This is a genomic window from Candidatus Nealsonbacteria bacterium DGGOD1a (genome assembly GCA_022530585.1).
GTDB lineage: Bacteria > Patescibacteriota > Minisyncoccia > Minisyncoccales > UBA5738 > UBA5738.
Window position 1 is genome coordinate 401,401 of the sequence record CP092821.1, and the last position, 115,343, is coordinate 516,743.

Here is a 115,343-nt window from a genome sequence, read left to right on the forward strand (position 1 = left end):
CTCGCTGATCAAGACCCGCTGGGCGGAAAATAACGCTGTCAAGCCCGAAGATATTGTTTCGGTTTCCATAATGCCCTGTACCGCCAAGAAATATGACGCGTTCAAACCCGAAGAAAAAATCAATGGTTTAGCGCCGGCGGACTTTGTTTTGACCACTCGCGAGCTGGGGCGGCTTTTGCAAAAAAACAAAATCAATCTCAAAGATATGCCCGAAGGAACCGCCGACGATCCGTTTGGCGTTTATACCGGCGCGGGGACGATTTTTGGCGCCACGGGCGGCGTAACCGAAGCGGCGGCGCGCACGGCGCACTGGCTGATCACCGGCAATAATTTGGAACAGGCCGATTTAAATAATTTGAGAGGCATCGCCGGACTGAAGAAAGCCGAAATTGAGATCGCGGGAATCAAATTGAAAATCGCGATTGCCAACGGGATGGAAAATGCTAAAATAATTCTGGACGATCTGGCGAGAGACCCCAAGGCCTATGATTATGTTGAAATTATGGCTTGCCCCGGAGGCTGTATCGGCGGCGGCGGCCAGCCCCTGCCGGTGAGCGACGAGATTCGCCAAAAGCGCGCGCAAGGGCTCTATTCCGACGATGCTGCCAAGCAAATCCGTTTTGCCCACGAAAGTCCGGCGGTGGCCGCCGTTTATGACGATCTGCGAAACGACGAACACAAAATTCACGAAATTTTGCACACGCGATACGCGCAAAAAGGAAAAAGCGAAATCAAAAAACAATAATTTCCAATTTTCAGTTATCAATTTTCCCGCCAAAGGACGGATTCGCCTCCGGCGGACATTGAATTTTCAATTTAACAATGTGCGTATTTGTATTTTTGTTCGGCACATTGGAAATTGTTGCATCTATTGAAAATTGAGAACCGTTGATTGGAAACTGAAATCATGGTTAAATTATCAACATTATCGATATCAAAAGAAATAGTTTTAACCGCGGGGCTGGTTGGGGCGGCGGTATTGGCGCCGTTGGCGCATTCGCAATTGGTGACCGGAACGATTGTCAACGCGGTTTTATTCGGCGCGGTGATGCTGGCCGGGTTTCGCGCGGCGTGCGCGGTGGCGGTGATTCCCAGTTTGATCGCTTTGGCCGCGGGAACTTTGCCGTTGGCGATGGCACCGATGATTCCGTTCATAATGGCGTCCAATGCCGTGTTGGCGGGAGTGTTCGCGTTATTGAAAAAAACAAATTATTGGATCGCGGCCGCGGTTGCCGGCGGGGCGAAATTCGGATTTTTGGTTTTGAGCGCGAATGTTATTTTGGCGGCGATGACACACGGTAAAATGACCGCGGCGCTGGCATCAATGATGGGCTGGCCGCAGTTGATCACCGCGTTGCTGGGCGCCGGATTGGCGTTCGCGGTTTTTGAAAGAAAATTGTTTAAAAAAATGTAAAAATAATATGGCTTTTAACGAAAAAACCACTTTGGAAGAAGTGCTGGAACTTTCCGTTGCGGAGGATGTTTTGTCGAAATATAATGTGCCGTGTTTGGGGTGTCCGATGGCAAAGATTGAAGCTTCAAGCCTAACGATTGGACAGATATGCGCGTCCTATGGCATCGACCAGGAGAAGCTGTTGGCCGATCTTAACGCGATCGCGATGAAGCCCAAGATCAAAAAGTAGCTGTAACCGCTTATCGGGATTAACTCTGAGAGCGAATGCGAAAGTCAATCCTCAGTTTTTGGGAGGTTTGGTTTTCGCATTCGTGCCATTCGTTGCCGCAAATTCGTTGAGGATTGACCTCCCAAAAGTTGAGGTCAAACCTCCACAAATTTGCTCCCCGGTGAGCGGTTGTAAGCGGGTTGGGTTAGTTGCAAGGTTTGTTGTTTGTGGTATATTTAATTTGTAAAAAATAATTTAACAAAAACCGTATGATAAAAGTTAAGAAAAGCGTGTTGATACCGGCAGTTGGATTGATTCTGTTCGCCGCGATTGCCGCGGGAGCGTATTTCTGGATGCCGGCGCAATTTCGCCCGCTGAAAACGATGAAAGCCGATGACGCGGCCAAGAAAGCGATTGACTATGTCAACAAGAATATGCTTTCGCAAGGAATGGTTGCCACTTATAAAGATGTGAAAAGCGAAAACGGAATGTATACATTCAAATTGACGGTTCAGGAAAAAGATTATGCCGCTTATGTCACGAAAGACGGCGCGCTTTTCTTCGCGGAAGGAATTCCGCAGGCGATCCCCTTGGATAAATCTTTGGAAAGCGAGAGCGCGAACACGGATGTTGCGAAGACCGACAAACCGGATGTGAAAGTTTTTGTGATGAGTTATTGCCCCTATGGCTTGCAGGCGCAAAAAATGTATTTGCCGGTTTACGATTTGTTGAAAGACAAAGCGACGATAGGCATATATTTCGTGAACTACGCGATGCACGGCAAAAAAGAACTTGACGAAAACTTGCGGCAGTACTGCATTCAAAAGGATCAATCAGACAAATACGCCGCTTATTTGAAATGTTTTACGGTCGCGACGACCGCCGCGGACGGCACGGCCGGATACGCCAAATGCTTGACTTCGGCGGGGGTTGATCAATCCAAATTGGGCGCGTGCACGGCGGCGGTTGACAAAGAATTCAAAATTACCGCCGATTACAACGACAAGACAACATGGATCAGCGAACAATTCCCGAAATTCGCGGTTAATGATGATTTGAACACGAAATATGGAGTGCAGGGGTCGCCCACGATCGTAATCAACGATACCGATGCTTCCTCATTATTGGCGAGCAGATCGCCCGAAGCGTTTAAACAGCTTATTTGTTCGGCGTTCAATACCCAGCCGTCCGAATGCGGCACGGCGCTGTCTGATGATCAGCCTTCAACCGGATTCGGCGCGGGTACGGCGGCGGCAAACACGGGCGCGGCGGAAGGTTGCGCGACCAACTAAATATCGCTCAAGAAACATGATCAAAATCTATTCAACGCCGTTTTGCCCGTATTGTTCAACATTGAAAGACTATTTGAAAGAAAAAAAGGTTGAATTCACCGATGTCGATGTTTCGGAAAACGAAAAAGAGAGGGATGAGATGATTGAGTTATCCGGCCAAATTGGCGTACCGGTGGTAAATGTGGACGGCAAAATAATCGTGGGGTTTGACAAAGAACAGATCGATGAAGTGTTGAAGTTGAAATAAAAAATCGAAAACATTGGAACTGACGCATCAATTTGCGCCAGTTTTGGTAAAAAATAATTTTCAATTTTCAAACTTCAATTTTCCCGCCAAAGGACGGGTCCGCCTCCGGCGGACATTGAATTTTCAATGATCCAATGAACAAACGGGATGCCAACCTGCATTTTGTTTGAAACATTGCGATTTGGAACATTCATTGAAAATTGTAAATTGAAAATTAGCAATACTTATGGCTAAAATCGCAATCAATGGTCTTGGAAGAATCGGTCGGCATGTTTTTAAATTGATCTTGGACAAACACCCGGAGTTGGATTTGGCGGCGGTAAACGATCCCACCGATCCCAAAGTTATCGCCCATCTTTTAAAATATGATTCCATTTATGGCCGGTGGGATAAAGAGATTGAAGTTTCGGAAAAAGAAATAATCGTGCGCGGCAAAAAGAGCGATAATCGCGCGGCGATTTTCGCGGAAACCGATCCGGCGAATTTGCCTTGGAAAAAATTGGGCGTGGATGTGGTTTTGGAGTGCACCGGCCGTTTCACGAAATACGATGACGCGGCCAAGCATTTGATCGCGGGTGCCAAGAAAGTGGTGATTTCGGCGCCGTCCAAGGATGGCGAAAAGGTTCCGTCATATTTATTGGGCATTAACGCCGATGATTATGATCCGGCCAAAACCGATATTATGGATATGGGTTCTTGCACCACCAACTGTTTGGCGCCGGTGGCAAAAGTTTTGAATGAAAATTTCGGCATCGTGAAAGGTTTTATGACCACGGTGCACGCCTATACCAATGACCAAAAAATTCTTGATCTGCCGCATAACGATTTGCGGCGGGCCAGGGCGGCGGGATTGAATATTATTCCCACCGGCACGGGCGCGGCCAAAACCATTGGCAAGGTGATTCCCGATTTGAAAGGCAAGCTGGACGGCATTGCCTTGCGCGTGCCGGTACCGACCGGATCGGTGGTGGATTTGGTTTGCGAACTTGGCCGGGAAACTACCGCCGCCGAAGTCAACAGCGCTTTGGAATTGGCTTCCAAGAAAAAGCCGCTCAAAGGCATTATGTTTTGCGAAACCGCGCCGCTGGTCTCCAGCGATTATATCGGCAGCGGCTATTCCTCAATCGTTGACGCGGGGCTGACAATGGCCAACGGCAATATGGTCAAAATCGTGGCGTGGTACGACAACGAGTGGGGCTATTCCACCCGCCTGGCGGAATTTGCCGAATTCGTGGGTAATAAAATCTAAAATGAAAAAACGAGTTAATAATTTCGCGTATATTGATGGCGCGAATTAAAATAATAAACCCCAATAGAGACGAAACTCTATCAGGGTTGAACTATATATTGAAATCACATTTAAAAACCGCACTAAAAGTGCGAAAATTAAGGAATCAAATGATTTCAATGATTCCCATCACCGGTGCGGGTTCATAGTGTGATGTGAATAGTATTTTCAACTTAGCGAATATCTCTATAAAGTTAAAAAATCCATGATTAAAAAAGGGGAATTGTATTGGCCGGACGCGGCGGCGAAGAAGCGGGCTTGGTTGAAGTCAAGGGCGGTTTATGCGCTCGCCGAGAAAAATCCGGTGAAGTTTTGGGAAACCATTGCCAAGGAGTTGCTTTGGCGCAAAAAGTGGACTAAGGCCTATATGGACACGCCGCCGCATATCAAGTGGTTTGCGGGGGCGAAGTTGAATATTGCGGAGAATTGTTTGGACCGGAATTTGGCGGCGCGGAAAAACAAGGTGGCGCTGATCTGGGAGCCGGACGATTCCGCCCAGCCGGCGCGGATCATCACTTATTACGATTTATACCGCCAGGTGAATAAGTTTGCCAACGCTTTAAAAAAACTTGGCGTCAAAAAGGGCGACCGGGTGGGAATTTATTTGCCGATGATCCCCGAAGTGGTGGTGAGCATTTTGGCGTGCGCGCGCATCGGCGCGGTGCATTCAGTGGTGTTTTCCGCATTTTCGGCGGCGGCCTTGCAGGTGCGCTTGCAGGATGCGGGCGCCAAAGTTCTGGTCACGGTGGACGGTTATTATCGCCGCGGGAAAATCGTTGATCTGAAAAAACAGGCTGATGAAGCATTGAGCGGCACGGCCGTAGAGAAGGTGGTGGTGGTCAAGCGCGCGGGGAATGAAGTGCCGTGGACGCAAGCGCGCGATGTTTGGTATGAAGAAATTGTTCGCGGCGAATCCGATGAATGCGCGCCGGCGGTAATGGATGCCGAAGATCCGTTGTTTATTCTTTACACCAGCGGCTCCACCGGCAAGCCCAAGGGGGCGATGCATACTTGCGGCGGGTATATGGTTTCGGCCTATGCCAGCGATAAATGGATTTTTGATTTAACCGATGATGATATTTTCTGGTCTACGGCGGATATCGGCTGGGTGACCGGACACACTTATTCTTGTTATGGCCCGCTATTGAACGGTGCAACCTTTATACAGTTTGAGGGCTCGCCGGATTATCCCAATCCCGATCGTTGGGCAAGCGTGATTGATAAATACGGTGTGACCGTGTTTTATACCGCACCCACGGCGATTAGAATGTTTATGAAAAACGGTACGGAAATTTTGAAGCCGTATTCGTTAAAAACATTGCAGGTTTTGGGGTCGGTGGGCGAACCGATTTCGGAGAAGGCGTGGAACTGGTATTTTACCGAGGTGGGAAAAAAGAAATGTCCCATCCTGGATACTTGGTGGCAGACCGAAACCGGCGGGATTGTGGCGACATCTTTGCCGGGAATCGGGCCGTTCAAGCCGGCACATACCGGATTGCCGCTGCCGGGGATTCGTATTCGCGTGGTTGACGAGGCGGGCAAAATTTGTCCTGCGGACAAAGAAGGCAGCGTGGTGCTGGTGCCGCCGTTTACTCCGGGGTTGTTGCGCGGCGTTTGGGGTAATGAACAAAAATTTATTGATACTTATTGGAGCCAGTATAAAAACAAACTATATTTTTCCGGCGATCTAGGTTATCGCGATAAAAACGGGTTGTTGCGGGTGGTGGGACGCGCCGACGATATGATCAAAGTGGCGGGACATCGCTTGACCACGGGCGAACTGGAGAGCGCGGCGTGCCACGAACCGATGGTGGCCGAATGCGCGGTGGTGGGCGTGGTGGATGAGATAAAGGGCGAAGTGCCGGTGGCGTTTGTGGTGCCCAAAAGCCAATCTAATGTTGAGGGATTAAAAGAAAAAGTCGTGGCGGCAATTCGTTCCACGATCGGTCCGATTGCCACTCCGCACCAGGTTTTCATTGTGGCCGATCTGCCCAAAACCCGTTCGGGCAAAATAATGCGCCGCATTTTGCGCAAGGTTTTCACCAAAGAAGAACTGGGCGACCTATCCACCTTGGCCAATCCCGAAAGCGTGGAAAGCATCAAAAACACTGTCAATTCTGTATAGGAATTTGTATTTTGGGTCGTTCCCCTGCGTAGCTTCAGCGAAGCAGGGGTGCGACCCCGGTAAATTGTATTTTTTCAATTTCCCGCTTTTGCGGGATTTTGTTTTGAAATTTTTGAACTACGAAACGCTCGCCTCAACGCATTTCGTAATTCAAAAAAATGTGGTAAAATAGCAGTATGGAGACAATGGAATTCCGGCAGGCATTGTTTTGGGATGTTAATCCCAAAAATATAGACCCTAAAAAAAACGCGCAATATGTGATTGAGCGGATTTTGGATTTCGGCAACGATGCCGAGGTAAAATGGATGTGGGATTATTACGACAAAGCGCTGATAAAAAAGATCGTGGACAAATCGCGCTGTTTGCGTCCGCGCACCAAAAATGCATGGAAACTGCTTCTGGAAAATTATTGAATTTTGGAATTTTACCGCCACAAACCAAAATTGCGTTTGATTTTTTGTCGTCTCAAACTTGGCTGGAAGGAAGCGGCTGGTACTTGGCGGGCGGCACGGCGCTGGCATTACAGGCAGGGCATCGCAAATCATTCGATTTGGATTTTTTTATGGCCGGACGAAGCTTTGATACCAAAAAAGTTTTGGCCAATTTTTTAGATATTGCCGATTGGAAAACAAATCTCGATGAAGAAAATACGATTTATGGCGAATTATTCGGTGCGAAAGCGAGTTTTATCGCTTATCCTTTTTTTATACCGGCAGATGATTTTATCAAGCATGGGGCGATCAATATTTTGACGAGCCGGGATATCGCGGTGATGAAAATTATCGCTATCTCGCAAAGAGGCCGAAAGCGGGATTTTTTTGATTTGTATTGGTGTTCCAAGAATATTGAGCCGCTGGAAAATATCGTTAGAAGGTTGGGGAAACAATATCCAAGCGTAGCGCACGATTATCACCACATTTTAAAGAGTTTGGCCTATTTTGAAGACGCGGAGGCGGATTCTGACCCGGAAATAAAATTTAAAGCGAATTGGGGTCAAATTAAAAAATATTTTAAAAGTGAAGTGCCGCAAATTATGAAAAAAATAATGGATTTAAAATAAACTACCCCGTGGCAAAGCCGGCGGAGTATTGTTGAAGTTTCTCGTTGGTCGGAAATTTATAACGCACTAATCAAAGCGCGCAAAGGCGATTCCGCGAGTGTTGGCGTGCTTGAAGTGATTGATTGATATGGCGCGTCCCAAAATCAATGTTTTCATCGGTGCAGGCATTGGTTTGGCAATTATATTGGTTGCCGGTGTCGTTTTTATGCAAAAATACCCTTTTGGGGTTAAAAAATATAAAACCATTTTCGTTGGTATGGATGCGGCGGAGAAAGCGGGTGATTCGATCGGTTGGGCGCCGCCGGATGACACTGTTATGGAATCGAAATTTTATGTGTATTCTTTGGGCGATGAAGCAATGTGTATCAATTCAAGCTGTGGTGCGGGGGCATATTTTGCGGAGTGTCTGGGCGGTTGGATTTCCGGTTATAAAGATATTGGCGATGTGGCCGATTACGGTCTGCGCGAGGCGGGAGTGGACATTAATAAACAAAAGATTATTACCATTGCCGACAAAGACGCGAAAATCGTTGGCGTTTACCCCGGCGCCGGCATCAGAAATTTACCTTACATCATGAATAACCATCGCAATCTTGTTTCAAAAGAAACTTTTGATATTTGCTGGAATATGATGCCGCGGCTATGGAAATAATCAAAATGAGGTGTGGTGCCAAAAAATATGAAGGAAAAAATTGGGCAAAATAAAATAGTTATTTACAAAACCGCGAAAAACGAGGTGGAGTTAAGCGTGCGGCTTGAAAAGGAAACTGCGTGGCTTTCGCTGGATCAGATTGCAGATTTGTTCAACAGGGATAAATCGGCAGTTTCTCGTCATATTAAGAATATTTTTAAAGAAAAAGAATTATTTAAAAAATCAGTTGTTGCAAATTTTGCAACAACTGCGGCGGATGGAAAAATATACAAAGTGGATTATTATAATTTGGATGTAATCATATCGGTTGGCTATAGGGTTAATTCGGCGCGAGCAACGCAGTTTCGTATTTGGGCAACTAAAATGCTAAAAAATTATTTGGTTAAGGGTTACGCAATCAACGAAAAGAGGATTTTGGAGGCAAAAGAGAAATTTGCGGAACTGCAAAGCGTGATTTATTTTTTAGAAGAAAAATCAAAGACGGAATTATTGGCGGGACAAGAAAGCGAAATTTTGAATTTGCTTTCCGGTTACGCGAAAACACTTTCTTTGCTTGAGCAATACGATAAGGGTGAGATTTCGGAGAGTAAGGGCGCAAAAACAAAGTATGTTTTGAAATATGATGATTGCGTTGAGGTTATCGCCAAAATTAAGGTGGATTTAATGGGTAAAAGCGAGGCAAGCGACCTTTTTGGTAGCCAAAGAGACGGAAATTTTGAGGGAATTATCGGCGCGCTATATCAGTCGTTTGGTGGCCAAGTTTTATATCCCGCGCTTGAAGACAAGGCGGCGCATTTGCTATACTTGATTATCAAAGACCATCCGTTTTCTGATGGCAACAAGCGGATCGGTTCGTTTTTGTTTGTATATTTTTTGGACAAAACAAACACGCTTTATCGCCAGTCGGGCGAGCGCAAAATTAATGATAACGCGTTAACGGCATTGGCGTTGTTGGTTGCCCAAAGCGATCGGAAAGAAAAAGAAATAATGATAAAAATTATTAAAAATCTAATCGCGGATTAAAACAATACTATGGAAACAGAAAATCAAAATATGAAGCAAGATATCAATCAAAATATCAACCAGAAAAATGTGGTTTGGTTTAAGGAGGTGACCAAGAAGGATGTGGAGTTGGTGGGCGGGAAGAACGGGTCGTTGGGCGAGATGTTTTCCCAGCTGGGCGAAAAAGGCGTGCCGGTGCCCAACGGATTTATCACCACCAGCACGGCTTTTTGGCGTTATTTGAAATTCAACGGGATCGATAAAAAATTGGGAGATATATTCAACGGCTTGGATGTCAATAATCTAAAACAGCTCAAAAAAGCCAGCATTGCCGCGCGCAATCTGGTGCTTAAAGGAGAATTTCCGCCGGATTTTAAAAATGAAATTTTGGCGGCCTACAAGGAATTGTCGGCATATTACAAAACCAAAAATTTGAATGTGGCGGTGCGGTCGTCCGCGACCGCGGAAGATTTGGCCGGAGCGTCGTTTGCTGGCGCGCACGAAACTTATCTAAACATCGATACGCCCGCGGAACTGCTGGACGCGGTGAAGAAATGCATTTCGTCGTTGTATTTGGATCGGGCGATCGTTTATCGCGCCGAAAAAGGTTTTGACACGCTCAAAGTGGCGCTGTCGGTGGGCGTGATGAAAATGGTGCGTTCGGATATGGCTTCCGCCGGGATTATGTTTACCTTGGACACGGAAACCGGATTTCGCAACGCGGTATTGATAAATTCAATCTACGGCGCGGGGGAAATGATCGTGAAAGGCCATGTGGTGGCCGATCAATATTATGTTTTTAAGCCCGCCCTTAAAGCTGGAAAAACCGCGATTATTTCCAAAACATTGGGCAACAAAGACATTAAATATATTTTTGACAAGAAAGTCGGCTTGAAAGAAATGAAAGTTTCGGCGAAGGATCGGGCGAAATTTTCGCTCACCGACAAAGAAGCCGAACAGCTGGCCAAATGGGCGGTGATCATCGAAGAGCATTACCAAGGGCCGCAGGACATTGAATGGGCCAAAGACGGTAAGAGCGGCCAGTTGTTCATTGTTCAAGCGCGGCCCGAAACCATCTATGCCGGAAACGAAGGCAAAAATGTGTACGAAGAATATGAAGTTAAAACCAACGCCAAACCGCTGGTAACCGGAATCGCCGTGGGGAACAAGATCGGCCAGGGCAAAATCCACATCATTCCCAATGTCAAACAGATCAACCAATTCAAGAAAGGCGAGATTTTGGTTACGAATATGACCGATCCGGACTGGGTGCCGATCATGCGCATCGCTTCGGCGATCGTGACCGACGAAGGCACCAAAACCTGCCACGCGGCCATTGTCTCGCGCGAACTGGGCACGCCCTGCATCGTGGGCGCGAGAAACGCCACCAAAGCGTTAAAAAGCGGGGTGATGGCCACGGCCGATTGCACGCAGGGGTTGGAAGGCCGGGTTTACGCCGGAAAAATTCCTTATGAGAAAAAAGAATACGATCTGGGCGCGGTTCCGGAATTGCCGACAAAGATTATGCTTAATGTGGGCACTCCCGAAGGCGCGTTCAAAGCGTCGTTTTTGCCCAATGACGGCGTGGGATTGGCGCGAGTGGAATTTATTTTTGCCGACAAAGTGAAAGTGCATCCGCTGGCGTTGATAAATTTCGCTAAATTAAAAGACAAAAAAGTTAAGGCGCAGATTGAGCGGATCACCGCCGGCTACAAAGACAAAAAAGAATTTTTCGTGGATAAGCTCGCCGAAGGTATTGCTACGATCGCCGCGGCGTTTTATCCCAAACATGTGATCGTGCGGTTTTCGGATTTTAAAACCAACGAGTACAGTGCGCTGTTGGGCGGCAAAGACTATGAGCCTTTGGAATCCAATCCGATGATCGGCTGGCGCGGCGCGTCCCGTTATTACGACCCGCGCTTCGAGCCGGCGTTTGCGATGGAATGCGCGGCGATTAAAAAAGTGAGGGAAGCTATGGGTTTGGACAATGTGTGGGTGATGGTTCCTTTTTGCCGTACGGTTGAGGAAGGCGGGAAAGTTATCGATGTGATGAAAAAGAACGGTTTGGAATCAAACGCCAACGGTTTGAAAATTATGGTGATGTGCGAGATTCCTTCCAATGTGATTTTAGCCGACCGATTTTTGGATATTTTCGACGGAATGTCGATCGGTTCCAACGACTTGACGCAGTTGGCACTGGGTTTGGATCGCGATGCCGGCCAGCTCACGCACATTGCCGACGAGAACAACGAAGCAGTGAAAATTTTAGTGGCGCAGGCGATCAAAGCTTGCAAGGCCAGAGGCAAATATATCGGCATTTGCGGCCAAGCCCCCAGCGACTATCCGGAATTCGCGGAATTTATTATGAAAGAAGGCATCGAAACCATGTCGCTCAATCCCGACAGCGTGATGAAAACGATTATCAAATTGGGCGGTCTGCGGAAATAAAAAAGGCAACTTTAATTTGCCAATTTATCTCCGATATATGATCCCGCATAGACTAATACACAACCAAAAAGGATCGCTACGATTTCGATCAGATTATTTTTAACGATCAAATCTAAATTTGGGATCACCACTATCAGATATAGCAAAAACCCTGCGATTGTGCCTATCAATGTATGTATGAAAATCACCTCGTTTTAAGACTATAATAAAAATTGACTTTGTCAACACTCGAGTTTGTTTTATTTGTTTGGAAATTGAAAATTATTTTAACTCTATGTTTGATGCAATTACTTTCGGGAGCGCGGCGTGGGACGCGTTTATGGATCTGCCGCCAAAATTCGTTAAAAAAAGCGCGCATTTCACTCCGGCAAAGAATTTGGTTTTTGATCTGGGATCAAAAATCGATGTTCCCGCAACGCGGTTTGCCTTTGGCGGGGGCGGCGTGAATACCGCCCGGACATTCGCCGCGCAGGGTCTTGATACCGCCTATTGCGGCATGGTGGGCGACGACATTCCCGGCCGTGAAGCGATTGAGTATCTGAAAGGATTGGGCGTTGACGCTTCAATGGCGGTGAAAACCGATAAAATTTCCACCAACAGTTCCGTGGTGCTGAACGCTCCGGGGATGGATCGCGTGATTTTGGTTTATCGCGGCGCGTCGGAATTGTTGGAAAACAAAAATATCCAATGGGACAAAATGAACGCCAAATTGTTTTATTTGGCGCCGTTGTCGGGCAAATTATGCCGTCTGACCGAGCAAATCACCGCGCATGCCAAAAAACAAGGCGCGATGGTGGCGGCCAATTTGGGCAATTCACAACTGGAGATGGGGCGGGCGTGCATTAAAGGTCTGCTGGCGCGGATTGATGTTTTGATATTGAATCTTGAGGAGGCCGCGGCGATGACGGGAGCGAATTGCGCCGATGAAGCAAGGATTATCAAAAGAATCGTCTATATGCATCCGAAAATCAATGTGATCACGAAAGGCAAGGACGGCGCGATAATCATTGCCGGCGAGAAAATCTATGAGGCAAAATTAAAACCCTTTAAGGTTGTCGATGTCACCGGCGCCGGAGACGCGTTCGCTTCAGGATTTATGTCGGGAATGATGGCAAGCGGCAACGATGTCGAATATTCAATGAAGCTGGCGCTGGTTAACGCCAAACATTGCTTGTCTTCGCGCGGCTCCGAAGGCCTGCCGGCAAAACAGAATCGCCACTTGATCGAGCAAGAAAACATCAAAGTCAAAATCCGTCCGTTGAAAGATTGAATTCGATTGCCGGCGAGGTTTGACAATCGGCGAGGTTTGATTTTGCCATTGCGCGTTTTCTGCTATAATCTAAATAAAGAAGTTTAAATTAACATTATGAAAATAACGATTAGCGTGATCAAGGCGGATTTGGGCGCGATCGGCGGGCATATCCGCCCGTCAAAAGATTTGCTGGCGGCGGTGGAAAATCACATCAAAACGAAAAGCAAGGGAATTTTGATTGATTGGCGCGTTAGTTTCACCGGCGACGACATCGCGATTTTGGCGACGCACAACAAAGGTATTGAAAATGAAAAAGTGCACCGGCTTTGCTGGGACGCGTTTATCGCGGGAATGAAAGTCGCCAAAGATCAGGGGCTTTACGGCGCGGGCCAGGATTTGTTAAATCTCAAATTTTGCGGAACATGCAAAGGGCTGGGGCCGGCGTGCGCGGAAATGGAATTTGAAGAACGCGACGCCGAGCCGTTCTTGATGATTGCCGCGGACAAAACCGATCCGGGAGCGTTTAATTTGCCGCTCTATTTGTCGTTTTGCGATCCGATGCACAATGCCGGCTTGGTGATTTCGCCGAAAATCCGGCAGGGATATGTCTTTCGCATTGTTGATTTATTGCCTTCGGATGAAGCAAAATCCATTGAACTGAAATCTCCCGAGGAAATCTATGATATCGCGGTGTTGTTGCGCGATCAGGAAAGATTCGCGATCGAGTCGATTGTTTCGCGCGCCGACGGCGAAATCGCGGCGGTTGCCAGCACCACCCGTTTGCACAACATTGCCGGCAAATATGCCGGAAAAGACGATCCGGTGATGATTGTCAGAACGCAAAAGGGGTTTCCGGGATCGGGGGAAATTTTGTCGCCCTATTCGATAGGACATCTGGTGGCCGGGTTTATGCGCGGATCGCATCACGGCCCTCAGAACGCAAAAGGGGTTTCCGGGATCGGGGGAAATTTTGTCGCCCTATTCGATAGGACATCTGGTGGCCGGGTTTATGCGCGGATCGCATCACGGCCCGCTAATGCCGGTCAAGCAGAATACCGCGATTTCGTTTTTCGACGGGCCGCCGATCGTGAGCGCCGCGGCCTACGGCATTCATAATGGCAAGCTCACCGAAGCCGCGGATTGCTTTGATCAGCCGTATTGGGATTATGTCCGATCGCGCGTTTCCCGAAAAGCCGAAGACATCCGGCGGCAAGGGTTTTTTGGGCCAGCGATGCTGGGAATGGGGGAACTGGAATACACCGAAATGGCGCCCATCTTGAAAAATTTAGAAAAAAGGTTTAAAGTACAAGAGAAATAGCGGCTTTTCTTAAAATCTGTTATCGCGTTTTTCTTGGTGGATGCGGCAATAAGCGATTTTTTTAGAAGCCATGTTTAAAATTTACATTAAAATAGCGGTGGCGGCGCTGGTAACGGGAATTATTGTTTTTTTGTCTTTCAAGTTGGCGGTCAAGCCAGTGCGGATATCCATTGACCGAGCCGACTACAAAATCGGCGATTCGCTTGAAGTGGCGATTAAAAACAATTTCAATCGGCAAATATGTTTTTCGTCGTGTTATCCTTACTTGATCGAGAGGGAAACCGAAGATCATAATTGGACGGCATATCCTTATTCGGAATGCGGCCACGATCTTGTTCACAAGTGCATCGAGCCGGGCGCGGAACGGAAGTTTCGTTTGGCCATGGATGAAGTTGAACCCGGCCAAAACCGCTTGAAAATACCGATCTGCGTTGATTGCCAAGGGCGGGTTTTCAGCGCCGAATTTGCCTATTATTCGAATAATTTCGATATTAAATAATCACTAAAACAGTTCATCTCTGCGGAGAACCAAAATTATATGCTTACGCTTAAATCAAAATCAAGAACAGAACTTGGCCGCGACACGCAAGAATTGCGCCAGAACGGGTTTATTCCGGCGGTATTGTACGGCCCGGGTATTGCCAACAAGAACATCGCGGTCGATATCAAAGAATTCGTGAAGATGTTTCGCCAGTCGGGCAAAAGCTCGTTGATATCTCTGGCGGTCGAGGGCGAAAAAAACAGTTTTATGGTGCTGATCAACGACATTGACACCGATCCGGTGTCGGGCAATATCATCCATGCCGATCTTTATCAGCCGGACTTGACCAAAGAAATCGAAGCCGAAGTGCCGCTGGTGTTCGAAGGCGAATCGCCGGCCGTCAAAGATTTGGGAGGCACATTGGTTAAAAATATCTCCGATATTACCGTGAAAGCTCTGCCGGCCGATCTGCCGCGCGAAATCAAGGTTGACATTTCCAAACTCGCCACTTTCGAAGATGCCATTCTGGTTAAGGATTTGATCATCGGCGATAAAGTGGAATTGCTCAAGAATCCCGACGAGATCGTGGCTTTGGCCGCTCCGGTGCAAAAAGTGGAAGAAGAACTGGAAAAACCGATTGAAGAAAAAGTCGAGGAAGTCGGCACAGTGGAGAAAAAGGAGAAGGATGTGGTTACCGAAGAAGAAGCCGCTCCGACGGCGAAGAAGTAGTTTTCCGATTGTTTACGGCGCCCGCGGTTGCAAAATCGCGGGCGTTTGCGTTAAGATAGGTAGTGTGGGAGTGTAACAGCTAATATACTTTGAATTGCGAAACTAGCGTTTGGGGAAATTTGACTTCAGTTTTTGGGAAGTCAATTTTCACCAAACGCGGCGGTTGCCGCGCGAATTCTAAAATCAAATTTCCGCGATTACGCCGAAAATTGATTTCAGAATTCGCTAGTTTCGCAATTTAGAGTAGTAAATATATTAACAATGAATACCAAACCAATAATCGCGATTTTTTCGGCATTGATATTGTTGTCCGCGTCCGGGCGGGAATTATTCGCGCAAGCGACAACGATTGAAACCGGCGAGTGCACCGACAAAGCGACTTGCCAGTCGCTTCTGGACAAATACGAATCGTTATTGAAGCAGTATGATTCCGACATCACCAAAACCGCCGGAGAGAAAAAAACCTTGCAGAACCAAATTTCGGCGTTGAAGAAGAAAGCCGATTCGCTGGCAATTCAGATCAAGAAGAGCAATGCGATGATCGGGGACATCACGCTCCAGATTAGCGATACCGAGGATTCGGTGAAAACGACCGGCGAAAAGATTAGCGATTCGCAAAGATATCTGGCGACGATCGTGCGCGCCATTGACGATGCCGACCAGACGCCGCTGATTCAATCGCTTTTGGCCGAGCGGAAATTGTCGGATTTCTTTGACAATCTGGTTTATCTGGAAAATTTGAACGAAAAATCAAACCGGATTTTGCAGGACATCAAAGGGTTGAAACAATCATTGGAGGATCAGAAAGTCGGCCTTGAAAACGAGAAGGGCGATTTGGAAGAAACCACCAAAATGAAAGAATTGCAAAGGCAGGCGCACGAACAAGCCAAAGCCGAATACAACAAAACTCTTTTGGTGAAAGATGCCGAATTAAAGCAAACAACCGAAGCCAAAAAATTGACCGCGCAAGTGATTCAAAAAATCAGGGAAAGGCTGTTTTCGCTGGCGGGCGTCGCCGATTCGGACGCGCCGAACTTTGAACAGGCCTACCAGATCGCCAAAACCGCGGGCGCGGCGACCGGAGTGCGGCCGGCGTTTTTATTGGCGATTTTGACGCAGGAATCGAATCTGGGCAAAAATGTGGGTCAGTGTTATATGACCAACGACGCGACTGGCGCGGGTATTAATATCAGGACCGGCGCCGCCACCGCCAAGGTAATGAAGCCGACGCGCGATGTGGCGCCGTTTATCGAAATCGTTACCGCGATCGGCAAAGATCCGCACGCGACCCGGGTTTCCTGCCCGATGAGTTTCGGTTACGGCGGCGCGATGGGTCCGGGGCAATTTATTCCGTCCACATGGAAGCTTTACGCGTCGCGCTTGCAGGCGGTTTTGGGCCGTCCGGGAAACCCTTGGAACATCAATGACGCGTTTATGGCCACGGCTTTGTATGTTTCCGACTACGGCGCCACCAGCCAAACCACGGCGGGCGAATGGAAAGCGGCAATGATCTACTTTGCCGGCACGGTGAACACCAAGTACCGTTTCTACGGCGACAATGTCGTGGCGATCGCCCAAGGGTACGCGGACGATATTGCCGCGATCGAGGGAAGGTAATCCGCCGAAATCATATTTGAATACGATTTAAATCAAACGCGGCGGCAACCGCGCGAATTCTGAAATCAAATTTTCGCGATTACGCCGAAAATTGATTTCAGAATTCGCTGTTTCGCGATTCAAAGAAATTAAGCAAAAACCGCATAAAGCGGTTTGTTCTTTCAATTTATGGCTCAATGCGCCATTATTCCGGTTTATCCAATTCTTCCTGCAGGGATTTGGAGATGTCTTCGATGTTGCCGTTGAAGATGCCTTCGATGTCGTGCCAGCTTTTTTTGATGCGATGGTCGGTGACGCGGTCTTGCGGAATATTGTAAGTGCGGATCTTTTCACTGCGCTCGCCGCCGCCGATCTGTTCCTTGCGGGCGCCGCCAAAGGCCGCGTTTTCATCGGCCGTGCGTTTTTCCTGCAAGCGGTATTCAAGCAGGGCCATGGCGTTTTCGCGGTTTTGAAGTTGGTTGCGTTCGGTTTGCGAAAACACCGCCAGTCCGGTTGGGATATGCGTGATGCGCACCGCGGATTCGCGTTTGTTCACGAACTGGCCGCCCGGGCCGGACGACCGGCAAAATTCAATCCTGATTTCATCGGGCCGGATGGAAATTTCACTCTTTTTCGGTTTGGGCAAGACGGCCACGGTCGCGGTTGAAGTGTGGATGCGGCCGTTTTTTTCGGTTTCAGGAATGCGCTGGATGCGGTGCACGCCGCCTTCGTATTTCATCGCTTCCCAAACGCCCTTGCCTTTGAGCTCAAAAATTATCTCTTTATAACCGCCGATTTCGGTTTGGTTTGAGTCCAGAATTTTTTGATTCCAGCCTTTGGTTTGGGCAAAGCGCGCGTACATGCGGTAAATATCCGCCGCGAACAGCGCCGCTTCCTCGCCGCCGGTACCGCCGCGGATTTCAACCACGATGGCATCCGGTCCGGCCGGTTTGTTCTCGCTTTTGATCAATTCTTGCGATTCCTTTTCCAGAATCGTTTGCCGAGCCTTTAATTGTTCGTTTTCAACCTCGGCCAGCGATGTCAATTCGGGGTCTTCTTCGGAGAGTATGATGAGCCGGTTTTCTTCGATTTTGTTGCCGATTTCTCTGATCTCGCTTTCTTTTTCGATCAATTTTTCGAGAAATGACTTTCTTTTGTTGAGGGTTTCGAACTTTTCCCAATCGGAAATCAACTCAGGGTCGCTGAGTTGATTGAGAATTTTATCGTATTCTTGCCGGGGAGAAAGAGCTTGCGTCATTTTAATGATTGGGCAAAAAAGTTTTCCCGCTTTGAGATTATTTCGCTTTTTTGGCGAAAGTGTCTTTTTTGGCAACCTTCTTCAGGAACTTGTCCACGCGTCCCATGGCGTTCACCAATCTGGCCTTGCCGGTATAGAAGGGGTGGCAGGACGAACAAGTTTCGGTTTCGGTGTATTCCTTGGTCGAACCGATGGAATAGGTTTTCCCGCACGAACATTTCACCTGCGCATCGGGATAATATTTGGGATGGATGTCTTTTTTCATAGAAAAATAAATCGTTCGTTTTTAACGATAAAAATCACTCATTTTTGATGATAAACCAAGTATAACGCAAAAAGCGATGATTGGCAAGAGGCTTCAAGCGGGCGAGCCGGTTGCCCAAAGGCTTGAAAAAAGAGGCGGGATGTGATATGAATTATAAATATGATAATTAGCGCCTGTTAAGTGGAAATATTTTACAGGTTAAACCAAGAAACAATGAATAACAATCTTTCAGTTGAAGAAATGTCAAAAGCGGGCTTGCAATTCGGCCATAAGAAATCAAGGATTCATCCCAAGATGAAGCCTTATATTTTTGGCGTGCGCAATACGGTTTTCATTATCGATCTTGAAAAAGTGGTTGATAAATTCCAAGCGGCCTTGGATTATATTGAAAAAATCGTGGGCGAAGGCAAAACAATCGTGATCGTGGGCACCAAGACCCAGTTCAAGAAGATGGTCAAAGAAGCGGCGCTGGCGGGCGATATGCCCTATGTCAACGAACGCTGGCTCGGCGGAACCTTCACCAATTTCAAAATTATCAAAAAACGCATTGACTATTTCAAAGAGCTGGAGCGCAAGACCGCGGCCGGCGAGTTTGAAAAATACACCAAAAAAGAGCAGTCCGAGATCCAAAAGGAGATCAAAGTTCTGGAAAAGAAGCTGGGCGGAATCAAGATGATGGAGAAAATGCCCGAAGCCATTTTCGTTCTCGATATGAAGAAGGACAAATTGGCGGTTAAGGAAGCCAGCGAAAATGGCGTGAAGGTGATCGGCATTGCCGATGTTAACATCGATCCCAACTTGGCCGATTATTCGATCATTGCCAATGACGACTCGATGTCGTCGATGACCTATATCTTGGGCAAGGTTAAGGAAGCGGTTTTGGCCGGCAAGCAAGCTATCGCGGAAAAACCCGCAACGGAATCAAAGTAAATCCGAATATCGAAATCCGAAATCCGAAACAATATCGAATATCGAAAAGCAAATACTGAAAACGGAATCCTGTTTTAAAAATTCGAATTTGTTTCAATATTCGAGATTCGTATTTCGAAATTGATTATTTTATGGCAAACATTGAACTTATCAAACAGCTTCGCGATGAGACCGGAATTTCCATTGGCGAATGCAAAAAAGCCGTCGAAGAAGGCGGCAGTATTGAAAAAGCCAAAGAAATTCTGAAAAAATGGGGTAAGGATTTGGCGTCCAAAAAGAGCGATCGAACGACCGGCCAGGGCAAGGTTGACGCGTATCTTCACGCGAACGGCAAGATCGGCGTGATGGTCGAGTTGCGTTGCGAAACCGACTTTGTGGCAAATTCCGATGATTTCAAATGCCTCGCGCACGAGCTTTGCTTGCAAATTGCGGCCATGGGTGATGATCTGGAAATCATTTTAGCTTCGCCGTGGATCAAAAATCCGTCGAAATCCGTCAAAGATCTCATCGAGGAAACCGTTGCCAAAGTGGGCGAGAACATTGTCCTCAAGAAAGCGGCCAGATTTGAAATATAATTGTTTTTTTGCATTTCTCATTAACCCTGTCCATCAGCTATTTATGGTTGAATTGATCGCTTCCATAGTTTTCATCGGGAGTGTCGCGGGTATTGGCGTGATCGCGGCGCGGAATATGCCTCAAGCCATGCGAGAGGCGCAGCTTTCGCCTGAAGCGAAGCTTTTAAACTTCCGCGATGCGGCCAAGAACTGGTTTGCGGCTCGATTGAAGAATAACCGCTATTTCAAGGATTTTTCCTGGATTGATTTTGTGCAAAAGAGACTTTTGAAAGTGCGCGTGTTGGTTATGAAAGCCGAGAACAAAATCAACGAATATACGGTCAAATTGCGCGAGCGCGCCGAAAACCAGAAAAAAAAGGAAGAAGCGCTCTTGGACAACTACTGGCGCGATTTGAGAACGATTGTCAAAACCAAAAAAACCGGCTACAAGCGTGATTCGAAAACATCGGCGGCTGAGTTGGAAGCGGCGCCGGATGAAGACGCGGCCGGCGGCGGCGCGATCGCGGGTTCCGCGGAGGCTAAAGCCGAACCGATGATCGGCAGAGTGGTGATGCCCGCGCAGGTTCTGCCGCGGGAACCGCGCGGCAAGAAAAAACACAATCCGAAAAAGAAAAAAATGAAAGACCCTTTCAAATGGTAAAAAAGATAACCGCGAGGCTATCTTTTTTGAAACTTGATAATTTGCCGATTTGAAGTAATATACTAATTGTTGTTTGGTTTGGCCGGCATTTGTTTTTGAGCCGTTGCCAGTTGGTTTTAAACTATTAACTATAAATAATTTTTGTTTTGCAAAAATGCCGGCGTAGCTCAGCGGTAGAGCAACTGTTTTGTAAACAGTAGGTCGGGGGTCCGAATCCCTTCGTCGGCTCATGGCAGCATAATTTTACAAGCACTCTCAACGGGGTGCGTTTTGTATTTTGTATCGCGCCATTGGAATAGCCTGTTGAAATCAAATATCAACAGCTTTAAATCTTTGTTGATATTTGATTTCAACAAATTTCAACAAATTAAGTATGTTAAAATTTTATTATGAGAAAAGAGCCTTTTTTTGTTGGTGATTTTGTGCATGTTTATAACCGGGGCAATCGTAGGATGGATATTGTTAGCGATACCAATGACCGTTGGCGGTTTGTGAATATTTTGAGATATTTCAATGACGAAATGTCCTCGGTTAACAAATTGCGCAATATCTCATTTTTATTGAAATCGAATTTTAACCGGTATAGTTGGCCTAAAGAATGGAAAGCCCAGCGACCGATAGTTAAAATATTGGCATATTGCCTTATGCCGAATCATTTTCACTTACTTTTGAAAGAAATCAAGGAAGGCGGGATTACCGCATTTATGCGGCGCGTGGGCGTTGGCTATACGAACTATAAAAATACAAAAGAAAATAATGTAGGGAAAATTTTTCAAGGTTCCTATAAGGCGCGAACGATTAAAGACGAAATTCATCTGCAATATGTTGATGCATATATACAAGTTTTTAACCCATTTGAATTAATCGATGGAGCTGACTTAAAAAATAATTTTGATAAGGCTTTTAGGGCGGCCGCAGACTATAATTTCTGCAGCTTGGCCGAATCGTTTGGAGAAAAGAATAGATTAATTGTGGATCGGGATATTTTGGCGGATAAATTTGAAACAATTGAAAAATACAAAGAATTTGCTTACGATGCGTTCAGTTGCGGCGGAATTACTAAATTTTTACGCGAGGCGTCGATTGATTAACGGAACCGTTGAAATCAAATATCAACAGCTTTAAATCTTTGTTGATATTTGATTTCAACAGCTTTAAACAGCTTTAAAGTTAAGTCGGTTTTGGTGAAATCCGGATTGCCGGACGCGGAGTGGGCGGTGAATTCGCATATCGGCTGCGCTTTCGGGCGCGAGTATTGCTATGCGGCGTTCATCGGCCGGTGGAATATTCCGACGAGGAACGGCGCGAGTTTGCGAATGCGAGAATCAACGCGCCGGAAATTCCGCGCGGACAGCAAAATTCCAGATGGCGGATTGTCGGAAGATAATAAGATTGTTTTTTTATGAGGATTGAGGTAAAATACAATATTGTTTAAATCACATGGATAGTTTGGATTTGGAAAAAATCAAGATGGAGGCGGTTGCGGAAATCGGGGCGGCTCAAAGCGAGAATGAGCTGGTTTCGGTTAACAAGAGATATTTGGACAAGGATGGAACGCTGGGGGAATTTTTCAAATCTTTGGGATCGCTGTCTAAAGAGGAGCGCGGGGTTGCCGGGGTGAAGGCCAATCGGATAAAACAAGAGATATTGGCGGTGTTTGAAAAAAAAGCGTCGGAGTTGAAGGAAAAAAACAAAAACAAGCGGTCGGACAAGGATTGGCTGGATGTTACTCTGCCCGGAATTAATCCGAGGGTGGGACATTTGCATCCGCTCACCTTGGTGGAGCGGCGGATCGTTGAGATTTTTTACGGGATGGGATTCGAGATTATTCAAAGCCAGGAGATCGAAAACGAGTGGTACAATTTTGACGCGCTGAATATTCCCAAAGATCATCCGGCGCGCGATGTGTTTGACACTTTATTTTTAAAAGACGGATCGCCTCTGCGTCCGCACACAAGTCCGGGGCAGGTGCGCTATATGGAAAATCATCAGCCGCCTTTGCGAGTGATCGTGCCCGGCCGAGTTTTTCGCCGCGACGCGGTTGACGCGTCCCATATGCCCAATTTTTATCAGATTGAAGGGTTGATGGTTGACAAAGCGCTTTCGGTGGCCAATTTCAAGGCGGTTATCGATGAATTCTTCAAGCAGTTTTTTTGCGATTCCGAAACCGAACTTGATGTTTATGGGAAAAATTCCGCCAAGGCAACCGCGGAAAAAGACAATATCCGGTTGCGGCCGTCGTTTTTTCCGTTTACCGAGCCATCGTTCGAGGTTGATTTGCGGTGCGTGCATTGCGCGGGCAAGGGTTGTTCGGCGTGCAAAGGCACGGGTTGGATGGAAGTGATGGGCGCGGGCATGGTGCATCCGAATGTTTTGAAGAACGCGGGGGTCAATCCGCAATTCTGGCAGGGGTTCGCTTTTGGGATTGGAATGGACCGGCTGGCGATGATCAAATATAAAGTCAACGACATTCGCCTGTTTTACGAAAACGACCAGAGATTTTTGGAACAATTCTAAAAAAATGAAAATTTAAAAATCAAAATTAAAAATGACAGTTCAAAATGTAAAATTTGGAATTCAATAATTTTTAATTTTACATTGTCATTTTGATTTTTGATTTTTACATTTTAAATTAATGTTGTTTAGCTATTCTTGGCTTCAATCGTTTTTTGAGAAGAAATTGCCTGAACCCAAAGTTCTGGCGGATTTGATAATCCGGCACAGTTTTGAGGTGGAGGGGATGGAAAAAAAAGGAAAGGACACGATCTTTGATATTTCAATTTTGTCCAACCGGCCGGATTGTTTCGCGCATATCGGCATCGCGCGGGAGATTGGTGCGGTTTTGGGCCGAAAATTGATATTGCCCAAAGCAAAAGCGGATAAAATGAAAAACGCGGTCGCGGCCAAAACTTTGGCGGATGTGAAAATCGAAAATCCGGAAGCCTGCCGGCGTTATACGGCGATGATGGTGAGCGGCGTCAAGATCGGGCCGTCGCCCAAATGGATGCGGGAGCGGCTTGAGGCGTGCGGAATGCGCGCAATCAACAATGTGGTTGACGCGACCAATTATGTACTCTTGGAAACCGGCCAGCCTTTACATGCGTTTGATTGGGACAAACTTCAGAATGTCGGTTCAAAAACAAAAGCCAAAAAAATTATCGTGCGTTTCGCGAGAAACGGCGAAACAATCGACGCGCTGACCGGAAAAAAATACGAACTGGACTCAAAGACTCTGGTTATCAGCGATGAAACCGGACCGCTGGCGGTCGCGGGCATCAAAGGCGGCCGGCGCGCGGAGATTTCGGAAAAAACTGCCGTGATTGTGATCGAATCGGCCAATTTCGACCGCCGGTCGGTGCGAGCGGCGTCGCGCCGGCTTGGTTTGCAGACCGACGCGTCGCTGCGTTTCGAGCATGACCTTGATCCGGGCCAAACCGCCGAGGTTGCCCGGCGCGCCGCGGAACTGATCGCCCAAATTTCCGGGGGACAGGTTTTGGCGGGCGCGGTGGATCGCTATCCCGCTTCGGCAAAGCCAAAGAAGATTATTTTGGAAATGGAAACCGCGGAAAAGCTGTTGGGAATCCAATTGCAGACCGCGCGCGTGAAAAAGATATTGGAATCGCTGGGCTTTTCGGTGCGCAAAGGCAAGGGGCTGTCGCTGGAGGTCGCGTCGCCCACGCGCCGCACCGATGTTTTCGCGCCGCAGGACTTGATTGAAGAAATCGGCCGTATCGGCGGCTATGAGGCGATTGATCCGAAATTGCCGGCGGCGACAATCGCGCCGCCGGCGGAAAATTATTTTTGGCGGTGGAAAAACATCGCAAAAGACGCGCTGGCCGCGGCCGGATGGACCGAGACGCGCAATTCCACTTTCATATCCGCCGGCGATTGCCGAAATTTCGATTTTAGGGAGAATGATGTTTTGGAGATTAAGAATCCGGTTAACGCGGATTTGAGGTTTATGCGGCCCAGCCTTTTGCCGGGGTTGCTGAAAAACGCGGCGGCCAATTCGCAAACCGAAATTTTGCGGCAATTTGAGATCGGGCGGATTTTCGCGCCGGATTTGCGGATGGAGCCGACAATGCTGTCCGGGTTTGACCGCGGCGGTTCGTTTTTTGAAGCGAAGGGCGCGCTGGAATTTGTTTGCCGGAAGTTGGGCATCGCGGATTTTCGCTGCGCGCCGCTGGGAGACCGCGTTGATTCGCTTTTTGACCCGGCGCGGAGCGCGCGCGTTTTTGCCAACGGCAAGGAAATCGGCATTATCGGGCAACTGGCCGCGGCGGTTGGCGCGGCATTGGGATTGGGGCCGTTGGCGGTTTTTGAGCTAAGTTTGGATGCGTTATCGGCGATGGCTACGCGGAAGATTGAATACAAGCGGTTGTCGATTTATCCCGAAGCGATTCGCGATATTTCGGTTGATATGCCGATTCAAACATTGTCGGGCGATGTGATGGACGCGGTAAAAGCGGCGGACAATCTGAAATTGATTAAAAGTTTTGAAATATCCGGCGCGCCGTACATTTCCGGCAAAAATAAAAACATTTTGTTTAAATTCCATCTCCACTCCGATCAAAAAACGCTGGATTCAAAAGAGATCGGCGATTGGCAGGAAAAAACCATCGGCGCGATCGAGAAAAATCCGGAGTGGCGGGTAAAAAAATAAACCGCTTGTTTTTCAAAATAATATTACACTATGGCAAAAGAAGAAAAAAACAAGAAAAACGAATCGTACAGCGCCAAGGATATTTCGGTGCTGGAAGGGCTGGAGCCGGTGCGCCGGCGTCCGGGAATGTATATCGGCTCGACCGGGCTGGACGGATTGCACCATTTGATTTGGGAGGTTGTGGATAATTCGCTGGACGAGGCCATGGCCGGATATTGCAAGAATATCAATGTTTGGCTTTTGCCGGATAATCGCATAAAAGTTTCCGATGACGGCCGCGGCATTCCGGTGGACATTCATCCGCAGAAAAAAGTTTCGGCGCTCGAAATCGTTTTGACGACTTTGCACGCGGGAGCGAAGTTTGAAAATAAGGCTTATCAGGTATCGGGCGGTTTGCACGGTGTGGGCGTTTCGGTGGTGTGCGCGCTATCGACATGGTCCAAAGCCGAGGTTTGCCGCGATGGCGGGCTTTATGTGCAGGAATATGATCGGGGCAAGCCGCGCGCGGCGGTCAAAAAAGCCGGCAAATGCGAAAGTCACGGAACGACGATCACATTCGACGCGGATCCGCAGATATTCGAGGAAATCAAATACGATCCCAAACGGATTATCACTCATTTGCGCCAGCAGGCCTACTTGACCAAGGGTATCAAGGTCAATGTCATTAATAAATCGTCCGAACCCCAGACTTCGTACTCGTTTTATTTCGAGGGCGGGTTGTATTCGTTCGTGAAATACTTGACGCGCGGAAAAAACGCGATTCAGGACAATGTGTTTTACATTTCAGGCAATAAAAACGATGTGCAGGTTGAAGCGGCGTTTATTTATACCGATGAGTTTGAATGTTACGAACAAAGTTTTGCCAATAATATCGTCACCGCGGAAGGCGGTACGCATTTGACGGGTTTTCGCACCGCGATGACGCGCGTTTTCAACGATTATGTGCGCAAGAACAATATTTTAAAAGCCGCCGATGACAATCTGACCGGCGAGGATTTGCGCGAAGGGCTGACGGTGGTGGTTTCAATCAAGATTCGCGAACCGCAATTTGAAGGCCAGACCAAGGGCAAGCTGGGCAATCCCGAAGCCAAAAGCGCGGTGGAGGGCGTGGTGTCTGAAGCTTTAACCGATTTTCTGGAACGCAATCCCAACGATGCCCGCAGTATTGTTGACAAATGCATATTGTCGCACAAGGCGCGCAAGGCGGCCAAAGCCGCGCGCGAAACCGTATTGCGCAAAGGTATTTTGGACGGTTTGTCTTTGCCGGGTAAATTGGCGGATTGCAGTTCGCGTTCTCCGGAAGATTCCGAAGTGTATATCGTGGAGGGCGAATCGGCCGGCGGTTCGGCCAAGCAGGCGCGCGACCGGCGCTTTCAGGCGATACTGCCTTTGCGCGGCAAGATTTTGAATGTCGAGCGCACGCGGTTGGACAAGATGCTGGAATCAAAGGAAGTCAAGGCATTGATTATCGCGCTGGGCACGGCCGTGGCCGAAGATTTTAACATTGATAAACTGCGTTATCATCATATCGTGATCATGGCTGATGCGGACTCCGACGGCAATCATATCCGGACGCTGCTGTTAACTCTTTTTTACCGTTATTTCCGGCCGATCATCGAAAAAGGTTATGTGTACATCGCCCAGCCGCCGCTTTATAAAATGACGGCCGGCAAAGATATCCGTTACGCGTATACCGAGGACGAGAAAAATGAAATTTTAAAAACCTTTAACAAGCCGGGTTTGAATATTCAGCGGTACAAAGGCTTGGGCGAAATGAATGCCGAAGAGCTTTGGGAAACCACAATGAACCCGCGCAACCGCATCCTGCTCCAAATCAGGATCGAAGACGCTCAGGAAGCCGACAGCGTGTTTGATATGCTGATGGGCGACGAAGTTTTGCCGCGCAAGAAATTCATCCAAACCTGCGCCAAGACTGTGAAGAATCTGGATGTTTGATCAATGAGCCCGGTATTTTAATCGGCGGCGCGAAAACGCCGCCGCGCAATTTGTGGCTGACAGAAAAATTTTTTGGTTCTGGTCTTTATGGGTGATCACGGGGCTGACGGCGGCGTTATTTTTGTACGCGCCGCTTTTTGATTCTTTCTGGGGCTCAATCGCCGGAATTTTTATTTTTGGTTTTTTTCTTTCGGCGCCTTTGGCGCTGGGCTTGGGGAAATTGTCGCGCAATCGTTGGTTGCAAAATTGGCGGAACGCGGGATGGGCGGTTGCCGGGTTTTGCGTTTTCTTTTTCATATTTTACGCGGCGTTTTCAATCCATAAGCACGATAATTTTTTTACCGGGTATGATTTGTCGATTTTCGACCAGGCGGTTTGGCATTTGAGCCGGATGGAAACGCCGGAAAGCAGTATCCGCAATGTCCCCTTGGTTTTTGGCGATCATTTTGATCCGATATTGATTCTGCTGGCGCCGCTTTACGCCCTTTTCCCGGCGCCGCAAACTCTTTTGCTGGCGCAGGCGTTTTTATTGGTTCTGCCCGCCGGGATTATTTGTTTGTGGGCGTATAAATCCGGTTTAAGCCCGTTTTGGGGATTGCTGCTGGCGTTTTTTTACCTGGGGCATCCGGGCATACAGGGAGCGGTAAACTGCGATTTCCACGAAATCGCCTTCGCGCCGCTTTTCCTGACCGCGGCGCTGTATTTTTTGTCGCGCAAGAATTGGCGCGGATATTTTATTTCCATTGTTTTGCTTTTGCTGGTTAAGGAGGAATTCGCGTTATGGGCCGTCGCAATCGGGATTTTTGCCGTTCTGCTCGGCAAACGATTTCGCGTTGGCGGAATCGCGATAATTTTGGGAATTGTTTATTTTGTCGTGTTGATGAAGCTGGCGATGCCGGCATTGAATTATCCCGGCGTCGGTTATGCTTACGGTAATTTATATCCGGGGTTTGAAAACGGATTTTTATCCGGAATTGTCAACTATGCGTCAAATCCCGCCGCGATCGGCGCGATTCTAACCCAATTCCCGGAAAAATGGTGGACGATGGCGTTATATATCGCTCCCTTGCTTCTTCCGCTTGCGTTTTGCGCGGCGGCGGCCGCGCTTTTTCTGCCGGCGGCGGCCACGCGCATATTAAGTTCCTATGCCTATCTTTCTTACGCCGGGCTTTATTATAACGCGGTCTTCGCTCCGCTGGCCGCCGCGGTTTTCATTTATTTTCTGGATTCGCCGAGAAAATCCCGCGCCGGGAGCGCGATTCAAAGTAAATTCGACAAAATCAATTTATCGTTTCCGATTTGGGTTATATCTTTGGCGATGTCGGTGAATTTGTTGTACGGTTACAATTATTCCTATATTCTGGATCCAGTTTATAATTGGAAATCGGTTGATCATCCCGATACCGCTCAAATGGCCGATCTCATTGATCAGATACCCGCGGACGCCTCGGTTTCGGCAAGCTATTTTTTGCTTCCTCATTTGAGCCAGCGCGACAATCTCTATGTTTTGCCGCGGATTGGCGACGCGCGATTCGTGATTTTTGATTATTGCGAATCCATCGCGTGCAACTATTGGCCGGTCAACGCCAAGATTATGCCGCAGATCCGCGATTTTCTGTCCGCCAGTCCGTTGTTTAAAATAAAAAAAGAAACCCGGTTCGGGATTGTTTTTGAAAGAACCGGCGATATTGACGCGGCCGCGAAGAGCGAAATGGCGGCATTCTGCCGGAGAACGCTCGAGCAAGCCGAATTACAGCCGATACACCGCAAGTATCTCTTGGAAAATTGCTTGATGTGATTCGCGCCAACCCTAGCTTTTCTTTGACATTCGCCGGAATGTTTGGTATTATGCGTTAAGAGCCCCGAGGGCTTTTTTAAGAAGGGTAAAAATATTTGTTATGAATATCGTTAACTTTATCGTCAAATTTTTGAAGGAGGTGCGCGTCGAGGTCAAGAAGGTCAATTGGCTTGGCCGCCGGCAGTTGATGAACTATACCTTTTTGGTGATCGGTTTTATACTGGTGACGGCCGCGTTTTTCGGTTCGCTTGATTACGGGTTCGCGTTTTTGCTTCAAAAATATGTAATCGGCCAGTAACTTTTCGCGTTTATACTTTAAGTTTTTCAATTTTAGCTTTAAGCTATCAATATGCCAAAACAACAAATAATGTCCGAGAAAAATTGGTATGTCATTCATACCTACTCGGGTTATGAGGAAGCGGTGGCCAAAAATCTCAAACAGAGGATCGAATCGCTGGGAATGGAAGACAAGATTTTCAATGTGATCGTGCCCAAAGAAAAGAAAGTTAAGATCAAGGAGGGCAAGCGCAAGACCATTGAGGAAAAAATTTATCCGGGTTATATTCTGGTGGAAATGATGGTTACCGACGATTCCTGGTATGTGGTGAGAAACACGCCCAATGTCACCGGGTTTGTGGGCGCCGGCACCACGCCGATCCCGGTTTCGTTTGAAGAGATCACCGAATTAAAAAAACGGATGGAAATGTCGGAGCCTGAATTTAACATTGATGTGATCATCGGCGAATCGGTGAAAATCATTGATGGCCCGTTCAAGGATTCGGAAGGCAAGGTGTCGGAGATTGACCGCGAGCGCGGCAAGGTCAAGGTGCTGGTGAGTATGTTCGGCCGCGACACGCCGGTGGAATTGGATTCGTTGCAGATCAATAAAATATAAAACCGAATATTCCGAATCCAGCAGTTTGAGTCGGAGCAAAACCGAAACAAGCTGAAATTACTTGGTTGCGGGAAATCGACAAACAAAATGGCAAAAAAAGTAAAGAAAGTGATCGGACTTCAAATACAAGCGGGGAAAGCGACTCCGGCGCCGCCGATCGGGCCGTCTTTGGCGCCGCATGGCATTAACTTGGCGGAATTTGTCAAGCAATTCAACGATCTTTCGCGCCCGATGATGGGCTTCAAGGTTCCGGTGGAGATCACGATCTACGAGGACAGATCGTTTTCGCTGAAATTAAAGCAGCCGCCGGCATCCGAGCTTTTAAAGAAAGCCGCCGGCGTTGAAGCCGGTTCGGGCAATCCCAACAAAAAGAAAGTGGGAAAAATCACCAAAGCGCAATTAAAAAAGATCGCCGAACAAAAAATGCCCGATCTGAACGCCGGCACGATCGAAGCCGCGATGAAAACCATCGCCGGCACCGCCCGCAATATGGGGATCGAGGTGGAATAGAAGTACATATTTAAATTCTCTTGAATTACTGCGAAACGCTTTGTATTTGGGGTCTATCCCTTGCGTAATCGCAAGGGTTAGACCCCTTCAAAGCATTTGAATTTAATTGTTTCGTAATCCAAAGTAAATTCGTATTTAAATATGTATTTAAATACGAACTGACGCAAGCATTGAATTTGAAGCCCCGCGCAAGCGGGTCTTTTGAATAAATTTGGAGGTGTGGTAGGATTGGGATATGAAGAAGGTTGGTTTTATCAATTCAAAAAACCGGGCGAAATTGAACGCGATATTTAAGGAATACGGCGTGGTCAAAGCCGCGGTTTTCGGGTCGTACGCGCGGGGCGACGAAAGGAAGAGGAGCGATATCGATTTTTTGATTAAAATGGAAAGCGGTCGGAGTTTGATGGATTTGGGCGGTTTGAAAGTCGATCTGGAGAAGCTTTTCGGCCGAAAAGTTGATTTGGTGGAATACGAATGCATCCACCCGAAGCTCAAAAAGGAAATCCTTGGCGAGCAAGTTCCAATTTTATGAAAAAAAGAGATCCGGAAATATTGGTTGACGATATAGCGAAATCAATAGCGGCGATCCGGGATTATACTTTGGATTTGAGCAAAAAAGAGTTTAATGGCGACAAGAAAACACAAGACGCGGTTTTTAAGCGAATTGAAAATATGGGAGAGGCGGTTAAAAATTTGCCATATGATTTCCGCCGGCAATATCCGGATATTCCCTGGAAAAAAATTGCGGGAATGAGGGATGTTTTGGTGCACGACTATTTTGGCATTGATACGGAAAAAGTTTGGAATGTGGTCGCAAACGAGATTCCCGATCTGAAAGAAAAAATCGCAAAAATTATTGGCGAGAACAAACAAAAGAAATTATTGTAATTTTTTGAATTATTGAATTCGTATTTTGCATTTAAGGTCGTTCCCCCGCCACGGCGGGGTGCGACCTTGTCAAACCGCGTTTCGTTTTTTGATTTGCCTTTCGCAAGAGTTTTTTTGTTTTAAAAATAACCGTAAAACAACAACCGAAAATTTGGGTATAGTTTGAGTTGTTTTTAAGGTGTGGTAGGATTGGGATATGAAGAAGGTTGATTTTATCAATGCAAAGAATCGGGCGAAATTGAACGCGATTTTCAAGGAATACGGCGTGGTCAAAGCCGCGGTTTTCGGGTCGTACGCGCGGGGCGAGCAAAAAAAGCGAAGCGACATTGATTTATTGGTGGAGATGGAAGATGGGCGAACCTTGTTTGATTTGGGCGGGTTGAGCGTTGATTTGGAAGATCTTTTTGGAAAGAAAATCGATCTTGTCGAATATGAAGCGATCCATCCTTTGTTAAAAAAACAAATATTGGCTGACCAAATAAAAATTTTTTGAAGATATGAAAAGAAGCCAAGAACATTTTATCCAAGATATTGCCGATGCGATAGAGAGAATCGAAGAATATACGCGCAATATGGCCGAAAATGAATTCAAAGCCGACAAGAAAACCCAAGAAGCGGTAGTTTATTGTTTCCATATCATCAGCGAGGCGGCAAGCCATATTTCCGCGGATTTAAAAAAGAAACATTCCGAAATCGAGTGGGCTAAAATCAAGGGGTTTCGCAATAAATTGATCCACGAATATTTCGGCGTTAAAATTGAGACCGTTTGGGGCACGGTCCAAAAAGACATTCCCGATCTGAAAGAAAAAATCGCAAAAATCGCCGGTGAAACCAAACAAAAGAAATTATTAAAATAAATGCAAAGCCCCGCGCAAGCGGGTCTTTTGGTTGAAAATCAATCAACGAATCGGGTGGTTTGTCAAGATTGGCGAATATGATTAAAAAAGATATAATCAACAACTGGGATAAATTCCAATTTCCAATTTTCAAAAAATATCCGCAAAATTAATCAAATCCAATGTCTGTTATAATCTATCGGAGCATATATAAAGTTGGTGATAAATGTCCCGCTTGCAATGGGGATAGAACTGGAAAGGGTGGATTGATTGTTAAAAAATGGAGCAAAAACCGTGCCTTTGCGGGATGTTCAAGGTATCCGGAATGTAAATTCGCGAGCAAAGAGATTGTTTTAACTCAAATTGAAAAAGATAAAAAATTAGGATTAAAAAAGAGCAACAGACGACGCAAAAAAATTGAGATAGATTCAAATAAATATGCAAACATTACCATTAGACCCTATTGCTACCACAATTATTATCTTTGCCTCCGCAGTTTTAATCGTTGCGGTTTTCGTTAAATTCGTTTTGAAAAAGTAATTTAACCGCTTTAATAGTGAGCGATGCGGTGTGGTAATCTTTAATATCTCCAAAATCCTATCCCGCGTAAAATAATACCAACCAATTTATACGCAATCAGTCCAATAATAATAAGGGCAAGGTCATCTACAATTGATGTGCTGAAAAACTTGGAGCCAATAAAAAATAGACCTAAACAAATTAGCCGATATAGGAATGACAACCTCGCCTTTGAATGAATAATATCCCCCTTTTCATTATTGGAAAGATTACTACCAAAGGTCATAAAAAACAATAGTGAGCGATAGGGTGGGGTAAATTATACTTTCATGGTTTCAGGCCTCAAATCAGGAATATAAACATATCCAGTTTGTTTCTCAAAAATAGTTCTAACATTGTCCACGATTCCCCGCTAACCACTTTTTGATCTTAAATTTTGCTAACCCATCGTGGACATTAGAACTTTTTACATCTCTTGTGGTAAAAATTATCGAAACATGTAAAAATATAACAAGAGGGGACAGATTTATTTATTTTACATTTTTGGTAGTGTTCTGGCTTACTGGCTGATTCGACTATTCATTCGGGATTTAATTGTTATTTAGTATAAATTACACCATGAAATCATTTAAACTCACATCATTTAGTGTTGTCTTTTTGTATTCCGAGCCAATCAAAGGTGTTGATATTTCGGATGTTAAAAAGGCGTTTAATTTAAGTGGCGAAGATAAAGTAGTTTTGATTGATGCTGGAGGTATTGCCGGCGGGGTGGCAGCCGGTCTTTTAGCGTTTGATGATCAAAAAAGAGTCGTTTTTGAAATGAATCGAATACTATTTTCAGATGGCAAACCGCAGGATAATGGATTAAATAATTTGGAAAAATATTTTACGCCGTTATTTAAAGTAATAGAAAAACTACCCCTAAAGGCTTATGGTTTTAATTATGATATTGCCGTAGATTGCGAAGCAGATAATTATTGGCAAGATTTCTTGTCAAAAGATATTGAAAAAATCGTTAAGGATCGGAAAGTTGATTCTTTTGGAATCAAATTAGCTCTAATCGTTGGTGAAGGGAAATACCGGATTGATATTAATTCTATCGAAGGAGGGGAAAAGAAATCACTATTAATTAAATTAAATGATCATCACGAGGCAACGGCTATTCCAGCCGCAAAGGAGCTTTTAGCGCAAGCTGAAGAAAGCTTGAAATCGCTAATTGAAATGATAAAGCCTATTTTAAAATAAGGTATGAACACTACCTACTTACCATTGTCAAAGGAAACAGGTACGCTCGATACGGAAAACCATAATCCTGCTTTTGTCTTTGCGCCGGGCGGCAACGCGTTAATGGGCGTTTATCAAGCCAACGATACAACAATAGATTCATTCTTGATGAATCGTTTAAGTGGCCATTTTGCACCACTGTTTAACGATTTTCAATCAAGAATTTCATTGCTTGAACAAAAGCTAAGTAATTTTGGAGAACGGCAACCAAAGCAAATACTCCTAAATAATTTACGCAGTTCAAAGCTTTCGCTGAAGCAACCGCTTTCGGTTGTTTTTGAAAGAAATGAATCAGAAATAGTTTGTGATTGTCCCGATATAGATCTTTACGGCGTAGGCGATACGGAGCAAGAAGCCATAACGGATCTTTCCGAAAGTCTAGAAGAATTATATTTTACTTTAAAGGAAGAGGGTGAAAAGAATCTTACTCCGCAATTTACTTATATATGGCGTTTTCTGAAAAAGACAATTAAGAAAATTTAATGCAATTAAAAGTAAAACAAGTTGAAAGAATATTTCAAAAATTAGGAATGGAAGTTAAGCCATCACATCATAAACTGGCTTTTTTCCGTCATAACGGCAAATTAATTTTAAAAACAAGATTATCGAATGGCAGTGGAGATGCAAAGGCAATTGATAAAATAAGGCAAGATTTTAAACTAACAGAGAAAGATTTTTGCGACTTAAGAGATTGCCCATTGAGCAAGGAGGGTTATGTAGAAATTCTTAAAGCAAAGGGTATTATTACAGTTTAATTTTTAATAAATAATGAGCGACTTGGGTGGGGTAAATCAAACTTTTATCGTTTCAGGCCTTAAATCCGGTATGTAAATATACCGGTTTTGATTTACGAAAATAGTTCTAACATTGCCCACGATTCCCCGCCCTTTTGGTTTTTTGTATTTCGTGTGGGTCGTGCGGGCGAAAACATGGTTTCGCCCCTACAATGCAAATGCGATGCGGGCGGAGATCCGCCTTCGCTAAAGCTACGGCGAGACAAAGCAATGCCCGCCTCTACGGGTGCAAAATGCGGGTTTTGGTTTATTTTTGCGAGAAATATGAAGGCGGGAGCAAATAAAATAAATTGTTGTAAAATAAAGCCCCGCATTGATGTTGGCGTGGGGTTTGGAATAAAAAAAGAACCGATCAGATTAATTATTGCTTTGAATTACGAAACTCCTAAAAAATGCTAAAATGACACCAGAGCCGGCGACTGGTAAATCGCCGACTCAACACCAACATGAAAGTTGTAATTCCATTTTACAACGAAATCAGGAAGGTGGTAAGTATTTTTTCACAACAATTAAAAATTGACAAGCTCACAAACAAAACCGGTCGAAAATTGGCGTTGCCGATAATCACAGTATTATCGCTGGCGATATTCAAGCAAGCCGGCGGTATCGCTACCAAAAAATCATTATTCACCATTTTCAATCTTCACAAAATCTGCTCCTACAAAACATTGGTCATGAGCATCAATCGTTGGGCAATTCTGGCATTGCGATTAATGTTTATTATCATGAGGATGAGCAGGAAAAACCAACACATTATCAAACACATTGATTCCACCGATATCCCCGTTTGTTTGTTCAAAAATGCCAACAAACACAAAGTGATGAAAATGTTCGCCAGTTTCGGCAGAAGCGCAAAAGGTACCTATTTCGGCTTAAAAATGCACCTGATCGCGGATTTCAAAAGGCAAATACTGGCCATCAAATTCACTTCCGCGAATGTTGACGACCGCGATGTCGTTATCAAATTATCCAAGAAATTGAACGGCGTGTTCATTGCCGACGCCGGATATGTTTCCGAGAAATTGCAAAGAAAATTCCACCGCGCCCGCAAAAGAATTTTGCTGGTGAAAGCCAGGAACAACATGAAAAAAGTCATCACTCAATTCCAGAAAAAATTATATGATACCAGAATGATCATTGAATTGAATTTTCGCAATTTGAAAATGTTTTACGGGCTGATTACCAGCCTCCCCAAATCAGTGGACGGATATTTGTCCAATTATATCTACAGTCTGCTGGCTTATCAAATTATTTAGTTGTGAACCGTGAAAAAACTTACCGCAATCGAATGTTTTCCGCCAAACCCCGCGCCGCGGGCAGGTTTTTGTTTCGCAATCGTTTTTCTTTTAAAGCGGGTTTCGTAATTCAAAGTTATTGATCAGTTATTCCCCACTCTTTCATTTCCTTGGGGTTGAGGATGATGCGTCCATAGATTATGTGGCGCTTTTTGTCCTTGTTCCCGCGTATAAGAAAAACACCGGGGTTATCTTCTATGGAATCAATTTGCAGCGTTGGCAATTCTTCTTTAGGGAATGCTTCACGAAACACTTCAAGCAAATCAGATTTTTTCGTTGTGTTTTTTAAAGCCGAGTTTTTTAGTTTTCCCCTTATATCGTACAATGCGAAAACTACCATTTCGAAAATTCTCTTTTGAAATGCAACTTCGGTAAAATGAAGTTGTATGAAAAAACAAATCCGCAAAAAACGAAAAAAGAAGCGGCATTTTCGCCATTTGAAGCAAACCGACCGGGATCGAATCGAAGCGCTGTTGAATGCCGGCCACAAACAAGAGGAAGTTGCCAAAATACTTGATTTTGATGCCAGCGCCATCAGCCGGGAGATGAAAAGAAAACGCAAGAACGGCAAATACTCGGCGCTGACCGCCCAGCTGAAAGCAAGAGCGAAAAGATTAAACAGCAAGCATCCGGGAATGAAGGTTGAGCAATATCCGGAGTTAAGGGAACAAATCATCAAAGGGTTGAAAGACCACCGCTCCCCGGATGAGATCGCCGGGCGGATGAAGCGTGAAAAGCAAAACCCGCGGGTCGGCGCCAATGCCATCTACAAATGGCTGTACAGCGCTTGGGGCCAGGCATATTGCCCGCTTCTTTGCACCAAGCGATATCATCCGCGCAAACAGAAAAAGAAAACCAAAAGAGAAATGATTCCTAATCGTATTTCCATCAAAAAGAGGCCAAAGCGAGGAATCCACGCCGAAGGCGATCTGTTTGTTTCGCCGACCAAAACCGGCAGCCAAAACAGCGGCGCAATCATTTGCGTTCCAGCCTCGAAACTGCTTGCCGGCACGATGATTGAAAGCAAAAAACCGGCCGTAATGAGGCTGGCCGTTAAAAGCATGTTGTTGGATTTGAGCATTGATGATCTGACTTTNGACAATGGCATCGAAAACAAAGAGCACGAACAATTCGGATTGCCAGCGTATTTCTGCGACCCTCACAGTCCCTGGCAGAAACCACATGTAGANAATGGCATCGGGCTTGTCCGCCGGTGGTTTATCCCCAAGAAAACCGATTTGAAAAACATCTCCGAGGAAAGATTCCAAGATTGCCTGCATATCCTTAACGGCAAATACCGGAAATCGCTGGGATACCGCTCCGCCTACGAAGTTTCGCTGAAATGTGGTATCATACAAAAAATCCCGCGCTGAGCGGGGTGAAAATATTAGGGGAAATTTAAAAGAAAAGTTGCATTTCGCTAGAAAATTTACATTTCATTCACCGGTTATTTAATACAGGTTTTTGGTGGTTTTGTCAAGGTTGGCGGGGGGGATTAAAAAAGATATAATTGATGATTGGGGAAATAAAAATTCGGAGAATATTCAAAATGCAGTTTGGCGAGGTGAGACCTTGCCGAGTACGGCAAGGACTCACCTCAAATGCGGGAGGCGAAATGCAAGTTAAATACAAAATACGGGATACAATAAATACAAAAAATTATGATATTATCGGATACGGATATAAGAAAATACATGGCCGAGGGGAAAATTAAGATTGATCCGGCGCCGGTTTTTGAAGATCAGCTTGGGCCTTGTTCGCTTGATTTGTCGCTGGGAAACCGGTTCAAGATGTTTCGGCCGTCAAATTACGCGTTTATCGATGTGAAGAACAACTATAATGGCGAGTTGATGGAAGAAGTGATCGTGGGCGACGGCATGCCGTTTATCATCCAGCCGCGGGAATTTGTGATCGCGGTGACCAAAGAAACCATCACTTTATCGCCGGATTTGATGGGGCGGCTTGACGGTCGGTCGTCTTTGGGGCGGCTGGGGTTGGTGGTGCATTCCACGGCGGCGCGGTTTGATCCGGGATGGACCGGCAAGGCGGTGATGGAATTCGGCAATTTGGGCATCCGGCCGATAATTTTGTATGCCGGAATGAGAATTTGCGCCATGACCTTTGAGACGCTTTCGTCTCCTTCGGGAATACCTTATCTGAAACAAAAAGACCACAAATACGCGGGCCAATCGGGCGCGGTGGCCAGCAAAATCACGGAAGAACCGAAATAAATCAACATAATACGCAATGCAAGTTGTGCAAGGTCGCACCTTGCAAGCTTGCAAGGTGCGACCTTGCACAACTTTATGCCATCAACTAAAGACTTAAAAGTTAAATTTTTGGGCATTACTCCAGTCTTCGAGGATGAGACCGGGGTTTTGACGCCCCAGCAGATAGTGGCGCTTTCCGGGCTTTTGACTTACAGCGGCAAATCGATCGATACGATTTTGAAGGAAACGCAGGCCGGCGGCAAGGATTTAGATAAAAAGATCGCGGCGGTTTTGCGGGCATCGTCGCTGAAAGGCCATGCGTCAATGGCGACCACGCCGGTGTTTTCGTTTTCTTACGAAGCCAGCAAATTCATTGATTCGGGGCTGACCGGAATGATTTTTGCTTCGGCCATCATGGCTTCGGGCCGCCGCACCGACACGACCAATGACGATATTGTTTATCCCGCGGCGATTCAAAAAATGGGCGAAGCCGCGGAGTTATACAAAAACGCTTCGGAAAAAAATATCGAAGTTTTGAACCATTTGCTCGCCAACGGCGTGAGCAAGGACGAAGCCAGCAAGATTCTGCAATACGGAATTTACGGCACCGGCATTATTCAGTTTCCGATTGAGTCTTTGGTAACGCTGAAAAGAGAATACGAAGCCGAAAAGGAATGGATGCCCGAAGACATCGGATTTTTGATCAACGCGGTCGAGAAGAAACTCAAGGATTATGGCGTTGATTTGCTTTACGCCACGCGCGTCGCCGCGCCGAGGAACACCTATCCTTACCCGAATATCTTTAAGGATCCGGCGCCAACCAATTTCGCGCGCGAAATTGCCGCGCAAAACGCCGGCGGGGAAAATTTCAAATTGCTCTCGGGCGATTTCGCGGTGACGGATGGATTGAAAAAGAGACTGCAAAAATTGGAAAGCGACATCAAAGCCGCCGCCGGGGACAAAAAGACCATTAAAAACAAATGGATGGAATTGCTGGAAGAACGCCAGCGGATCGCGCGGGATTATCCTTTGTCGGCAAACATCAAAATTTTTTCATCGGTGGCGTGGCGCGTGTGGGGCGATAAAAAACGGCATCGCACGGTGCCGATGGCGGTTGATTCGGTTTATTATTCCGCGCTCAAGGCGGCCCGGGTTTTGACCGGTTTTAAAAACGAGATCGAGAAGAAAAATCTTACGCACGCGATGATTGACAAGATCGACGCGGTGTTCTCGACGCCGCCGGGCGTGCGCGAGGATAACGAATTTTTGTATCAATATCTGCAGGCGGGTCTTAACTCGCTGGAGGTTTACGAAAAACTTGTTGGTTTGGGGATAAAGGAAAAAGACGCGATATTCGTGGTGCCGCGGGGATTGAAATTCGATGTGGTTTCGGATTATAATCTTTATAATCTGATCGCCGGTTATTATCCGTTGAGAATTTGTTCCACCGCCGAGGAAGAATTGCGCCGGGTGAGCATCAAGGAGGTTGTTGCCATAAAAAGTTTGTTGCAGCAAAAAGGTTTTGATTGGCTGGCTTGGCACATAACTCCCAAGTGCCAGTGCGCGGGTTTTTGTTTGGAGCAAAATTGCTGCGGCACGATCAAGAGTCTGGTCAAGGATTACGATAACGATTTTCATAAGGAGATTCATACCGATCTGGAAGCTAAATTCAGACAGGTGTTTAACGATATTAACGGATTATGATATTAGGCATCAGCGAGTTGATCAAACTGGTTTCAGAGAAGAATCTTGTCGAGAATCTGTGCGAACGGGAGCTAAAGACTCCCGAGGGCGCGGGTTTTGATTTGCGGCTGGGCGAGGTTTATGAATTGCGCGGCAATGGTTTTCTCGGGATCGAAGACCGCAAAACCCCGGATATCGAATCGCGCGCGAAATATAGCGAAAACCGCCGGTCAAGTTTTGTTTTCAAACCCGGGGAATATTATTTGATCAAGACGATTGAAAAAGTGAACACGCCCGAAGATATTTTGATCTTGTTTCGGCCGCGGACAACGATTTTTCGGTCGGGGCTGATGATTTTCACCGGCAACGCCAGTCCGGGATATCGCGGCGAGCTGACTTTTGGCATGGTCAATCTTGGGCGGGGAGAAATTGAAATCGAGATGGGCGCGCGCGTTGTTCACGCGATGTTTCACCGCATTGAAGGCCGGGCGAATCTTTATAAGGGCCAGTGGCAGGGAGGCAGAGTGGCAACGGGCGGTAAAGAAACCCAAATATGATCAAGAATCCGTTTCCGGGGAAATTCATCGTGATTGAGGGATTGGATGGGTCGGGCAAAGCGACTCAAGCGGCGGCATTGGCTGATTTTTTTCGGAGAGAAACGGGCGCCGCGTTGGCTTGCGAACCAAGCGCGTCTTTGATCGGAGATTTGATCCGGGCGCGCTTGGCCGGGGATTGGCAAGCGAGTCCCGAATGCTTGCAACTGTTGTTTGCTTCCGACCGGGCAAATCATTTGCGTCAAGAGATAATTCCCAAGCTGGCGGCGGGCGTCCCTGTTATTTGCGATCGCTACGCTTTTTCGTCTTTCGCTTATGGCGCGCTGGAGTGCGATCTTGATTGGCTGATCGATGTTGGCAGGAATTTCATTATGCCGGATATGGCGATATTTATTGATGTGCCGGTTGGCGTTTGCATAAAACGCCTGGCCGCGGAAAGAAAAACGGACGATATTTTTGAAAAATCCGAAATTCTCGAAAAAGTCCGCGAGAACTACGAAACGGTGATGGATATTTTTAAAAATGAAACAAAAATTGAAAAGATTGACGGCAATCGTTCCCAAGAAGGTGTTTTTGAGGATGCCAAAGCCGCGATCAATGAGATTTTAAAATAATTTTTGCAATCATATGCCGTCAAAAACAAAAAAACCGCAAAAAAAAGTTTCGTTGGCAAGCCGGGTTGATCAAACCAACATTGATCCCAAGGCCGGCTTGATCGATATCAAAAAAACCTGCGCCGAAGTGAAGAAATACGGTTTGCGCGGGATTTGCGTCAATCCCCAGTGGGTCGCCGCGGCCAAAGATGAATTGCGGGATTTTCCCGCCAAAGTGATTTGTTTGGTGGACGCGCCGATCGGCGACAGCAGTCATGAGGAAAGGATGCAGATTTGTTTGACCGCCAAAAACAACGGCGCCGACGAACTGGATGTGGTGGCGTCGTTGCCGGATATCAAGCACGAGCGCTGGGAAGAGGTTTATAAAGATTTGGCGGCGATTTGCGAAATTCTGCCGACCAAAGTGATCATCGGTTCGGGTTATCTGACCGACAAAGAGATTGCCATGGTGTCGCGTTTGGTTAAGCAGGCCGGCGCGATTTGCGTGAAGACCGCCACTTCAAAAGACCCTCTGGAAGAGCGCGAACTCAAGGAAAAAGCATGGCATCTGGAAATTATGAAAAAAAACGCTCCGGGCTTGCTAATTAAAGCGTCCGGTAATATAAAGAATGCAAAGGAGGCGAAAGCCTATGTCCGCGCCGGAGCCGATATTATCGGCACATCAAGCGGACCGAAGATCGCGAAAGGCGAATGATGCGCCAATGTAAAATTGAAAAATCAAAATGGAAAATGACAATGCAAAATTAAGAAATGTCAGAATGCGACATTTTAACATTTTAAACTGTTATTTTGATTTTTGATATTTACATTTTAAATTATGGAGTATATACCTACAATCGGACTGGAAATTCATTGCGAACTTAAAACCGCGTCCAAGATGTTTTGCTCGTGTTCCAATGATCCGGACGCCAAAGAACCGAACACAAACATTTGTCCGGTGTGCTTGGGCCATCCGGGAACATTGCCGGTGGCCAATGCCGAAGCGATCCGTATCGTGCGGATGGTGGGTTTGGCGTTGAACTCGGAGATTTTGGAATCTTCGAAATTCGATCGAAAAAACTATTTTTATCCCGATTTGCCCAAGGGTTATCAAATTTCGCAATACGACCAGCCGCTTTGTTCGGGCGGATACTTGCGGATTGATGACGGCCGCGGCGGCAAAAAGAATATCAGCATAACCCGCGTGCATATGGAAGAGGATACCGGGAAATTGATGCATCCCCAAGGATCGGATTTCTCTTTGGTTGATTTCAACCGCGGCGGCGTGCCGTTGATGGAATTGGTAACCGAACCCGATATCGAAGACGCTTGGCAAGCCCGGGATTTCGTGGAAGAATTGCAGTTGATCTTGCGTTATCTGGGAGCGTCCGACGCGGATATGGAAAGGGGGCAACTGCGGGTGGAAGTGAACATTAGCATGGGCAGGATCGGGCCGGACGGCAAAAAACAGCTGGGTACCAAAGTTGAGATCAAAAATTTGAATTCCCTCAAGGCGGTTGAAGGTTCGGTGGCTTATGAAACCGGCCGCCAGATTGAAATGCTCAAAGAAGGGAAAAAAATCGTTCAGGAAACCCGCGGTTGGGATGATATCCGCTATTCAACCGTGAGCCAGCGGGAGAAGGAGGAAGCGTTCGATTACCGCTATTTTCCCGAACCGGATATTCCGCCGCTGACCATATCAAAAGAGGAGATTGAAAAAATGCGTCCGAATGTGGGCGAGTTGCCGGCGCAAAAACGCGATCGTTTGATTTCGCAATACGGACTTGAGCCGGCGCTGGCCGAGATGTTTGTCGTCAGCCGGGATATGGGGGATTATTTCGAGAATGCGATGAGCGAATTGGAAGAATGGGCCAATGTTGAGGAAGGCGACGGCGAAAACACCCGAAGAGAAACGATGATGCTGGCCAAACTTTGCGCGAATTATTTAACTTGCGATGTTCAGGGTTTGTTGAAAGGCGGCCGGTTTTGCGAAGAAAATTTTCGCGCGTCCGCGGAGAATTTCGCCGAATTCATCAAACTCATCTATAAGCGGGAAATATCTTCCAAGATTGCCAAAACCGTTTTATCCGAGATGGCGTTTACCGGCGAAGATCCGACCGACATTATCACTAAACACAGTTTGAGCCAGATAAACGATGAGGGCGAGATTTCCGGCATAATCGAAGAGGTTCTGGCAAAAAACGCCAAAGCCGCGGCCGATTACAAGAGCGGCAAAGGCAACGCCTTTCAGTTTCTCGTGGGCCAGACTTTGGCCGCGGCCAAAGGCCGCGCCAATCCGGATATGGTCAAAAAAACGCTGTTGAAAAAGTTATCGGAACAATTGCCTTGAATCGCGAAACGGTCGCGGCGCAAGGCATACGATCACTTGACAAAACACGCAAAAAATGCATAATAAAGATATGCCAAGCCATGTAAATTTTCTAGCGAAATGCAACTTTTCTTTTAAATTTCCCCTAATATTTTCACCCCGCTCAGCGCGGGATTTTTTGTATGATACCACATTTCAGCGAAACTTCGTAGGCGGAGCGGTATCCCAGCGATTTCCGGTATTTGCCGTTAAGGATATGCAGGCAATCTTGGAATCTTTCCTCGGAGATGTTTTTCAAATCGGTTTTTTTGGGGATAAACCAGCGGCGGACAAGCCCGATGCCATTNTCTACATGTGGTTTCTGCCAGGGACTGTGAGGGTCGCAGAAATACGCTGGCAATCCGAATTGTTCGTGCTCTTTGTTTTCGATGCCATTGTCNAAAGTCAGATCATCAATGCTCAAATCCAACAACATGCTTTTAACGGCCAGCCTCATTACGGCCGGTTTTTTGCTTTCAATCATCGTGCCGGCAAGCAGTTTCGAGGCTGGAACGCAAATGATTGCGCCGCTGTTTTGGCTGCCGGTTTTGGTCGGCGAAACAAACAGATCGCCTTCGGCGTGGATTCCTCGCTTTGGCCTCTTTTTGATGGAAATACGATTAGGAATCATTTCTCTTTTGGTTTTCTTTTTCTGTTTGCGCGGATGATATCGCTTGGTGCAAAGAAGCGGGCAATATGCCTGGCCCCAAGCGCTGTACAGCCATTTGTAGATGGCATTGGCGCCGACCCGCGGGTTTTGCTTTTCACGCTTCATCCGCCCGGCGATCTCATCCGGGGAGCGGTGGTCTTTCAACCCTTTGATGATTTGTTCCCTTAACTCCGGATATTGCTCAACCTTCATTCCCGGATGCTTGCTGTTTAATCTTTTCGCTCTTGCTTTCAGCTGGGCGGTCAGCGCCGAGTATTTGCCGTTCTTGCGTTTTCTTTTCATCTCCCGGCTGATGGCGCTGGCATCAAAATCAAGTATTTTGGCAACTTCCTCTTGTTTGTGGCCGGCATTCAACAGCGCTTCGATTCGATCCCGGTCGGTTTGCTTCAAATGGCGAAAATGCCGCTTCTTTTTTCGTTTTTTGCGGATTTGTTTTTTCATACAACTTCATTTTACCGAAGTTGCATTTCAAAAGAGAATTTTCGCCATTTGGCGGGACTTACACTCCCTCCCGTATCTACCCCCTTTCGGTGGCTTGGCGGGAAGCGGTTGGCCTATCCGGTCTTACACTCCATTTTGCCACCGCTTCCCTTCTTATTTCTTGGGGGAAAGATTTCTTGATTTACCAAACCGGCGTAAACGCCTGTTTTTGTTTACAGCTTATTTTGCCATATACTTTTTTGCCAGTGTTGCCGCTTGAGTTTTGTTTTTTGTCCATTTCACGCGCGTATCGCGCTTGAACCACATTATCTGGCGTTTGGCGTACTGCCAGTCTTCTTTTTTGATATTTTCGATCATTTCGGCCCGGGTGATTTTTTTTTGTAAAAATTGCGCGCAGGCGCGGTATTCCAAGCCGAACGATTCCAATTTATTCCATGACAGACCGGATTCTTTGAGTTTTTTAACTTCGCCGGCCATTCCCGCTTTCAAGCGTTTTTCCGTGCGCTTGGCAATGAGTTTTTTCAATTCGGTTTCGCTTCTTTTAATGCCGATGATTAAAATCGGATAGGGCAGAGGCTGTTTTTTCAGTTCCGGCACGGGTTTTTTCGTGGTTTTAACGATTTCAATGGCGCGGATGAGCCGCCGCGGATTTTTTGATTCGATGGTTCTGGCCCGCCGCGGATCGAGTTTTTTTAAAATTCCGAAAAGTTCGGCAACGGTTTTTTGTTCAAGATTTTTTCTCAACTTCCAATCGGGTTTCACTTCGGGGATGATAATACCGTCGATGACCGATTGAATGTAAAAGCCGGTGCCGCCGCAGAGAATCGGGATTTTGCCCGATTTTTGTATCTTTTTTATCGCCGCCAGCGCCAGCTTGCGGTAGCGCGTAACCGTAAAAACCGAGCGGCAAGCGGCCACATCCAAAAGATGATGGCGAACGCCCATCATTTCTTTTTTGGTGATTTTCCCCGAGCCGATGTTCATACCTTTGTAAACTTGGCGCGAATCGGCCGAAATCACCTCGCCGTTGAATTTTCTGGCGATAATCACGGCGACTTCCGATTTTCCCGAAGCGTTCGGCCCGACGATAACAATCAGTTTATTTTTCATTTTTGGCCAGCGCGCCCATAAGCCCGAATGATTGCGCTTTGGTTATTTTGACTTTAACGATATCGCCCGGTTTAATTTCGTTTTTCTCAATCCGGAATTTAACGGTTTTATAGTGGCGGGTTTTACCCAGCGCGAATATTTCGTTTTTAATCGTTTCGATCATAACTTCAACCGTTTTTCCGACATATTTTTTATTATGGTTTAAAGCGGTGATTTTCACAATATCGTTGATCGAATCTTCGCGCCGTTTTTTTTCCATTTTTGGAACATTGTCGTCCAATTTTGCCGCGGCCGTGCCGGCTCGTTTTGAATACTGGGCGATATAAGCCATATCGTATTTTATCATATTAAACGCTTTGGCGGTGTTGTTAAATTGCGTTTTGGTTTCGCCGGGGAAGCCCACGATCACATCGGTGGAAATCGCGATTTCTTTTTCCAAACCGGCGCGATATTTTTTAAACGCGGCGCGGATCTTTTTTACCAATTCTTTGTACTTTTCAACAGTGTAAGGCCGCGCCATTGCCTTCAGAATCGCGTTGTCGCCGCTTTGGATCGGCAAGTTGAGATACGGAGTAACTTTGGCGCACTGTGCCATCGCATTGACCGCGGCGGCGTCAAAATCCTTGGGATGGGGCGAAGTGAAACGAATCCAAAATTGTCCGGGGACATCGTTGGCCAAACGCAAAAGATCGGCGAAATCAACTTCTTTAAAATGATAATTATTGACATTTTGTCCCAACAGCCAAATTTCTTTGGCGCCGTTTTTCACCGCCGATTTGATTTCGGCCAAAATGTCTTCGGCCGGTCGGGACGCCAGCGGGCCGCGCGTGTAGGGAACCACGCAATATGAGCAATAATTGTCGCATCCCTTGGAAATCGGAATCAGCGCGCTGAATTTTGACCCGCGTTTGGGCGGCGCGCAAAAATAATCATTTTCGCGCAAGCCTGTTTCGCGTGATTTGCGTGGGTCGGACCCACGCAAGTTTGCGTGGGTCGGACCCACGCAAGTTCCACGGAGGTTTAATGTCTTCGGCCAGTCGTTTAAAGTTTTGATGTCAAGAATGTGATCAAAAAATCCGGCAAAACGGGATTTGTCGCTTTCCACCACGCAACCGGTCAAAATCGCGATAAATTTTTTGTTTCTCCTTTTGGCCGATTTGATTTTTTGCTCCAATCCGAAAACGCGGTCCGCGGCCATCTGCCGCACCGAACACATTACCGCCACAAAAATATCGGCCGTTTCCGCGGTCGCGGTTTCTTTTATTCCAAACGATTCAAAAAGCCCGGCGATACGCTCGGCGTCGGAGATATTCATTTGGCATCCAAAAATTTGGATAAAATAATTCATAATTTTCGCGTCACTCCAAGAGCCAATTTTTCATTTTATCAAAATTTCATTAAAACTCAACGCGTTAAGCGGGTTTTTCATTTTTCCAAACTTAAAACCCGGAATACCCGGGTTTTAAGTTTGGAGTTGCGCGGACTATTTTTTGCAATAGCAAGAAAGAGTTTTGTTATAATTGTCCGGCAATCCCGCGGAACAGCTTGGGCTCGAAACGGTTTTTACATATAACGATGTCGAATCGGTAAAATTCGAACATAATCCGGATGAATAGCCGTTTAGCTTGCAATAATTGTTGCAATCGCAATCCAGCTTTTGCAGCGGGTCGTTAAATGTGCCGCAAACGGCTTGTTCCGGGCAATCCCTGATTTTTGTGATCGTAAATTCTTCCCATATCCCGGCCGTGTCGCGATTGGCGATCAGCGAACCGGCGCCGGCATTTTCCGCGGTGACATAACGGTTGTTGGTTGCCGCCTTAATCGTTGCATTGTTGGTGTTGGCAATTGAAGAAATGAAGAATTCTTCCCATATCCCGGCCGTGTCGCGATTGGCGATCAGCGAACCGGCGCCGGCATTTTCCGCGGTAACATATTTGCCGTTGATGTTTGCTTTAATGCTGACGCTGCCATCGTTTAGCGGGATAATCACAAATTCTTCCCATATCCCGGCCGTGTCGCGATTGGCGATCAGCGAACCGGCGCCGGCATTTTCCGCGGTAACATATTTATTGTTTATACCGGCTTTGATATTGGCGATAACGCAATTGTTTGGCTTGCCGGTGATGAATGTTGCCGATTTTTTGCAGGTCACCTGGAAATTTTGGTTTTCTCCGGACGAATAGGTTTTGGCGCCGTCAGAATAAACTTTGAATAAACCATCGCAGCATTCGCCCTCCAAATAACCGAACGATTCCCCTTCTTTTTTGCAACTCGCAACAACGACGGGTTTTTTACAAATAAAGCCTTCCGTGGTTGCTTGCGTTCCGTTTGAATAGGTCGTCGTTCTTGGTTGCGCGGTAAGTCCAAAGCAACAGGGGATTGCCGCTCCGGTAGTCATTCCGATCTCGCCCTCTCCTTCGCCGTAGCAAGTTTTAATGGTACCAATTGCGCCAGTGTTGACGCAAGTATTGTTGATGCAAGTGCCGTAGTCGCAGGCAAAAGTATTGCAACCAATGCCATTGGAAACGGTCTTCCACGCGCCTTTTAGACAAACGCCTTTCAGCCATTGATTTTCCTTTTGGCTATCACTGTCAACGCACATCCGCGGGTTGTCCGCGCCGCCATCGCCCCAGCCGCACTGGGTGGTGTTGCAACAAACGCCGTAGGAGCAGTTTGCGGAAACGCAGTCGGATTTCAAGGCGCATTTTGAGCCGTTTGGCAACAGCTTGGCGGATGAACCGGAGCAATCGGCCGGACAGGAACCTTTATATGCGGAAGTATCGCCCTCACCGGCGTCGCAAACTCCGTTGCCGCAAATCGGTTTTGTTTTGTCGCAATCCGCCGGACAGCTCGCCGCGGTTTCGCCGAAGCGGCAGATGCCGTTGCCGCAGGTTTCCAAAGGCTTGAGTATGGCAATCTGCTGGCTTAATTGCTGAATTTGCAAAGTCAGGCTATTTATGGTTTGTTGTAATTCTTCGATTGTCGGTGTCGCTTCCGGGTTTGTGCCCGGAGTGGCGCTCGCGCTTTCGCTAAAAATTCCGATTCCCGCGATCAGCGCGCACAACGCCGCCGCGGCGATTTTATTTTTTAGGTTCATATTTGTTTTATTAAGTCTGTCGCTTGAACGGTCTTTATTGTAATAATTTGATTTTAAAGATTTCTTCAGCCGACCTTTTAATTGAATTATTTCGCAATACAAATTCATTATACAATATATTTCATTTTCAAACAGAAAATACATTGATGGCGGGGTATTAACCCCGCCATCAACCAAAGGATGTTCCCTTTGGAATCTTGTTCCCCGCAGCGAGCTGGCGGGGTATAAAGGGTCTGTTGCCGAATTAGCTTCAACTGCAATTTCCATTTTTTGGCTGCAAAGAATTCATCATTTATCGCCAGATTTAGCTTAAATATGCCTCCTCATTCTTCATTCTTTTCGCTCGAAAACCGAAAATTTCGTTCTGAAGCTAATTCGGTAGCAAACCCATAAAAAGGATCAATCAAGCGGGCTTTTTTCATTTTTCCAAACTTAAAACCCGGAAAAATACCCGGGTTTTAAGTTTACTGCAATTTTGCTTATTTACAGGTTCCGTAACCCGTGGTTACATTTGATGATTGGCAGGTTAATCCCGAACAGCAACAGCCGTTCAAAATATAATCAAGATATGTAAGTGAATGATCTAGCCATCCGGTCGTCCAGATTTCATTTTTAATGCGGGATGACATATAAGAACAGACAGATTCCGTCGATAATACGCATTGGCCGCCCGCGGCGCTACAATGACCGCCGCTTCCGTTGCCGCAATCCATCGCGCAATTGGCTGAAGTTTCGGCGGCTTCGCAACGCTTGTTTCCGCAAATTGGATCAAAGAAACGGATCGGATGGGTGATAACGCCGCTACATTCTCCGTAATTTTTTGAATTGGTGCCCCAATTTTTCGAATAACAAGCAAATACTTTGTTTTTTGCGATTCCGCAAGCTGCGGTCTGGGCAATCGTCGGATTGGGCGTGTTTGCCAGGCAAGATAAATTCATATCGGTTGCGGTGGTTGTTTGTTCCGCTAACGCCTCCAATCCGCCTAAGATGGTTGGCCCGGCTACTATTGTTTGGAATTTATATTTGACTGTAACATTGTTGGAAGAACTGAAGACATCGGTGATGAAACATTTCCCGGGGATGTAGGTGTATTCGGTGCATCCTTCCGTGTATCTTATAATGCCGTTGAATGAATTGTTGTTCACGATCCGGTCGCTGTTGTCAAGTTGGCCGTTGTCCATGTTGATATAAGGTCCCTTGACGCAGCGGTATTGAGTCGGGCTTTTGCAAGCGACGGTCAAGCTGCAACTCGAGTAAGTGGTTATTTTGTAACCGTCGCAACACTTTGTGGTGATATCTGTGAAAACCGTCTCTTCGTTGTTGACACAACCGTTAGTCCCCGCCGTCGGCGAGATGACATACCCGTCTTCGCGCATGTTGCTGGGCGTTTGGATCGGGTTTGATCCGTTTTGCGAAACGGTACCGCTTGAGTAATTGCCGGCCGCATTTTCCGCGTCAGCACCCTTGGCGGAGTTACTTTGCGTGCTTGTATCGACAAATGATATTTCCGCGAGATTTGTGTCTGTTGCGGTCGTAGCGGATGATTGAGAATTTGTTTGCGTTTCGTTCATCGCGGCGATCATAGAGATCAACTGGTTGATCTGGACTTTTAACGCGTCAACCTGCGCTTGCAATTCATCCAATGTTGCGGCTTTCGCGGTCGCGCCGGCCATCATAATCGCAAGCGCCAAAATACATACGGTTACTTTTTTTGGAATTTTTATCATGGTTTATTTTTTAATTAAATTTGTATTTTTAAAACAATCCGCGCGCGCAAAACGACCTTTCCCGGCTGCGGATTAATTTTCTTTTATTATACAATATATTTCATTTTCAAATCAATCAACATCAAGCGGGTTTCTTCATTTTTCCAGATTTAAAACCCGGGTAATACCGGGTTTTAAATCTGGAGTTGCCGCTAACCGGCAATGTGCGGCGCGGCGTTTGGACCGCCATAATCGCTAACGGAACAAAATATCATTAAAATTGCATACTGCCGGAAAGGAAGCCTATTTGAGACGCAATTTGGGTAATCATATTTTGGATCGACGAAAGATCCATGCTTGGCAATGAGCCTGTCAGACCTATGCCCGCGGTGGTGCTCGCGTATGCTGTTCCGTTGTTCAAGCCCGCGATTGAGATCGTATTGGTCGCGTTGGTTGTGCCGGTTGTGCTGGTTGCGTTCCCCGTGATTGTATTGGTTGTATTGACTGCGGTGTTATTTATGCCGCCGGCGACTATTCCGCCGATTCCGCCAAGGGCGACGCCGAAAGCTTCGGTTCCCAAGGGGTTGGCAAAAGCTCCCGAAAGTCCGCCTTGTTGTACCATATTTTCCACCGGCACCATTGCGTTTTTCAATTCTTTGCCTAGAAGCTGCATATCCGGATCGTTTTGTATTATGCCTCCGAGTTGCGAACTCATTTCCTGTATTTTTATTTTGATCTCCGCGATCGATTTGCTTATCGTATCTAATTGTTCCGCGGATAATGTGTTGCTATTTTCGGTATATACGGTGTTATCCGGCAAATTTATAATGCTTATATCCTGCGCTCTCGCGGCCGCGAAAGAGAATAAGCTCGCGGTTATCGCCAGGCACAAGCCGCTCGCGGCAAGTCTTTTTTTGTTCATAAATTTATTTATTTTAAATTGCAAAGTTATCTCTTGGCAATCGCTTGCGTTTTTGATAAGTTTGCGATTTAAAAATATTAATATCAATTATTATAACAACAAATTCAAGATTCTCAAATAGTGTTTATCCACATGCCATTTGTTCACATATTGAAATCACATTTAGAAACCGCGCTAAAAGTGCGAAAATTAAGGAATCATTCGCGGGGGATCGGCGCGCCGACGAGCGGTCGCGCCAAATGGTATTGTCGGCGGATTAAATTAACAAAACCTCTTCCACGGTGTCGGCCACGATTTTGGTTTCGCCGTCGCGGTTGTCCACGCGGCCGTAAACGAATACCACTTTGCTTTCCGCGAACGCCGCGGGATTTTTTTCCATCGCGGAGGCAAAGACCACCACTTCAATTTTATCGGTCAGGTCCTCCAGATTCATAAACAGCATCGGTTTGCCGGTCTTGGTGATGATTTTTTTGACGGTTGAGATCATGCCGCCGATTTTGACCAGCCGCGCCGCCGGATTTTCTTTGACGCGGGTGATTTTGAGGCATTTATTGTCCATCTTTTCGCGGTATTCTTTCGATTCCAGGGGGTGCGAAGTCACAAACAGTCCCAGCAATTCTTTTTCCCAGCCGAGTTTTTCCGCGTCCGTGGCGATTTTTGCCGCCGCCAAGGAGTAGGACGCGGCCTTTGACTGTCCGCCGCCCATACCGCCGAAAAGGTCGCGTTGGCCGTTGGATTTTGTTTTTTCGTTTTCGCGCCCGATTTCCAGCAGTTTTTCAATGTTGAAAAGCAGGGTGTTGCGTTCGGCCATATTGTCAAACGCGCCGGCTTTGATCAGAGCTTCGAGCGATTTGCGGTTGATCAGTTTGGGATTGATTCGCTTCACAAAATCAAAAATATCGCTAAATTGGCCGTTGGCCTTGCGGTTGCCAACGATTTCGGTAACGATATTTTCGCCCACATTCTTGACGGCCGACAGGCCGAAACGGATTTTCCCCGCGCCCGGGATAACCGTGAAACCATAAAAACTTTCATTGATATCCGGGGCGAGCACTTCGATTCCCATATTTTTGCATTCGCCGATCAGATAACCCACGCGCTCCACATCATTTTTTTCCGAGGTGATGAGAGCGGCCATAAATTCCACGGGATAATGCGCTTTAAGATAAGCGGTTTGATAGGCCACCATGGCATAGCAGGCCGCGTGCGACTTATTGAACGAATAATCCGCGGATGGTTCGATCCAGCTCCAGATTTCTTGGGCGATTTTTTTTGAGATGTTGTTTTTTTGGCATCCATCAATGAATTTTTGCTTGGACGACATCATCAATTCCTTGATTTTTTTTCCGATCGCTTTGCGGAGCGTATCGGCTTCAGCCATGGAAAATCCGGCTAATTCTTGGGCGATTCTCATTGTTTGCTCCTGGTAAAGAATGATGCCGTAAGTCGGTCCGAGAATCGATTCCAGTTTCGGATGCAGATAATTTGGGATTGAGAGGCCGTTTTTACCTTCGATGAATTGCGGGATGAATTGCATCGGGCCGGGGCGGTACAGCGCCACCATGGCGATAATGTCTTCAAATTGCGTGGGTTTGAGCTGTTTCAAATATCTTTGCATCCCCGCCGATTCAAGCTGGAATACTCCCACGGTATCGCCGCGCGCCATCAAGGCGTACGAATCGCGGTCATTCATCGGGATTGATTTCAGTTCAAGGTTTGTTTTATGCACAATATATATCCGGGATAAAGTATCTTCGATGATGGTTAAGTTTTTCAGCCCCAGAAAATCCATTTTCAACAATCCCATATCTTCAATGGCGTGGAGTTCGTATTGCGAAACCAAACCGTTGTCATCGGCGGTGGGATGCTGCACGGGCACGATTTCGTCAAGCGCGATCGGGGAAATCACCACGCCGCAAGCGTGGGTGGACGCGTGGCGCGCGCAACCCTCAAGCTTTTTCGCGAAATCTATCAAATGCCGCGCTTTTTCGTCGCCGGCCACCAGCATTTTCAGATCATCGGCTTTCTCCAAAGATTCTTTCAAATCCATTCCCAGAGGAATCATCTTGGCCATTTTATCGCAATAGCTGTAGGGATACTGCAAAACCCGGCCCACATCGCGCACCACGGCCCGCGCGGCCATGGTTCCGAAAGTAATGATTTGCGCCACATGATCGCGGCCGTATTTTTGGCCGACATAATCGATTACTTCCGGACGCCTCCGGTCGGCAAAATCCATATCGATATCCGGCAAGGATACGGCCGATCTTCCGGGGTTTAAAAAACGCTCAAACAACAAGCCATATTGCAGGGGATCCAACTCGGTGATGTTCAATAGGTAGGACACCAGCGATCCGGCCGCCGATCCGCGTCCGGGTCCGACCACAATCCGGTTATTTTTGGCCCAGTTTACGAAATCCTGCACGATCAAAAAATATTCAATATAACCGAGCTGTTTAATGACATTGAATTCGTATTCAAAACGATCGATGACTTCCTTGGAAGGATTTTCCCCGAAACGCTGTTTTAAACCGCCGACGCACAGGCGGCGCAGATATTGTTCGGTGGTTTCTCCTTCCGGCGGAGTAAACCGCGGCAGTTTGGTTTTCTTGAGCTCAAATTCAAATTCGCAGAGATCAACGATTTTTTGCGTGTTTTTGAGCGCTTCGGGAAAGTCTTTAAATTCCTCGGCCATCTGTTCGGCGCTTTTCATCGAGAAATCCTCATGCTTCATTGTCAGTCGGTTTTCGTCGTTAATGTCGGCGCCGGTATTGATGAGCATCAGAATATCCTGGGCTTCGGCGTCAGCCGCGTCCAAATAATGGCAGTCGTTGGTGGCCACCAGGCCGATGCCGGTTTTTTTGCCGATTTCGATCAAACCGGCGTTGGCGGTTTCTTGCTCGGGAATGTTTTTGTGACATTGCAGTTCGAGAAAAAAATTTCCTTTGCCAAAAAAGCTTTCGTAGCGAAGAGTTGTGGCAAGCGCTTCGTCCATTTTTTTGGAGATTATTTGGCGCGGAATTTTTCCCTGAACGCAGGCGGTCATCGCGATCAAACCCTGTCCGTATTGAGCGAGCAATTCTTCGTCCACGCGCGGTTTGTAATAAAAACCCTCCAAATGAGCTTTGGTTACCAATTTAACGAGGTTTCGGTATCCGAGGTCGTTTTTCGCCAGCAAAACCAGATGGTAGCGCGCGTCGTCGATTTGCGGCCGTTTTTGGCCGCGGCCTTCAATCGCCACATAGACTTCGCAGCCGATGATCGGTTTGATGCCGCGCGCTTTTGCTTTTTTGTAGAATTCCACCGCGCCGTACATATTGCCGTGGTCGGTGATGGCAACCGAATCCATGCCCAAAGCTTTGACTTTGTCCAGCAGGGGGTCGATTTGCGCCAGTCCGTCAAGCAGGCTGTAATGAGAATGGACATGCAGATGCGAAAATTTCATAAAATCTCTTGAATCGCGAAACGCTTTGTATTTGGGGTCTATCCCTTGCGTAATCGCAAGGGATAGACCCCTTCAAAGTATTTGAATTTAATGGGTTCGTAATTCAAAGTAAAACCATAAAATTAAATTTGCCATAGGCTATGGCCGCGCGGTTTTGTCGACGGCAATCGTTGAGTTTTCCAAACTTGCCTGGCCATCCAATTTCGCTCCCGTCATATCGAAAGTTCCTTTTATCGTCGCGCCGCCAAGATAGATATCGCCCTTGACGGTTAGTCCGTCAATGGCGTAATCGGCAACCGTGATGTTCTTTAAATCGGCGTTGCCTTCGATTTGCGCTTTTGCCAAACTGACGAAGCCATTTACTTGCGTTTCGTTCAAATCCAGCGATCCGGAAAGTTTTAAGCCGACCATATTCGCCGATTGCCCGATTTTGCCGTTTTGCAAAGAAAGATCGCCGTTGATTTTTGCCTGGCCCAAGAACAGGGATCCTCCAACCCAAGCCCGGGCCAGATTAACGCTTCCGTTCACCGCGGCGTTTGCCATAAAAACATTGCCGATTATGGCGCTGTCTTGCAAATCGAGTCCGCAATCAATGATCTTTTCCGCCAGCAGAAGGCACTGGAGTTTTTTCCCCTTGAAGTCAGCGGTTCTTTGTTCCAGAACAGCTTGGTTTATCTCTTGATTTATTTCTTTTTCACCGAGTATGAATTCGTTGTCGATCATGAATTCTTCCATAATTTTTTGTTTATTATATGTTTGCTTGGATGATGTTTGTCACAGAAGTATCTTTTCCGCCGGCACGCCGGTGAAATCCATGTATTCTTTGTTGTAAATGGAATTTTTCAGCAATAAAGAATCGGTCATTTTTAAATTTTTGCCGATGATACTGCGGCGCACCAGCGCGTTTTCCAAACTTACCATTCCGCTCACGACCGCGTCGCTAAGATCCAAGAAACCGTTGATTTGCGCGCTTTTCAAATATATGTCGCCTTTAACGGTCAAATCATCCTTTGTATAATCATATACCTCAAGTTTCTGAAAATTAACATCCCCAAGGATCACGGCCTTCGCCAGACTGACAAAGCCGGCGATGCGGGCTTCGTTGAAAAGCAGCGATCCGGTAATATTCAATCCTACCATATTTATTGTTTGCCCGATGGCGGCTCTCGCGAGAATCAGATTGCCCATCAGTTTTCCGCGGCCGAAGAAAAACGAACCGTCAATTATGGCGCCGGCCATATTTATGCTTCCGTTGACTATCGTATCGGCAAGAAAAACATTGCCCATTATTGAACAACCCTCCAGGTTTATCCCGTAGTCAAGATTTTTTTCCGCCAGCGAAAGAAATTTTAAACTTTTGCCGCGGAAATCAGCTTCTCTCCGGTCCAAGGTGGCTTTGTCGATCTCGCGATCAATATCTTCCTTGCCGAGGATGGAAACCGCTTTTCCGGCAATAATAAATTCTTCCATTGAGAAAATGAAGTATAATGATATTATAATTTAAAAATCCGCAAATTGAAAATCGCGCGGAAGAATTCGGTGGCAAAAAACAATCGATTGTTTTACGAAAAAAAATATTCGCGCGCCGGATTTGAAATTATTATCGGCGTCGACGAGGCGGGCCGGGGGCCGCTTGCCGGCCCGGTCGCGGCCGGCGCGGTGGCTTTGCTTGGCGCCGGCGGCCGCGGCAATTTGCCGCGCCGTTTGTTTGAAGATGTTGATGATTCAAAAAAACTTTCCGCGCGGAAACGGGAGGAGCTTTTTGAAATTATCGTTAATTGCGAAAAAATTATTTGGGCCGGCGCTCTGGTTTGGCCGCGGACAATCGACCGGATTAACATTTTCGAGGCTTCAAAGCTGGCAATGGCCCGGGCGGCCGCGGGGATTGTCCGCAAACGGAAGAATTGTTCCGCGCAAAAGATATTTTGCCTGATTGACGGCAATTTTCCGATAAAAGTTCCTTATCCGCAAAGGTCGGTTATTTCCGGCGACGCGAAAGTTTTTTCGATTTCCGCGGCCAGCATTGTGGCCAAAGTCATCCGCGACCGGGTGATGCGAGGACTGGACAAAAAATATCCGGCCTACGGATTCGCGCGGCACAAAGGCTATCCGACCAAAGAACATCTGGCGGCGTTGCGCCGGCACGGATTGTCGCCGGTTCACCGCTTGAGTTTCGGGCCTTGCGCCGTTTTGCAAAGAAAGGCTATAATAAAATCATATAATTAATCTTTTAAAAAAATGGCAATCGCAAAACACAACAAAAAAATCGATAAAATGGCAATGGTTGGTTTCGCCGCCAATTTTTGCGCGGTTTTTTCGCTCATATATATTGTGGCGCTGCTGCTGGTGGCGAATATTTTCGGTTCAAACCGCGCCGCGATGGCATCGCTGGCGCAGCCAATCGCGAATTCCGCTTGTTCGGCGGTGGCGGGAGAACCGCTCGCGGCCGCGATTCCCGCGATCTTGTTCCCGGTATCGGCGGACAATCCCAGCGAGAGCGTGATTAAAATCTCGATTGATGACGGCGGATGGACGCCAAAAGAAATTGATTTGAGTCTTTCGAGCGCGCGCACCGTTGAAATTTCCAACAAAGGCGTAAATCCGCATTCATTCGTGATTGACGGGCTGGGCATTGATTCGGGCGAGATCGCGCCCGGCGCGGCCAAGACGGTATTTTTGCAAAATTTATCGGGAGAAGCGGCCATTTATCCGTTCTATTCAAATATCTCCGGCGACGATAAAGAAAAGTTCAGCGGTCAGATAACGATATTGTAATGTCTGTGGCGGGGAGCGAATTTGTTGAGGTTTGACCTCAACTTTCGGAGGCCAACTTTTGCCCGCAAGCCGAAGATTGGCCTTCGCATTCGCTTCCGGAGTTAATCCCGGCGAGCGGTTGCTGCCGCAATCTTGAATTTTTTAGCAAATCGTGCTATAATTTGCGCATTATAATCATTTTGAGTTATTTTGGCGTATTTTGAGTTTTTCTATCAACTCATCAACTCATTTACTCATATACTTATTGCTATGGGTGGCGTACCAAAAAAGAGACATACAAAAGGAAGCCGGAACCAGCGCCGGATGCATTTATTTCTGGAAAAACCGAATATGACCGTTTGCAAAAAGTGCGGCAAGCCGGTTATGTCGCACATTGTTTGTCCGGCCTGCGGATTTTACAAGGGCAAGGAAGTGATTGATGTGCTGTCAAAACTTGACCGCCGCCAGCGTCGCGCCAAAGAAATGGAAATAGCGAAAACCCAGGCGGAGTCGGAAGTTGCGGCCAAACAAACCGCCAAATAGTCGAATTCTGTTCCCGATTTTGAAATTGAGAATCGTCCCGCTTGGCGGGATCCCGCCAGGCGGGAGAAATTTTGGAATTTTTTTGATATGGCTTCACGGCACCTCACTCGTTCAATCGTAATGCAATCCCTTTTTGAATGGGATTTTTACGGCAAGTCGGGCGATCTGGCCGGAATCTTACAGAGAAATCTGGATGAATTCGGGCCCGGGCTGGAGGAAAAAACATTCGCTTCCGATCTTATCGCCGGAGTGGTCGGGAAAATGGAAAGCTTGGATAAAGTAATCGAAAAAGCCGCGCCGCAATGGCCGATTGATCAGATCAGCGTGGTGGATCGGAATATCTTGCGTTTGGGATTGTTCGAGCTTTTGTATGAAGATAAAAAAGCGGTGCCGCCCAAAGTGGCTATCAACGAGGCGATTGAACTGGCCAAGAATTTCGGCGGGGAAAGTTCGGGCAAGTTCGTGAACGGGGTTCTGGGCACGATCTATAAAGAAATGCTGATCGCGAATCCCGAATTGGCCGATGCGAACGATAAAGAGCGTGCCGTTGGGGATGTTGTTTAAATTTAAAATTGAAAAATCAAAATGTAAAATGACAAATTAAAATGTTAAAATGTCGCAATTTAGACATTTTATGGTTTTACATTGTCATTTTGATCTTTGATTTTTCCATTTTCAACTTTTGATAATGAAAGAATTTAGCGAACTTGAGAACAAACTGGGTATTTTTTTCAAAAATAAGGATTTGCTGACGCAGGCGTTTATTCACCGGTCATACCTTAACGAAAATCCTCAAGTTAATTTGGGGAATAACGAGCGGTTGGAATTTCTGGGCGACGCGGTGCTTGAGCTGGCGTCCACGGAATATCTTTATGCCGAATACCCCGGCGAATCCGAAGGCAAATTGACCAGTTGGCGCGCCGCGCTCGTGAACACGAAAACTATTTCGGCGGCCGGATCAAGAATCGGTTTTGGCGATTTTCTGCTTTTGTCCAGGGGCGAAGCCAAGGAAGAGGGTAAATCGCGGCAATATATTCTGGCCAACACTTTCGAAGCGTTCATCGGCAGTCTGTATCTTGATCATGGCTATGCCGCGTGCCGGGATTTTATCGCCAAATATTTGTTGGTGGAGCTTCCCAAAATTATCGAGCAGGAACTTTACCGCGACGCCAAGTCGCGCTTCCAGGAAGTCGCGCAGGAAAAGGCCAAGGTGACGCCCACTTATCAGGTTTTGGAAGAAAAAGGCCCGGATCACGCCAAATTTTTTCTGGTCGGCGTTTACTTGGGCCGCGAACTGATAGCCAAAGGCGGCGGTTATTCCAAACAAGAAGCCGAAGAAGAAACCGCCAAAGCCGCGTTGGAAGCCAAAGGCTGGAGCTGATTTTTGAGTTTTTTGATTTTATATTCGTATTTAAGGTGCGACCTCGGCAAACCGCACTTTTGTTTTCCCTAGCCTTCTTCGCGCGGGATTTTTTGGTTTTGTTTTAGGCAAGGACATTTTCCGCTTTTAACACTTCGTTGGGAGTTTCGTAATTCAAAGAATTTATGTATTTTTTGCTATCGCAAAATTTACATAATGAAATAATTTCCTTCTTGCGCAAGGATAATTATGAGCGATGCCTAAAAAATTGACAAAAGGCGGGAAAATAGGGCAATATAAATAAACAAATTGGATATAAATTATTATTAAATTGACATGAGTTACAAATTTACATTAATTACAATTAAAGAAGGGAAATGGTTTGTGATTCGTTGCGCGGAATTGGGAGTGGTCAGCCAAGGCAAAACTCTAAAAGAAGCGCGAAAAAACATCAAAGAAGCGGTTGAACTTTATTTGGAAGACAATCCGGATAGCAAAAAGTATTTATCCCAAAAAGATCCTTTAATTTCCACTCTTGAATTGGAATATGCCTAAAAAAGTTTTTTCGGGCAAGGTTGTGATAAAAATTTTGTGCCGCGATTTTGGTTTCAATTTTGTTTCCCAAAAGGGAAGTCATGTGAAATTGAAAAGGGTTGTTGAACGGAAAGAGATTATCACAATTGTACCGCTTCACAGAGAATTATCTTATGGAACATTCAAGGGGGCTTTGGATTTGGCGCAAGTGGAAATAAAAGATTTTTTGAACAAAATTTGAGCAACTATTCAGTTTTCCCCGGCAATATTGACATTGATGCTTATCGATCGCGGATTTAAGGCCTCTGTGTTTTGAGAGGATGGTTTTTGATCCGTTTATTGAGTGCAATACCTCGGGGCTTTGCCCCGGGTGCACCAAGAGGATTCCAAAGGGGTGCCCCCTTTGGTCGTCGTGCGGGGTTCATACCCCGCTCGACGAAATACATTTGGAAAATATATTTTTGATTTTCGGAAGAACTGGATAATCACAAGTTTGAAATTTGCAAAAAGCGTTAAGTTGTGTTATATATAACGGGTAATATAAATCTCTATAAATAGACTATGTTAACCATAAGACTGCATCGTATCGGCAAGACCAACCAGCCGTCGTTTAAAATCGTGGTGGTGGACAAGCGGACATCCGCGGCCGCGGGAAAATTTTGCGAAGAGGTTGGTTCCGTCAACCGCGTTATCAAACAGATCAAGCTGGATAAAGATCGAATAACCTATTGGATTTCAAAAGGCGCCCAGCCTTCGCCGACCGTGAACAACATTCTTGTTTCGCAAAAAGTGATCAAAGGCAAAAAGATCGCGGTGCACGCCCAACCCAAGAAAACCGAAACCGCGGCGGCCGCGGCTCCGGCCGCGGCTCCAAAATCGGCCGCATAAAAAAATTTGACATTTGGTTTTGCCTTCGGATATAATTGATATATCGCAGCCGGAAAGGTCGAAATGTTACATTTTTTGAATGAACGATATTATGGAGAAAAAAACTGTTGACCACGAATTTCTTGAATTCTTGATCAAGTCGCTGGTGGATCATCCCGAGGATGTCATTGTCAACCGCACGGTTGACGAGATGGGCGTTCTTTTGTCGCTGAAAGTGAATGCCGAAGATATGGGCCAAATTATCGGCCGCAACGGCAGCACTGCCAGAGCCATCAGGAATTTGGTCAGGATCATCGGTCTCAAAAACCACGCGCGCGTGAACCTCAAGATTGAGGAGCCCGAAGGCGGGCGGCGCGTCCCGCATGTGGCGGAAGGCGGGGAAAAACCCGCGGCGCCGGATGAGGAAGTCGATGACCTTAAGTTCTAAATCACAATCAAAAGAAAACCCCGAGCCCGAAAGCGAGGGGCTTTCTTTTTTACAGAATAATTTTCAAACTCCAATTTTCAATTATCAATGAATTTTCAATGTTTCAATGAACCAAACGAAATGCGAATCCGAATTTTGTTTGAGGCATTGGAATTTGGAACATTGATTGAAAATTGGAGTTTGAAAATTGAAAATTAAATTTTATGATTGCTTTTGATTTTATTACAATTTTTCCCGATATCGTTAAGCCTTATTTTGAGGAGTCTTTGTTCAAGAAGGCGGTTGAAAAGAAGCTTTTGAAAATCAGAACGCATAATTTGCGCGATTTCGCGATTGATAAACATCATACCGTCGATGACAGCCCTTATGGCGGCGGCTTTGGCATGGTGATGAAAGTTGATGTGTGGCACAAGGCGATTGCGAGCGCGGCCAAGCTAAAAGCGGCGGGCAAGAAATTAAAACCAACCGACAAGGGCGTTGCCATAATCATGCTTACGCCCCGCGGAAAAAAATTCAACCAGAAAATGGCGCAAAAACTGGCGAAAATGAAGCAGATCGTTTTTATTTGCGGCCGTTACGAAGGCGTGGATGAACGGGTGGCCAAAAATATCGCCACCATCGAAGTCAGCGCGGGCGACTATGATTTGATGGGCGGGGAATTGCCGGCAATGGTTATCGCCGAAGCCGTGAGCCGTTTGATCCCGGGGGTGATCGGCAAACCCGAATTTTTAAAGGAGCGCAACGGCAAAGAAGGTTTTTTCGAGAGCGCGCAATACACCCGGCCGGAAGTTTACAGCCCTAAAAAAGGAATCGAATGGAAAGTCCCCAAGGAACTGCTTCGCGGCGATCCCAAAGTTATCAATGCTTGGCGGGAGAAACACGGCAAAACCATTATTTAGGTATTGGAAATTGATTTTTTATCTATTTTTTGTTACTAATAAATTGATTAAAATGGATGCGGTAGATTGCAGTAAATGCGGCGACACTATGACCGTGTCGAAAGATGGGAAGAATCTCGAGTGCAATAATTGCGGCGAGGTTAATTCCTTGGAATTTGTTCACATTGGGCGTGATGGCAGAACTGTTCATAACTGATGCCATCAAGCCTTGTTTTTTTATTGAAAAACGGTATACTGTATTCGTGTTGAAAAATGGATGAGAATACTTGTAATTAGTGTGTGTAATTTGTAGTTAGGAGCGGCAAATTTTTTATCAGTCATATAAAATTTTTTACCATTTACTAATTACCAAGTACCAATTACTAATTATTGCAAATTTTGAAAAAATTTGCCGCGGGTTGGTACCAAAGTAGTCAAATGGACCGCGCTGTAAACGCGGTGGCCTACGCCTTCAGGGGTGCAAATCCCTTCCAGCCCACACTATAGACCAATGTTATCTATAGGAGTTGGTTTGCTATTATGCATAAATGATTTATAATAAAATCAATCATTTATGAAACTAACAGCCGCCATTCTTAAAAAAATATATTCAGAGGATAAAAAGTCAGTTTTTGAGGTTTCGCGAATTTTAAATTGTTCGGAAAATAAAATAAATTATTGGTTGAGAAAATATAAGATTGCCAAGAGATCAATGGGCGAGGCGATATTGTTTGCGGAATGATTGACAACTTAAAATAAATGCCGGGATAGCTCAGTGGCAGAGCGTGCGCATGGTAAGCGTAATACCCGAGTCCGATTCTCGGTCCTGGCTCAAAGAAGTGTAAAATTTAAAAATCAGAGTTAAAAATGGCAGTGTAAAGTCTAAAATCAATCAATTCCAAAATTTTACATTTTACATTGCCATTTTAATCTTTGATATTTACATTTTTAATTTGAATTATGGCCACAAAAAAGAAACCGTTCGTGAAGCTTCAGTGCGCTTCGTGCAAGAGCATTAATTATCGCAGCCACAAATCCAAAACCATGGAAGGCAAATTGGAATTGGTTAAGTTTTGCAAGATCGAGCGCAAGCGCACCAAACACAAGGAAATCAAAAAATAAGATGTCCAATACCAAATTTCTCCCGCTTGGCGGGATCCCGCGATGCGGGACAATGTCAAATGGCGCGATTTTTTTGGAAATTGAGCCATTAAAAATCTATTGGAAATTGGCAATTGGCAATTGAAAATTTTGAAAAGTTAAAAACTTGGCAAGCCAAGAAAGTTTGTTATACTGAAAAAATAATTATTGCCGTTCGGCAATAAAGGGGGCGTGGTGAAGTGGTATCATAAAGATCTCCAAAATCTTTGTCTCTGGTTCGAATCCAGGCGCCCCCGCAAGCGACTTTCGCGGCGCTTCAGTCGCAGTAATTAGTAGTTGGCACTTAGTAATTGGGGAATAGGAGGGATTATATATCATCAAAGCGAAAGGCGCTTCCCAAACTACAAATTACACACACTAATTACAAGCATTTCGCATTTTGATTTATTTAACTTATGTTTGATTTCGAAAACCCGGAGGTTACCGCAAATCAAAGGAACTCAACAAGGAGGTTCTTTTATTTTTATCTGCCAACAAACAAATCGATTCTTATATCCGCGACCAGCTAAAGCGTGCCGCCATCAGCATAACCATCAATATCGCCGAGGGTAGCGGCAAATTCTCCAAAGCCGACAAGCGAAACTTCTATACTATCTCCCGCGGTTCGGTCTATGAATGTGTTTCCTTAATGGAATTAATCCTGGACGAAAACCAGATCCCCAAAGAAAGATTTAGCTATTTTTATCAAAAGCTCGAAATCCTTTCTAAAATGATTCTGGGTTTGATAAACAGCCAAAAATGATCCGGGTCCGTCCACACATTGCAAAAAGCTCGCCGAGGTCAGTCTTGTATATATCCAGCAGATTTTTCGCCGGAAAAACCAAACCTGAATAAGTATTTTGAATTACGAAACCATTAAATCCAAATACTGTTGAAGCGTTTCGTAATTCAAAGTAAGCAAACGAAAAGCCGCCTAAAAATACGGGAATACGCGTCCCGGCGAGCGGTTGTTCTTGCTTTTCCGTCGCGGATAAAAAATTGTGGTATAATGAAAAAATTTAAATTATTCGGCGCCCAAGATGGGCAAAGAGGAAAACGCGATCATCGATGATTTTTTGGCTTCAATGTGCGGGCAAATCGATAATTTTACGGATTTCAAGCTGGTTGGCGGCAACGAAAAAATATTCGATAAGATTAAGAGTATTCGCAACGCCCGAGAGTATCCAAAGGGTTTCGCGCCGGCGGGCGGAAAGAAACGATGATCCGCCGGTATTGATCGCGCGGATAATCGCGTTTTTTGATTTTCAGGCAAGATGGGGTAAAATCCAATAATGGAGGGATTAACTAATTATGTTGATTTTGGATTGGCCAAAGTGGTCGCGGCCGCGGATAAGGCCGCGGTTTGGCCGACCGAGTGGCTGTATTTTGGCGCGGCCGGAATTTCGGCGTGCGTTTTCGGGCTGTTGTTTTGGGGTTACAAAAGAAAGCGGAAGCGCGATGGTTTCCGGATGGCTATGGATTTGGTTTTGCTATCCATAAAAATACCGCACAAATCGGCGGAGGAAATCCAACAGGCGGGCAAACAGGAAAAAGACTGGATCAAGGTGATGGAGGATTTCTATGCCAATATGATTTCGCTCAAGCCCGCGGGAATGTTCTCGCTCAAACCGTGGATCGCGCTGGAAGTGGCCAAGATCAAGGGTGAGATTTGTTTCTTCGCGGCGGTTCCCAAAAAGTACGCCGGTTTCGTGGAAAAGAAAATCAACAGCATTTATTCGGACGCCCAGATCGAGCGGTCGGACGATTTCAACATTTTCGGTTATAAAGAAAAAGTTTATTGCGGTTATTTAAAAACCGCCAAGTCGGTATATTTGCCGATAAAAACCTTTAATTACATTGAAGTTGATCCGTTGTCGAGCATCACCAATACCCTTACCAAACTGGCCGAACATGAAGAAGCGGCGGTGCAAATCTGTTTGCGCAACACTTCGGATAATTGGCAAATACGCGGCCGGGAAATTTTGAAACTGATGCGGCAGGGGAAAACATTTTATCAAGCGCGGAATGCCACGGGGTTATGGCAAGCGTTTTTCGGCAGTCCCAAAAAAGACGAAGAGCGCCAAACGCAAATGCTTCAAGGAGATAATGATTTGGCCAAGCAGATGGAAAGCAAAATGGCCAAGCACAATTTCGCGGTTAATATCCGCATCGTGGTTTCGATCAAGGACGAGGTTCGCGGCCAGGATGTTTTCAACCAGCTTTCAGGCGCTTTTGACCAATTTTCCGGTCCGGAATTGAATAAATTCAATATCGTCGCCGCCAAAGGACGCGCGGCGGCCGGTCTTTTGAACGATTACATATTCCGCGGTTTTAACCCGGGCCATGTTTCGGTTCTAAGTTCCGAAGAGCTGGCCAGTATTTACCATTTTCCCACTCCGCTTTTGAAAACCCCGAATATCAAAGTGCTGAATTCCAAAACCGCGCCCGCGCCGTTCAATATGAATTCCGAAGGTTTGCTGTTGGGTTTCAACCAATACCGCGGGGAGAAAAAAGACGCTTATATGGCCGCGCCCGACCGCCGCCGGCATTTATATGTTATCGGGCAGACCGGCACGGGCAAATCGGCCTTTTTGTCGAATTTAATCGAGCAGGATGTTCTTGCCGGCGCGGGCGTGGGCATCCTTGATCCGCACGGCGATCTGATTGACGACATTTTGGGCAAAATCCCCAATGAACGGCTTGATGATGTGGTGGTTTTTGATCCGGCCAACCTCAAACATCCCATCGGTTTGAATATGCTGGAATACGACCCCAAGTTTCCCGAACAGAAAACTTTCATTATCAATGAGTTTATGAAGATATTCGACAAACTCTATGATTTAAAAGCCACCGGCGGGCCGATGTTTGAACAATACGCGCGCAACGCCTTGATGCTGTTGATGGACGATCCGGGCGAAATTTTCACTTTGATGGAAGTGCCCAAAGTTTTGTCCGACAAGGAATTCCGGCATTATCTCTTGGCTAAATGCCGCAATGGTTTGGTGAAAGAATTTTGGGAAAAGCAAGCCGAGGCCGCGGGCGGGGAAGCATCTTTAAAAAATATGGTGCCCTACATCACCTCGAAGTTCGATACCTTTATTTCAAATGATTATATGCGGCCCATTATCGGCCAAACCAAGAGCACATTCAAATTCCGCGAGATTCTGGACGGCAAAAAGATATTTTTGGTTAATTTGAGCAAAGGGCGTTTGGGCGAAATCAACAGTTCGCTGCTGGGATTGATTATCACCGGCAAGCTGACCATCGCCGCGTTTTCGCGGGTGGACATAGCCGAATCCGAGCGCAAGGATTTCTATTTGTATTTGGATGAGTTTCAAAATTTTGCCACCGATAGCATTTCCACGATTTTATCCGAGGCGCGCAAATACAAATTGGATCTGACGATTTCCCATCAATTCATCGGCCAGCTGGAAGACGAGATCCGCGACAGCGTTTTTGGCAATGTGGGCACGATCGTATCGTTTCGCGCGGGGGTGGAGGATTCGGAATTCTTAGCCAAGCAGTTCGCGCCAATTTTTAACGCCCAGGATTTGAACCGGATTGAGAATTATAATGCCTATGTCCGTATGCTTATCAACGGACAGGTGTCGTCTCCGTTCAACATCAAAACCTATCCGCCCAACAAATCAGACCGCGAGCGTATGGCCGATATCAAGGAATATTACGCGCTCAAGGAAGGCCGCGACCGCGAGGAAGTGGAAAATGAAATCACCGCGCGCCGGCACAGTTACGCCGCCGCCGCGGCTTTGCCGACGGTTTCGCGTTTGTAGTTTCGCGTTTCGCATTTTGTGTTTATGTTTTAACTTATCAAATCTATGGCAGACAAAAAACCGATATTGCCGGAAGTTCCCGGGCCGGCCGATGCGGCCGTTGAAAAAAACGAAGCCAAAATCGAAATGACCGAGAAAGGCTTTGAAACCGTGATTGAAATAGAAAGAAAAGATGACGGCGCGCGGGCGATGCGCGATAGAATCGAACAATCGGGCGCCAAAGGATCAAGCGTTGGCCAAAGCCAAGCGCCGGCGCTTGACGCCGATGTCCAAAAAGAAAAAATAATTTCAAAATTTTCCAAAGCCGTGCTGGCCGCGGGAATCGATACGGCTGAAACCCAAAAGATAATTGAAGGAATGGAGCAAAAATATCTGAAAAATTTTCCCGATATCGTCGACGCGATCCACGACCGCGTCACCGAAGATCGCGACCGCCGGTAAGGAGGCTTTCTGACAACCGGAGAAAAACAAATCTCCGGTTTTTGTTTCAATTTTTTATATCTTGCCAGCTCGCCGCGGGGAACAAAAAGAATGAGGATTCCAAGGGAAACATCCTTTGGTTGATGGCGGGGTTAATACCCCGGCATCAATGTATTTTTTTATTGAGTGCAATACCTCGGGGCTTTGCCCCGGGGTGCACCAAGAGGATTCCAAAGGGGTGCCCCCTTTGGTCGTCGTGCGGGGTTCATACCCCGCTCGACGAAATACATTTGGAAAATATATTTTTTATTGTTCGTTGACGGCGGAATCCCAAGGGACCTTTGAAATTCCGTTAAAGCTCGCGAGATATTTTTATGAAGAGGCAAATCTTTCCGATTATCCCTTGGGAATGCTCGGGACAGGCGACAGGGATAGACTCCACGCGGCGTTTCGGCGAGGAGGTGGATGTCCAACGCAAAGGGTATTCAATTTGTTTTTTATGAGCTAGAATATAGTAATAAATATGGCTTATGAAATTCAATAAAAAATTTCTTATAATTTTGCTGTTGGCCGCGGCCGCGGCGTATGCGGCGTACGCAAGTTTGAAACCTAAAGAGACGGTTTATAAAACCGAGAAAGTTATCCGCGGGGCGATTACGCAGGAGGTGGCCGAAACCGGTACGGTAAAAAAGGGAGACACGGTTAATTTGAGTTTCAAAAATTCGGGAACGATCGATCGTATAAATGCGGCCAAAGGCCAGGAAGTTTCCGCGGGCGATGTTTTGGCCGAATTGGACAGCCGCCAGTTGAAAGTTCAACTCGCGCAGGCGCGCGCCAATCTTGATTTTTATAATCTGCAATTGGAAAAATTGCGGAAAGGCGCGGCAACCGAAGATATCGGCATTATCGAAAGTCAGGTGAGGGCGGCGCAAAGCGCTCTGGCCAGCGCGGAACAATCGTTGGTCGATGCGCAAAACAACGCCGGGCAAAAATTGAACAGCGCGTATAAAGATGCCGGCAGCGCGTTGAGTTCGGCTTACATCAAAGCCTATAACGGCCGGAATTTTTCCGATCTTTTGCAGAGAACCCATTTCACGCCGCGCGACGATGATTCGATCGCGGTTTGGGACGCGGTGCAGAAAATGGATGTGGCAATCGCGCTGATTAAAAATTATTCCGGGGAAGCGCAATTAAACGCCGGCGATGTTTCTCTGGATCCGGTTTTTGCCGCGGCCAAGGTTCAACTGGCGAACATTGAGAGCAGGTTGCGAAGCATTCGCGCGATCTGTGAAAAAACGCCGTGGCGCGATGCCGTGGAACAAACCTATAAAGACACTCTGGATTTGCACATTGGTTATATGGTGTCCGCTCAAGCGTCCTTTAATTCCGCGGTGGAAGTCATCGCTTTGCAGAAAGCGGCCAATGATTTGGCGGTAAATTCGGCGCAAGCCGGAGTTGATGCCGCCGATGCGGCGCTGAAAACCGCCGCCGGCCAGCTGGCGAAAACCGTGGCCGGGCCGCGCGCCGAAGATGTGGGCGTGTTGGAATCGCAGGTGGCTCAAGCGCGGGCGCAGATTGATCTGTTGAACCTTCAGATTAGCGACAGCCGGTTGGTCGCGCCGGTCGCGGGCCAGATCACCGAAGTGAACGGCAAAATCGGAGAAACGGTTTCGATGATAACCGGCGGCGCTTTGGTGGCGATAGCTCCCGCCGATCCTTACACTGTGGAAGTCGACATATACGAAGAAGATGTGGTGAAAGAGAAAATCGGCGATCCGGTGCGAATATCGCCGGCGGCGATTCCCGACAAGGTTTTCGCCGGCCGCGTGCTTTCGATCGATCCGGCGGGCAGACTGGTGAACGGCGTGGTTTATTACCCCACCAAGATCGCTTTCGATGAAATGCCGCAGGGACTGAAACCGGAAATGACCGCGGACATCGTGATTGTCACCGCTTTCAAAGAAGATGTTCTGCAAATTTCGGAAACCGCGTTGCAAAAAAATCAGGATGACGGCTATTTTGTCCGGATATTGGAAGATGACGGCCGGCCGCAGGAAGCAAATGTCGAAGTCGGCATCAAATCAAAGGGAATGGCGGAGATCGTCTCGGGATTGAGCGAGGGGCAGGAGGTGATTATTCCATAAAACAATTTTCAATTTTCAAATTGGTAATTAATTTTTTTGTATGGAGCCGCTTATCAAACTTGAAAATGTTTGGAAGGTATACAAGCTGGGCAAGACCGAGGTGCAATCTCTGAAAGGGGTCAGCCTTGAAATTATGTCCGGCGGTTTTGTGACGGTTATGGGGCCGTCCGGTTCGGGCAAGTCCACGCTTTTGAATATGATCGGCCTTTTGGATATTCCCACCAAAGGCCGGCTTTTGGTTAAGGGAATTGACGCGGCTAAAATGATGGAAAGCGAATTGGCGCAACTGCGGGGGAGAACCATTGGGTTTGTATTCCAGGATTTTAATTTGCTTAACCATCTTCGGGCCTGGGAAAATGTGGAATTACCGATGATTTTTCAGGGTTTGTCTGAAGAAAAACGCCGAAAGCGGGCGCAAGAGCTGTTGGAACAAGTCAATATGGGACATCGGGCGGATCATCAGCTGGCTGAGCTCTCGGGCGGCGAGCGGCAGAGGGTGGCGATTGCGCGGGCGTTTGCCAATGATCCGGACTTGGTGATTGCCGACGAACCCACGGGTAATTTGGATTCGATGAGCGGTAAAAAGGTGATGGAGATATTGACCGATTTCCATGAAAAACTGGGGCGCACGCTTTTGGTGGTGACTCACGATCATAACATTGGCGCCTACGGTCACCAGCGGGTTTTTATTAAAGACGGCCAATTGGTGGACGAACAAACCGCGTTTGGCCGCAAGCTGTTGTAATTTTTGTATTTGAGGTCGTTATTCTGCGTAATCGCAGGAACGCGATCTCGGTAAATTGTATTTCGGATTTTAATTTTGAATTTATTCTTAAAATAACCCCGCTATTTTTTTATGTTTTACAATTCCAAGGAGTATTACAAAATTGCGGTTCGGAATTTAAAGATGCGGTCGTTAAGATCATGGCTGACGGTTTTTGGCATTGTCATCGGCGTGTTTTTGATTATCACTTTGCTGTCGCTGTCGGAAGGCATCAAGGATACGATCCAGCGGCAACTGACCTCGCTGGGCGGCAATATGATTTTTGTGATGCCGGGCGACGATACCAATCCGCTGGCGGGGATAATGTTCGGCGGCGACAAGCTGGAGCGGCAGGATTTGGATGCCATTAAAAGGACCGACGGAGTCATTACGGTTATGCCGGCATCCTATCAGTCGATTAACGCGCGATTCGGCAATGAAAACAAATCCATTGTGGTACAGGGTTTCCCGCTGGCCGACAGTATGGATATATTGAAAAAATTTCAGGGATGGAGCTTGGCGGCCGGTCGTTGGCCCAGTCCGGGAAGAACCGAAGTGGTGGCCGGAACGCAAATGAACCGAGATATTTTTAAGGTTCCGGTCAATCCGGGCGATGAGTTTAAAATTAAGGGAAAAAAATATACCGTGACGGGAATTCTTAATTCTTTGGGTTCAAAGCAGGACGACAGCGCCATATTTATGGAAATCAGCGAATTTCAGGATTTGGTGGGCCAGCCGCGCGGTACGGCGCAGATGGCCATGGTGCAAATCGATGAAGGCGCGGATGCCAATGTGATCGCGGCTAAAATCAAAGATAGCTTGCGGCGCGTTCAACGCCGCGCTTACGGTTCGGATTCCGACACGCTGAACTTCGCCGTGATCACCGCCGAAAAAATAAGCGATATCACCGGCGGAGTGATGGCGGTCATCCAGTTCGTGATCTTGGCGTTTGCCAGTATCGCGATTGTCGTGGGCGGCATCGGCATCACCAATACGATGTACACTTCGGTGCGCGAGCGCACGCGCGAGATCGGCATTATGAAAGCCATCGGCGCCACTAACGGCGCGATTATGGCGATATTTTTATTTGAAGCCGGGATTATCGGTTTTGGCGGCGGCATCGGCGGCACAATTTTGGGATTGGGCGTTGCCGCGATCGTGCAGGCCTATGGACAGGTGCATCCGATGTTCTATTTCACCGCGTCGTTTTCGCCGTGGATCGTGATTTTCGGAATGTCGTTCTCGTTTTTGATCGGCTGTCTGGCGGGAATTTTGCCGGCGCGCGCCGCGGCCAAATTGCGGCCCATTGACGCGCTGCGGAAATACGAGTGAAATGCCATAATTTCCAATTTGTTTTGAATTGCGAAACGCTTTGCATTCGGGGTCTATCCCTTGCGTAATCGCAAGGGATAGACCCCGGCAATGGCATTCGTATTTAATGGTTTCGCGATTCAAGAAATTCAGTAATTTTGATATTCGGGAATTTATTGGCAATTTGATATGATTTGCGGTTGCAATAAAAATTTAATTTCGTAAAATAAAATAAAAGGTGATTTTCTAATTCCTCGAACTTGATGTCCCCGCGAATCTCAAAAATAAAAAAGAGCGAATGGCATAAGCAATCCGTTGATATCCGGCTGGCGATTGGTTTTTTAACGACCTTCGCTTTTTTAATTGGAATTTATCTGATTGCCAATTTTCGGATCGCGAGTTCGCCGATAACGATATTCGATAATCCTAATTTTGGCGCGGCGGTTTCCGACGACAAACCGGCCGGCGCGGATAATAAGCCGCGGCTAAAGGCTTTTTCATCGCCGGATGATTTCAAGAGCTATCTTGACGACGGTAATCGCGCGTTCATCGGCGGAATATACGAAGAGCGGGCTTTTGCTTCGGCGAACAATTCCGCTTCGGTTCCGCCGGCCATCGCGAAAACCGCCGCGGCAAAAACACCGGCCAAAAATCAAAAAATCGATAACGAAATCATCGCCGCCGCGGACGGTTTGCGGTATATGAGTCTTGGCAAGATTGCCGCGGATTCGACAAGCGATATAATTTTATCCGGGGAGAAGAATATCTATTTTTCCCCGGAAAACCAGTATTACCGGCCGGCTTTTATGGAGGCGGCCGAATTGCCGGCCGGGGAAACGAAAATATTCGATATCGGCGATCCGGCGGCGATGGCGCAAATCGGTATGGTGGCGCAAGACGGCGATCTGTTGATGGCGGATAACGCTCTGGTCGTGATTTCAGAAAATTCCGTGTCCGCTTTTGATGTGTCCAGCGCTTTCGTACCGGTCGATTTGTGGAAAGCGCGCGTTAACGAGGGAACCAAAGTTGTCGCGCAAAAAACGATTGGATCAAAATTATATTTGGGGTTAAGAACTAAAATCGACACGGCTAATCCGTGTCCCGTCAAGCCGTTATCGGTCGGAGACAAACCTTTGATCATAGATTGCGCCGCCATTTTTCATCCCGAACCGCCGATAATGGCGGATTCGATATTCACTGTGGTTGAAATCGATGTTGCGTCCGGTCAGACTTCGCGCGATATTTCATTCGTGGGCGGGGAGAATACTTCCGCGGTATTTTTATCCGATGGATCGGCGGCCGCGGTCTGGGGCCAGGGCGGGGATTATATTTCCTTTTTTACCGATTTCTTGCAAGATAAATGCAAGGGCTTGCTTCCCAACTATTTATTGGAAAAGGCGTCCAAACTCCCCGGTTGCGCGATATCGCTGGCGGCAAAAGAGCTTGAGTTGCGGTCATTGCTTTCCAATTGGTTCGGGTCGTTGAACGGCGATGAACAAACGCGGATCGCGGGAGAAGTTTCCGGCCGTTTGTCCGATTATTTGCGCGACCATTACCGCGATTTTGAACAGACCGGCATCGCTCTGGCGGATATGGGTTCATTCTCGTTCAGCTATCAAAATCAGGTCGCGGGGCGTCTGGTTTCCGGCGGCTTGGCGGCGGCGCGGGACGGAAGTTTGCGCTTGGCCACTGTTTCGGGGAGCGGCGCGGTTAAAAAAATGAATTGGCTGGTTACGGGCAAGATCGATACCGATGGCGTTGAAAAAATACTTAATAACATTTATGTTCTCGGCGCCAACCTTGAAATTTCCGCCGCGGGCGAAAATCTTGATTTGGCCGCCGGCGTATGCGCGTTGCGTTATTCGGCCAACGCGGCCTATTTATCGACCTGTCGCGGGAACGATCCGGTTTACGCCGTCGGATTCGCGGCCGGCGCGGCGGGAGTGGCAAGCCGGCTGAAAACTTTTGGATTCCCGGCCTATCTTTATCCGTTCGACGACGGTTTTCTTTTGGAAGTTTCAAAAAACAGCCGTAAAATAAAATTAACTTTATACGACGCGACCATGGCGTCGAAAATCGATCGAATTTCAGAATTCGATGTCAATGATTATTGGGCCGATTTTGACGGCAATTACGCGGCTTTCGCTTCCGACGAAGCCGGCAAAACATTTTTCCTGCCCGCGGCCCGCGGCGGTTATGTTTTCTCGCGGGCGGGCGGGAAGATCGAATTGAAAAAAAATATCGGAAGCCTGGCGGTTGGCCGCGCGTTTTTTCGCGCCGGATATTTGTATTTGGCTGGCGATGACGGAATCGAAGTTTTTCTCGCGCCGGATTGGAATAATGCGAAAACCATAAGATTCTAGCGCGGTCTCGTCTTTTTTGATTGTATATTTTAATTTATTTTGTGATAAAATAAATCTATGACAATAATTGAAACTCTGGCAAAAATCGATCCGATGCTTTATGTGTCGATGTTTTTGCTGCCGTTCGTGCTATACGGATATTTGGTATCGTCAAAATCAAAAAAGAGAATCGCGGCCTCTTTGGCCAATCCGGCCGACCAGCTCAAAGAAAAGAAAATAAATATCCGCAAAGAGGTAACCGCGTCGCTTTTTTTGGGAGGCAGCGTGGCTTTCGGCGCGGCGATAATTATTATCATCGGTTTTCTTGTGATGGATTTCAAAAATAGCAGCGGGCTTTTCGCGGTACCTTTGCCCGCGGCGACTTTTCCTCCGGCTCCGTCATGGGTCTATCCTTCCGCGCCTGAAAAACAGGCCGAAGCTCCCGCGGCAAAGGCGGTCAATGATGTTAAGGAATCGGAAGGTTTTCTCATTGATTGAATTTTGTAATTTTTAAATAATCACAATATGGATAAAGAAACATTTTTCAGCGAATATAAAGGCGTGCTCATTGCCGGTACGGCGGTGATTGTCCTCGGCATTGTTTTATTGGCAAGTTTTTTGTTTTCCGGCAAATCGGTTTTGGTCAAAGATGTTCCGGGCCAGGAAAAATTCAAAGCCGGCGAGCCGTACACGGTGGCGTGGACGGCCAAGAATGTAGGCCGGGTGGGGATCGTGCTTTTTAATGGCACCAAACCCCAGTGGATCGCCCAGAATATCGCGGCATCCTCGGGCAGATATGTTTGGAATTCGTACGCCTATCAGGAAGCGGGCACCGATTACCGTATCGCGGTGTTCGAATATCCTTGGCGCAAGGGCAACGCGATCGCCTACAGTACATCTCCGATTGAAATTTTGGGACAGAAATATGTATCTTGCGATGATTACGCGGTTGAACAAAGTTGGCCGTTTTTGCCCGACAACTATCCGAATATCCGCAAAGTTTTCATTACCGCCGGCACTTTTTCAGGCAATTTGGGCGGGTTGGAAGGCGCTGATTTGGCGTGCAAAAATGAAGCGGAAAAAGCCGGTTACAGCGGGAATTATGTCGCGTTTATCGGTACCGATTCGCTGTCCGCCACCGAAAGAATTACCAAGCCGGGCGCGTTCGTGGAAGCCGAACCGATCGGCACGCTCGCGGAAGGCCGAAAGTGCAACCGTTTTATCGCCGGCACGGTTCAAAAATTACTGGATAAGACCCGGTTGACAAAAAGCTTGGGCCAAGTTGAATTGAGCGATACTTTTTATCGCCGGTTGGGCGATACATGGTTTGGCCGCCGCACCGCGTCAACCGATACAAAATGTTTGCAAGTGTCAATGATGGGCGTGGTGGGCGCGTTCAGCGGCAGTTACACTTGCCAGAATTGGACGACCAACAAGCGTCAGGTGTACACGGGTACGGTGCCGGCCGAAGCCGATTTGCCGCGTTGTTACGATAGCGAAGGGAAAAACTTGCAGGCCAATTATTACGGCGCCGTGGCCAGCAGTTTCGATGAAAAAGGCGCGTACGCGATTGGCGGCGATACTTGCGACAGCAGCCATCGTTTGATGTGCGTGGAACAATAGACCCCATTCTGGATGGAATATATATCGTGTATTGCTCGGTCGGAAATTTGAAATCTGGGACAAATCTGCGGGTAATATATGGAAGTTATTTTGGAAAGCCGCCTATGTCAATTACTGGAATTCGCAAGAAGAGCTTGGTTATAAATTATATCGGACAACCGAATAGGCTTGGATTGTTCAGCGGGACATTGCAGCAACCCCTCACCGGGGTATTTGTATCTGGGGTCTAACCCCTGTGTAATCGCAGGGGTTAGACCCCTTTAATAGCATTATGAATTTAAATTCGAATGCTGTTGCAGGGGTCGCACCCCTGCTTCGCTAAAGCTTCGCAGGGGAACGACCCCAACAAGGTCAAACCTCAACAAATTTGCTCCCCGGTGAGGGGTTACACATTGCAGGGTTGACAATTCGTTGAAAGTTGCTATAAATAATTTATCCGTAGAAAGCGAGCCAACCGAAAGGGGGATAAGTCTTGCCGAGGATGCAAAATAATTTATTATTTTTGTATTCTTGCGCCTGCGGAAAGCGGGTGTTTTTAATTTTAAAGGTCGCAAACAGCAAGTAAATATTCAAAGAAAATGGCAGTATCAAAAACAAAAAAACAAGAGATTGTCAAAGAGCTTGGCGACAAGCTGGGGCGGCAAAAAGCGGTCGTGTTCGCGGATTTCACCGGTTTGAAAGTGAAAGACCTTGCCGGACTCAAAGCCAAACTTCGCGAAAACGGCGCCGAATTCAAAGTCGCCAAAAAAACTTTAATGAAGGTGGCGTTCAAGGAAAAGGGCATCAATATCGACCCCAAGACACTTGCCGGGGAAATCGCTTTGGTGATGGGCTACAACGACGAAACCGCGCCCGCGAAAACGGTTTACGAATTTTCCAGAACCAACCAGAACATAAAAATTTTGGGCGGATTGCTGGAAAAGAACGCTTTGACATTGGAACAGGTGCTGAATCTGGCAAAACTTCCTTCCAAACAGGAATTGTATGCCAAACTTGTGGGCACGATGTCCGCTCCCAGCCGGAATTTCGCGGGAGTGTTGCAAGGCAACATTCGCGGCTTGGTAACCGTGTTGTCGAAAATAAAAACAGCGTAAAGTTAATTCTTAATTTTAAAATTTTGATATTTTTAATTTTGAATTTTTTTGAAAATTGAAAATTGAAAATTGAAAATTTTTTTGCAGGAATATGGCAGACGAAACAAAAGTTGAAGTGCCCGCGAAATTCGCGGATTTGGTGAAGAAAATCGAAGAAATGTCGGTTTTGGATTTGGCCGAACTGGTCAAGGTTCTGGAATCGAAGTTTGGCGTCAGCGCCAGCGCGCCCATGATGATGGCGGCGGCTCCGGCGGCGGGCGGTGCGGCGGCGGAAGAAGAAAAAACTTCGTTCACCGTTGTTTTGGCCGGTCCCGGCGACAAAAAGATCGAAGTGATCAAAGTGATCAAGGACATCACCCAGAAGGGTTTGAAAGAAGCCAAAGATATGGTTGACGCCAGCGCGTCCGCTCCTCAAGTGGTGTGCGAGAATGTGAAGAAAGAAGAAGCCGACGAGACCAAAAAGAAACTTGAAGCCGCGGGCGCGAAAGTGGAACTCAAATAAGATATTTCATCCGCGTTCACTAATAAAAAAGGGCAGAGATGCCCTTTTTGATTATACGCCTTTGATCGCGCCGGAAATTTTTGATTGATTTGTCACCAAAGGCTTTTTTGCAGTTCGGAGATTAAGCGGGTGATCGCTTCAATCAATAATTTTTTTGTTTCTTCGATTTTGGCCAAAATTTCCGCGCGGGATAATTTTGGCGACGCGCCGAATCTTTCCTCGCTATCCTCGGGGACGGTATCTGTTTCGGCGGCGACGCTTTCCGAATAAACGCATTTTCCGCCGGAACAAGCCGTCGCGCAGGTACAAGTGTCTTGCCATTGGGGGATTGAAAAACAGGCGTTGTCCGAACATCCTTGTTTTAATGTTTGGCGCTGGATTTGTTTGCCCGAACAGCGATAATTTGATGTCAGTTCGTTATTGCCGCAATTTTGCGCCAGCCCCTCTTGAATGCCGCAAGAATTATACCAATATAAATTTCCATTATCGCATTTTTGGGTCGTTTGCGGCGCGCAATTCGCAACGCATTCTCCGTCGGAACACGCTTTGCCGGTCTCGCAAGCGCCGCAGTTCACCGTTTTGCCGCAGCCATCGCTCCATAATCCGCATTTGTAATTGCCCAAACTCGCGCAAGTTTTGGGAAAGCAAACGGTAGAGCAATTATTGTTCAAGCAGGCTTTTCCCGCGGAGCAATCGCCGCAGGAAATCGTGCCGCCGCAACCATCGCTTGCCGTGCCGCAACCATAGCCCAAACTCGCGCAAGTCGCCGGAACGCAAATCGTAGAGCATTGTCCGTTGGAGCAGGTTTGGCCCGAATTGCAACTTCCGCAATTGAGCGTGCCGCCGCAATTATTGCTCCAATAACCGCAATTTTTACCCAAACTCGCGCAAGTCGCCGGAACGCAAACCGTAGAGCATTGTCCGTTGGAGCAGGTTTGGCCCGAATTGCAACTTCCGCAATTGAGCGTGCCGCCGCAATTATTGTTCCAAGAACCGCAATTTTTACCCAAACTCGCGCAAGTCGCCGGAACGCAAACGGCAACGCAATCGCCGTTACTGCAAGTTTTATTTTCTCCGCAAGCGGTTGTCGCGCTCCATTTCAAACATCCTCCCGAAAGCGCGCAAGTCTGCGTTCCGTTGCCGGAGCATCGCCGGATTCCCGACGACGAACATTCGTTCGCGCAGGAATTTTCGCTCAAAGAACCATACACCGTTCCCGAAGAAACATCTGTTTTTTCCCGCGACACGGTTGATGAATTGTTAAAATAAATTGACGCGCCGCCGATTGAACTGTACATATATTGCCCCGCGGTCGGTTCAAAAACGCATCCTTCGCAATGAACCGTGGAATTTTGGGCGATCAATGAATTAAAAGCGGATTTTAGACGCGTTCCTTCGATGGTCAATGAGCTGGCTTGATTGGCATAAACCGCGACGCCGGCGTTGATCAAGCCTCCTCTTAAAATAACCGGTATCGGTTCTTGCTCGATCCAGACCGCGTGATTTTTTGAAGCCGTATTCGTTGTTATTGAATCTATTTCCAATATGATTTGGCCGCGGTCGGCCAGCGAATAGGGTGAATTGTGGTTGTTTTTGATGTAAACCGCTCCGATAAGTCCGAGGTTTGAGATATTGGTATCGATCTTTAGATTTTTTATCGTGATGCCGCCCGCGCCGGGATATTCCTCGTTGCCGATCTTCAGTATTCCATTATTGATTTCGGCGCCGTCAATCGCCAGATCAAGTTTGTGATCGCCCACATTGACAATTTGCAATGCCACGGTTCCGGAAGCGATGGTTCCGTCGTTGGCGAATTTCAAACGGCCGGCTTTGATTTTTTCCACATCGTCAAAAACCAATCCCGCTTGGCGATTGTCGTGGCTGTAGATGTTGTCCAAATAGGCGTATGCTTCCCAGCCGCTGCCGTTGTTTCCCAAATACATTCCCGTGTTCGGAGAATTTTTTAATTCAATATTAAAAAATTTGCCGCCGGTTCTTTCGCCGCCCGTGAGAATCAGACCCGCGCCGTCATACCAAAAAGGCGATTGCGCATCTTTGTTGCCGTCCAGCGTTATGTTGGCCAAAGTGAACGCCGAATAGCCAAGCCCCAAACCGTTGCTGGCGAAAATGATCAGCGCCTGATGGCCGGAATAGTATTGGTTGTCGCCCAATTTTAAAACGGTCTGGCCCATGCCGGCGCCGTAAATATGGATATTTTTCCCTCTCAATGACAGAGCGGTGTAATAATGCGCTTCCGATCCGGAAAGAACATTGTTGATTGGAACATTTTGGTCGGCGCGCAAACCGTCATAGGTGCCGGTGCCGATGTATAGCGATCCGTTGTCCGGCGTCGCGGCAATCGCGTTGCGGATGACGGCGGTATAGTCGGCACCCGACGAGATCGTGCTCCCGGCGCTGTTCTTCGCGGTTGCCGTGTTTCCGGATTTGGAGATGGTAACATCATAAACCGACGGCAGGGGAGGCTGGCCGTTGACGCACGCGCCATTCACGCATGCCTGGCCGGCGGCGCACCGCGCGCTGTCGTCGGCCCAATGGTTGGCCAAATTTCCGCCGCTTCCCAATGTTTGCCGGCAAACCCGGCATCCTTGGATCTGTCCGGCCGCGCCGCAATTATAGGAATCGGCGTTTGCCGAATTTGAAAAACCGAAAACCAGCCAGATTCCGGCAACAATCGCGCCCAAAAGAAATTTTTTGTTTTTCATAATCAATTAAATAACCATTGAATAATATAATTTTAATTATAGAACAGATATTGCCTTCCAACAATAAAGACATAAGCAACCCCTCACCGGGAAGTAAAAATAGCGAATTTGGAGGTCAATCCTCGGCTTGCGAGAGGTTTGACCTTCAAATTCGCGCCGGCCCTTACCGCAAATTCGTTAACCTCAACAAATTTGCTCCCCGGTGAGCGATTGCAGACATAAAGAGCTCGGCAACCGCTTATTAAAGTTCGCGAAATATTTTTATGAAGTGTCTGACTCTTCCGATTATCCCTCGGGAATAATCGGAACAGGGAAGAGATTATTTGATTTTTATCTCGTTTCTTATAGAATGGACATATTACGATTTATGATAAACGCAAATATGGGAAAAATTATTTTGTTTTCTTCGCGCGCCGCCGCGGTTTTATTTTTTGTCTGCTTCGGTTTTCCGAGGGTGGTTTTGGCAAGCGATAATCTTGTCGCGAATCCTTCGCTTGAGATTGCCAACGCAACCGGGAACGCGCCGGCGGACTGGGCGCAAGAGATCGCCGGTTCAAACGATGCCGTTTTTTCATATCCTTCAACGGGGGCGCGGGACGGAGCCAGGTCGGTGATAATCTCAATTTCGCAGAGGACAAGCGGCAGTGCCGATTTGGCGACCGCGCCGATTTCGGTAACCGCCGGCAAAACATATCTTTTCCAAAATTATTACAAATCTTCCGCGGAGACCGAAACCGATGTTGAATTTCAAACCGCGGACGGGAATTTGAGCTGGAAATGGCTTGGCAACAATCCGACAAGCGCCGATTGGAAAGCGGCGTCATACACATTTACCGTACCCGTCGGAATAACAAAAATAAGAATATATCAGGCATTGGCCGCGACGGGTTATCTGCAAACGGACGGCTATTCGCTTTTGGAAGTTGTCGTTGATGGCCCGATTGTCGCCAATAATGTACCCAACGCTTCTTTGGAGCAAACCGATGCCGGCGGCGCGCCTTTGGCTTGGAACAACGACAATTGGGGGACGAATACGCAGGTTTTCACTTATGATAATTCCGGTTACGAAGGTAATCACAGCGTCAAAGTCCGGCTCACGGAATGGACAAGCGGGGACGCGCGCTGGTATTTCGACCACCGGGAAATCCAAGGCGGGCAGTATTATTTTTTGACCGACTATTACAAATCCAATGTTGCGACCGATGTGTATGTCCAGACCATTAACGCCGCCGGACAAGTGAATCACCTTTGGCTTGGTTCTCCGGCCGCGTCAACATCTTGGGCCAAATTCAGCGCGGCGGTTTTCCTGCCCGAAGATGTGGTTAAATACACGATTCTTCACACGATTTCAAAGGTTGGCTATCTTTCGACCGATAATTATTCTTTCAAGCCGCTGGCGAATGCCGCTTTCAACAGAGGTATCGTGAGCATTGTGTTTGACGACGGGTTGGCCAATGTTTACCAAAACGCCCTGCCGATAATGAATCAATATGGTTTTAAATCAACCCAATACATTGTGAGCGGCGCGATCGGGAGCCAAACCAAATTGGATTTGCCGGCGATGACCAAAGCCCAAATCTCGACAATGTATAAAGGGGGCCATGAGATTGGTTCTCACACCGTGAACCACCCCGACCTGACATCATTGAATACCGCCAAACTAAATTCCGAATTGTCGAATTCCAAGAAAACTTTGGATGTTTCTTATTCGCCGGTTAATAATTTTGCCATTCCGTTCGGAAGATACAACGACACCGTGATTGCCGCGGCTAAAAAGTATTACGGTTCGGCGCGCACTTCCGACGGCGGAGAAAATACGCTCATCGGGTTTGACCAATACCGGCTAAAAACTCAATATGTGGTCAATACGACAACGCTCGCCGAGGTTGAAAGCTGGCTTGCCCAAGCGGCTCAAGACAAGGCCTGGCTTATTATTCTGTATCACAATGTTGCCGACGGCGGCAGTTACGAGTACACCGCGACCAAGCAGGCTTTCAGCGATCAGCTTGCCGCGATTAAAAACAGCGGTTTGCCGGTACTAACCGTCCGGCAGGCTCTAAACGAAATCAAACTTCAACTTCCGCTATAGGTGCGACCTATGCAAAAACCTATGCAAAAAATACCGTTGAAGCGTTTCGTAATTCAAAGTAAATAATGTTTTCACCCTGTCGGTCTTGCCGCAGGGAACAACTTAAGGGGGTGGTTTGGTAGGGGGATATCCCCCTACCATCACGCGCGAAAGCGCGTCCGTGTTACAATAAGCCAATATGGAGCAAGAAAAGCGGGATATCTGGCGTTGGTATCACAATGTTTCCGAATGTTATTACCACATCCAGATTACGGTCAAATATCGCAAAGCATTACTGAACGAAAAGGTGATTGCCGCAATTGTCGAGAGCCTGAAAGGATTTATGGAACGGTACGCCATTGAGATCAGCCATGTGGGATTCGACCAAGACCACGCCCATATTCTGGCAAGATTCCTGCCGAAGTATTCCGGCGGCCAGGTTATCAAAATAATAAAAAGCATTACCGCGCGCGAGGTGTTCCGGCAAGTTCCCGAAATTAAAAAAGAACTCTGGGGTGGAGAGTTCTGGACAGACGGCTATTATATCGCTACGATCAGCGCACGCGGTAATAGGAAAGTTATTGAGCGATACATTCAAAACCAAGGCAGACCAAAAGACGTGAGCCAGTTACGATTGTTTGAATTGTAGCTGCGAACGCCCTGCGGTCTTGCCGCAGGGTCATTTACAAAAAATATGCAAAAACGGAATATTTTCAAGCTGGTTGCCGGTATTTTGATTTGCCAAGCCGCCGGCGGGATCGGCTCCGTGTTCACCGTTCCGGCGGTTGGGGGCTGGTACGCCCAACTGGCCAAGCCGTCGTGGACGCCGCCGGGGGAAGTGATCGGCGCGGTGTGGACGGCGCTGTATTTGTTGATGGGGCTTTCGCTGTATCTGGTTTGGGCCGGAAACTGGCAGATTGAACAATCGCTCGCCGGGCGGGCCGCGCGCGCGTGGAATCAAATATCCCAAAAACTGCTTGACGGCGCGTGGCAAAAGCAGAATATTATCGCGATTTTCTCCATGCAACTGATTTTGAATGTGTTGTGGTCGTTCATTTTTTTTGAATTAAAATCGCCGGGACTGGCGTTTTTTGAATTATTGATGCTTTGGGTGGCGATCGCCTATACCATTGGCAATTTTTGGCGCGTGTCAAAACTCGCGGCGTATCTGCTAATGCCTTATATTGCGTGGGTGACTTTTGCCGGTTATCTCAACTTCGCCATTTGGCAAATGAATTAAACAACGGAGAGGTATTTTGCAATGCTCAAAGCATTGCAGTAGCAATGCTTTGAGCATTGCAAGTATCGCGGCATTTCATCCAAAGCGGGTTTACAAAGCGCCGCGATTTTGACATAATGGGGAAGGAATAAATTTAATTCTATGATCGCGAAAAGATTGTCATTTTTGCTGTTTTTGTTGGCCGCGTTCTTATCGCCGATGGCGGTTTTGGCCCAAAATCCGGTCAATGTTTATTTTTTTTGGGGTCAAGGATGCCCTCATTGTGAACGCGAGAAGGCGTTTCTCGCGGAACTTGAAGGCAATTATCCGCAAATTACGGTGCGGGATTTTGAAGTTTGGAAAAGCGACGAAAACCGCCAAATTTTGATTGATTTGGGCAAGGCGCTCAATGTCGATGTTTCGGGGGTGCCGTTCACCGTGGTCGGCGACAAGCACTTTATCGGCTGGTACGACAAGGATTCCACCGGCAAGGCGATTGAGGCCGCCGTGGCAACGGCGACGGAGCAAGGGTGCGCCGACATTGCCGCCGGCATTATCGACCCCGAGAATGATCCGCAAGAGAACGGCAGTTGCGGCGAGCAAGATAAAAAAGAAATTCCTCAAAGCGTCAATGTGCCGTTTTTGGGGCAAATCAATGTGAAAGATTTTTCCCTGCCGGCGATTGCCGTAATATTGGGCGCGCTGGACGGATTCAATCCGTGCGCGATGTGGACGCTCTTGTTCTTGATCAGTCTGCTTTTGGGCATGGAAAACCGCAAGCAAATGTGGATTTTGGGGTGCGCTTTTATCGTTGCGTCGTCTTTGGTTTATTTCACATTTATGGCCGCGTGGCTCAATCTGCTTTTGTTTATCGGTTTTATTTTCTGGGTGCGTTTTGCCGTGGGCGCGACAGCGATCGGCGGCGGAATTTATAATTTAAAATCATATTTTTCCAAAAAACCGGCGGTTTGCGCCAATGCCGCGGATCCCAAGAGAAAAAAAGTTTTTGACAAAATAAAGAACATCACTCGGCAAAATAATTTTTATTTCGCGCTGGGAGGCATCATCCTGCTGGCGTTCGCGGTGAATCTGGTGGAGTTGATCTGTTCGGCCGGCTTGCCGGTGATTTTCACCCAGATTCTGGCGATGAGCGATTTGGCGGCATGGCAATATTATTCCTATATCGCGCTTTATATCTTGGTTTTTATGGCCGATGATTTGTTTGTTTTTTTCGCGGCGATGATAACTCTTAAAATGGCGGGCGCCACTTCCAAATATCAAAAAGCGTCGCATTTGATCGGCGGGGTTTTGATGCTGGCAATCGGTCTTTTGCTGATTTTTCGTCCCGAATGGCTGATGTTGGGTTGATTGGCTTGTCCCTGGGGCGGAAACCGTGGCGCGGCAAAAATTTCTTTCGGGTTTTAAAATTCAACTCAGGCTTTGGCGGGCGGAGAGGGTTGACTTTGGCGGCAGGGGTGATAAATTCTTAGCAGTTCTCTATTCGGACGAAGGAAAAATGGTCGAGAAATCCCAGGATGTTGGGATAGGAGGATGCTATGGATGAAATAAAAGGCTCCGTAATTGTCGGTTTTATACGAACCGACAAAGGAATCTTTCAGGCCTGCGATTCGGCTGAAACCGCGCAGAGGATGATCAAGAGTTTCAACGATGGTCATTCCCGGCGATTGGCATGGCGGCTTAAGAGATACCCTTTTGTTTATGTCGCAGACAGTGTTGAGGACTTATACGCGGCAAAGGCGCGTTATGAGCCGCCAAAGCGGGAGATGGAGGTTGAGCTTGAATAAAGCTCTTTTTTTCGGCTTGGCGGTTTTGTATAAAAAAAGCTAAATATATTTGATGTGTAATATTCCAAATATGCTTAGCGTATATCCTTCTTTTTCAATTCCGGCCGCATCAATTTCGCCGAGAATCTTCAATTTAGCGGCACTATACCCGGCGATGTTCCTGCAGGTTGCCCTGAATTCGCCCTTAACGATTAGGGTTGAGTCTTCTCCGGCGCAACCTGTTCCAACCCAAGTCTGCATCAGCAGACAATTTTCGAATGGCTTTTCTATCCGCGCCCTAAGTGTTCCATAGCGCGTTGGTTCTCCGTCAAGGATAAGAATGCCATTGACGGACTCCAAATATAAATTTTTTTCAATTTCCATTCTTTCACCGGTAACATAATAAAATATAATTATTATGTTGTCAAATTTTCGTCAAGTAACCCCTCACCGGGGAGTAAAAATAGCGAATTTGGAGGTCAATCCTCGGCTTGCGAGAGGTTTGACCTTCAAATTCGCGCCGGCCCTTACCGCAAATTCGTTGAGGATTGACCTCAAAATGCAAATTCTCGAGGTCAAACCTCAACAAATTTGCTCCCCGGTGAGGGGTTACAATATTGCGGCGGGGTTGTGTTTGGGTTATACTTAAATCGTATTCGAATCGTATTCAAATCGTATTTAATCAAAAAAATGGCGGAAACATCAAATCAAAACAATAATCCCATTGATTTGCGCGAGGTGGTAAAAATTTTTAACGACCGGTTTGACAAAGCCGATCAAAACTACCGCGAGCTGGCCAAATCTTCCAACGACCGGTTTGACCAGATGGATCAAAACTACCGGGAATTGGTGGAGTTTTTGGCGGGCGAATTTGACAAAATTCATCAAACCAAAGCCGACAAAGTTGATATGGAAGAAAATTTTAATCTGGTGCTGAATCGCGTCGCGACGATAAACACAAAAATTGACGATTATCGCGCCGATCAGATTGGTTTGAAGCGCCAAGTGGACAAGCACGAAAAATGGCATTTTGCCGTTGCCGACAAAGTCGGCGTCAAGCTGTTATCAAAGTGAATTATATTAAAAGGGTCCGACCCTTTTGGAAACTATTATTGACACTAAATCAAATATCTTGAATATTCGGTTCAGTAAAAAGAAATCGGTTGATTCGGAAGTCAAAGACAATGTGGTGATTGATTATGACGAGAACGGCGAAATCGTCAATTTGGAAATTATGAAGATTGATTTGCGCGAATTTGCCGAGTTTGCGAAAGCCGATCGATCCGTTTTGGAATTTAGCGTCTGATCTTGGGACAAGATTGAGTTTGTTGTGTTAAAAGGGTCCGACCCTTTCAATGGGTGTTGGCGGTTCGCAAACAAAAAGGGCGGGGATGTTCTATTCCGTCGATCTGGTTTCAACCGGCAATATCAGACAATAAAAAATCGCGTTGCGCAAGATTGACGGGATTTTTGGATTTGTTAGGATGATAGGACTCTAGAGGGGGGTGCGATAAATTAAAAATTGGCGGCTGTCATTTTGGATGTAATTTTGATACAATAGATAGGTAATCGATACGATAATTCTCTTGTCCGCGGAGGAGGACAAGAAACTAGACAATGTTCGCATTTTCTGCAAACGCGAATTGCCAATGTGTTCAAAAAAATGGAACCCAGACACGGTTTTTGTTTTGAAAACCCGCGCCTGCGTTCCATTTTTTTGTACATTGATTATCGTTGTTTCGCAATCAGCCAACGCATTATGAAAAAAATAATCGCCTTATTTTTAGCTTTCGCGACCATGTGCCAGACATCCGGCCCGGCGATTTTCGCGTCCGAGGACAATGCCAGTTCAACTGATCCGATTGCGAATGAGGAAAATGATTCCGGTTTGGGCCAGCCAAATTTATTGGAGATTGCCGGCGGCCAAACAAGCGAAATTTTACCCGCGCCGGATCCGGCGCGGATTGAAAGCGCTTCAACCACGGAAATTGAAATCGCGCCGCCGACCGTGAACGAAAATAGCTCTTCAACCGAGATATCGGCCGGCGCTTCAAGCGCCGAGGCAATGGGAAACGCGACCACGACCGCGGAAGCGCGCGCGGATGGGGAGGCGGATGCCACGACCACGAGCGAGACTGAAATTGGCGATGCGACAACAACAATGGATGCCGCCGCGACAACCGATGGCGCCGGTGTTGTTCAAGAAGCCGCGACTTCCACAACCGCGACCTCCACGGTTGCGACCTCCACAATAGATACCGGTGGAATTTCAACAGAGAATGCCACAAGCGAAGCGGATTTGATTTTCGCGCCGGCCGCGCCGCGAATGGCGATGTTGGCGGTTTGGCAAATGGCCGGCGGCGGCTTTGACGATGATCCGGCGGCCGGCGCGCAGTTCGCGCCTTCGGGCGAGTATCGGGTTTCCCGGAACATACAAATGTGCGGAATCCTCGCGAATGGCAATCCGGATGAATCGGACGGCGTTTACGGGCAAATGTTTTATCCTGTCGGGGCCGGGTTTGCGCCCGGGGACGGCCAAGGCCGGCAAGGTTGCGGCCAGGTGGTCGGGCCGGCTTGCAAAATGGAAAAATTGTCGAGCGAAGCGAGTTTTGATTTATTCTGCGAAAAAATTCAAAAAAACAATACGAATTTGCCGTTGTTCGATTCCGGATTGAGCTATGTCGATTTATGCGCCGCGGACGGCAAATTGCTGGCGCGAACCGCTTCGGTCTATTGTTGCGAGCAAGAGCTGGCCTATGATGATGCCGCCGGGGAGTATGACGCGGGAGTGATTGCCAAAGGGGCCGCCGGCGACTACAGCAATACGCTGTTATCCAAGTTCGCTTACTTGCCGCTGTCAAAGATTGATATCGGCTTTAATAATGTTTATTACGGAACGGTTCAAGAAGGCGTGGAGGCGGTAACGGATGAAACCATCACCCGCGCCGCGGTGCGCAATGTCGGCAATGTGCCGGCGAAAGTTTCGTTGTGGCAGGATGACATGGGATTGGGCCAAACCGCCGGCGTTTACAATATCCGCTATGGGGCGCGGTTGAGCGGGATTGGCGCGCCGTGGACATACTACAAGCCGTTTGAAACGATTTCGATGTCCGACGCGCTCGCTCCGGGGCAATCCGCGGATATGGAATTTTCGGTCAAGGTTTTGAATTTCCCGGAAACGGCCGGAGAAAGCAAAAGCGATTACCGCGGCCAAATGAAAATCGACGCGGTATTCGCGCCCGCCAATTATCAATGCCAATCGCCGGAACCGAATGAAGCTCAAACGATATCGGCCGCCGCTCCCGTTTCAGGTTTGAATGGCGCGGAAGTTAAGCCCGAAACCGATCTGCCGGAAGCCGCAACCACGACCGCGGTTGAGCATTGAACTTTGAGCGCGGTATATTAGACAATCACGATTGCCGCCGCAAAATACGCGGCGGAGTGGTTGGATAAAATTAATAAATTCTATTTATGGTTATCAAAGCAATAAGAGAAAAATTAACGGCCGCGCGCATAAAAGCGGTGGTTATGGAGTTTGGAAAAAAACTGGCGGCGGAGAACATTCCGGTGAAGCAGATGATTTTGTTCGGGTCGTACGCGAAAAACAATCCGCATATTGACAGCGATATTGATGTGGCGGTGATTTTGAAGGATGACAGCGGCATCGAGCGGGGCGAAATTGACAAGATTACCTGGTGGGCCAAGCAAATCAATGTGAAATTGGAGCCGCATATTTTGAGCGAAGGCGATTTCAACAACCGTTGGCTGTCGTTGCCCGCGGAAATAAAAAAAACGGGGATCAAAATAGCAGAACGATGACGATGAACGATGACAATGAACGATGACGATAACTAATAAAAAAAGATAAATAATAAAAATGGACATAAATTCATGGAAACAAATAGTAACTATGGGTTTAAATTCAGAAATTGGGATATTTATAACGATGCGCGAAAATTTAGAAATTTAATTTATGAAACAACAAATAAATTCCCAAAAGATGAAAGATTCGGATTGACAGACCAATTAAGAAGGGCTTCGGTGTCGATAATACTTAATATCGCGGAAGGCGCGAATAAAAACACCGATAAAGACCGCCGCGTCTATATCAATCGAGCGCATTGTTCATTGGATGAAGTAGTCGCTGGAATAGATTGTGCCGTTGATGAGAGTTTTATTGACGAAACCACCCGGATTAAAATTTTGGAAAACGCCAGCAGTTTGGCAAAGCGCTTGAGAGCATTCACGAATTATTTGCACCGTGAACCATAAACAGTGAACGATGACGATGAACGATGAACTATGACGATGAACGATGAACTATGACGATGAACGATGACAATGAACGATGAACGATGAACGATGACGATGATTTTGCCCACATTTTGTCAAAGTTCATAGTCCATAGTTCATAGTCCGCATTCCCTGTCATAGTTCAAAGTTCATAGTTCATAGTTCAAAGTTCATAGTCCGCATTCCCTGTCATAGTTCAAAGTTCATAGTTCATAGTTCAAAGTTCATAGTCCGCATTCCCTGTCATAGTTCAAAGTTCATAGTTCATAGTTCAAAGTTCATAGTCCGCATTCCCTGTCATAGTTCATAGTTCATAGTTCAAAGATCATAGTCCGTTGAGTAGAGTGCAGATGGCGTTTCCCGGGAGGAATGCCGCCACCCGCACTTTATAAAAAAGTAGGCGAAACGGATTGTCGAAATCACGCCGCCGAAATTTAATGAAGAAGGCGCGAATCCGCATTTTGCATTTGTATCTGCATTTCAAGGGTCTATCCCTTGCGTAATCGCAAGGGTTAGACCCTGGTAAAAGTATTTGCATTTGCATTTCCCGGATTCGCGAGACAAGGTCGACCGGGACTTATCCGAAATTCCGTGTCCGATATTGCGAAAGGGTTCTTGTTGAGGTGATCCTCAACAGGCCTGTCGAGGACTGCTGATCAAGCGCCAAGACTCAATATCGGGAACAGGAAAAGTAGGATATTTAACAAGTTTGACGGGACTTTAAAACCCGCCAAAATAACAATTTCCCCACCTATCAGCATTCAATCACTTTTGTATTTGGGGTCTATCCCCTGCGTAGCTTTAGCGGAGCAGGGGTTAGACCCCTGCAACAGCGCCCGCATTCGCATTGCATTTGCACCCGCATTTGAGGCCGTTCCCCGGTAGTAGCCGAGGCGCGACCTCGCCCAACTGCGCTTGCATCGCATTTGCGAGTATATACTTAGTATGTATTTAAATATGTATTTAAATAAGTATTTAAATACTTATTTAAATCAGCGCTTGGAATTTCGTTAATAGTTAACGATTAAAGATTAACGATTAACGATTGAATCCTGACAGGTGGGGAAATAAAAAAAGAAAACATATGAAGACATTGAAAAAATATGTAGCGATGTTGGCCCTGGCCAGCTTGGTCCTCGGACCCGCCTCTGCTTTGGCAGATGTAGTAACTTCGTTTACTGCTTCCAGCGGTGCCGCTCAACCAACATTTAGAGTTGTTGCGAAATGGGAAACTACTGGCACGACTTTGGCTGATTATTGGATTGATGACGATTTGAATACCACTGGTATTCAAGTTAATCCTCCGTTGGTGAAAGCGGGGACAAAAGCAGTGACTTATTGTGCAGTAGTTCAATTCCCCGGTAAGATGACTCAGGTATCCAAAGTTTATATGGATTTGAAGTATGCTGGAACTGCCAATCAAGGAACACAATATAATCAGTGTGGCGTAACTGTTGGGGATGAGCTTGAACTTACCAAAGTAACCGCCCCGACAGGTGAATTACCTTACAATGTTTTTTGCAAGAGCTTGAACCCGAATGCGGGTGCAGGGATTTATAAAGGTAATGATATCGTAACTTTCTTGGATCCCACAACGGGCCATGATTGGGCGACTCTTTGTACTGATGGCGTGGAGGGTTCATTGCCGAAAGGCGACGCCGCATTGTATTGTGGCACGAGAAACTTGTCCTATGAAGCGGCGGCTGGTACTTACGAGGTCCAAGTACACGGGGTGGCCAATGGTTTGAACTCAAACTTCTTGCTCAATAATTATCTTTATGTGCCCCAAGCTGGTTTTCAAATTGATTTTAATAAAATCAATTATGGAACTGCTACTTGGACTGATCCTACGGTAATTGGTATTACTGGTGGACATTATAATTGGGCTAGCTCTTTCGTGAAATGGAATTCGATTTCTGGCGATACCAATTTTACCTCAAGCGTTGGCACCAATAACGCAACTGTTAGAAATATTGGTAATGTGGAGTTAGATATGCAAGTAGCGCAGGACTATATGAACACTGAGTTAACTGGCGGTATGGATAATATTCGTTATATGGGTAGAGTGGGCAGTCTTGATGGATATTGGCAACAGTATGGTCCGAATGCCAATATGACCAATCCTAATTGGACAAAATTGACTCGCTATATCGAATTATCCAATAAGGATGAAATGGATTTTGGCGTGGCAATTACGAAATTTGATCAAGGAGTGACTTATAGCGGCACGATGAAGCTTATGGGTACACAGCATGATTTTGCAAAATGTCCCACTAGGATTTCATTGCCTGGCGAAGCAGACCCTGCTCAACAGACTTCAATTCCTTTGTAGTCTAACGGGTAAAAGCGATGGAGCGCGAAATTGTGCGCTCCATGCTTTTGCGCATTATGTGCTATGCGTTGACGTCTATCTATTATTGTGTTAGGAATAATTAAATAATTTATTAATTTCATGCAAATAAATTTAATCAAAATAGTGTCGCTTGCTTTCATTCTTTTGGTGGTGACATTGCCTATGCAAATTTCTGCGATTGCACAGTCGGTAGAACCGATTAGCATTGATAATGCCTTACGAGGTCAAGAATACGAAAGATATCTTAGTCTTACTAATACCGATGATTCGGCTGCCGATTTTGAAGTGGTGGCGAACGGTGATATTTTTGATTTCACTTCGTTTTATGAAGTTAATACACCAGAGAAAGAGAGCCCAAAATTATTACTGCATATTCCGGGTCAAGGTACGGCTACGGCGATTGTTAAATTTACAATTTCTTCCGATTTAAAGAGCGATAAAACTTATAAAGGCTATATAAATTTTTCATACGCGCCAGTATCTGATTCTGTGGAAAAAAATCAAAATTTGGTCATTTCTGGTGTTGGTCGGCCGGTAAGTATAACCCTTGGCGGTAAAGAAGTTGTTGAATCTCGTTGCAGTTTTATGCCGGTGAACGGTTTTGTTGAAGCGGGGACACCATTAAAAATTATGGTTACCTGCATTAACGATGGCAACATAAACATAAAGCCATCGGTACAGGTATCTGTTTCCCAGAACGGCCAACTTGTTTCGGGGTCAGGCATGGTATTTTTGTATGATAGCAATAAAAAAGGTATCAAACCGTCACAATCTGAAGTTTTGAATTATGAATTACAAACAGGGAATTTTAATCTTGGAACTTATCAAATCGATGTTAAAGCGTTTCAGGGCGAAAAAGAATTCCAACATAATATTTACGATGTAAAAATCCTTGAGAAAAACACACTGAACACACCAAATGTTGCATCGCTGGCATCTATTGCTGGGGATAATCAGCAATGGATATCGATGGTGGGTGTTGTAGTTTTGGCAATTCTTATTGTTACTATTTATGTGTTTGTTAAAAAACGATCTAAAGGCAAATTTATTAATGCATCCGTGCAAGAAACTAGCAGTAAATAAATTAATTGGATATCTGTGTATCCAATAATAAGTATGTCCCAAAAAAAGATAAATCTGTTCTACTGTTTTAAAAAGGCGGGATATTCGACGCTGGTAATCTTTGCGATTATTTTTCAATTTGCGAATCCAATTATTGTTTTTGCTGAAACTGAGCCGCGGCCAAATCCAATTTTCAGTAAAAATTGCGGGTTGGATGTTGTTTTAGTTCTCGATAATTCAACTAGTATTAGTGAAGCCGATATTCAAAAGGAAAAAGCGGCTTTTTTAGGATTGATTGATGATTTATCTGGTACGCCTTCGGAATTTAGCGTTCTTAATTTCGGTACGCGCGCACAACCAAAAATTGGATTTGGTGGATCAATTTCTGAAGTAAAAAATGCAATCAACAACATTCTCTATGACGGTTATGCGGCTACAAATTGGCAAGATGCACTTATTGTTTCTAAAAATTTTTTACCCAACAGAAATAATAAAAGTAATTTGATTATTTTTGCTTCAGACGGGAATCCTACAATCAACAACGATGATTTAAGCGTTTTTGATTTACCGATTAACGGCAATGATTGGTCCTATCTTGATAATAATGATCGGGAAAATGCAATTATTGCGGCGAATGATGTGAAGCAGATTTATAACACGCGGATTGTGACTTTGGGGATTGGCGATGCGGTTAATGAAGGTAATTTACGCAAGATTTCGGGCAATTTGGCGGGCGATCATTATAATGTTGATAATTTTGACGAATTGAAAACCGCGTTGCACGATTTGGCGGCGGGGATGTGCGGGGGGACGATTACGGCGACGAAAAAGATCGGGGTGGAGGGGAATTGGGTGCCGGCGGGGGGTTGGTCGTTTAATATCGGGGGGCAGAGCAAGATCACGGACGCGATTAATGGGCAGACCGAGGCGGTGGAGTTGGTTAATGGTGATGATTACGCGGTGGTCGAAACGCCGCAAGCGGATTATTCTTTATTTGACGCTTCTTGTTCTATCAGCAATGGCGGCGGCGCGGTGGGGGTGTTTGATTCGGCCAACAACAAAGTAACCGGTATCGCGGTTGACACGCAGGATATTATTGCTTGCACATTCTACAACAAAGTTCAATGCCAAAAGATTTTCGGGCCGGAGTCGTGTTTCAAGGAGGGTTGGGCCAAAAAGGATTATTCGTGGAATTTTCCGCAGTTTTGCGAAGCGGCGGGCGCGGATGAATATGAAAAACATCCGGACTGCGATTGCGTGGAATCTTCAAGCAAGAGTTGCACCGGGCCGCGGACTTCATTAACTTCCTATACTTACAATTTTTCCTATTGTCCGGCCAAGGATGATCTCGTCAACGATGATGACGCGGAGTGCGATTCCGAGTGGACTTGCGGCGATTGGACAGATGCCGAGTGCGTTTCCAACGACGGCGGCGGCAAGCGCAAGCAAACGCAATCTTGCACCGATCAATATGGCGGGGCAAAAACCAACGAGCGGATTGTCGGCGATTTAACCTGTGGTTGTGCGCAAACCGAAACCGGCCGGAACTGTTTTGCCGACGGAATGGCGCGGGTGGAATATTCTCTCGGCGGCCAATCCTATTGTTCGGGGACTTTCACCGCGGAGGAATCCGACGCGGCTTGCGCTTGCCGATATTCAACATGGGCCAACAGCGGCTGTGCCGGTGATGGCAAGATGGGACAGGGACGGAATAATGAAACCACCGCTTTTACCTATTGCGTTGATTTGACCCGACAAATTGACGATGTTTCTTGCGCACAATGCACGGCCTGGTCGGATTGGGGAACTTGCTCGGCAACCTGCGATGGCGGGATAACGATTCGGACATGCACTGCGGGTGGTTTGGTTGGCAATACGGAATCCGCGGAGTGCAACACACAATCCTGCGGTGGAAGTCAGATGACCTATCATTGGAGCGACTGGGGAACTTGCTCGGCAACCTGCGGCGGCGGGACGCAAACAAGAACTTGTTTGGATGAACAAAATAACGCGGTTGACGACAGTTTTTGCTCTGGGGCTGCGACGCAGATATGCAACGCCCAGTCATGCGGTTCGTCCGAAGGGGGATCTTCGGGCGGCGGGATTAGCGGCGATTACAACAAAAATTATTTCGATAATCCCGTTGGCGGCCAAGTGGCCGGCGCGGCGATCGATTTGGATGAAATCCAGCGGCAGATCAACGAAATTCGCGATAAGGTGAATGACATTGCCAATCAGATTAACAACTTACCCAAAGGCATCCTGGGCGCCACCGATGTGGCCACCGGCGTCCTACCGGTAATCGCGGATATGAATGGCATATCGATCGCGGCTTTGCCGGCTCAATCCGAATTTACTCTTCCCGAACCAACCGCCGCGATTTCCCCCAACCCCAAACAATAATTCCCAACCCCCAAACCCCCTGTTAAAAACCCCTGTTAAGGAAACCCTGTTGAGGTTTGACCTCAACAGGGGTTTTATATCCCGTTATCCCCGTTGAGGTCCCCGTTGAGGTCAAACCTCAACAGAAGTTGATATTAAAGGGTCTGTTGCCGAATTAGCTTCAACTGCAATTTCCATTTTTCGGCTGCAAAGAATTCATCATTCGTAAATATATACTTAGTATATACTTGCATCGCGTTTAATTTTACCGGGCGCAAGCCCTTTTTTGTTTGGGTGATGCGAATTAAAACGCGGTTTGGCGTTTTCCACAGACGGCGGCGCGGCGGAGGGTTGACACGGATTTTCCTTAATGTGAAGGTCAGACCTTCGCAACCTTTATGTATTTTAGCTGTAGCTAAAAATATCAAATTTGAAAATGCCTATTGCTTTTTTTTGGATCTTTGATAAAAGGAAAATACCTACCAAGAAGGGTAGCAGGATGTTCGGGGTCGTAGAACTCCTTCAGCGCATGGTTCGAGGGCCGAGTGATCGCCTCACCTGAAACAACAGTAACCATCGCAACGAAGCGCGACCGCGTGGAGTGGAATGTCGGTGCACACTCAGCGCCACCAGGGACCGATGGATATGTTTATCCGGGTGTTGTTTTATCTGCTTGCTGGCGTAAAAGCGATAAAACCAGCCCCCCACTTTCATCTTATGGTCTGATGGAACCTAATCCATCAATTTGAGCCAAGTGATAATTCGCGCGGCTCCTTTTATTTTCCTTGACAAATCTATTTTTTAAAGTTATTGTTTCAGCAGCTCCTTGGAGGCCTGTCATGTTAAGTGTTGACGATATAACATCTTTAGTAGTAGCCATATATTGTTTTAAAGATACGTCGAGAGTCGTTGTTTTTGAAGCGATTTGTAATGGCGTGGTTGAGCGTAGCGCTATTGATGAAACAACTAAATTACCATACGCTAAAATAAGTCACGCATTATACACGATTAGGGCGAACGGATTTATACGACAAAGCGAACACATGGGGAGTTGGGAATTAACGGAATTGGGTAAGAAGATGAAACATATTTTGTTTTACCTAAAAGATAGCGAAAATGCTAAAGAAGCGGTAAAAATTTTAAACCGTCATTTTTGATCCAAAGTTTTTAACTGCGGATTTTTTTATTAGAAATTGGCGCTTTCTTAACGCGAAGGTTAGACCTTCGCAATCCCCGCACCGAATACCACTTATTATTACCGCTGTGTTTCGCACGCGTCTTTGGCGGTGAGCGTCGATCATAGTTTCACGACATCGGCGGCCGGGCAGGTGGCGGGGATTCAAACCGAACGGGACGGCTTTGATGGAGCTTTGGGTATGCCAACCGGAGCAAACACAAGCGGGACGGATGCGGATGCGGATGGCAGAATAGAACCGGGCCGGGTTGAAGGCGCGCAAACCGAACGCTCCGATGAAACTTTTGCCGGTGCCGCGGACGAGCCGCGGAACGGCGGAATTGAATCCGCGGCAAAGGCGGGAATTTGTTGGCCGGATTTTCCTTGGTGGGTGTTTTTGATCCTTGCGGCGATTTGCGGAGCGCGGGCTTGGGCGAATAAAAAAAGCCGCCGGTTATGGATGGCGGGCGGTATTGTTCCGCTGGCGTTCGCAGGGTGGGCGTATTTTGCCAAACCTTGCGTTGACTGGAAATTGTTCGCGGCGATGGCGGTTGTTGCGCTGGTTGCCTGGGTTGTCGACCGCAATCGCAAATGACCAATTTCGAGCTTCGTTAAAAGAAATATGCCATTGCGCTTGGGCGAGTGGAGAATGGGCGGCGCCTGTTGAGGTCAAACCTCAACAGGCTTTTTGTATCCCGTTATCCCCGTCCTGTTGAGGTTTGACCTCAACAGAAGTTGATATTAAAATTAAACATATGAGAAAAGAACCGTTTTTTGTTGGCGATTATGTTCATGTTTTTAATCGCGGCAACCGCAAAATGGATATTGTGCGCGACAATATCGATTTACTTGGTGGCGAGTTGCAAAAAAAAGAAAAATGGCGCATATTGTAATTGCGAGCGAAAATTATGGAAACCATAACTTTATCCAAAGAAAAATATTATGAATTGGTGGAAAAAGCCGCACTTTACGATCGTTTTCGGCAACAATACGGAAACGAAGTTTTTGCGTGTCCGCCGGTGAAAGATGCCGATAGGGTTATGGAATCGTTTGCTAAAACCGGACTTTACAGCAAGAATTTTTTGGAAAGTTTTAAAAAAGGGTTAGGGCGATCTTCTTATTTTAAACATGAGAATCCTGCCTCTTCATCCCGAACTACGAGATTATCTGAAAAAAAGAAATCTTGTGGAAAAATTCGCCAAACAAAAACGGATTTTTGAGCAAAATCCGTTTCACCCGGGTCTTAATACCGAATTGTTGTCACCCAAAAGACTGCGGTTCTGGAGTTTTAGGATTGATCGAAAATATCGCGTCATTTTTATTTTTCGCGGTCGCGCCATAGTTGAGATCATCGATATTAACGACCATTATCAATGAGAACCCTGTTGAGGTCAAACCTCAACAGGGTTTTTGTTTCCCCGTATTCCTGTTGAGGTTTGACCTCAACAGAAGTTGATATTAAAATTAAACATATGAGAAAAGAACCGTTTTTTGTTGGCGATTATGTTCATGTTTTTAATCGCGGCAACCGCAAAATGGATATTGTGCGCGATAATATCGACCGTTGGCGTTTCCTTTCGATTTTAAGATATTTCAATGACCAGCGGCCGTCTCTGAATATTTTGCGCGAACTCCTCAATACGCGCCTGTTGAGGTTTGACCTCAACAGCGCCGAAAAGAGCTATTGTTTTGATTGGCCGAAAAATTGGCCGCCGCAAAAACCTCTCGTGAGGATTGTTTCATATGCTTTAATGCCGAATCATTATCATTTGCTTCTGCAAGAAATTGATGACGGCGGTATTTCCGTATTTATGAAAAAACTCGGCAATGGATTTACCGGATATGTCAATATCAAATACGATGAGGTGGGTAAAATTTTTCAAGGGTCATACAAAGCGAAAACCGTGAAAAACGAGAATTATTTGCAGTATCTGGATGCTTATATCCAAGTTTTGAATCCGTTTGAGCTTTTGTCGCCGGAATTCGTAATCAAGTCGCCGCGAAAAGCGTTTTTGGAAGTTGCCGCCAACCCGTTTTCCAGCTTGGGAGAGTCTCTTGGATTGAATAATTTGCAAATCGTGGACAGAAAATCAATTGAGCGAGAAATCGGCCTGACGAGCGACCGCGAAAAATATCTGAAATTGATCAATGATATTATGGCCGCCGGCGGTTTAAAAAAAATCCTCGGCGAGTTGCTCTTCGATTGATCTGTTGAGGTCAAACCTCAACAGGCATTTTGTTTGACCTGAAGGCGGTTTTTGTATAGGATGACATAATATGAAACCGGCAGGGAAGTCGATTAAAAGCTTATTTTTCGGGAAAAACGGCAATACAATGATCGCGTTTTTGGGTTTGCTTTCTATCGCGTTGATTTTGGCCGCAATCTCGTTCGGGTCGCGGGCCGATTGGAGCGATTTCAAAAAATTTATGCCGCGGCCGAGCGATTTGGCAACTTCGCCGTTGGCGCGGGATTTGCCGCGGGAAAATAAAAATCCGGAGGAACCGGCGGAATCGGCCGAAAACCGGCCGGCGGCGGATGAAGCGGATAAAGCGAATGTATCGGAAACAATCGGCCCGGAAGCCGCGGTCGCGGTTGAGACCGAACCGGAATTGAAGCCGGTGGTTGAAGCGCCGACGGTTCCGGCGACCGCGCCGGACGCGGCAAGAGCCGATATGGTGATCATTCCAAAGATCGGCGTGAACGCACCGGTAATCACGCCGCGGACGAAAGACGCGGCTCAATTGAAAAAACTTCTTGATTCCGGCGCGGTGATCTATCCGGATTCGCCAGTTTTCGGCGCCGCCGGGCAAACGATCGTATTGGGACACAGCGCGCCGCCGAACTGGCCGAAAATCAAACACGACACGATTTTTTCCCGCATCGCGGAATTGTCCGCGGGCGATAAGATTATCGTGGTCTACAATGACCGGACCTATAATTACTCGGTATCGCAAGGCCAGATCATAGAAAAGGGCGGCGCTATCCCCGCGATGGTCTCCGACGGCAATTCTTTGGCTCTGGTAACTTGCTGGCCGCCCGGCCGCGACCTCAAACGAATGGTGGTGCAAGCCCAACTTGCCTCGGTGGAGTGAATTTGGAAATTTGACATTGGCGATAATGATTTGATAAAATTCAATTATCGAAGATATGGCAAACAATAATATCCAAAATAATCAAAATATCAGCAATAAAGAATTGCTCGATTTTTTGATAAAAAAGTTTGACGGCATCGATCAAAAGTTTGTCGCAATCGATCACAAGTTTGACGCAATCGATCAAAAGTTTCTTGGCATCGATAAAAGGTTTGACGCAATCGATCAAAAGTTTGTCGCAATCGATCAAAAGTTTCTTGGCATCGATAAACAATTTGATGTTTTTAAAAATGAATATGTCGCGGATTATAAGGGTTTGGCGGATTTAATGATGAATCAATTTGAAAAGTTTTACGAAAAGCTTGACCAGAAAGCCGATAAATCGGATATTGACGCAGTTTTGACGCGGATCACGCAATTAAGCGACAAGGTTGACGATTATCGCGCCGATCAGATTGGTTTGAAGCGCCAAGTTGACAAACACGAAAAATGGCATCGCCAAACCGCAACCAAAATCGGATTGAAATTAATTCCCGAAGCGTAACGCCGAGGGATTTTTTATTGAAAATTCGCGCGGATTTTGTACATATCGGGTTATCCACATACGCGGCGTTGCGGGACTATTGACACAGGTTTAATCTTTTGCTAATCTCTCATTGTTGGATTAAATAATGTTAACGATATACATACTCAAAAACACACTAAGAAGCTAAATTTTCCGCGGATTTAATTCTTGTGGAAAATCGCTTCCCAAAGCGGTTTTTTTGTTGGCTGATTTCAGAGGGGCCAGAACTTCTAAAATTAAATAGTTAGTTATTTGCCAAATGGAACTTACATCGAGTCCATTGGCAATTCCAAAGTCTTTTTGAAACAATTAGTCTTCAAGGATTTTCGCGGAATAGACAATGCCATTAGTGGTAATGGTAATTTTATCCACCGCCAAAGTCCGTCAAAAATTGAAGTTATTAATTGCTAGCCAAGGTAAGTAAAATTATAGGCACATGGTGGATGCCTTGGGACTGGGAGGCGATGAAGGACGCAGCCTGTCTGCGATAATCCCGGGGGAGGTGACAAGCAACCTTTGAACCCGGGGTCTCCGAATGGGGAAACCCTTTCCGGCGTTGAACCGGAAAATCCCATAGCGCAAGCTAGGGAAGCGAACCTGCGGAAGGGAAACATCTCAGTACGCAGAGGAAAAGAAAAAAATCCTCGCTTCGGCGAGGGACATTCTCTTAGTAGCGGCGAGCGAAAAGAGAAGAGCTCAAACCAGTTTGTATTTCGCTTATGTTCATCAAAATTGGTGGATATAAGTGAAATACAGGCTGGGGTTATAAGGTAAGGATAATCCCGAGCGTAAGCGAGGGACAAAGCGCATCAATATGCAATTTGGTTAACCCAACTACCCTGGAAAGGGAGGCCATAGCGGGTAATAGCCCCGTAAGTGAAAATCATTGCAAGCTTTGAATCTTTATTCTTGAGTACCGCGGGAAACGAAAGTCCTGCGGGAATTCGGCTGGACTATACAGCCAAAGCTAAATACTACCCAGTCACCGATAGTGCACAAGTACCGTGAGGGAAAGGTTAAAAGTAGGGGGGTGACCCCGGTGAAATAGATCCTGAAACCATGATGCTTACAAAGACTCGGAGTGCTGAGGCGCAAGCCGAAGTATGACGGGGTGCTTTTTGTAGAACGAGCCAACGAGTTTAATTTATCAGTTAGTCTAAGCGTCTCTGACGCGAAGGCATAGGGAAACCAAGTCTTAATAGGGCGCAATCCCGAGCGTAAGCGAGGGAGTACTGATGGGTTAAGACCCGAAGCCAAGGCGAGCTTGCCATGACCAGGTTGAATCCCGCCGAAAGGCGGGAGGAGGACCGAACCGGTTGACTGTGCAAAATCTTCGGATGAGTCGTGGTAAGAAGTGAAAAGCTAATCGAGCTTGGTAATAGCTGGTTCTCTCCGATATAACTTTAGGGTTAGCGTCCTGCGCTAATGGTTTTGGAGGTAGAGCACTGAAAGAAATTCCGTGGCGAAAGTCAGGTATTTCTATCAAACTCCGAATGCCGGAACCATTGCAGGGCAGTAAGACTACGGGCGCTAAGGTCCGTGGTCGTAAGGGGGAAAGCCCATGACCTCAGTCTAAGGTCCCCAAATCAGGCTAAGTGCAAAACAAGGAAGTGAGATTCCTCTGATAGCTAGGAGGTTAGCTCAGAAGCAGCTATCCTTTAAAAAGTGCGTAACAGCTTACTAGCTAAGGAGTTTTGCGCCGTAGATTAACGGGGCTCAAGCCTGATACCGAAGACGAGGGTGTCCCGCATTTTTGCGGGGCGCGGTAGGAGAGCGTTCCCATTGCAGTGAAGCGGAACCGTGAGGTTTCGTGGAGCGTTGGGAAGTGAGAATGTTGGCATGAGTAACCACAATGCATGTGAGATCCATGCACACCGAAAACCCAAGGGTTCCGTGACAATGGTGATCAGTCACGGGTTAGGCGGTCCTAAGGCACAGCCGAGAGGCGCAGCTGATGGACATCTGGTTAATATTCCAGTCCTTCCGTTTCTTGCTGAGAAAGTGACGAAGTTTAGTACTCTGGGCGGGTTATTGGATTCCCGTTGCCAATTTGATTGTTCCGGGCGCAAGCTCGGGATGAAAGAATTGTCGAGATGTTTCCCGCAAGGGAGATAGATTCAGACGAGCAAGCTTCCCAGAAAAACCTTTCAAGGGCTATCAAGAAAGGGAAACCGTACCGTAAACCGACACAGGTGGGTTGGCGTCAAATTGCCAAGGTGAACGAGTGAAAGTTCGTGAAGGAACTAGGCAAACAAGTATGCGTACCTTAGGTATATGCATTCCCTTCATAGCAATATGGAGGGCGCAGCGAAGGATTCTCAGGCGGCTGTTTACCAAAAACACAGGTCCCTGCTAAACTCGTAAGAGGAAATATAGGGGCTGAGACCTGACCAGTGCCCGTGTGTTAAAGCTGAGGGTGGATTTGATCGCAAGATTGGATTTGCTCATCGGTCTAAGCTACGGGTGAACGTCCGCGGTAACTCTGACCGTGTTAAAGTAGCGTAGTCCCTTGTCGCGTAAGTTGCGACCCGCATGAAAGGTATAACGATCTGAGAACTGTCTCCACGAATTACTCGGTGAAAATGTAATGGAAGTGAAGATACTTCCTACCTGCGACTAGACGGAAAGACCCCGGAAGCTTTACTGTAGGGTGATATTGAGTTTTGAATTTTGATGCGTAGAATAGTGGTGAGGATTTGAGGTCTCGTTTTCGGACGGGGCTGATCCGACAGTGAAATAGCCATCTTTAAAGTTCATTATTCTAATTTGAAAAATGACAGTGTCACTTGGGCAGTTTAAGTGGGGCGCTTGCCTCCTAAAATGTAACGGAGGCGTTTAAAGGTCAGCTAAGCACGGATGGAAATCGTGCATGTTGCGTAAAGGCATAAGCTGGCTTAACTGCAAGACGGATGTGTCGCGCAGATGCGAAAGCAGAACTTAGTGAACCGATGCTGGTTATTAGAATCGGCAGAGATTATCAAACAAAAGTTACTCCGGGGATAACAGGCTAGTACGACCCACGAGTCCATATCAACGGTCGTGTTCGGCACCTCGATGTCGGCTCATCATAGCGCGGGGGTGGAGAAGCTCCCAAGCGTCCGGCTGTTCGCCGGTTAAAATGGTACGTGAGCTGGGTTCAGACCGTCGCGAGACAGGTCGGTCCCTATCTATCGCAGGCGTTTGAGTTTTGAGGAGAGTCGACCCTAGTACGAGAGGACCGGGTTGAACTGACCTCTGGTGTGCCAGTTGTTCCGCCAGGAGCATTGCTGGGTAGCTAAGTCGGGAACGGATAAGAGCTGAAAGCATCTAAGCTCGAAGCCTCCTCCAAGATTATAACTCTTAGTTTCCTCCAAGAACAGGAGGTTGATAGGCTGCAGGTGTAAGCGCGGCAACGCGTTCAGCCAAGCAGTACTAATAAACGATCAAAATTGCCTTGGTTAGCAATTAATGACCTTAATTTAATTGCAAAAAGATTGGAATTGGAATAAAATAACTAACACAACAAAACAATACGCGATTGCGCGCATTGTAAGGAAGCTATACCGATGGTGCTCCACCTGTTCCCATGCCGACCACAGAAGTGAAATCCATCAGGGCCGATGATAGTCCGATCGGGCGAAAGTAGGTAGCTTTCTTACAATGCGCGCAATTTTTTGTTACAAATATGTATTTTTTGCTATCGCAAAATTTGCATAATCATGATATTTTAAATTGCGAAATGCTTTGTATTTTGGGTCTATCTCTTGCGTAATCGCAAGGGTTAGACCCCTTTAAAGCATTTGAATTTAACGGTTTCGTAATCCAAAGTAATCAATCTTTTGCTTCCCAAACAAAAAACCGCATCTGATTCAACCAGCGCGGTTTTTTTGGGTTTTAGAAGTCGCCGTCGGCTTCATCTTCGCGATCGTCGCCGGTATCGTCGTCGTCGATCAAAGTCGAATCGTCATCGTCGTCGGATAAATCCTCGTCAACGATGTTGTCGTCGTAATTTTCCAATTCTTGCGAAGCGATCGCGGTTTGTATTGTGTCGTCTATCATTAAAGTTCCTTTTAAATAATAAAAGATATTTTAAAAAATATCTCGACCTTTGGCTATGATTGCTGGATTTCTGGGATTAAAAACCTTGGCGGATTTTCTTTGTTTCGGCGATTCCGAAACCATGAAAATGTTATCACATTTTCTTTAGCCGAGGCAGTCTGAGGCGGATGAAAATGTTATCACATTTTCTTTAGCCGAGGCAGTCTGAGGCGGATGAAAATGTTATCACATTTTCATATATTAGTTATCTGCAAATTTTTGTCAATAGGCGAACTCGCGAGTTATCCACAATGCTTGACATTGTCCGCGCGGCGGTGCGAAATTTTTGCGCGGGGGTGGAAAATTCTTGAGTATTTGATATATAATTGTTATATGAAAATATCTGCTTCGCGGGGATTGGCGGCGGCAATTACGATCGCGGCGGTCGCGGCCGTAATTGCCATAATGAATGTTCCGATAATTAATTCGGCGGTTAAAAACACGGCTTATTTTATCGTCAAACCTTTGCAAAGCGGCGCTTGGGTCGCGGGCGCGCGGGTCTACGGATTTTTTGAGCCGCTTTCCAGAGCGGGCGCGCTGGCCGATGAAAACGCGCGTTTGCGCCGGGACACGGTTGATTTGTCGGCAAAGAACGCGCGGATCGGCGAATTGGAAAACGAGAACGCCATGCTTAGAGAAGGTTTGAATTTGGAATTGAACAAAGACTTCGATTTGAAACTGGCCCGTATCGTGGGCAAAAACATCGCGCAGGATGTTTTGATAATCGATAAAGGCGCCAAAGATATGGTGCTGGCGGGGATGCCGGTGATAACCGGGCAAAAAGCGCTGGTTGGCAAGATATCGAAAGTGTACGATGATTTTTCCGAGGTAACTTTGGTTACGAACAAGAGTTTTTCTTTTGATGTAAAGATCGGATCGGAAGGAATCGACGGTCTCGTAAGGGGCAAGGGCGGATTCTCGGCCTATGTCGATCTGGTGTCCAAGGGCAAGGAATTAAAAAATGATATGCCGGTTGTCACCAGCGCGTTGGGCGGGATTTTTCCGGCCGGATTGGTTGTGGGGAGCATAAAAGAGATCGACAAAAACGATATAGAAACTTTTCAATCCGCCGAATTGTCGCTGGCTTTCGATATTAACGGAGATATCGATGTTTTTGCGGCCAGCGGAAAATATCCGGCCGGTTTTCAAAACGGAACCGCGGCGGTTGAAAACCAAACCAAGAAATGAGAAAAAGACAGATTGCCGTAATCGCGGTTTTAGGAGTTTTAGCTGTCGCGCAGGCGAGTTTTGCTCCGCATTTTGAACTGTTCTCGTCAGGATGGTTTGAGTGGGTGAATTTCGTGAACATCGCCGTGGTTGTTACCGCGCTTTTCGAGCGCCGCCGCAACAAGTTCGGCTGGCTGGCCGCTTTTTGCGGGGGATTTTTTCTTGATTTGTATTCGGGCAGATTCTTCGGCTTTTGGATGATTTTTATTTTGGCGTTGGTGGCATTGATAAAATTTGTGGTTAAAAAATATGTTCGGATTCCTTCATATTGGTAAAAAAAACGGTAAAATTTTTTTTGACCGGCGCGAAGATATCGAGCCGCACGAGATATTTTATGATTATCTGGCCAAGAAGCACGAAGAAACGGCCGATATCGGCGAAAAAAAATTTGAAATATCTTTGCCCCGGAAATCTTTGCGATTGCCGCTGATACTGGCCGCGGTTCTTTTCGCGTTGGCGCTGGGCCGCGTGGTGGAATTGCAGGTTGTCGAAGGCGCCGAGTTTCAAGCTCAAGCCGCGCAGAACAAGTATCTTTTTTATAAAGTGCAATCCGATCGAGGAATCATTTATGACAGCGATTTTAATCCCCTGGTGGAAAATTTATCAACATTCGACTTGCAATGTATTGACGAAAAAATGCCCGCCGGCCCGGAGAAAAAAGCGTTGATTTCCGGTTTGGCGGCGGTTGCGGAAATTGACGCAGGGCAGATCGAAAACGCGATTGCCGGCGCCAAGATTCCCACCGTGGAGAATTTGGGGCATCAAGCGCTGATCGTTCTTGAAGCGCGGATTGCCGATTTTCCGGGATGCTCCATTGTTCGGCGGCCCATTCGCGGTTATGTCAAAGACATTGGTTTGTCGCATTTGCTTGGATATATGGGAAAGATCGAACCCGACGAATGGAAAGCGGCAACGAACATTTATTCGATCAATGATTATATCGGCCGTTCCGGACTGGAAAGCTCTTATGAGAGTGTTTTGCGCAAAGATCCGGGCAAGCTCCGAATCGAGCGCGACGCGAAGGGAAACATTATCTCCCGCGATGTGGCCGAAACTCCGGAATCCGGCGACAGTATCCAATTGTGGCTCGATTATGATTTGCAAAAGAAACTATACGATTCAATGAAGCGGCAGTTGGAAAATTTGGGATTGAAAAAGGGCGCGGCCGTGGCTTTGAATCCGCAAACCGGCGGAGTGCTGGCAATGGTATCTTTTCCCGATTACGACAACAATATTTTCGCGGCCGGCGGTTTGCAGGATGTGAAAAGCTTGTTTGAAGACAAAACCGATCCGTTGTTCAACCGCGTGATTTCCGGGAAATATCTGACCGGTTCAACCATCAAGCCGCTGGAAGCCGCGGCGGCGTTGCAGGAGAAAATCATCGCGCCGGATAAAAATATAAATTGCCAAGGCGGGCTTAAAATACAAGACGCGTACAATCCGGAAAAAATATGGTTCATTCCCGACAACCATACCCACGGTTTGACCAATATGTACAAAGCGATTGCTGAATCGTGCAATGCTTATTTCCAGACCATTGGCGGCGGTTACGAAAATCAGCAGGGATTGGGGCCCACGCGCATCAAAGAATATCTTGATTTGTTCGGCTGGGAGGCCCTTACCAATATCGACTTGCCCGGCGAAGTCGCCGGATTCGTTCCCGATCCGGCCTGGAAAAAGCAAAAATTCGCGGGAACGCAGGACCAAAGCTGGACCGATGGCGACACTTACAATCTGGCGATCGGCCAGGGATTCATCGGCATTACGCCCATTGAAGTGGCCAATGCTTACGCGGCCATCGCCAATGGCGGTACGCTTTATCAGCCCCAAATGGTGAAGACGGTTGTCGACAAGGACAGAGGCGTTGTCGAGGAAAAAAAACCGATCATATTAAAAGAGGGTTTTATCGACCCGCAAAATTTGCAGGTGATTCGCGAAGGTATGCGCCGCGGCGTTAACGGCGCCGGCGCGCCCTTGGCGTCGTCGCTGATCTTAAATTCATTGGGCGTTCCGATGGCCGCTAAAACGGGAACGGCCCAGCTGCGCAAAGCCAGTGACGGCAAGGACTTGATGAACAGCTGGGTGGGTGTTTTCGCGCCCTACGATGATCCTCAAATCGTTCTGCTGGTGATGATGGAAGAAGTTCACGAAGGCCAGCTGGCGGTTCTTCCAGTGGCAAAAGATGTTCTGGGATGGTATTTTGAGCCGAAAGACGAAAACGGCGTTCGAATATCGCAAACTGCGATTGCGACAACCACTGAAAATGCCGGCGCCGCCATCGGCGCGACATCATCCGCGCCCGCGATTGTACAGGAAGAATTGCAAGAAGAATAGCGTTATTTACAAACAATAAGCGGCTGTTATAAAATTAAAATACAATAAATCAAGAGACATGGCGCAAAAACTCGCAAAGAAAAAAATTAATGCTTCCGAAAAAAAGGACAAACAATCTTTTACCGCAACAGAAGTTGGCGCAATGTTGAAAAATATTAATACCAACATTGATCGATTGATTGATGGCCACCAGAAATTGGATCAAAAAATCGACAGGTTGGATGAAAAATTAAGCGCTAAAATTGACGGGCTGGACAATCGCATAGTTTCCTTGGAGAGAAGAATAGTTTCCTTGGAAAGAAGAATGGATTCGATGGAGCAAGAGATGAAAAGCGGTTTTGGAACAATAATTGATTTTATGGAAGCGATTGACTCGGAAGTGGCGGGAATTAAAAATAAACTGGAAACCAAGGTTGATAAAGACGATTACACTATAATTGAGCGAAGAGTAACAAAGTTGGAATTTCAGGCCAACGAGTGCCAAAAAATGATTGACGCGGCAAAGAAACCGTAATTCGTATTTGTATTTTACAGGGGCGGGTCTTGTGCCCGCTCTTTGTGTTTTGCGAATTTGCAGGGGCGATTCCATGTAATCGTTTTACATCATTTTAGGCATAGTTATTACGCATTATATTATAATTTTGTCAAGGGTAGCGGAAATGTAGAAATTGGGGTAAGATTATAAATTAAGTTTGATATGGCAAGGCGCGAATTTGTGGAGGATTGACCTTCCAAAGCTGAGGTCAATTGAAAACAATTTATAAAGGGGTCGCACCCCTGCGCGCTCGCAGGGGAACGACCCCTAATACGAATACTTAAATGGCAAATATTGAGGAACTTAGAGGGGCGCGGTTAAAGAAACTGGAAACCTTGAAGAAAGCCGGGTTTTGGGCTTATCCGATCGCGACAAGCCGGACGCACACGGTTCGCGAAGCGTTTTTGGGTTGGGATGAATTGGCGGCTTCCGAAAAAGAAATTGTGATTGCCGGGCGGATGAAATCAATGCGCGGCCATGGCGGTTTGTCGTTTGCGGATATTGAGGACGGCACCGGCAAAATACAAGCATTCTTTAAAAAAGACGGTTTGGGGGAAAAATCATACCAGTTCTTTTGCGATAACTTTGATATCGGCGATTTCGTTGAGGTGCGGGGTACGCTTTTTGTGACCAAGCGCGGGGAAAAAACCATTGATGTTGCCGGTTACAAAATATTGTCCAAAAGTCTTTTGCCTTTGCCGGAAAAATGGCATGGCTTGCAGGACACCGAGGAGCGTTATCGCAAGCGATATTTGGATTTGATTTTCAATGACGAAGTTAAGCAAAAATTCGTTGTTCGCACCAAGATAATCACCGCCATTCGCGAATTCCTGGACAAACGCGGCTTTATGGAGGTGGAAACCCCGATTCTGCAGACGATCTACGGCGGCGCCACGGCCAAGCCGTTTAAAACGCATTTTAACGCCTACGATATGGATGTTTTTTTGCGGATCGCTCCGGAATTGTTTTTAAAGCGCTTGCTGGCGGGCGGATTCGAGAAGGTATACGAGATCGGCAAATGTTTCCGCAACGAAGGGGTGGACAAACAGCATAATCCGGACTTTACGATGCTGGAGTTCTATTGGGCTTACGCGTGTTACAAGGATTTGATGAAACTGACCGAAGAAATGTTTTTGGAAATTTTGGATAAAGTTTTTGGCAAACAAAAACTTGTTTACCAAGGAACGGAAATAGATTTCACGACTCCTTGGCCCCGGATCGAATTCAATGAATTGTTAAAAAAATACGCTAAAGTCGATTATTGGGAACTGAATCGCGATGGTCTGGCCGCCAAAGCCGGAGAACTCGGGGTTGAATTCGATAAAAACGCGGGCAAAGCCGAGATCGCCGATGAAATCTACAAAAAATATTGCCGGCCGCGCATCATCCAGCCCACATTTTTGATCCATTATCCCAAGGAGTGCAAACCATTGGCCAAACAGCTGGAGCAAGATTCCGATATTCTCGCCAACTACCAGTTGATTGTGAACGGATTCGAGGTGGTTAACGCGTTTTCCGAACAAAACGATCCGATCGAACAGAGAGACCGTTTTAACGAACAGGAAAAAATGTTTAAGCTTGGCTTTAAAGAAGCCCAGCGCACCGATGATGATTTCATCGAGGCGCTGGAGCACGGTATGCCGCCGGCCGCCGGTTTTGGCATGGGTATCGATCGCTTGGTCGCTCTGTTGACCGATTCCAACGCTCTGCGCGAAATTATATTGTTTCCGATTATGAAACCGCGCGTGGAACCGAAATCGGTTGATTTAAATTCGCGGGAGAAACCGATAGAAATTGAAAATGTAAATATCAAAAATCAAAATGACAATTAAAAATGTCAAAATGTCGATGTATTTTTTATTTTAAATTTTACATTGTCATTTTCCATTTTGATTTTTAAATTTTGATTTAATGAAATGTTGGACATTAAATTTATTCGACAAAATCCCGATGTTGTTAAAGACGCTTGCGAAAAGAAAAATATCGAATGCGACATCAACCATCTTTTGGATGTTGATGAAAAAAGAATAAAAGTAATGCGGGAATTGGAAGCGATCGCGGCCGAAAAAAACAAAGCCTCGAAAGCGATCCCGCGAGCGAAGGACGCGGTTGAACGGGAAGGCATCATCAAAGCGATGAAGGCGCTGGACGAGAATGTGGGCAATTTGGACAAAAAATCCAAGGAGCTGGAAGCGGAATACGAACAATTGATGCTTAGCGTTCCCAACATTCCTTCCGATGATTCTCCGGTCGGATCGGACGAAAGCGGCAATGTGGTTGCCGAAACTTGGGGCGAACCCAAGAAGTTTGATTTTCCGGTCAAGGATCATATCCAAATCGGCAAAGATTTGGATTTGATCGATACCGAAGCGGGCGTTAAAACCGGCGGTTTCCGCGGTTATTACCTCAAAAATGAAGCAGTGTTTTTGCACTTCGCGGTGTTTTGGCACGCGCTCAATTTGATGCGCGAAAAGGGATTTACGATTTTCGTGCCGCCCACGATTCTGCGCGAATTCGCGCTTGTCGGGTCCGGCCATCTTCCGGCCGGCCGCGACGAGATTTATCAAATCGACAATCCCGGCAAATTGGAAAGCGGCGAGGAAGTCAAAGAGCCGCTGTATCTTACCGGCACCGCCGAACCGTCGCTTTTGGCCTATCATGCCGGAAAAATTCTTAATGAAAAAGATTTGCCGATAAAAATGTGCGGCATTTCCCAGTGTTACCGCTCCGAAGTCGGCAGTTACGGCAAAGATGCCCGGGGTTTGTATCGCGTGCACGAGTTTATGAAGGTGGAACAGGTGGTGATTTGCAAAAACGATATTGAAGAATCTTCAAAATGGCTGGAAACCATGCGCGAAATTTCCCAACAGATATTGAAAGATTTGGAATTGCCGCATCGGATTTTATCAATCTGCACCGGCGATATGGGCGCGGGAAAATACAAAATGTATGACATTGAAACATGGATGCCCAGCCGCAATGCTTATGGCGAAACGCACAGCGATTCCAATCTCACCGATTGGCAAGCGCGGCGCTTGAGCACGCGCTATCGCGACAAAGAAGGAAATATCAAATATCCGCATATGCTCAACAACACGGTTGTCGCCAGCCCGCGCCTTTTGATCGCGATTTTGGAAAATTACCAACAAAAAGACGGATCGGTTTTGATCCCCAAGGTTTTACAGCCATATTTGGGCGGAATGAAAGTAATTAAAAGATAAAATATCAAAACATAGAATGACAATTAAAAATGTAAAATGTCGGGATATTAACATTTTATAACTTTACATTGTCATTTTGATTTTTGATTTTTACATTTTCAATTTGAAAAAGGTTCTCGTTTTCGGTACTTTTGACGGCTTGCATCCCGGTCATATCAATTTTTTCGCGCAAGCGAAAAAACTCGGCGGCTATCTGGTTAGTGTCGTTGCGCGGGATGTGACAGTTAAGGAGGTTAAGGGCCGGTTGCCAAAACGCAATGAATTATTGCGGCTAAAGATGGTAAAACAATGCGAATTGATTGACGAAGCGATGCTGGGCAACTTCGGCAACCCCTACGAAATCATAAAAAAAATCCGGCCCGACATCATCGCTTTGGGCTATGACCAAACTTCATTTACCGCTAACCTTGAATCCGAATTAAAAAAAGCCGCAATCCCGGCAAAAATTGTGCGCTTGAAACCATATAAACCCGAAAATTTTAAATCGTCACTAATAAAAAAAGGGAGGAGCTAAATTAAGCCCCATTGTCTTAGTATGTATGCTCCGGCAAGGCATACTGTTGCCCAGCCGATGAGCAATACTGGCCACCAATCGATGGCCAGGTATCGGATCCGACTTTTCATAAGAATAACATAGCATAAAATAACTATTTTGTCAAGATGGAGGAGAGAAAAATTATCATTGATCAATTATCGATAAACCGCAAAACTTTCGGGCGCGGGAAAGCGGTTTTGGCGTTGCACGGGTGGGGGGTCGGGTCGGATTCTTGGGTAGAGGTTGCGGTATTGCTGGCGCAAGACGGCTTTTGGGTGATCGTGCCGGATATGCCCGGGTTTGGAAAAAGCGAAACGCCCCAACGGCCATGGAATGTCGATGATTATGTTGATTGGGTTAAAAGCTTTGCCGATGAGTTAAAGTTGGGTAAATTTATTTTGATGGGACATTCATTTGGCGGACAGGTGGCGGCAAAATTCGCGGCCAAGCATCCGGATAAAGTTGACGCGCTGGTTTTATGCGCGGCCGCGGTAATCCGCAAGCCGCGGCTGGGTTCGCGCCAGCGGCTGGCAAAATTCGCGGCGCGGGGGAAAATTTTTTTCCAAAAAATTCCGTTGGGAATATATCCGGTGTTGCGCAAAATTGTTTACCGGATTGCCGGAACAAGAGACTACGCGCGATTGCAAGGCGTGATGGCGCAAACTTTTTTGAATGTGGTGGGCGAGAATGTGATTGATTCGGCAAAACGAATTAAGGCGCCGGCATTGGTCGTTTGGGGCGACGGGGACAATGAAACTCCCGTTGAAGACGCGCATGAAATAAATCGCGCGATTGCCGGATCGCGCTTGAAAATCATCAAGGGCGGCGGACATAAACTGCACCGCACCCACGCGCAAGAGTTAGCCGGTATTATGAATTTATTCATAAATCATAAATCATAAATCATAAATCTTTGCATTATGGAATTCTGGGCTTATCCTTATTTGATCTGGTATCTGGCGATGTTTTTATTTTGGATGCTGGCCGCCCATCGGCAGATTTTGTTTTGGCTTTATTTGTGGCAGTTGAAGGAATATCATTCGGGGCGGTTTTTGGCGCACTTTGAAACCGCCAAAGGCAAAAGCATATTTATCAACCCTTTGTTTCTGGCCAAAGCCGGGGTCTTGATTTTCGGTTATTTGTATTTAATGGATTCGAAAGAATATTTGTTGTCGATTGTCGCGATCTTTTTAATTTTTTTCGCGCAAGCGGCGGTTTCGCTGGCGAATATCGCAAAAAAGAATTTGTTGCAGCCCGCGATAACGAAAAAATCGCTGTTGCTGGCCGCGGCAAGCCATATTCTGTTATTTGGCGCCGCCATCCTGTTTTTTAATGTTTTTTTGGGTGAAATGAGCGTGCCTGATTTTGCCGCCGGGGCGTTTTGGCTGTTGTTGTTCGATGTGTTGATTCCCTTGATTGTTTCAGCGGTCGTGCTGATTCTCCAGCCGTTGACCATATGGCAAAAGAATAAAATTTTAAAAAAGGCGGCCGCGGTCATTGAAAAACGGCCGGATTTGACGGTAATCGGAATCGTTGGAAGTTACGGTAAAAGCGTGACCAAGGAATTGTTGGCCGCCATCCTTTCCGAAAGATTCAAGGTTTTAAAAACCCAAGCCAACCAAAACACGGAAATGGGGGTCGCGCTTGCCATAATCAATAATCTGAAACCCGAACATCAAATTTTTGTTTGCGAGATCGGCGCGGTGCACAAGGGTCGGATCAAGCAAGTGGCCGGGATCGTCAAGCCGAAAATCGGGATTATAACCGGGATCAATCAGCAACATTTGGGCGTATTCGGCGGCCAAAAAAACATAATCGACGGAAAATTTGAAATTTTGGACGCGTTGCCGAAAAACGGCACGGCAATTTTGAATTTCAACAGCCGGCTGGTCGCGGAAAGTATTGAAAAACAAAAAATCAAAACAGATAATGTCATTTTGGCCGGAAAAGATATTTGGGCCGGGGAAATCGCGGCGGCAATTGATCGCTTGAGATTTGTTCTTAATTATAAAAACGAAAAAATCGCCATAGACATCAACGCCCGCGGAGCATTTATGGTTGAGCCGGTATTGTTGGCGGTTTCGGGCGCGATCGCCGCGGGAATGGCTTTTCCCGAAGTCGCGAGGATTATCAATCAAACCGATTTTACTCCGTTTAATATTATATTTAAAAGGGTCCGACCCTTTTTAGACCAAAAGGGTCGGACCCTTTTAAAAGAAATCGATGTTTTTAATTCGACCTATTCGGCCAACCCCGATGGCGTTATCGCGCACTTGGATTATTTGAAATTGCATTCCGGGAAGAAAGCGATAATTATGCCTTGTTTGATCGAGCTTGGAAGCGCGTCCAAAGAAATCCATCGCCAAATCGGCCAAAAGATCTCCCAAGTTTGCGACTTGGCGATTATCACCACCGGCGACCATTTTGAAGAAATCAGAAAAGCCGCCGTTGGCGCGGGAATGGAACCGAACAATATCGTGTTTCTTGAAAAATCGGTTGAGGTAAAAAAATTGATAGAAAGCCGTTTGTCGGACGGTGACGGGGTTTTGCTCGAAGGCAGGCTGGCCGAAAGTTTGATGGAATTATTTTTGGCGGTAAAATAGAAAAATACATTGATGTCGGGGTATTAACCCCGCCATCAACCAAAGGATGTTTTCTTCAAGATTACTTGCGCTTTGCTAAGGAATCCTCATTCTTTTTGCTCCCCGCAGCGAGCTGACGGGGCATAAAAAGAATAAATGATTATGAATTCGTTTCGGCCGATATCGATATCTTTGTCGCCCAACGCGCAAGCCGACGATATAAAGTTGGCGATTTCGGTTGGGCGCGATTCGGGATGTTGGCGCGAAGGCGCCGCGATCGCCGAATTGGAAGCGGAGTTTAAAAAATATCTGGGCGTAAAACACGCTTACTCCTTTAATAGCGGGCGTTCGTCGCTAATGGCGGTATTGGACGCTCTGGAGCTTCCAAAGGGGTCGCAGGTGCTGTTGCAGGCGTTTACATGCAACGCGGCGGCCAATCCGATACGCTGGGCCGGGCTTGAGCCGCTGTTCGTCGATTGCGACCAAAATTACAATTTGTCCGCCGCGGATTTGAGGAAAAAAATCACAAAAAAATCCCGGGCGGTGATGGTGCAACACACTTTCGGCTTGCCCGCGGATATGGAC

The 115,343-nt window shown here is 46.7% G+C and carries 112 protein-coding genes, 4 tRNA genes, 2 rRNA genes and 1 pseudogene (2 of these 119 only partly in view); 103 read left to right on the forward strand and 16 right to left on the reverse strand.

The features are described from left to right. The 17 genes and pseudogenes from L7H18_01945 to L7H18_02025 form a co-directional block, all read left to right on the forward strand. On the forward strand, positions 1 to 745 hold the end of the coding sequence (locus L7H18_01945; protein UMX48286.1) for a [FeFe] hydrogenase, group A. It extends 1,004 nt beyond the left edge of the window; the window shows 745 of its 1,749 coding nt (coding positions 1,005-1,749); its start codon lies off the left edge, out of view; it ends in the stop codon at positions 743 to 745. Positions 746 to 907: 162 nt separating this feature from the next. Beyond that, a complete protein-coding gene (locus L7H18_01950) occupies positions 908 to 1,414 on the forward strand; it encodes an iron hydrogenase (GenBank protein UMX48287.1) in 507 nt (168 codons plus the stop codon). A 7-nt stretch (positions 1,415 to 1,421) separates the two neighbouring features. Continuing rightward, on the forward strand, positions 1,422 to 1,643 hold the full coding sequence (locus L7H18_01955) for a disulfide oxidoreductase (GenBank protein UMX48288.1): 222 nt from the start codon (positions 1,422 to 1,424) through the stop codon (positions 1,641 to 1,643). A 248-nt stretch (positions 1,644 to 1,891) separates the two neighbouring features. Further along, positions 1,892 to 2,914, forward strand: coding sequence for a hypothetical protein (locus tag L7H18_01960; protein UMX48289.1), 1,023 nt, complete (start codon positions 1,892 to 1,894; stop codon positions 2,912 to 2,914). 16 nt (positions 2,915 to 2,930) lie between these two features. After that, the gene (locus L7H18_01965; protein ID UMX48290.1) at positions 2,931 to 3,161 is read left to right on the forward strand and encodes a glutathione S-transferase N-terminal domain-containing protein; all 231 of its coding nucleotides are present in this window, start codon (positions 2,931 to 2,933) and stop codon (positions 3,159 to 3,161) included. A gap of 226 nt (positions 3,162 to 3,387) precedes the next feature. Next, positions 3,388 to 4,410, forward strand: coding sequence for a type I glyceraldehyde-3-phosphate dehydrogenase (gene gap / locus L7H18_01970; GenBank protein ID UMX48291.1), 1,023 nt, complete (start codon positions 3,388 to 3,390; stop codon positions 4,408 to 4,410). A gap of 244 nt (positions 4,411 to 4,654) precedes the next feature. Continuing rightward, complete coding sequence (acs, locus tag L7H18_01975; protein UMX48292.1) at positions 4,655 to 6,574, forward strand: acetate--CoA ligase; 1,920 nt, start codon at positions 4,655 to 4,657, stop codon at positions 6,572 to 6,574. Positions 6,575 to 6,750: 176 nt separating this feature from the next. Then, entirely contained in the window at positions 6,751 to 6,987 is a 237-nt protein-coding gene (locus L7H18_01980) for a hypothetical protein (protein UMX48293.1), read from the forward strand. Further along, the gene (locus tag L7H18_01985) at positions 6,960 to 7,634 is read left to right on the forward strand and encodes a nucleotidyl transferase AbiEii/AbiGii toxin family protein (protein ID UMX48294.1); all 675 of its coding nucleotides are present in this window, start codon (positions 6,960 to 6,962) and stop codon (positions 7,632 to 7,634) included. The genes L7H18_01980 and L7H18_01985 overlap by 28 nt, the downstream gene beginning before the upstream one ends. Positions 7,635 to 7,761: 127 nt before the next feature. Continuing rightward, positions 7,762 to 8,286: a hypothetical protein gene (locus tag L7H18_01990; GenBank protein UMX48295.1), complete on the forward strand. Its 525-nt coding sequence runs from the start codon at positions 7,762 to 7,764 to the stop codon at positions 8,284 to 8,286. 27 nt (positions 8,287 to 8,313) lie between these two features. Further along, on the forward strand, positions 8,314 to 9,309 hold the full coding sequence (locus L7H18_01995) for a virulence RhuM family protein (GenBank protein ID UMX48296.1): 996 nt from the start codon (positions 8,314 to 8,316) through the stop codon (positions 9,307 to 9,309). A gap of 30 nt (positions 9,310 to 9,339) precedes the next feature. Next, complete coding sequence (gene ppsA / locus L7H18_02000) at positions 9,340 to 11,736, forward strand: phosphoenolpyruvate synthase (protein UMX48297.1); 2,397 nt, start codon at positions 9,340 to 9,342, stop codon at positions 11,734 to 11,736. Between the two features lie 274 nt (positions 11,737 to 12,010). Next, a complete protein-coding gene (locus L7H18_02005; GenBank protein UMX48298.1) occupies positions 12,011 to 13,006 on the forward strand; it encodes a carbohydrate kinase family protein in 996 nt (331 codons plus the stop codon). A 96-nt stretch (positions 13,007 to 13,102) separates the two neighbouring features. Next, positions 13,103 to 14,306: pseudogene (locus tag L7H18_02010) on the forward strand (fructose-1,6-bisphosphatase). Positions 14,307 to 14,376: 70 nt separating this feature from the next. Continuing rightward, positions 14,377 to 14,805 carry a hypothetical protein gene (locus L7H18_02015; protein UMX48299.1) on the forward strand — a complete coding sequence of 143 codons (429 nt, stop codon included), beginning with the start codon at positions 14,377 to 14,379 and terminating at the stop codon, positions 14,803 to 14,805. Between the two features lie 39 nt (positions 14,806 to 14,844). Then, positions 14,845 to 15,516, forward strand: a complete 672-nt coding sequence (locus tag L7H18_02020) for a 50S ribosomal protein L25 (protein UMX48300.1) — start codon at positions 14,845 to 14,847, stop codon at positions 15,514 to 15,516. 261 nt (positions 15,517 to 15,777) lie between these two features. Beyond that, a complete protein-coding gene (locus L7H18_02025; GenBank protein UMX48301.1) occupies positions 15,778 to 17,133 on the forward strand; it encodes a lytic murein transglycosylase in 1,356 nt (451 codons plus the stop codon). Positions 17,134 to 17,317: 184 nt separating this feature from the next. Here L7H18_02025 and prfA read toward each other — a convergent pair whose 3' ends face one another. After that, positions 17,318 to 18,370, reverse strand: coding sequence for a peptide chain release factor 1 (gene prfA, locus L7H18_02030; GenBank protein ID UMX48302.1), 1,053 nt, complete (start codon positions 18,368 to 18,370; stop codon positions 17,318 to 17,320). A 37-nt stretch (positions 18,371 to 18,407) separates the two neighbouring features. Next, positions 18,408 to 18,635 (reverse strand): 50S ribosomal protein L31, encoded by a 228-nt coding sequence (gene rpmE / locus L7H18_02035; protein UMX48303.1) that lies wholly within the window; start codon positions 18,633 to 18,635, stop codon positions 18,408 to 18,410. 213 nt (positions 18,636 to 18,848) lie between these two features. Here rpmE and rpsB point away from each other — a divergent pair, with 213 nt between their 5' ends. From rpsB to L7H18_02140, 21 genes are all read left to right on the forward strand, one after another. Next, on the forward strand, positions 18,849 to 19,565 hold the full coding sequence (gene rpsB, locus L7H18_02040) for a 30S ribosomal protein S2 (protein ID UMX48304.1): 717 nt from the start codon (positions 18,849 to 18,851) through the stop codon (positions 19,563 to 19,565). Between the two features lie 131 nt (positions 19,566 to 19,696). Next, positions 19,697 to 20,140, forward strand: coding sequence for an elongation factor Ts (locus tag L7H18_02045; GenBank protein UMX48305.1), 444 nt, complete (start codon positions 19,697 to 19,699; stop codon positions 20,138 to 20,140). A 43-nt stretch (positions 20,141 to 20,183) separates the two neighbouring features. Beyond that, entirely contained in the window at positions 20,184 to 20,780 is a 597-nt protein-coding gene (locus L7H18_02050; GenBank protein ID UMX48306.1) for a hypothetical protein, read from the forward strand. Between the two features lie 156 nt (positions 20,781 to 20,936). Continuing rightward, positions 20,937 to 21,008: transfer RNA gene (locus L7H18_02055), tRNA-Thr, on the forward strand. A 161-nt stretch (positions 21,009 to 21,169) separates the two neighbouring features. Next, positions 21,170 to 21,871 carry a transposase gene (locus tag L7H18_02060; GenBank protein ID UMX48307.1) on the forward strand — a complete coding sequence of 234 codons (702 nt, stop codon included), beginning with the start codon at positions 21,170 to 21,172 and terminating at the stop codon, positions 21,869 to 21,871. 48 nt (positions 21,872 to 21,919) lie between these two features. Further along, positions 21,920 to 22,186, forward strand: a complete 267-nt coding sequence (locus tag L7H18_02065) for a hypothetical protein (GenBank protein ID UMX48308.1) — start codon at positions 21,920 to 21,922, stop codon at positions 22,184 to 22,186. Positions 22,187 to 22,220: 34 nt separating this feature from the next. Continuing rightward, positions 22,221 to 23,297, forward strand: a complete 1,077-nt coding sequence (locus L7H18_02070) for a phenylalanine--tRNA ligase subunit alpha (GenBank protein ID UMX48309.1) — start codon at positions 22,221 to 22,223, stop codon at positions 23,295 to 23,297. 118 nt (positions 23,298 to 23,415) lie between these two features. Beyond that, positions 23,416 to 25,443, forward strand: a complete 2,028-nt coding sequence (gene pheT / locus L7H18_02075) for a phenylalanine--tRNA ligase subunit beta (protein UMX48310.1) — start codon at positions 23,416 to 23,418, stop codon at positions 25,441 to 25,443. A gap of 30 nt (positions 25,444 to 25,473) precedes the next feature. Further along, a complete protein-coding gene (gyrB, locus tag L7H18_02080) occupies positions 25,474 to 27,399 on the forward strand; it encodes a DNA topoisomerase (ATP-hydrolyzing) subunit B (GenBank protein UMX48311.1) in 1,926 nt (641 codons plus the stop codon). 52 nt (positions 27,400 to 27,451) lie between these two features. Beyond that, a complete protein-coding gene (locus L7H18_02085) occupies positions 27,452 to 29,197 on the forward strand; it encodes a DUF2079 domain-containing protein (GenBank protein UMX48312.1) in 1,746 nt (581 codons plus the stop codon). A 100-nt stretch (positions 29,198 to 29,297) separates the two neighbouring features. Further along, positions 29,298 to 29,495 (forward strand): preprotein translocase subunit SecE, encoded by a 198-nt coding sequence (gene secE / locus L7H18_02090; GenBank protein UMX48313.1) that lies wholly within the window; start codon positions 29,298 to 29,300, stop codon positions 29,493 to 29,495. 51 nt (positions 29,496 to 29,546) lie between these two features. Beyond that, positions 29,547 to 30,092, forward strand: a complete 546-nt coding sequence (gene nusG / locus L7H18_02095; GenBank protein ID UMX48314.1) for a transcription termination/antitermination protein NusG — start codon at positions 29,547 to 29,549, stop codon at positions 30,090 to 30,092. An 87-nt stretch (positions 30,093 to 30,179) separates the two neighbouring features. Beyond that, positions 30,180 to 30,602, forward strand: coding sequence for a 50S ribosomal protein L11 (rplK, locus tag L7H18_02100; GenBank protein ID UMX48315.1), 423 nt, complete (start codon positions 30,180 to 30,182; stop codon positions 30,600 to 30,602). 235 nt (positions 30,603 to 30,837) lie between these two features. After that, entirely contained in the window at positions 30,838 to 31,134 is a 297-nt protein-coding gene (locus L7H18_02105; protein UMX48316.1) for a nucleotidyltransferase family protein, read from the forward strand. Then, on the forward strand, positions 31,131 to 31,490 hold the full coding sequence (locus L7H18_02110) for a DUF86 domain-containing protein (GenBank protein ID UMX48317.1): 360 nt from the start codon (positions 31,131 to 31,133) through the stop codon (positions 31,488 to 31,490). The genes L7H18_02105 and L7H18_02110 overlap by 4 nt, the downstream gene beginning before the upstream one ends. A gap of 196 nt (positions 31,491 to 31,686) precedes the next feature. Further along, positions 31,687 to 31,983, forward strand: a complete 297-nt coding sequence (locus L7H18_02115) for a nucleotidyltransferase family protein (GenBank protein UMX48318.1) — start codon at positions 31,687 to 31,689, stop codon at positions 31,981 to 31,983. Between the two features lie 4 nt (positions 31,984 to 31,987). Then, positions 31,988 to 32,347: a DUF86 domain-containing protein gene (locus L7H18_02120; protein UMX48319.1), complete on the forward strand. Its 360-nt coding sequence runs from the start codon at positions 31,988 to 31,990 to the stop codon at positions 32,345 to 32,347. Between the two features lie 1,116 nt (positions 32,348 to 33,463). Next, complete coding sequence (locus L7H18_02125) at positions 33,464 to 34,090, forward strand: hypothetical protein (GenBank protein UMX48320.1); 627 nt, start codon at positions 33,464 to 33,466, stop codon at positions 34,088 to 34,090. A 3-nt stretch (positions 34,091 to 34,093) separates the two neighbouring features. Then, positions 34,094 to 34,612 carry a hypothetical protein gene (locus L7H18_02130; GenBank protein UMX48321.1) on the forward strand — a complete coding sequence of 173 codons (519 nt, stop codon included), beginning with the start codon at positions 34,094 to 34,096 and terminating at the stop codon, positions 34,610 to 34,612. Continuing rightward, the gene (locus L7H18_02135; protein ID UMX48322.1) at positions 34,612 to 34,884 is read left to right on the forward strand and encodes a hypothetical protein; all 273 of its coding nucleotides are present in this window, start codon (positions 34,612 to 34,614) and stop codon (positions 34,882 to 34,884) included. Before L7H18_02130 ends, L7H18_02135 begins: the two co-directional genes overlap by 1 nt. A 485-nt stretch (positions 34,885 to 35,369) precedes the next feature. Continuing rightward, entirely contained in the window at positions 35,370 to 36,179 is an 810-nt protein-coding gene (locus L7H18_02140; protein UMX48323.1) for a transposase, read from the forward strand. Between the two features lie 115 nt (positions 36,180 to 36,294). Here L7H18_02140 and L7H18_02145 read toward each other — a convergent pair whose 3' ends face one another. Then, entirely contained in the window at positions 36,295 to 36,558 is a 264-nt protein-coding gene (locus L7H18_02145; protein UMX48324.1) for a hypothetical protein, read from the reverse strand. Between the two features lie 46 nt (positions 36,559 to 36,604). On the opposite strand from L7H18_02145, the gene L7H18_02150 reads away from it, so the two are divergent. From L7H18_02150 to gatB, 7 genes are all read left to right on the forward strand, one after another. Then, complete coding sequence (locus tag L7H18_02150; protein UMX48325.1) at positions 36,605 to 37,591, forward strand: IS30 family transposase; 987 nt, start codon at positions 36,605 to 36,607, stop codon at positions 37,589 to 37,591. A 288-nt stretch (positions 37,592 to 37,879) separates the two neighbouring features. Then, a complete protein-coding gene (dcd, locus tag L7H18_02155; protein ID UMX48326.1) occupies positions 37,880 to 38,449 on the forward strand; it encodes a dCTP deaminase in 570 nt (189 codons plus the stop codon). Between the two features lie 75 nt (positions 38,450 to 38,524). After that, complete coding sequence (locus L7H18_02160; GenBank protein UMX48327.1) at positions 38,525 to 40,132, forward strand: FAD-dependent thymidylate synthase; 1,608 nt, start codon at positions 38,525 to 38,527, stop codon at positions 40,130 to 40,132. Then, positions 40,129 to 40,668, forward strand: a complete 540-nt coding sequence (locus L7H18_02165) for a hypothetical protein (protein ID UMX48328.1) — start codon at positions 40,129 to 40,131, stop codon at positions 40,666 to 40,668. Before L7H18_02160 ends, L7H18_02165 begins: the two co-directional genes overlap by 4 nt. Next, the gene (gene tmk, locus L7H18_02170; GenBank protein UMX48329.1) at positions 40,665 to 41,279 is read left to right on the forward strand and encodes a dTMP kinase; all 615 of its coding nucleotides are present in this window, start codon (positions 40,665 to 40,667) and stop codon (positions 41,277 to 41,279) included. The genes L7H18_02165 and tmk overlap by 4 nt, the downstream gene beginning before the upstream one ends. Positions 41,280 to 41,292: 13 nt before the next feature. Further along, positions 41,293 to 41,973: a deoxyribose-phosphate aldolase gene (gene deoC / locus L7H18_02175; GenBank protein UMX48330.1), complete on the forward strand. Its 681-nt coding sequence runs from the start codon at positions 41,293 to 41,295 to the stop codon at positions 41,971 to 41,973. Between the two features lie 123 nt (positions 41,974 to 42,096). Further along, positions 42,097 to 43,608, forward strand: a complete 1,512-nt coding sequence (gene gatB / locus L7H18_02180; protein ID UMX48331.1) for an Asp-tRNA(Asn)/Glu-tRNA(Gln) amidotransferase subunit GatB — start codon at positions 42,097 to 42,099, stop codon at positions 43,606 to 43,608. A 142-nt stretch (positions 43,609 to 43,750) separates the two neighbouring features. Here the strand turns inward: gatB and L7H18_02185 are convergent, their stop codons facing one another. The 9 genes from L7H18_02185 to L7H18_02225 all read right to left on the reverse strand — a co-directional run bounded on the left by L7H18_02185 (position 43,751) and on the right by L7H18_02225 (position 56,487). Next, complete coding sequence (locus L7H18_02185) at positions 43,751 to 44,737, reverse strand: IS30 family transposase (protein ID UMX48332.1); 987 nt, start codon at positions 44,735 to 44,737, stop codon at positions 43,751 to 43,753. A 219-nt stretch (positions 44,738 to 44,956) separates the two neighbouring features. Continuing rightward, positions 44,957 to 45,847 carry a tRNA (adenosine(37)-N6)-dimethylallyltransferase MiaA gene (gene miaA / locus L7H18_02190; protein ID UMX48333.1) on the reverse strand — a complete coding sequence of 297 codons (891 nt, stop codon included), beginning with the start codon at positions 45,845 to 45,847 and terminating at the stop codon, positions 44,957 to 44,959. After that, positions 45,837 to 47,195, reverse strand: coding sequence for a MiaB/RimO family radical SAM methylthiotransferase (locus tag L7H18_02195; protein UMX48334.1), 1,359 nt, complete (start codon positions 47,193 to 47,195; stop codon positions 45,837 to 45,839). The genes miaA and L7H18_02195 overlap by 11 nt, the downstream gene beginning before the upstream one ends. A 135-nt stretch (positions 47,196 to 47,330) precedes the next feature. Further along, entirely contained in the window at positions 47,331 to 48,944 is a 1,614-nt protein-coding gene (locus L7H18_02200; protein ID UMX48335.1) for a hypothetical protein, read from the reverse strand. 479 nt (positions 48,945 to 49,423) lie between these two features. Continuing rightward, complete coding sequence (locus L7H18_02205; protein UMX48336.1) at positions 49,424 to 50,671, reverse strand: hypothetical protein; 1,248 nt, start codon at positions 50,669 to 50,671, stop codon at positions 49,424 to 49,426. A 253-nt stretch (positions 50,672 to 50,924) separates the two neighbouring features. Then, positions 50,925 to 51,572, reverse strand: coding sequence for a hypothetical protein (locus L7H18_02210; GenBank protein ID UMX48337.1), 648 nt, complete (start codon positions 51,570 to 51,572; stop codon positions 50,925 to 50,927). Between the two features lie 256 nt (positions 51,573 to 51,828). Continuing rightward, complete coding sequence (locus L7H18_02215; GenBank protein UMX48338.1) at positions 51,829 to 55,017, reverse strand: DNA polymerase III subunit alpha; 3,189 nt, start codon at positions 55,015 to 55,017, stop codon at positions 51,829 to 51,831. A 138-nt stretch (positions 55,018 to 55,155) separates the two neighbouring features. After that, entirely contained in the window at positions 55,156 to 55,752 is a 597-nt protein-coding gene (locus L7H18_02220) for a hypothetical protein (GenBank protein ID UMX48339.1), read from the reverse strand. A gap of 39 nt (positions 55,753 to 55,791) precedes the next feature. Next, positions 55,792 to 56,487 carry a hypothetical protein gene (locus L7H18_02225; protein ID UMX48340.1) on the reverse strand — a complete coding sequence of 232 codons (696 nt, stop codon included), beginning with the start codon at positions 56,485 to 56,487 and terminating at the stop codon, positions 55,792 to 55,794. A gap of 45 nt (positions 56,488 to 56,532) precedes the next feature. On the opposite strand from L7H18_02225, the gene L7H18_02230 reads away from it, so the two are divergent. From L7H18_02230 to rplL, 26 genes are all read left to right on the forward strand, one after another. Further along, entirely contained in the window at positions 56,533 to 57,243 is a 711-nt protein-coding gene (locus L7H18_02230; protein ID UMX48341.1) for a ribonuclease HII, read from the forward strand. Positions 57,244 to 57,255: 12 nt separating this feature from the next. Beyond that, entirely contained in the window at positions 57,256 to 57,792 is a 537-nt protein-coding gene (locus L7H18_02235) for a cupredoxin domain-containing protein (GenBank protein UMX48342.1), read from the forward strand. Positions 57,793 to 58,041: 249 nt separating this feature from the next. Beyond that, positions 58,042 to 58,314: a 50S ribosomal protein L32 gene (rpmF, locus tag L7H18_02240; GenBank protein ID UMX48343.1), complete on the forward strand. Its 273-nt coding sequence runs from the start codon at positions 58,042 to 58,044 to the stop codon at positions 58,312 to 58,314. A 120-nt stretch (positions 58,315 to 58,434) separates the two neighbouring features. Further along, positions 58,435 to 58,878, forward strand: a complete 444-nt coding sequence (gene nusB, locus L7H18_02245; protein ID UMX48344.1) for a transcription antitermination factor NusB — start codon at positions 58,435 to 58,437, stop codon at positions 58,876 to 58,878. 124 nt (positions 58,879 to 59,002) lie between these two features. Then, positions 59,003 to 59,695: a ribonuclease III gene (gene rnc / locus L7H18_02250; GenBank protein UMX48345.1), complete on the forward strand. Its 693-nt coding sequence runs from the start codon at positions 59,003 to 59,005 to the stop codon at positions 59,693 to 59,695. A gap of 315 nt (positions 59,696 to 60,010) precedes the next feature. Then, on the forward strand, positions 60,011 to 60,229 hold the full coding sequence (locus L7H18_02255) for a type II toxin-antitoxin system HicB family antitoxin (protein ID UMX48346.1): 219 nt from the start codon (positions 60,011 to 60,013) through the stop codon (positions 60,227 to 60,229). Next, positions 60,222 to 60,449, forward strand: a complete 228-nt coding sequence (locus L7H18_02260; protein UMX48347.1) for a type II toxin-antitoxin system HicA family toxin — start codon at positions 60,222 to 60,224, stop codon at positions 60,447 to 60,449. The genes L7H18_02255 and L7H18_02260 overlap by 8 nt, the downstream gene beginning before the upstream one ends. 320 nt (positions 60,450 to 60,769) lie before the next feature. Next, positions 60,770 to 61,096: a 30S ribosomal protein S16 gene (rpsP, locus tag L7H18_02265; protein UMX48348.1), complete on the forward strand. Its 327-nt coding sequence runs from the start codon at positions 60,770 to 60,772 to the stop codon at positions 61,094 to 61,096. Positions 61,097 to 61,187: 91 nt separating this feature from the next. Beyond that, positions 61,188 to 61,523, forward strand: a complete 336-nt coding sequence (locus L7H18_02270; GenBank protein UMX48349.1) for a KH domain-containing protein — start codon at positions 61,188 to 61,190, stop codon at positions 61,521 to 61,523. A gap of 203 nt (positions 61,524 to 61,726) precedes the next feature. Then, the gene (gene trmD, locus L7H18_02275) at positions 61,727 to 62,422 is read left to right on the forward strand and encodes a tRNA (guanosine(37)-N1)-methyltransferase TrmD (protein ID UMX48350.1); all 696 of its coding nucleotides are present in this window, start codon (positions 61,727 to 61,729) and stop codon (positions 62,420 to 62,422) included. Between the two features lie 395 nt (positions 62,423 to 62,817). Beyond that, positions 62,818 to 62,900: transfer RNA gene (locus L7H18_02280), tRNA-Tyr, on the forward strand. A 262-nt stretch (positions 62,901 to 63,162) separates the two neighbouring features. Further along, positions 63,163 to 63,233, forward strand: a tRNA-Thr gene (locus L7H18_02285). A 128-nt stretch (positions 63,234 to 63,361) separates the two neighbouring features. Then, complete coding sequence (gene rpmG, locus L7H18_02290) at positions 63,362 to 63,523, forward strand: 50S ribosomal protein L33 (protein UMX48351.1); 162 nt, start codon at positions 63,362 to 63,364, stop codon at positions 63,521 to 63,523. A 204-nt stretch (positions 63,524 to 63,727) separates the two neighbouring features. Then, positions 63,728 to 63,798: transfer RNA gene (locus L7H18_02295), tRNA-Trp, on the forward strand. A 245-nt stretch (positions 63,799 to 64,043) separates the two neighbouring features. After that, on the forward strand, positions 64,044 to 64,304 hold the full coding sequence (locus tag L7H18_02300) for a four helix bundle protein (GenBank protein UMX48444.1): 261 nt from the start codon (positions 64,044 to 64,046) through the stop codon (positions 64,302 to 64,304). Positions 64,305 to 64,581: 277 nt separating this feature from the next. Beyond that, positions 64,582 to 64,764, forward strand: a complete 183-nt coding sequence (locus tag L7H18_02305; protein ID UMX48352.1) for a hypothetical protein — start codon at positions 64,582 to 64,584, stop codon at positions 64,762 to 64,764. Between the two features lie 69 nt (positions 64,765 to 64,833). Next, positions 64,834 to 67,332 (forward strand): DUF87 domain-containing protein, encoded by a 2,499-nt coding sequence (locus L7H18_02310; protein ID UMX48353.1) that lies wholly within the window; start codon positions 64,834 to 64,836, stop codon positions 67,330 to 67,332. Between the two features lie 45 nt (positions 67,333 to 67,377). After that, on the forward strand, positions 67,378 to 67,773 hold the full coding sequence (locus L7H18_02315; protein UMX48354.1) for a hypothetical protein: 396 nt from the start codon (positions 67,378 to 67,380) through the stop codon (positions 67,771 to 67,773). Positions 67,774 to 68,282: 509 nt separating this feature from the next. Continuing rightward, positions 68,283 to 69,896, forward strand: coding sequence for an efflux RND transporter periplasmic adaptor subunit (locus L7H18_02320; GenBank protein UMX48355.1), 1,614 nt, complete (start codon positions 68,283 to 68,285; stop codon positions 69,894 to 69,896). Between the two features lie 40 nt (positions 69,897 to 69,936). Further along, positions 69,937 to 70,641, forward strand: a complete 705-nt coding sequence (locus tag L7H18_02325; GenBank protein UMX48356.1) for an ABC transporter ATP-binding protein — start codon at positions 69,937 to 69,939, stop codon at positions 70,639 to 70,641. A gap of 111 nt (positions 70,642 to 70,752) precedes the next feature. Continuing rightward, positions 70,753 to 71,991 (forward strand): ABC transporter permease, encoded by a 1,239-nt coding sequence (locus L7H18_02330; GenBank protein UMX48357.1) that lies wholly within the window; start codon positions 70,753 to 70,755, stop codon positions 71,989 to 71,991. A 242-nt stretch (positions 71,992 to 72,233) separates the two neighbouring features. Beyond that, on the forward strand, positions 72,234 to 74,333 hold the full coding sequence (locus L7H18_02335) for a beta-propeller domain-containing protein (protein ID UMX48358.1): 2,100 nt from the start codon (positions 72,234 to 72,236) through the stop codon (positions 74,331 to 74,333). Between the two features lie 57 nt (positions 74,334 to 74,390). Further along, complete coding sequence (locus tag L7H18_02340; GenBank protein UMX48359.1) at positions 74,391 to 74,810, forward strand: hypothetical protein; 420 nt, start codon at positions 74,391 to 74,393, stop codon at positions 74,808 to 74,810. Positions 74,811 to 74,837: 27 nt separating this feature from the next. After that, entirely contained in the window at positions 74,838 to 75,935 is a 1,098-nt protein-coding gene (locus L7H18_02345) for a hypothetical protein (protein ID UMX48360.1), read from the forward strand. Between the two features lie 578 nt (positions 75,936 to 76,513). Next, complete coding sequence (gene rplJ / locus L7H18_02350) at positions 76,514 to 77,029, forward strand: 50S ribosomal protein L10 (GenBank protein ID UMX48361.1); 516 nt, start codon at positions 76,514 to 76,516, stop codon at positions 77,027 to 77,029. 91 nt (positions 77,030 to 77,120) lie between these two features. After that, positions 77,121 to 77,531, forward strand: coding sequence for a 50S ribosomal protein L7/L12 (gene rplL, locus L7H18_02355; GenBank protein ID UMX48362.1), 411 nt, complete (start codon positions 77,121 to 77,123; stop codon positions 77,529 to 77,531). A 92-nt stretch (positions 77,532 to 77,623) separates the two neighbouring features. Here rplL and L7H18_02360 read toward each other — a convergent pair whose 3' ends face one another. Next, positions 77,624 to 80,254, reverse strand: coding sequence for a hypothetical protein (locus L7H18_02360; GenBank protein UMX48363.1), 2,631 nt, complete (start codon positions 80,252 to 80,254; stop codon positions 77,624 to 77,626). A gap of 382 nt (positions 80,255 to 80,636) precedes the next feature. Here L7H18_02360 and L7H18_02365 point away from each other — a divergent pair, with 382 nt between their 5' ends. The 5 genes from L7H18_02365 to L7H18_02385 all read left to right on the forward strand — a co-directional run bounded on the left by L7H18_02365 (position 80,637) and on the right by L7H18_02385 (position 85,346). Next, positions 80,637 to 82,343, forward strand: a complete 1,707-nt coding sequence (locus L7H18_02365; GenBank protein ID UMX48364.1) for a polysaccharide deacetylase family protein — start codon at positions 80,637 to 80,639, stop codon at positions 82,341 to 82,343. A 178-nt stretch (positions 82,344 to 82,521) separates the two neighbouring features. Beyond that, on the forward strand, positions 82,522 to 82,971 hold the full coding sequence (tnpA, locus tag L7H18_02370) for an IS200/IS605 family transposase (protein UMX48365.1): 450 nt from the start codon (positions 82,522 to 82,524) through the stop codon (positions 82,969 to 82,971). Between the two features lie 45 nt (positions 82,972 to 83,016). Further along, positions 83,017 to 83,562: a tryptophan-rich sensory protein gene (locus tag L7H18_02375; GenBank protein ID UMX48366.1), complete on the forward strand. Its 546-nt coding sequence runs from the start codon at positions 83,017 to 83,019 to the stop codon at positions 83,560 to 83,562. 141 nt (positions 83,563 to 83,703) lie between these two features. Beyond that, the gene (locus tag L7H18_02380; GenBank protein UMX48367.1) at positions 83,704 to 84,909 is read left to right on the forward strand and encodes a hypothetical protein; all 1,206 of its coding nucleotides are present in this window, start codon (positions 83,704 to 83,706) and stop codon (positions 84,907 to 84,909) included. A gap of 188 nt (positions 84,910 to 85,097) precedes the next feature. After that, positions 85,098 to 85,346: a hypothetical protein gene (locus tag L7H18_02385; GenBank protein ID UMX48368.1), complete on the forward strand. Its 249-nt coding sequence runs from the start codon at positions 85,098 to 85,100 to the stop codon at positions 85,344 to 85,346. Positions 85,347 to 85,385: 39 nt separating this feature from the next. Here the strand turns inward: L7H18_02385 and L7H18_02390 are convergent, their stop codons facing one another. Beyond that, the gene (locus L7H18_02390) at positions 85,386 to 85,709 is read right to left on the reverse strand and encodes a hypothetical protein (protein ID UMX48369.1); all 324 of its coding nucleotides are present in this window, start codon (positions 85,707 to 85,709) and stop codon (positions 85,386 to 85,388) included. 306 nt (positions 85,710 to 86,015) lie between these two features. Here L7H18_02390 and L7H18_02395 point away from each other — a divergent pair, with 306 nt between their 5' ends. The 8 genes from L7H18_02395 (at position 86,016) to L7H18_02430 (ending at position 95,436) form a co-directional block, all read left to right on the forward strand. Next, a complete protein-coding gene (locus L7H18_02395; protein ID UMX48370.1) occupies positions 86,016 to 86,399 on the forward strand; it encodes a hypothetical protein in 384 nt (127 codons plus the stop codon). A 25-nt stretch (positions 86,400 to 86,424) separates the two neighbouring features. After that, complete coding sequence (locus L7H18_02400) at positions 86,425 to 86,631, forward strand: DUF2283 domain-containing protein (GenBank protein ID UMX48371.1); 207 nt, start codon at positions 86,425 to 86,427, stop codon at positions 86,629 to 86,631. A gap of 453 nt (positions 86,632 to 87,084) precedes the next feature. Then, the gene (locus L7H18_02405; GenBank protein UMX48372.1) at positions 87,085 to 88,710 is read left to right on the forward strand and encodes a hypothetical protein; all 1,626 of its coding nucleotides are present in this window, start codon (positions 87,085 to 87,087) and stop codon (positions 88,708 to 88,710) included. 86 nt (positions 88,711 to 88,796) lie between these two features. Further along, positions 88,797 to 89,144 (forward strand): nucleotidyltransferase domain-containing protein, encoded by a 348-nt coding sequence (locus L7H18_02410; GenBank protein UMX48373.1) that lies wholly within the window; start codon positions 88,797 to 88,799, stop codon positions 89,142 to 89,144. A 72-nt stretch (positions 89,145 to 89,216) separates the two neighbouring features. Beyond that, the gene (locus L7H18_02415; GenBank protein ID UMX48374.1) at positions 89,217 to 89,597 is read left to right on the forward strand and encodes a four helix bundle protein; all 381 of its coding nucleotides are present in this window, start codon (positions 89,217 to 89,219) and stop codon (positions 89,595 to 89,597) included. A 1,105-nt stretch (positions 89,598 to 90,702) separates the two neighbouring features. Then, positions 90,703 to 91,950 carry a hypothetical protein gene (locus L7H18_02420; GenBank protein ID UMX48375.1) on the forward strand — a complete coding sequence of 416 codons (1,248 nt, stop codon included), beginning with the start codon at positions 90,703 to 90,705 and terminating at the stop codon, positions 91,948 to 91,950. Positions 91,951 to 92,070: 120 nt separating this feature from the next. Beyond that, positions 92,071 to 93,054, forward strand: coding sequence for a hypothetical protein (locus L7H18_02425; protein ID UMX48376.1), 984 nt, complete (start codon positions 92,071 to 92,073; stop codon positions 93,052 to 93,054). Positions 93,055 to 93,087: 33 nt separating this feature from the next. Next, positions 93,088 to 95,436, forward strand: a complete 2,349-nt coding sequence (locus L7H18_02430; GenBank protein ID UMX48377.1) for a VWA domain-containing protein — start codon at positions 93,088 to 93,090, stop codon at positions 95,434 to 95,436. A gap of 134 nt (positions 95,437 to 95,570) precedes the next feature. On the opposite strand, the gene L7H18_02435 is transcribed toward L7H18_02430, so the two are convergent. Then, on the reverse strand, positions 95,571 to 95,843 hold the full coding sequence (locus L7H18_02435; GenBank protein ID UMX48378.1) for a hypothetical protein: 273 nt from the start codon (positions 95,841 to 95,843) through the stop codon (positions 95,571 to 95,573). A gap of 357 nt (positions 95,844 to 96,200) precedes the next feature. Here L7H18_02435 and L7H18_02440 point away from each other — a divergent pair, with 357 nt between their 5' ends. The 9 genes from L7H18_02440 to rrf all read left to right on the forward strand — a co-directional run bounded on the left by L7H18_02440 (position 96,201) and on the right by rrf (position 103,885). Then, the gene (locus tag L7H18_02440; GenBank protein ID UMX48379.1) at positions 96,201 to 96,572 is read left to right on the forward strand and encodes a hypothetical protein; all 372 of its coding nucleotides are present in this window, start codon (positions 96,201 to 96,203) and stop codon (positions 96,570 to 96,572) included. A 123-nt stretch (positions 96,573 to 96,695) separates the two neighbouring features. Further along, positions 96,696 to 97,184, forward strand: a complete 489-nt coding sequence (locus tag L7H18_02445; protein ID UMX48380.1) for a hypothetical protein — start codon at positions 96,696 to 96,698, stop codon at positions 97,182 to 97,184. Between the two features lie 160 nt (positions 97,185 to 97,344). Then, positions 97,345 to 97,482, forward strand: a complete 138-nt coding sequence (locus L7H18_02450; GenBank protein UMX48381.1) for a hypothetical protein — start codon at positions 97,345 to 97,347, stop codon at positions 97,480 to 97,482. A gap of 15 nt (positions 97,483 to 97,497) precedes the next feature. Further along, the gene (locus L7H18_02455) at positions 97,498 to 97,809 is read left to right on the forward strand and encodes a hypothetical protein (GenBank protein ID UMX48382.1); all 312 of its coding nucleotides are present in this window, start codon (positions 97,498 to 97,500) and stop codon (positions 97,807 to 97,809) included. Between the two features lie 252 nt (positions 97,810 to 98,061). Continuing rightward, on the forward strand, positions 98,062 to 98,796 hold the full coding sequence (locus L7H18_02460) for a transposase (GenBank protein ID UMX48383.1): 735 nt from the start codon (positions 98,062 to 98,064) through the stop codon (positions 98,794 to 98,796). Between the two features lie 70 nt (positions 98,797 to 98,866). Beyond that, entirely contained in the window at positions 98,867 to 99,682 is an 816-nt protein-coding gene (locus L7H18_02465; GenBank protein UMX48384.1) for a sortase, read from the forward strand. A gap of 55 nt (positions 99,683 to 99,737) precedes the next feature. Further along, positions 99,738 to 100,226, forward strand: a complete 489-nt coding sequence (locus L7H18_02470; GenBank protein UMX48385.1) for a hypothetical protein — start codon at positions 99,738 to 99,740, stop codon at positions 100,224 to 100,226. 436 nt (positions 100,227 to 100,662) lie between these two features. Beyond that, positions 100,663 to 103,682: ribosomal RNA gene (locus L7H18_02475) — 23S ribosomal RNA — on the forward strand. A gap of 94 nt (positions 103,683 to 103,776) precedes the next feature. Then, positions 103,777 to 103,885 (forward strand): 5S ribosomal RNA (gene rrf, locus L7H18_02480). A gap of 235 nt (positions 103,886 to 104,120) precedes the next feature. On the opposite strand, the gene L7H18_02485 is transcribed toward rrf, so the two are convergent. Further along, positions 104,121 to 104,285: a hypothetical protein gene (locus tag L7H18_02485; GenBank protein ID UMX48386.1), complete on the reverse strand. Its 165-nt coding sequence runs from the start codon at positions 104,283 to 104,285 to the stop codon at positions 104,121 to 104,123. Positions 104,286 to 104,657: 372 nt separating this feature from the next. On the opposite strand from L7H18_02485, the gene L7H18_02490 reads away from it, so the two are divergent. The 10 genes from L7H18_02490 to L7H18_02535 all read left to right on the forward strand — a co-directional run. Next, complete coding sequence (locus L7H18_02490) at positions 104,658 to 105,512, forward strand: rod shape-determining protein MreC (GenBank protein UMX48387.1); 855 nt, start codon at positions 104,658 to 104,660, stop codon at positions 105,510 to 105,512. Next, positions 105,509 to 105,826: a hypothetical protein gene (locus L7H18_02495; protein ID UMX48388.1), complete on the forward strand. Its 318-nt coding sequence runs from the start codon at positions 105,509 to 105,511 to the stop codon at positions 105,824 to 105,826. The genes L7H18_02490 and L7H18_02495 overlap by 4 nt, the downstream gene beginning before the upstream one ends. After that, complete coding sequence (gene mrdA / locus L7H18_02500) at positions 105,801 to 107,885, forward strand: penicillin-binding protein 2 (GenBank protein UMX48389.1); 2,085 nt, start codon at positions 105,801 to 105,803, stop codon at positions 107,883 to 107,885. The genes L7H18_02495 and mrdA overlap by 26 nt, the downstream gene beginning before the upstream one ends. A 142-nt stretch (positions 107,886 to 108,027) precedes the next feature. Continuing rightward, entirely contained in the window at positions 108,028 to 108,399 is a 372-nt protein-coding gene (locus L7H18_02505) for a hypothetical protein (protein ID UMX48390.1), read from the forward strand. 305 nt (positions 108,400 to 108,704) lie between these two features. Continuing rightward, positions 108,705 to 110,252 carry a lysine--tRNA ligase gene (lysS, locus tag L7H18_02510; GenBank protein UMX48391.1) on the forward strand — a complete coding sequence of 516 codons (1,548 nt, stop codon included), beginning with the start codon at positions 108,705 to 108,707 and terminating at the stop codon, positions 110,250 to 110,252. A gap of 84 nt (positions 110,253 to 110,336) precedes the next feature. Continuing rightward, the gene (gene serS, locus L7H18_02515) at positions 110,337 to 111,641 is read left to right on the forward strand and encodes a serine--tRNA ligase (GenBank protein UMX48392.1); all 1,305 of its coding nucleotides are present in this window, start codon (positions 110,337 to 110,339) and stop codon (positions 111,639 to 111,641) included. Positions 111,642 to 111,744: 103 nt separating this feature from the next. Then, positions 111,745 to 112,155: an FAD synthase gene (locus L7H18_02520; protein ID UMX48393.1), complete on the forward strand. Its 411-nt coding sequence runs from the start codon at positions 111,745 to 111,747 to the stop codon at positions 112,153 to 112,155. 146 nt (positions 112,156 to 112,301) lie between these two features. Then, positions 112,302 to 113,078, forward strand: coding sequence for an alpha/beta hydrolase (locus L7H18_02525; GenBank protein UMX48394.1), 777 nt, complete (start codon positions 112,302 to 112,304; stop codon positions 113,076 to 113,078). Between the two features lie 18 nt (positions 113,079 to 113,096). Further along, positions 113,097 to 114,779, forward strand: a complete 1,683-nt coding sequence (locus L7H18_02530; protein UMX48395.1) for a UDP-N-acetylmuramoyl-tripeptide--D-alanyl-D-alanine ligase — start codon at positions 113,097 to 113,099, stop codon at positions 114,777 to 114,779. A 135-nt stretch (positions 114,780 to 114,914) separates the two neighbouring features. Further along, positions 114,915 to 115,343 carry the beginning of an aminotransferase class I/II-fold pyridoxal phosphate-dependent enzyme gene (locus L7H18_02535; protein UMX48396.1) on the forward strand. Its footprint extends 822 nt past the window's final position, so the window shows 429 of its 1,251 coding nt (coding positions 1-429); its start codon is at positions 114,915 to 114,917; the stop codon falls past the right edge of the window.

Coding starts and splice junctions, on each gene's coding strand:
- L7H18_01950 (UMX48287.1), top strand. CDS start 908: ATGGTTAAATTATCAACATTATCGATATCAAAAGAAATAGTTTTAACC.
- L7H18_01955 (UMX48288.1), top strand. CDS start 1,422: ATGGCTTTTAACGAAAAAACCACTTTGGAAGAAGTGCTGGAACTTTCC.
- L7H18_01960 (UMX48289.1), top strand. CDS start 1,892: ATGATAAAAGTTAAGAAAAGCGTGTTGATACCGGCAGTTGGATTGATT.
- L7H18_01965 (UMX48290.1), top strand. CDS start 2,931: ATGATCAAAATCTATTCAACGCCGTTTTGCCCGTATTGTTCAACATTG.
- gap (UMX48291.1), top strand. CDS start 3,388: ATGGCTAAAATCGCAATCAATGGTCTTGGAAGAATCGGTCGGCATGTT.
- acs (UMX48292.1), top strand. CDS start 4,655: ATGATTAAAAAAGGGGAATTGTATTGGCCGGACGCGGCGGCGAAGAAG.
- L7H18_01980 (UMX48293.1), top strand. CDS start 6,751: ATGGAGACAATGGAATTCCGGCAGGCATTGTTTTGGGATGTTAATCCC.
- L7H18_01985 (UMX48294.1), top strand. CDS start 6,960: ATGGAAACTGCTTCTGGAAAATTATTGAATTTTGGAATTTTACCGCCA.
- L7H18_01990 (UMX48295.1), top strand. CDS start 7,762: ATGGCGCGTCCCAAAATCAATGTTTTCATCGGTGCAGGCATTGGTTTG.
- L7H18_01995 (UMX48296.1), top strand. CDS start 8,314: ATGAAGGAAAAAATTGGGCAAAATAAAATAGTTATTTACAAAACCGCG.
- ppsA (UMX48297.1), top strand. CDS start 9,340: ATGAAGCAAGATATCAATCAAAATATCAACCAGAAAAATGTGGTTTGG.
- L7H18_02005 (UMX48298.1), top strand. CDS start 12,011: ATGTTTGATGCAATTACTTTCGGGAGCGCGGCGTGGGACGCGTTTATG.
- L7H18_02015 (UMX48299.1), top strand. CDS start 14,377: ATGTTTAAAATTTACATTAAAATAGCGGTGGCGGCGCTGGTAACGGGA.
- L7H18_02020 (UMX48300.1), top strand. CDS start 14,845: ATGCTTACGCTTAAATCAAAATCAAGAACAGAACTTGGCCGCGACACG.
- L7H18_02025 (UMX48301.1), top strand. CDS start 15,778: ATGAATACCAAACCAATAATCGCGATTTTTTCGGCATTGATATTGTTG.
- prfA (UMX48302.1), bottom strand. CDS start 18,370: ATGACGCAAGCTCTTTCTCCCCGGCAAGAATACGATAAAATTCTCAAT.
- rpmE (UMX48303.1), bottom strand. CDS start 18,635: ATGAAAAAAGACATCCATCCCAAATATTATCCCGATGCGCAGGTGAAA.
- rpsB (UMX48304.1), top strand. CDS start 18,849: ATGAATAACAATCTTTCAGTTGAAGAAATGTCAAAAGCGGGCTTGCAA.
- L7H18_02045 (UMX48305.1), top strand. CDS start 19,697: ATGGCAAACATTGAACTTATCAAACAGCTTCGCGATGAGACCGGAATT.
- L7H18_02050 (UMX48306.1), top strand. CDS start 20,184: ATGGTTGAATTGATCGCTTCCATAGTTTTCATCGGGAGTGTCGCGGGT.
- L7H18_02060 (UMX48307.1), top strand. CDS start 21,170: ATGAGAAAAGAGCCTTTTTTTGTTGGTGATTTTGTGCATGTTTATAAC.
- L7H18_02070 (UMX48309.1), top strand. CDS start 22,221: ATGGATAGTTTGGATTTGGAAAAAATCAAGATGGAGGCGGTTGCGGAA.
- pheT (UMX48310.1), top strand. CDS start 23,416: ATGTTGTTTAGCTATTCTTGGCTTCAATCGTTTTTTGAGAAGAAATTG.
- gyrB (UMX48311.1), top strand. CDS start 25,474: ATGGCAAAAGAAGAAAAAAACAAGAAAAACGAATCGTACAGCGCCAAG.
- secE (UMX48313.1), top strand. CDS start 29,298: ATGAATATCGTTAACTTTATCGTCAAATTTTTGAAGGAGGTGCGCGTC.
- nusG (UMX48314.1), top strand. CDS start 29,547: ATGCCAAAACAACAAATAATGTCCGAGAAAAATTGGTATGTCATTCAT.
- rplK (UMX48315.1), top strand. CDS start 30,180: ATGGCAAAAAAAGTAAAGAAAGTGATCGGACTTCAAATACAAGCGGGG.
- L7H18_02105 (UMX48316.1), top strand. CDS start 30,838: ATGAAGAAGGTTGGTTTTATCAATTCAAAAAACCGGGCGAAATTGAAC.
- L7H18_02110 (UMX48317.1), top strand. CDS start 31,131: ATGAAAAAAAGAGATCCGGAAATATTGGTTGACGATATAGCGAAATCA.
- L7H18_02115 (UMX48318.1), top strand. CDS start 31,687: ATGAAGAAGGTTGATTTTATCAATGCAAAGAATCGGGCGAAATTGAAC.
- L7H18_02120 (UMX48319.1), top strand. CDS start 31,988: ATGAAAAGAAGCCAAGAACATTTTATCCAAGATATTGCCGATGCGATA.
- L7H18_02125 (UMX48320.1), top strand. CDS start 33,464: ATGAAATCATTTAAACTCACATCATTTAGTGTTGTCTTTTTGTATTCC.
- L7H18_02130 (UMX48321.1), top strand. CDS start 34,094: ATGAACACTACCTACTTACCATTGTCAAAGGAAACAGGTACGCTCGAT.
- L7H18_02135 (UMX48322.1), top strand. CDS start 34,612: ATGCAATTAAAAGTAAAACAAGTTGAAAGAATATTTCAAAAATTAGGA.
- L7H18_02140 (UMX48323.1), top strand. CDS start 35,370: ATGAAAGTTGTAATTCCATTTTACAACGAAATCAGGAAGGTGGTAAGT.
- L7H18_02145 (UMX48324.1), bottom strand. CDS start 36,558: ATGGTAGTTTTCGCATTGTACGATATAAGGGGAAAACTAAAAAACTCG.
- dcd (UMX48326.1), top strand. CDS start 37,880: ATGATATTATCGGATACGGATATAAGAAAATACATGGCCGAGGGGAAA.
- L7H18_02160 (UMX48327.1), top strand. CDS start 38,525: ATGCCATCAACTAAAGACTTAAAAGTTAAATTTTTGGGCATTACTCCA.
- L7H18_02165 (UMX48328.1), top strand. CDS start 40,129: ATGATATTAGGCATCAGCGAGTTGATCAAACTGGTTTCAGAGAAGAAT.
- tmk (UMX48329.1), top strand. CDS start 40,665: ATGATCAAGAATCCGTTTCCGGGGAAATTCATCGTGATTGAGGGATTG.
- deoC (UMX48330.1), top strand. CDS start 41,293: ATGCCGTCAAAAACAAAAAAACCGCAAAAAAAAGTTTCGTTGGCAAGC.
- gatB (UMX48331.1), top strand. CDS start 42,097: ATGGAGTATATACCTACAATCGGACTGGAAATTCATTGCGAACTTAAA.
- miaA (UMX48333.1), bottom strand. CDS start 45,847: ATGAAAAATAAACTGATTGTTATCGTCGGGCCGAACGCTTCGGGAAAA.
- L7H18_02195 (UMX48334.1), bottom strand. CDS start 47,195: ATGAATTATTTTATCCAAATTTTTGGATGCCAAATGAATATCTCCGAC.
- L7H18_02200 (UMX48335.1), bottom strand. CDS start 48,944: ATGAACCTAAAAAATAAAATCGCCGCGGCGGCGTTGTGCGCGCTGATC.
- L7H18_02205 (UMX48336.1), bottom strand. CDS start 50,671: ATGATAAAAATTCCAAAAAAAGTAACCGTATGTATTTTGGCGCTTGCG.
- L7H18_02210 (UMX48337.1), bottom strand. CDS start 51,572: ATGAACAAAAAAAGACTTGCCGCGAGCGGCTTGTGCCTGGCGATAACC.
- L7H18_02215 (UMX48338.1), bottom strand. CDS start 55,017: ATGAAATTTTCGCATCTGCATGTCCATTCTCATTACAGCCTGCTTGAC.
- L7H18_02220 (UMX48339.1), bottom strand. CDS start 55,752: ATGGAAGAATTCATGATCGACAACGAATTCATACTCGGTGAAAAAGAA.
- L7H18_02225 (UMX48340.1), bottom strand. CDS start 56,487: ATGGAAGAATTTATTATTGCCGGAAAAGCGGTTTCCATCCTCGGCAAG.
- L7H18_02235 (UMX48342.1), top strand. CDS start 57,256: ATGGCAATCGCAAAACACAACAAAAAAATCGATAAAATGGCAATGGTT.
- rpmF (UMX48343.1), top strand. CDS start 58,042: ATGGGTGGCGTACCAAAAAAGAGACATACAAAAGGAAGCCGGAACCAG.
- nusB (UMX48344.1), top strand. CDS start 58,435: ATGCAATCCCTTTTTGAATGGGATTTTTACGGCAAGTCGGGCGATCTG.
- rnc (UMX48345.1), top strand. CDS start 59,003: ATGAAAGAATTTAGCGAACTTGAGAACAAACTGGGTATTTTTTTCAAA.
- L7H18_02255 (UMX48346.1), top strand. CDS start 60,011: ATGAGTTACAAATTTACATTAATTACAATTAAAGAAGGGAAATGGTTT.
- L7H18_02260 (UMX48347.1), top strand. CDS start 60,222: ATGCCTAAAAAAGTTTTTTCGGGCAAGGTTGTGATAAAAATTTTGTGC.
- rpsP (UMX48348.1), top strand. CDS start 60,770: ATGTTAACCATAAGACTGCATCGTATCGGCAAGACCAACCAGCCGTCG.
- L7H18_02270 (UMX48349.1), top strand. CDS start 61,188: ATGGAGAAAAAAACTGTTGACCACGAATTTCTTGAATTCTTGATCAAG.
- trmD (UMX48350.1), top strand. CDS start 61,727: ATGATTGCTTTTGATTTTATTACAATTTTTCCCGATATCGTTAAGCCT.
- rpmG (UMX48351.1), top strand. CDS start 63,362: ATGGCCACAAAAAAGAAACCGTTCGTGAAGCTTCAGTGCGCTTCGTGC.
- L7H18_02305 (UMX48352.1), top strand. CDS start 64,582: ATGGGCAAAGAGGAAAACGCGATCATCGATGATTTTTTGGCTTCAATG.
- L7H18_02310 (UMX48353.1), top strand. CDS start 64,834: ATGGAGGGATTAACTAATTATGTTGATTTTGGATTGGCCAAAGTGGTC.
- L7H18_02315 (UMX48354.1), top strand. CDS start 67,378: ATGGCAGACAAAAAACCGATATTGCCGGAAGTTCCCGGGCCGGCCGAT.
- L7H18_02320 (UMX48355.1), top strand. CDS start 68,283: ATGAAATTCAATAAAAAATTTCTTATAATTTTGCTGTTGGCCGCGGCC.
- L7H18_02325 (UMX48356.1), top strand. CDS start 69,937: ATGGAGCCGCTTATCAAACTTGAAAATGTTTGGAAGGTATACAAGCTG.
- L7H18_02330 (UMX48357.1), top strand. CDS start 70,753: ATGTTTTACAATTCCAAGGAGTATTACAAAATTGCGGTTCGGAATTTA.
- L7H18_02335 (UMX48358.1), top strand. CDS start 72,234: ATGTCCCCGCGAATCTCAAAAATAAAAAAGAGCGAATGGCATAAGCAA.
- L7H18_02340 (UMX48359.1), top strand. CDS start 74,391: ATGACAATAATTGAAACTCTGGCAAAAATCGATCCGATGCTTTATGTG.
- L7H18_02345 (UMX48360.1), top strand. CDS start 74,838: ATGGATAAAGAAACATTTTTCAGCGAATATAAAGGCGTGCTCATTGCC.
- rplJ (UMX48361.1), top strand. CDS start 76,514: ATGGCAGTATCAAAAACAAAAAAACAAGAGATTGTCAAAGAGCTTGGC.
- rplL (UMX48362.1), top strand. CDS start 77,121: ATGGCAGACGAAACAAAAGTTGAAGTGCCCGCGAAATTCGCGGATTTG.
- L7H18_02360 (UMX48363.1), bottom strand. CDS start 80,254: ATGAAAAACAAAAAATTTCTTTTGGGCGCGATTGTTGCCGGAATCTGG.
- L7H18_02365 (UMX48364.1), top strand. CDS start 80,637: ATGGGAAAAATTATTTTGTTTTCTTCGCGCGCCGCCGCGGTTTTATTT.
- tnpA (UMX48365.1), top strand. CDS start 82,522: ATGGAGCAAGAAAAGCGGGATATCTGGCGTTGGTATCACAATGTTTCC.
- L7H18_02375 (UMX48366.1), top strand. CDS start 83,017: ATGCAAAAACGGAATATTTTCAAGCTGGTTGCCGGTATTTTGATTTGC.
- L7H18_02380 (UMX48367.1), top strand. CDS start 83,704: ATGATCGCGAAAAGATTGTCATTTTTGCTGTTTTTGTTGGCCGCGTTC.
- L7H18_02385 (UMX48368.1), top strand. CDS start 85,098: ATGGATGAAATAAAAGGCTCCGTAATTGTCGGTTTTATACGAACCGAC.
- L7H18_02390 (UMX48369.1), bottom strand. CDS start 85,709: ATGGAAATTGAAAAAAATTTATATTTGGAGTCCGTCAATGGCATTCTT.
- L7H18_02395 (UMX48370.1), top strand. CDS start 86,016: ATGGCGGAAACATCAAATCAAAACAATAATCCCATTGATTTGCGCGAG.
- L7H18_02405 (UMX48372.1), top strand. CDS start 87,085: ATGAAAAAAATAATCGCCTTATTTTTAGCTTTCGCGACCATGTGCCAG.
- L7H18_02410 (UMX48373.1), top strand. CDS start 88,797: ATGGTTATCAAAGCAATAAGAGAAAAATTAACGGCCGCGCGCATAAAA.
- L7H18_02415 (UMX48374.1), top strand. CDS start 89,217: ATGGAAACAAATAGTAACTATGGGTTTAAATTCAGAAATTGGGATATT.
- L7H18_02420 (UMX48375.1), top strand. CDS start 90,703: ATGAAGACATTGAAAAAATATGTAGCGATGTTGGCCCTGGCCAGCTTG.
- L7H18_02425 (UMX48376.1), top strand. CDS start 92,071: ATGCAAATAAATTTAATCAAAATAGTGTCGCTTGCTTTCATTCTTTTG.
- L7H18_02430 (UMX48377.1), top strand. CDS start 93,088: ATGTCCCAAAAAAAGATAAATCTGTTCTACTGTTTTAAAAAGGCGGGA.
- L7H18_02450 (UMX48381.1), top strand. CDS start 97,345: ATGAGAAAAGAACCGTTTTTTGTTGGCGATTATGTTCATGTTTTTAAT.
- L7H18_02455 (UMX48382.1), top strand. CDS start 97,498: ATGGAAACCATAACTTTATCCAAAGAAAAATATTATGAATTGGTGGAA.
- L7H18_02460 (UMX48383.1), top strand. CDS start 98,062: ATGAGAAAAGAACCGTTTTTTGTTGGCGATTATGTTCATGTTTTTAAT.
- L7H18_02465 (UMX48384.1), top strand. CDS start 98,867: ATGAAACCGGCAGGGAAGTCGATTAAAAGCTTATTTTTCGGGAAAAAC.
- L7H18_02470 (UMX48385.1), top strand. CDS start 99,738: ATGGCAAACAATAATATCCAAAATAATCAAAATATCAGCAATAAAGAA.
- L7H18_02485 (UMX48386.1), bottom strand. CDS start 104,285: ATGATAGACGACACAATACAAACCGCGATCGCTTCGCAAGAATTGGAA.
- L7H18_02490 (UMX48387.1), top strand. CDS start 104,658: ATGAAAATATCTGCTTCGCGGGGATTGGCGGCGGCAATTACGATCGCG.
- L7H18_02495 (UMX48388.1), top strand. CDS start 105,509: ATGAGAAAAAGACAGATTGCCGTAATCGCGGTTTTAGGAGTTTTAGCT.
- mrdA (UMX48389.1), top strand. CDS start 105,801: ATGTTCGGATTCCTTCATATTGGTAAAAAAAACGGTAAAATTTTTTTT.
- L7H18_02505 (UMX48390.1), top strand. CDS start 108,028: ATGTTGAAAAATATTAATACCAACATTGATCGATTGATTGATGGCCAC.
- lysS (UMX48391.1), top strand. CDS start 108,705: ATGGCAAATATTGAGGAACTTAGAGGGGCGCGGTTAAAGAAACTGGAA.
- serS (UMX48392.1), top strand. CDS start 110,337: ATGTTGGACATTAAATTTATTCGACAAAATCCCGATGTTGTTAAAGAC.
- L7H18_02525 (UMX48394.1), top strand. CDS start 112,302: ATGGAGGAGAGAAAAATTATCATTGATCAATTATCGATAAACCGCAAA.
- L7H18_02530 (UMX48395.1), top strand. CDS start 113,097: ATGGAATTCTGGGCTTATCCTTATTTGATCTGGTATCTGGCGATGTTT.